The organism is Pseudomonas sp. R15(2017), from assembly GCF_002112685.1.
GTDB classification, from domain to species: Bacteria; Pseudomonadota; Gammaproteobacteria; order Pseudomonadales; family Pseudomonadaceae; genus Aquipseudomonas; species Aquipseudomonas glycinae.
Genome location: NZ_NEII01000006.1, coordinates 1 through 115,343, shown reverse-complemented (window position 1 = coordinate 115,343; position 115,343 = coordinate 1). Strand labels below are relative to the sequence as shown.

Sequence of the window (115,343 nt, the reverse complement as noted above, 5' to 3'; positions counted from 1 at the left end):
CGAGGGTCGCGGCAGCTTCTTCGTAGCTGCGGGCGACACCGCGCATGGCGCTGGCAATCGGCAGCACAGCGAGCGGAAACGCGGTCTGCACCAGCCCCATCAGCACACCGTTCTGGTTGTACAGCAGCATGATCGGACGCTTGATCAGGCCGAGGCCCATCAGGGTCTGGTTGAGCATGCCGCCGGGGCCGAGGATCACCAGCCAGCCGTAGCTTTGCAGCAGCAGGTTGACCAGCAACGGCAACAGCACCGCCGCCAGAAAAATCCGCCGCACGAATGGCGAGGTCAGGCGCGACATGGTGTACGCCACCGGGATCGCCAGGACCACCGCGATCACCGCGCTGATCAGCGCCAGGCGCAAGGTCAGCAGCAGCGATTTGAGGTAGTAGGGTTCGAGTAGCTGGGCGTAACTGGCCAGGCTGAAACCGGACCACTCCGCACCCTTGGTGCCGACGCTCATGCGCAGCACCAGCAGGCTGGCGGCAATCAGCACGCCGAGAAACAGCATCGACGGCGTGAGGAAAAACCACGCCCGCGCCGTCGGCGAAACACCGCGCGCCGGGCACGCGTCACCCGCGCCGACCGGTTGGGTCAGGGATTGATGTTCCATAGCAATGATCTCGTCAATGGAAAAACAACTGACAGACACAGATCTCCAAACCACCGCGAGCCTTGTGGGAGCTGGCTTGCCAGCGATGACGGCCTACCTGTCGACCATCATGTCACTGACAAATTGCTATCGCTGGCAAGCCAGCTCCCACAGGTACTTCGGCGTTTGAAGAACCTGCGTCCATCACTCGATCAGGAAGAAAAGATTTCCGTGTAGCGACGAATCCACTGGTCATGCACGGTCGCCAGGAAGGCGTTGTCGTGCATGATCGCCTTCTCCGCGATCTGCTCCGGCGTGAGGATGAACGGGCTCTTGCGTGCTTCGGCGGAGATGATCGCCTTGGCGTTGACCGGGCCGTTGAAGATGTCTTCGGCCATCTTGCCCTGCACCAGCGGGTCGAGGGAGTGGTCGATGAAGGCGTAGGCCAGGTCGGTGTCGCCCGGACGGTTCTTCGGCATCACCGAGAGCATCAGGTCGGTGTAGAAACCTTCCTTCATGCCGAACGTGGCACCGAGGCCATAGTTCGGGTCGCGGATCTGCTTGGGGAAAAACGCCGGGGCGTAGAGGCCGCCCATGTCCAGGGAACCGGTGCGGAACAGCTCGGCAATCTGGTTGGGGTTTTCGCCCAGGGTCACCACGCGGTCTTTCAGCTCCGCGAGTTTCTTGAAGCCCGGCTCGATGTTGTGCTCGTCACCACCGGCCAGTTTGGCGGCGATGATGATCAGGTCCATCGCTTCGGTCCAGTTCGGCGGCGGCAGGAAAATGTTCGGTGCCAGATCGGCGTCCCACAGTGCCGCGTAACTGTCCGGCGCGGTGCTCTGGGTGCGAGTGCTGTAGACCAGACTGTTGCACCACAACAGGTAACCGATGCCGTGACCGTTGGCCCCGGTGCGGTATTTTTCCGGTACGTCCACCAGGTTGGGAATGCGGTTGAGATCGGGTTTTTCCAACAGTCCGGCAGCAGCCAGACCTTCGGCGCCGACGCCAGCCAGGGTGATGATGTCGTACTGCGGACGATCACCGCCGGCCTTGAGTTTGGCGACCATTTCCGAGGTGCTGCCAGTGCGGTCGGCAATCACTTTGGCGCCGGTCTTGGCTTCGAACGTTGCCGCGATGTTGCGCAGTGCAGCGAGGCCGGTGTCATCGGACCAGGTCAGCAGGCGCAGGGTCTTGCCGGCAAAGCGGGTGTCGCTGGCACTGGCCCGGATGAAGGGCATGCTCATGGCCGCCGCAGCCACCGAGGCCACGCCGACGGTTTTGATGAATTGACGCCTGTTCAGATCGTGCTCGCCCATTTAGGACTCCCATTTTTTTTGTAAGTATGAGACTGATCGCAACCCTTGCATCTGCCTGACCGATATGGCTCAAGCGCCCGGTTTCAAAGGGCTTGAGCGTGGTCTGCGGGTTCATCCTGAGGTCGTGCAAAACACCTGACTATCGATAAAAACTCATTGAAGCCATGACGTCGGCGCATGCCTCGTTGCGAGGCATGCGCTGACCTTTTTCGGGCATTCAGAGCGCGCGGATCACGTGCTTGGTTTCCTGAAATGCCGCCAGACCCCACGGGCCCAATTCGCGGCCGATGCTGCTCTGTTTGTAGCCGCCCCACGCCGTCTGCGGGAAGATCACCTGCGGCGCGTTGAGCCACACCAGCCCCGCCTGCAAGGCGTTGGCGACCCGATCCGCGGTCTCGGCATTGCGCGTGACGACGCTGGCGACCAGGCCGAACTGACTGTCGTTAGCGAGCGCAATTGCCTCGGCTTCCGAAGCAAAACTGCGTACGCAGATCACCGGGCCGAAGATCTCTTCACACCACAGCGCACTGTCGAGGGGCACTTCGGTGAAGATCGTCGGCTGCAAGAAATATCCGCGCGGCAGATCGGCGGGACGATTGCCGCCACAAATCAGCTTGGCACCGGCACTCAGACCACGGTCGATGTGACCGAGCACACGCTGGTACTGCGCCTGATTGACCAGCGCGCCCATCTCGACCTCAGGATCGAACGGATCGGCGACACGGATTTTTTCCGCGCGGGCCTTCAGACGAATCAGGAATTCATCGGCAATTTCATCGGCCACCAGCACTCGGCTGGTGGCCGAACACATCTGCCCGGCGTTGAAGAAACCGCCACCGCAGGCCAGTTCCACCGCCAGATCAAGGTCGGCATCTTCCAGAATCAGCAGCGAGGATTTGCCGCCCAGTTCCAGGCTCACGCCCTTCACGGTTTCAGCGGCGCGCTGCATCACCTGCACACCCACGGCGTTACTGCCGGTGAAGGAAATCTTGGCGATGCGCGGGTCCGCCGACAGCGGCGCGCCGACTGCCAGACCGGTGCCGCACACCAGGTTGAACACGCCTTTTGGCAGACCGGATTCGGCGATGATGGTCGCCAGTTCCAGCTCCGGCAGCGGTGTGACTTCCGACGGTTTGAGCACCACGCAGCAACCGGCGGCGAGAGCAGGCGCGAGCTTCCACACGGTGGTGACCATCGGGAAATTCCACGGCACGATAAGCCCGACAACACCGCACGGTTCGCGGCGCAGACGTGCGCTGAAATCGTCGCTGGGCAGCGGCACGTTGCTGTCCTGTTTCGCATCGAGGCCTTCGGCGAGTTCGGCGTAGTACTCGAACGTGGCGATCACGTCGTCGACATCGATGCCCGCCTCGAACTGCGGTTTGCCGTTGTTGCTCGACTGCAACTTCATCAGATGTTCGCGGCCGTTGCGCACGCCATTGGCGATATTGCGCAGTATCGCGGCGCGCTCGGCACCGGTGGTTTTCGACCAGTCTTTGAAAGCTTCGGTCGCTGCCGTCACCGCTTGGTTGACGGCGCTTTCGTCACCGCCGTTGACCGTGGTCAGCAGCGCTTCGGTGGCCGGGTTGATCACGCGCAGGTGTTCGCGCCCGGCGGACCATTGGCCGTTGATGTACAGGCCGTCGAGTGTGGTCGGGAAATTCATCATTGGGCCACCGCCTTCATCCATTGGGTCTGGTCGATCTCGATCAGGGTCGGGCCCTGACGATCGGTGGCGGCGCGCAGTGCACCGCGCAGATGTTCAGCGGAGCTGATCGCTTCCGCCGCGCAACCCAGGGCCTTGGCCACGCCGATGAAGTCCGGGGTGTAAATGTCGACGCCCACTGGCTCGATGGCACGGTTGACCATGTATTTCTTGATCTCTTCGTAACCCTGGTTATTCCACAGCAGGATGATCACCGGGGTGCGCGCTTCCACGGCGCTGGCCAGTTCCGGCAGGGTGAATTGCAGACCACCGTCGCCGATCAGGCACACCACCGGCGGACGCGCGCCGTGTTCGAGGTTACCGCCGAGCCATGCGCCAATCGCCGCCGGCAAGGCGTAACCGAGGGTGCCGTAACCGGTGGACGAGTTGAACCAGCGGCGCGGACGCTCCGGATTGAACGTCAGGTTGCCGGTGTACACCGGTTGCGTGGAGTCGCCGACGAACACCGCGTTCGGCAATTCGTGCAGCACGGTTTCGAGGAAACGGGTCTGGGCCAGGGTCGGGGCATCCCAGGTCGCGGCCAGGTCTTCACGCAGACGGGCGGCGCGTACCTGGCCCCAATCGTTGCGGCGCTCGGCCAGCGGTTTGTGCGACAGCGCGCTGAGCAACGCTTGTGCGGCATTGCGCGAGTCGGCCACCAGCGCCACGTGAGGCGGGTAGTTGCGCACGGTCTGGTCGGGATCGATGTCCACACGCAGCAGCTTGCCGGGGATTTCGAAACCGCCGGCGAAGGTCACGTCGTAGTCGGTTTCCGCCAGCTCGGTGCCGATCGCCAGGATCACGTCGGCATCGGCCACCAGGGCGCGGGTCGCCACCAGGCTCTGGGTCGAACCGATCAACAGCGGATGGCTGGACGGCAGCATGCCTTTGGCGTTGATGGTCAGAGCCATTGGTGCATCAAGCAGCTCAGCCAGTTCGGTGAGTTCGGCAGCGGCATCGATGGCACCGCCACCGGCGAGGATCAGCGGACGCCGGGCGCCGGCCAGCAGTTCAGTCATGCGGCTCACGGCGGCCGGCGCAGCTCCGGCGCGGTCGATGTTGACCGGCACGCTGGTCAGCAGTTCGTCGGCTTCTTCGACCAGCACGTCCAGCGGAATCTCGATGTGCACCGGACGCGGACGCCCGGCCTGGAACAGCGCAAACGCACGGGCCAGCACACCCGGCAATTCGGACGCCGACATCAGGGTGTGGGAGAACGCCGCCACGCCACCGACCAGTGCGCTCTGGTTCGGCAGTTCATGCAGCTTGCCGCGACCGCCGCCCAATTGGCTGCGCGACTGCACGCTGGAGATCACCAGCATCGGGATCGAATCGGCGTACGCCTGGCCCATGGCGGTGGTGATGTTGGTCATGCCCGGGCCGGTGATGATGAAGCACACACCCGGTTTGCCGCTGGTACGGGCGTAGCCGTCGGCCATGAAGCCGGCACCCTGCTCGTGGCGCGGCGTGACGTGGTTGATGCTCGAACGGGCCAGCCCGCGATACAGCTCCACGGTATGCACCCCGGGAATGCCGAACACCTGCTCGACCCCATAATCTTCGAGTAACTTGACCAGTACTTCGCCACACGTCGCCATGTCTTTGCCCTTCTTGTTCATTGAGGCACCGGGCTTTAAAGGAACCGGTGATTGGCCTCATTGAAACGGGCGACCCGTAGCCGCAACAATCGATAAAAGCTCATACTAGCCATGTCCTCACGTCATACCTTGGATCCACATGAAACGACTGCCTCCCCTGCCCGCCCTGCACACGTTTCTGATCACCGCGCAGTGCTGCAACTTCACCCGGGCCGCCGAGCAGTTGCACATCACCCAGGGTGCGGTGAGCCGGCAGATCGCGGGGCTTGAGGAACATCTGGGTTATGAGCTGTTCATTCGCCTGGCCCGGGGCCTGGAGCTGACGGCCGAAGGTCGCGAATGGCTGCCACGGGTACAGCAGGTGTTCAGCCTGATCGGCGACTCGGTGGAGCAGATCGGCGCCAAACGCGAAACCCTGCAACTCAAGGCGCCGAGCTGCGTGATGCGCTGGTTGTTGCCACGCCTGCTGCAATGGCAGCGCGAGCGCCCGGACGTGCCGGTGAAACTCACGGCGTCGTTGCAACACGGGGTGGATTTTCATCGCGAGCAGTTCGACGCGGCTGTGATCTACGGCAGCGCGCCCCACGATTCGCCTGCGACCCTGCATCTGTTCGATGAACAACTGACGCCGGTCTGCTCGCCGACGCTGCTCAACGGCGGGCCGGCCCTGCATACACCGGAAGATCTGCAACAGCATCTGCTGCTGCACCCGACTCACACGGATGACGACTGGACGCTCTGGCTCAAAGCCGCCGAACTGCACTTGAGCAATATCGCCAGCGGTCAGCATTTCGAGACCCTGGATCAGGCGATGTCGATGGCGTCCCACGGGACGGGGGTGGCGATCGGCGACTGGTCACTGATCGGCGACGACTTGAACGCCGGGCGACTGGTGATGCCGTTCGATCTGAAGGTGAAGACGGGATTGGGCTACTACATCGTGGCGCCGGCATCGGAGCCTTCGGCGAAGTTGCAGGAATTGATGGGGTGGTTGGTGGAGCAGGCTCATACGCGGTGAGCCCGGCCTCACTTGATGATCGTTCCCACGCACCCCTTCTTTGATCGTTCCCACGCTCCGCGTGGGAATGCAGCCCGGGACGCTCCGCGTCCCATGCCGAAGCGGACGCGGAGCGTCCAGTGAGGCATTCCCACGCAGAGCGTGGGAACGATCAATACGGTCAGTAACCGACGGTAAACCGCTGACGCGAATGCTTCGGCGTTTCCACTTCGTCGATCAGCGCAATCGCATAGTCGGCAAACGTAATCGAGCTCTGGCCTTCAGCACTCACCAGCAAGTCATCCTTGCCGACGCGGAACTTGCCGGTGCGCTCGCCTTCGAAGAACAGCGCCGACGGCGACAGGAACGTCCAGTCCAGCTCCTTCTCCTGACGCAAGGCCTCGAGAAACGCCGCGCCAGCGCTGGCCTCTGCCTTGTACTCGGCCGGGAAGCCAGCGCTGTCGATCACGCGGGTGCCGTCCGGGAGCAACAGCGAGCCGGCACCGCCGACCACCAGCAGACGTTTCACCCCGGCCTGTTTCACCGGACCGATCAGCGCGCTGGCAGGCACCGTGGCGAAATGCGCAGCGCTGATGACCACATCGTGACCGGCGACGGCGTCTTGCAGCGCGGCTGCATTCAGCACGTCGACATTCTTGTTGACCACACCGGCGCGGGCGCCGATCTTCGAGGTATCCCGGGCGATGGCGGTGACGCTGTGGCCGCGACGCAGGGCTTCTTCCAGCAATTGGCTGCCGGCACGGCCGGTGGCACCAATGATTGCGATCTTGCTCATGACATTCTCCAGTTGGCTTGAGAGTGCTGCGTTTTTCAGAATCGGGTTACCACTTCATCTCGCCCTTGGCGACTTTGGCGCTCAGCTCCAGCGAGCTTTCTTCGCCCAGTGTCGGGTAGCGTTTTTTCATCGCGGTGATCAGCGCGGCAGAGTCCTTGGCCTTGGCCGTTTCGGCATCGAATGCCTTGATGTAGTCGGCAGTGAATTTCACCGCTGCCAGCGAACGGGCGCTGTCACCCAGGTAGTGACCCGGCACCACGGTTTTCGGTTTCAGGGTTTCGATCGAGTGCAGGGTTTGCAGCCAGTCGGCGTGGGATTGCGCGGTCTGGGTGTCGGCCATCCACACGTGAATGTTCTCGGCGACAACCACACCACCCACCACAGCCTTCAACGACGGGATCCACACGAAGCTACGATCCGGTTGTTTGCCGTCCAGACCGACCACCTGCAATTTCTGCCCTTCGAGCATCAGGCTGTCGCCCTTGAGTACGCCCGGCACGATGGTTTTGGCCGGCACGTCGGCGCCCATTTTCGGACCCCAGAAAGCGAGTTTGCCGTCGACGGTTTGCTTGATGTGATCAACGGTCGGTTGCGAGGCCAGTACCTTGGCATTCGGGAAGGCCTTGGTCAGGGTGTCGAGACCGAAGTAGTAATCCGGATCACCGTGGCTGATGTAGATGGTGGTCAGTTGCTTGCCGCTGGCGCGGATCTTTTCCACCACTTGCTCGGCCTGGGACTTGCCGAACTGGGCGTCGACCAGAATCGCGTCCTTCTCACCGCTGACCAGCACCGAGGTCACCGGGAAGATAGCGTTGGTGCCTGGGTTGTAGACGTCGAGGCTCAGATTCGCAGCCGCTGCGTGGGCAGCAAAGCCGAGGGTGGCGGTGGCCAGTAAAACGCGCTTGAGGGTGGTGAAGCCGATCATGGGTTGCTCCGCTGTTCGAATGCCGTGCTTGGCGATGGGGACAGAGCTTAGTTGCCAGACTCGTTACAAAAAATGCGATGCTTGAACATAGTTTGTTTCTGAAAGCGGGCAAATCATGGATCGTCTCCAAGCAATGCGGGTATTCGTCACGGTAGTGGATCTGGGCAGCCAGTCGGCGGCGGCCGATCACCTGGACCTGTCACGGCCGGTGGTGTCGCGCTATCTGGCGGAACTGGAAGACTGGGTCGGCGCGCGCCTGATGCACCGCACCACGCGCAAGTTGAGCCTGACCGCCGCCGGCAACGAAATCCTGCCGCGCTGCCGGCAGATGCTGGAGCTGTCCGGCGACATGCAGGCCGCCGTCAGCGAACCCGCCGATGCCCCGCGAGGTTTGCTGCGGATCAGCGTCAGCACCTCGTTCGGCCAAGCGCAACTGGCCGATGCCATGGCGGCGTTCGTCAAAGCGTATCCGGGGGTGAACATCGATCTGCAAATGCTTGATCGCACCGTGAACCTGGTGGACGAGCGCATCGACCTGGCGATCCGCACCAGCAACGACCTCGACCCCAACCTGATCGCCCGGCATCTGACGGTCTGCCGCTCGGTGGTCTGCGCCGCACCCGCCTATCTGCAGGCACATCCACAGCCGCAGCGCGTAGAAGATCTGAGCCGGCACAACTGCCTGACCCATTCCTATTTCGGCAAGAGCCTGTGGCATTTCGAGGAGGATGGCGAACCGGTCTCGGTGCCGGTGCAGGGCAATATCAGCGCCAACGAAGCCAGCACCCTGCTGCGCGCGACCCTGGCCGGCGCCGGGGTGGCGATGCTGCCGACCTATCTGGCCGGGGCACATATTCACAGCGGCGAACTGGTTCGTCTGCTGCCCCACGCCGAACCCCGGCAGATGAACATCTACGCCGTGTACGCCTCGCGCAAGCACATGCCGGCGGCGTTGCGCTGCATGCTGGACTTTCTGGTGCAGCGTTTTCCCGAAAACCCGCAATGGGATCAGCTTTAAGCTGCAAGCGGAGAGCCTGCGTCAATCTTGAAGCTTCAATCTTGAAGCTCGAAGCTTGCAGCTGCTCCCCTCTGGCCTATGCTGAAAGTAGTACCCAAGGGTATTCGTTCAGAGGTCAACGCCATGAACACCAGAACAAGAAGATACCTCGCGATTTTCATCACCTGCGCGGCCACGCTGGCGCTGTACGGCACCGCGGCGTGGCGCGTGGAGCAGTTGCGGCAACTGCCCCGTGAGTACGCGAGCTGCAACTTCGAGCGCTGCATCCCTCACAACGCCACCCTCAACGCCCTGCGGTAACACAGGACGTCAGGCGTCGTCGTTCTGCTCGGCCTTCAAGCGGTCGCGGAACGCCTTTGGCGAGATCCCCACCCGACGCCGGAACAGGCGCGTGAAGTTGGTCGGATCGGAAAATCCCAACACCTCGGACATCTCGTAAATGGTCATGCTGGTGTACGTCAGCAGACGCTTGGCTTCCAGCAATTGACGCTCGTGCATGATCTGCAACGCCGGCTGCCCCGCCAGTTCACGGCAAGTGCCGTTGAGGTGCGAGACGGAAATCCCCAGGCGATGGGCCAGGTCTTCGACCTTGACGTGCTGGCGGTAGGTCTCTTCCACCAGTTGAATGAATCCGTTGAGGTATTCGCGCTGGCGTTGCGGCCGTTGCGTGGCGTTGTGACGGCGGATCGCCTGACGGCTGACCCAGACCATGATCACGCTGACCAGCGAATGCATGAGCATTTCCCGCGCCGGTTGATGGCCGTTGTACTCGGCCTGCAACGCGGCAAACAGACTGTTGAGGTACTCCGCGTCCTTGCCCGCCGGATAACTCTCGGCCTGGGCCAGGGCCTGCACCGCGCTGCCCAGTTGCGCCTGCAAATGGTTGATCAACGGTGTGGCGAGGGTGACGACAAATCCTTCGACGTCCTCGGAAAAACGGAATCCATGCACCGATAACGGCGGCAGGATCTGGATCGCGGCTTCGTTCAGTTGCGTGCGTTGGCCTTCGATTTCAAGCTCTGCCTGACCTTTGAATACGAAGAGCAACTGGCACAAATCGGCGTGGCGGTGGGGTTTGATTTCCCATTGGTGTTCGCGGCTGCGTTTGGAAATGGTTTCACAGTGCAGCAAGTCAGGGGTCGGCCAGTCCAGGCTTTCACCGTAGAGCTTGAACACCGGAATCGAAGGCAGGTCAGGCTTGTTCATCACTTCAATCCAGGCCTCGAGGTTTGCGGGCGATAATCGCACCGATTGGCAGAATGTACAGGTATCGGCTCAGTTTTCACCTTCAATTGACAGACCCGCAAGGGAAAAATGCAAGCACTCGAATCCTGAAAATCATTCACCGGCGTTTGTCGCGTGAAGCTTGCGAGTCATAAAAACAATGAAAACGCTGAAAACCCAAGTCGCCATCATCGGCGCCGGTCCGTCCGGATTATTGCTCGGTCAACTGCTGCACAACGCCGGCATCGACACCCTGATTCTGGAACGCCAGACACCTGACTATGTGCTCGGCCGAATCCGCGCCGGCGTGCTTGAACAGGGCATGGTAGAGCTGTTGCGCGAAGCTGGCGTGGGTCAGCGGATGGACGCCGAAGGTTTGGTGCACGGTGGATTCGAACTGGCCCTCGACGGGCGCCGGATCCACATCGATCTGCAAGCCCTGACCGGTGGAAAAACCGTGATGGTCTACGGCCAGACCGAAGTCACCCGCGACCTGATGGCCGCTCGTCGGGAGACCGGTGCGCAGACAATTTACGAAGCCAGCCATGTCGTTCCCTGTGACGTGAAAAGCGACGAAGCTTATGTGACCTTCGAAAAGGACGGCGAAACCTGGCGCGTCGATTGCGACTACATCGCCGGTTGCGACGGTTTCCACGGCGTGGCCCGGCAGTCGATTCCCGAGGATTGCCTGAAAGTCTTCGAACGGGTTTATCCGTTTGGCTGGCTGGGGATTCTCGCCGACACGCCACCGATCCACGATGAACTGGTCTACGCCCGCCACGAGCGCGGCTTCGCCCTGTGCAGCATGCGCTCGGCGACTCGCACCCGTTATTACCTGCAAGTGCCCGCCGAGGAAAACGTCGACGACTGGTCGGATCAGCGCTTCTGGGATGAGCTGCGCAATCGTCTGCCGGAGGATCTGGCGCAGAAACTGGTGACCGGTCCGTCGATTGAAAAAAGCATCGCGCCGCTGCGCAGCTTTGTGGTCGAGCCGATGCAGTACGGGCGGATGTTTCTGGTGGGGGACGCGGCGCACATCGTTCCGCCGACCGGTGCCAAGGGGCTGAATCTGGCGGCCAGCGACGTCAGCACGCTGTTCAGGATTCTGCTGAAGGTTTATCGCGAAGGCCGCACCGAGTTGCTGGAGAAATACTCGCAGATCTGCCTGCGCCGGGTGTGGAAAGCCGAGCGGTTTTCCTGGTGGATGACTTCGATGTTGCACCGCTTCGACGAGCATGACGATTTCAGCCAGCGGATCTGTGCTTCGGAACTGGACTACTTTGTCAGCTCGGAGGCCGGTCAAAAAACCATTGCAGAAAATTACGTCGGGCTTCCTTATGAGGCTATCGAATAGCCTGCTACCGACTTACACTGGCGAGCATCCCCGCTCGCCTGGCGATCTGCGGGACCCTCACTGCCCGCAGGTTTTGCCCGTGACCAATCTCAACCATCCCGAAACGCCCAAACCGGCCATTCGCAGCGTGCTGGTCGCACTGATGATGGCGATCTTTCTCGGCGCGCTGGATCAAACCATCGTCGCCGTTTCCATGCCGGCCATCTCCGCCCAGTTCAAGGACGTCAGCCTGTTGGCCTGGGTGATTTCCGGCTACATGGTGGCGATGACCGTGGCGGTGCCGATCTACGGCAAGCTCGGCGATCTGTACGGGCGGCGCAAACTGATGCTGTTCGGCATGGGCCTGTTCACCCTCGCCTCGCTGTTCTGCGGCATGGCCCAGAGCATGGAGCAACTGGTGCTGGCGCGGATTTTCCAGGGCATCGGTGCCGGCGGGATGATTTCGGTAAGTCAGGCGATCATCGGCGACATCGTGCCGCCTCGCGAACGCGGGCGTTATCAGGGCTATTTTTCCAGCATGTATGCGGTGGCCAGCGTTGCCGGCCCGGTGCTCGGCGGTTACATGACCGAATACCTGTCGTGGCGCTGGGTGTTCCTGATCAACCTGCCGCTGGGTCTTGGCGCCTTCTGGGTTGCGCGACGTAACCTGATCGGCCTGCCGATTCCGCAACGCAAACCAATCATCGATTATCTCGGCACGCTGCTGATGATCATCGGCCTGACGGCGCTGTTGCTGGCGATCACTCAGGTCGGCCAGGGCCATGCGTGGCGCAGCAGCGAAGTGCTCGGCCTGTTCGCTTGCGCGGTGGCGGTACTGGCAGTGTTCGTCTGGCACGAGCGACGCGCCCGGGAGCCGTTGCTGCCGATGCACCTGTTCACCAACCGCAGTGCGCTGCTGTGCTGGTGCACGATTTTCTTTTGCAGCTTCCAGGCGATTTCCCTGATCGTGCTGATGCCGCTGCGCTTTCAGAGCGTGACCGGCGCGGGGGCCGACAGCGCTGCGTTGCACCTGCTGCCGCTGGCGATGGGTTTGCCGATCGGCGCGTATTTCGCCGGACGTCGCACCTCGATCACCGGGCGCTACAAACCGCAGATTCTGACCGGCGCGCTGCTGATGCCGATCTCGATCCTCGGCATGGCCTTCAGCCCGCCCGATGCGACGCTGCTCAGCAGCCTGTTCATGTTGCTCAGCGGGATCGCCGGCGGCATGCAGTTCCCGACCTCGCTGGTCGGTACGCAGAACTCGGTGGAGCAGAAGGATATTGGCGTCGCCACCAGCACCACCAACCTGTTCCGCTCTTTGGGCGGTGCGGTGGGTGTGGCATTGATGTCGGCGCTGTTGCTGGCGTTGTTGCAGGACTCCAGTTTCGCCCACCTGACCGGCAGCTCGCTGATGAGTGAAGGGCATTCCGGCAACGTGCTGCTCGACGGTCTGAACGCGGCGCCCGGCGATGCGCAGAACGCTTTGCGTGCCGAATTGCTGGTGACATTCCGGCATTTGCTGATGGTCAGCGCGGCGGTGTCGCTGCTCGGGCTGGCGGCGGCGATCGCCATGCCCAACCGGTTGTTGCGGGGCCGTGAACACGGCGCCCGCTGACTGTAGAACACCGTATGACCTGTGGGAGCGACGGTGCGACGACTCGACTTGCTCGCGATTGCGGTTGATCAGTCGACATTTGCGTCACTGCTACATTGCTATCGCGAGCAAGCTCGCTCCCACAGGAGAAGTGCATTCAAGCACTGTAATAACCGACCGCCACCAGCATGTTCCCGACCTTCTTCAGGTAGGCATGTTTGTTCTCGACCTTGCCGGTCACCGGGTTTTTCCAGCGGTACTCGTACTCGCCCTCATCCTGTTTGCCGATCAGCGCCAGAATCGGTTCGCCCACCGGTTTGCCTTCCGGGTCATCGACCTTGGCGAAATCGGTGTTGATCAACCGCAAATTGGTGCCGTGGGCGACATAGCGGTGGTTGTCGAGATTGACCACGAACACATACAGGTCGTCCTGCAAGTATCCGCCCTTGAGCGAGTTGATCGCGGACAGCGTGCCCTTCTCGTCTTTGGCCAGGTCGGTGGCCGCTTTGTCGAGCAACGCTTTCGCCTGCTCCGCCGATGCACGCGGCAAGTAATAACCCACCGCCAGAATCCGCTGACCGATGCGTTGATAGTAAACGTGCTTGCGCTCGACCTTGCCGTCGGACCAGTTCTGCCAGCGGTATTCGGCCTGCTGAATGCCGTTGCCTTCCGGCACTTTCAAGGCGTCCTTGAAGGACTTCTGCAAGTCCGGCCCGAGCACTTCGCTGACGTCGCGACCGATCAACGCCGATGACGGCCCACCACTGGCGAGCATCACGCCCTTGGTGTCGACCACGAACACGTAACGGTCCTTGTCGACGAATTCGCCCTGGCGGCTGAACGCCGCAAACGCCTTGTCGCCGTTGTCGTGGTAATAGGCAAGAGCCTTTTCCAGCAAGGCGATGGCGGCCTTGCTGTCGTCTTTTTCCGTGGTGGCCGCGTTGGCCTGACCGAAACTCAACAGCAGCACCGCGCCGAGCCAGGCCAGCTTGTGCACAAACCCCATGACGCATCCCTCGTTCTTGTTGGTGTTTCAAGAGCGTAGACGGCCTGAAGGCATGTATGGATATTCAGATGGCTTCTGAATGTTGCTGTGGCGAGGGTGTTCGCGCCCTCGCCACGCAAGAGGCTTACGGACGGGCGTTGAGTTGCTGTTGCAGGTTCTGGATCTGCGCTTGCAGGGTGTTGATGTTGCGGGTCATCTGCCCACGAAACGCGTCGAATTCGGCGGTGTTGGTGCCACCCTGGGCAGCAGCCGGACGGTTGTCCTGCTCGCTCTTGAGGATGACGATTTCCTGCTCCAGACGATCGATCGCAGGGTTCGACCCACCTTGTTTCTTCAGGGCCGTGATGTCGGCACCGAGGCTCTTGAACTGGGCATCGAAGCCTTTGACCTGTGCATCCAAGCCCTTGAGCTGGGCGTCGAGCTTGCTGGTGTCGGCCGGCGTGCTCTTCAGGGTCGCCAGTTCAGCGCTCAGGGTTTTGACCTGAGCCTGCAACTGGGTATTGGCAGTCTGGAGTTCAGTGGTCTGGGCGGTCATCTGCGCCAGGCGCTTGTCCAGATCCGTCGCCTGCCCGGCCACGCCCTGCTGCTGTTTGCTCTGATCCTGAAGCGCGCTTTGCAGCTGTTTGATCTGCAACTTCAACGCTTCGCTGTCGGTGGTGACATTGGTCTGGCTGGCCACGACCTTGCCGGAAATGTCCTGCAAACGCCCCGCCGCTTCCTCACTGATGCGCGCGAAACTTTCCTGGGTCGCCACCAGTTGCTGCTCCATCAGTGAAATCTGCTGGAAGCTCCACCAGGCCAGACCGATGAAAGCGAAGAACAATGCGCCGACCAGTGCCCACAACGGGCCGGTGCTGGCGGCCTTGACCTTGACCACCGGCGGCGTGCGTGAATGCACGGAGGTGCGGGCGGTGACCGGAAAATCGTCGTCATCGAGGGTATCGGCGCGCAGGCTCGGTACATCGTCGAAATCGTCGTGGGCATCGTTACGCATGGACATTGAGGCAACCTTTGTGAAACGCGGTGATGGCAGATTGGCGCGAAGTATAAACCCCGCGGCCGCTGGGGTTGACCCTCAACCCGTGGCGCGGTTCAGTGCCGGCCGGCAGATTCGTATCAACGAATGTCCTGAGCCTTCCACCAGCCACAGAACTCATCGAGGGCCGTCCACAGACTGACTTTCGGATCGTAGTCCAGATAATGCCGTGCGCGACTGATGTCGAGGGTGAAATTTTTGTTCATCACCTGCATGCCCAGGCGCGACAGGGTCGGCTCGGGACGCCCGGGCCAGAGCTTGCACACGCCTTCGTTGAGCGCCGCCACGCTGTAAGCCAGACCGTAGGAACGGTACTTGGTGACCTGTGGGACTTCCATCTTGCGCATCACGTAATTGACCACATCCCACAGCGGCACCGGGGCGCCGTTGCTGATGTTGTAGGCCTTGCCCAGCGCCGAAGCGTCGGCCAGCAGACTGCTGAGCAACGCTTCGTTGAGGTTGTGCACGCTGGTGAAATCGACCTTGTTCAGACCGTTGCCGATGATCGCCAGACGGCCCTTGCGCTGCATCTTCAGCAGGCGCGGAAAGATGCTCATGTCGCCGGCGCCGGTGACGAAGCGCGGGCGCAGGGCCAGGGTTTCGAGGCCGAATTCCTGGGCGCCGAAGACCTTTTGCTCAGCCAGGTATTTGGTCGCGGCGTAGTGATGTTTGAAGCGCTTGGGCACTTGCTCTTCGGTCAGGCCGAGGTGGTCGCGACCGTCAAAGTAGATCGAGGGCGACGACAGATGCACCAGTCGCCGAACCCGTTGTTTCAGGCAGGCCTCGACCACGTTTTCGGTGACTTGCACATTGCCCTGATGGAAGTCCTGATAACGGCCCCACAAGCCGACCGCGCCGGCGCAATGCACCACGGCTTCGACATCGCTGCACAGCGCACGCACCAGATCCGGGTCGCTCAAATCGCCCTGAACGAACTCGGCACCACGACGCACCAGATGCTCGACACCCTCGGCCCGGCGACCGTTGACCCGCACGTCCAGGCCCTGCTCCAGGGCGAAACGCGCAAAGCGTCCGCCAATGAAGCCGCTTGCGCCGGTGACCAGAATTTTCATGTAGAGCTCCGCTGTCTTTCGTTTTGCCTGATTCGTGAGTCTTGACGCTGGCCGTCAGTCCAACGGCACCAGCCATTGCGCCGACGAGCGCACCAATTGTTCGGTCAACAGCCCGAGCAACTGACCGCCATTGCGCCAATGATGCCAGTACAAGGGCACGTCGATCGGTTTATCTGGCAACAGTTCGCGCAACACGCCGCGCTCCAGTTGCTCGCGCACCTGTAATTCCGGCACCAGTCCCCAGCCGAGCCCGGCTTCGGTCAGGCGAATAAAACCTTCGGACGACGGGCAAAGGTGATGTTCGAAACCGCCATCGACGCCGAGGGACGCGAGGTATCGATGCTGGAGAAAATCGTCCGGGCCGAAGACCAATGCGGGGGTGCGCGGCAATTGTTCGGCCCGCACGCCGTCGGGAAAGTGCCGCTCGATGAACGCCGGACTGGCCAGCGCCCGATAGCGCATCGCTCCGAGCAGCACACTGCGCGCGCCTGCAACCGGACGCTCACTGGCGCACAGGCAACCGGCCACTTCACCGGCGCGCATGCGTTTGAGGCCGACGGTCTGGTCTTCGACGATCAGATCGAGCAATAGATGTTGTTCGGCGCAGAAGTCGCCCACCGCCTCGGCCCACCAGGTGGCGAGGCTGTCGGCATTCAGCGCGATGCGCAGACGCTCCGGCAGACCTTCTTCGTCCAGCGCCGGCACCAGCGTCTGCAAATCTCGCTCAAGCAGACGCACCTGCTGCACATGGTTGAGCAGGCGCCGGCCGATTTCGGTCGGCGACGGCGGTGTGCCGCGCACCAAAACCGGCTGGCCGACCCGCGCTTCCAGCAGTTTGATCCGCTGGGAAATCGCCGATTGCGAAAGGCCCAGCACCTGCGCCGCCCGTTCGAATCCGGCCTGCTCGACCACGGCGGCCAGAGCGGAAAGCAATTTGTAGTCGAACATCAGTTTTCCTAATGAGCGATCAGCACTATTGGTTTTTCTTATACAGCGTCTACCGGGAGAATAGCCAGCAAGCACTCTTTATCAAGGACTCCCACAATGGCTGGCGAAACCTCGTTGACCACCCTGCTGCGCAGCATGAGCCCGCAGCTCAATGCCGGCGAATACGTCTTCTGCACCTTGTCCGACGGCGAGTTGCCGAGCGGCCTGGAAGTTGTAGGCAGTTTCCGTGAGCAGGAAGGCCTGACGGTGATCCTGGAACGTTCCCACGCCGAGCGCGCCGGCTTCAGCTTCGACTATGTCGCAGCCTGGATCACCTTGAACGTGCATTCGGCGCTGGAAGCGGTCGGCCTGACCGCCGCTTTCGCCAGTGCACTTGGCAAGGCCGGCATCAGCTGCAATGTGATTGCCGGCTACTACCACGATCATTTGTTCGTCGGTCAGGCGGACGCCGAACGCGCCATGCAAGTGCTGCGCGACCTCGCAGCCAACGCGGAGTAACCGTCATGTGGCAAAGCTATACCAACGGTTTGCTGGTGGCGTTCGGGCTGATCATGGCGATCGGTACGCAGAACGCTTTTGTCCTGGCCCAGAGCCTGCGGCGTGAACATCACCTGCCGGTCGCGGCGCTGTGCGTCGCCTGCGATGCGCTGCTGGTGGCGGCCGGTGTGTTCGGTCTGGCCACGGTGCTGGCGCAGAACCCGACCTTGCTGGCGGTTGCCCGCTGGGGCGGCGCGGTGTTCCTGATCTGGTACGGCAGCCAGGCGCTGCGCCGGGCCTGTTCGAAACAGAGCCTGCAACAGGGTGAAAACCAGACCGTACGTTCGCTGCGGGCGGTGATGCTCAGCGCTCTGGCGGTGACGCTGCTCAACCCGCACGTCTATCTCGACACCGTTTTGCTGATCGGCTCCCTCGGTGCGCAACAGTCGGTACCCGGCGCTTATGTGGTGGGCGCGGCGAGCGCTTCGCTGCTGTGGTTCTTCACCCTGGCGTTCGGCGCGGCATGGCTCGCGCCGTGGCTGGCACGGCCGAGTACCTGGCGGATTCTGGATCTGTTGGTGGCGGTGATGATGTTCACGGTGGCGGGGCAATTGATATTGGCTTCATGATTTATTCCAAACAGCTCTGGAACCTCTATCCCACACAGTTGTTGCGTGGTTAAGCCGCACCCCCGGTGCTATGATCCGAACCCTGCGCCGCAAAGAGTAAAAACTCGCCGGTGCATTTCTGGCCGCCCGTGATCGGCCTTGCGCTCACCGCAACAGACCTGATTAGGAGAATCATCATGGCTTTCGAATTGCCGCCGCTGCCTTACGCACACGATGCCCTGCAGCCGCACATTTCCAAGGAAACCCTGGAATTCCACCACGACAAGCACCACAACACCTATGTCGTGAACCTGAACAACCTGGTGCCAGGCACCGAGTTCGAAGGCAAGACCCTGGAAGAAATCGTCAAGACTTCCTCGGGCGGCATCTTCAACAACGCCGCTCAGGTCTGGAACCACACCTTCTACTGGAACTGCCTGGCGCCAAACGCCGGCGGTCAACCAACCGGCGCACTGGCTGAAGCCATCAACGCGGCTTTCGGTTCGTTCGACAAGTTCAAGGAAGAATTCAGCAAAACCTCGATCGGCACCTTCGGTTCCGGCTGGGGCTGGCTGGTGAAAAAAGCTGACGGCTCCCTGGCGCTGGCCAGCACCATCGGCGCCGGCAACCCGCTGACCAGCGGCGACACCCCGCTGCTGACCTGCGACGTCTGGGAACACGCTTACTACATCGACTACCGTAACCTGCGTCCGAAGTACGTCGAGGCGTTCTGGAACCTGGTCAACTGGAAGTTCGTGGCCGAGCAGTTCGAAGGCAAGACCTTCACCGCTTAAGCTGCACGCCAGACAAAAACCCGGCTTTGCCGGGTTTTTTTATACCTGCAAAAATCATCGTGGGTGCGTTGCATCGCAAACAGGGCCTTTTCCCACATCTGATACCGCCCTTCTCCCCTTGCTCCCAAGCCACGGCGGACTAACATCAAAAAAAGGAAAAAATGTCCGACACCCCTCAAGTTGGAGACCGAAACTACCGACACAGTACAACCAAGGCAAAGACTCCAGACAGCAGCATTTCGGCCAAGGCCACGGACAATTATTCTGCGGCTCGATTGTCCCTTTGACTGCCAACACGGGATTGCCAATACTCATGGCAACTTGACGCTACCCGCACGGAACAAGGAATAACCCTTTGAAGCTGGAACTCAAGAACAGCTTGTCGGTGAAGTTGCTCCGGGTCGTGCTCCTGTCGGCATTGATCGTCGGCGTGGTCTTGAGCTGCGCGCAGATCGTGTTCGATGCCTATAAAACACGCCAGGCCGTCGCCGGTGATGCCGAACGCATCCTCGACATGTTCCGCGATCCCTCCACCCAGGCCGTCTACAGCCTGGACCGGGAGATGGGCATGCAGGTGATCGAAGGCCTGTTCCAGGATGACGCCGTGCGCCAGGCCTCCATCGGTCATCCCAACGAAGCCATGCTCGCGCAAAAATCCCGTGAGCTGCAGCAATCCAACAGCCGCTGGCTGACCGACCTGATCCTCGGCCAGGAGCGCACGTTCACCACCCAACTGGTGGGACGCGGGCCCTACAGCGAGTATTACGGCGATCTGAGCATCACCCTCGACACGGCCACCTACGGTCAGGGCTTCATCGTCAGTTCGGTGATCATCTTCATTTCCGGCGTGTTGCGCGCCCTGGCCATGGGCCTGGTGCTGTATCTGGTCTATCACTGGCTGCTGACCAAACCGCTGTCGCGGATCATCGAACACCTCACCGAGATCAACCCCGACCGCCCCAGCGAACACAAGATTCCGCAACTCAAGGGCCACGAGAAAAACGAACTGGGGATCTGGATCAACACCGCCAACCAGTTGCTCGAATCCATCGAACGCAACACCCACCTGCGCCACGAAGCGGAAAACAGCCTGCTGCGCATGGCCCAGTACGATTTCCTCACCGGCCTGCCGAACCGTCAGCAATTGCAGCAGCAACTGGACAAGATTCTGGTGGATGCCGGCAAGCTGCAACGCAGGGTCGCCGTGCTTTGCGTAGGACTGGACGATTTCAAAGGCATCAACGAACAATTCAGCTACCAGACCGGCGACCAGTTATTGCTCGCCCTCGCTGACCGGCTACGCGCTCACAGCGGTCGCCTCGGCGCCCTCGCCCGTCTCGGCGGCGACCAGTTCGCCCTGGTGCAGGCCGATATCGAGCAACCCTACGAAGCGGCGGAACTGGCGCAAAGTATCCTTGATGACCTGGAAGCGCCGTTCGCCCTTGATCATCAAGAGATTCGCCTGCGCGCGACCATCGGCATCACCCTGTTCCCGGAGGACGGCGACAGCACCGAGAAGCTGTTGCAGAAAGCCGAGCAGACCATGACCCTGGCCAAGACCCGCTCGCGCAACCGCTATCAGTTCTACATCGCCAGCGTCGACAGCGAGATGCGCCGCCGTCGCGAACTGGAAAAAGACCTGCGCGATGCGCTGTTGCGCGATCAGTTCTACCTCGTCTATCAGCCGCAGATCAGCTACCGCGATCATCGCGTGGTCGGGGTCGAAGCCCTGATCCGCTGGCAGCATCCGGAACACGGTCTGGTGCCGCCAGACCTGTTCATACCCCTGGCCGAGCAGAACGGCACCATCATCGCCATCGGCGAATGGGTGCTGGATCAGGCCTGCAAGCAACTGCGCGACTGGCACGATCAGGGTTTTGTCGACCTGCGCATGGCGGTCAACCTGTCCACCGTGCAACTGCACCACGCCGAGCTGCCCCGCGTGGTCAACAACCTGTTGCAGATGTACCGCCTGCCACCGCGCAGCCTGGAGCTGGAAGTCACCGAAACCGGCCTGATGGAAGACATCAGCACCGCCGCCCAGCACCTGCTGAGCCTGCGCCGCTCCGGCGCCTTGATCGCTATCGACGACTTCGGCACCGGCTATTCGTCGCTGAGTTATCTCAAGAGCCTGCCGCTGGACAAGATCAAGATCGACAAGAGCTTCGTCCAGGATCTGCTGGATGACGACGATGACGCGACCATCGTTCGCGCCATCATTCAACTGGGCAAAAGCCTGGGCATGCAGGTGATCGCCGAAGGGGTGGAAACCGCCGAACAGGAAACCTACATCATTTCCGAAGGCTGCCACGAAGGTCAGGGCTACCACTACAGCAAACCGCTGCCGGCACGCGAGTTGAGCATTTACCTCAAGCAGGCCCAGCGCAGCAACGCTGCCATCCTCTGAAACCGGCCTGCCATGCCCGATACCACCCGCGGTCTGCCGGGCATGAACCTCGCGGTTGATCCAGCGCAACCCCCGCGCAAATAAGAAATATTTCCAGCTACAACCCTTTACACATAATGCGAAAGATTTGCATTATGTCGCAGCTTTTGCGCACCCCCGCGCCTGTCCACTCAATTACCGAAGCAGGATGTTCGCCATGATTCGTATGCCTCTGGCTACCGCCAGTCTGCTGGCCATCGCTATTTCCCTCGCCGGTTGCGGCGAAGGTAAAGACAAAGACAAGGCCGCCGCTGCTGCGCCGACCCCGGCTGCCAGCACCGCTGCACCGGCTGCGCCTGCTGCCGCCGGTAAAGTCGACGAGGCCGCCGGCAAAGCCGTTGTCTCGCACTATGCCGACATGGTCTTCGCCGTTTACAGCGATGCCGAATCCACCGCGAAAACCCTGCAAACCGCCATCGACGCATTCCTCGCCAAGCCGAACGCCGACACCCTGAAAGCCGCCAAGGCTGCCTGGGTCGCCGCCCGCGTTCCTTACCTGCAGAGCGAAGTGTTCCGCTTCGGCAACACCATCATCGACGACTGGGAAGGTCAGGTGAACGCCTGGCCTCTGGACGAAGGCCTGATCGACTACGTCGACAAGTCCTACGAACACGCACTGGGCAATCCAGGCGCCACCGCCAACATCATCGCCAACACCGAAGTACAGGTCGGCGAAGACAAGGTCGACGTCAAGGACATCACCCCGGAAAAACTCGCCAGCCTGAACGAGCTGGGCGGTTCCGAAGCCAACGTTGCCACCGGCTACCATGCCATCGAATTCCTGCTCTGGGGCCAGGATCTGAACGGCACCGGCCCGGGCGCCGGCAACCGTCCGGCTTCGGACTATCTGGAAGGCAAAGGCGCCACTGGCGGTCACAACGATCGTCGTCGTGCCTACCTGAAAGCCGTGACCCAGCTGCTGGTCAGCGATCTGGAAGAAATGGTCGCCAACTGGAAGCCGAACGTGGCTGACAACTACCGCGCCACCCTGGAAGCCGAACCGGCTGAAAGCGGCCTGCGCAAAATGCTGTTCGGCATGGGCAGCCTGTCCCTGGGCGAACTGGCCGGCGAGCGCATGAAGGTGTCCCTGGAAGCGAATTCCCCGGAAGACGAACAGGATTGCTTCAGCGACAATACCCACAACTCGCACTTCTACGATGCCAAGGGCATTCGTAACGTTTACCTGGGCGAGTACACCCGCGTCGACGGCACCAAACTGACCGGCGCCAGCCTGTCATCGCTGGTGGCCAAGGTTGACCCGGCTGCCGACACCGCGCTGAAAGCCGATCTGGCTGCCACCGAAGCCAAGATCCAGGTCATGGTCGATCACGCCAACAAGGGTGAGCACTACGACCAGTTGATCGCAGCGGGCAATACCGCCGGCAACCAGATCGTGCGCGATGCCATCGCTTCGCTGGTCAAGCAGACCGGTTCGATCGAAGCCGCAGCCGGCAAGCTCGGCATCAGCGACCTGAACCCGGACAACGCCGATCACGAGTTCTGATCACAGCGTCCGCGTTAAAAAGGCGACCTTCGGGTCGCCTTTTTTCGCTGATCGTTCCCACGCTCTGCGTGGGAACGCAGCCCGGGACGCTCTGCGTCCCAAATCAAAAGCCGAACGCAGAGCGTCCGTTGAGGCATTCCCACGCAGAGCGTGGGAACGATCAAAGTTTGTGAAACCCCTGCCCTGCATCAAGCAAACGATAATTCCTCTTATTCAATCTCCCTCGCCCTGTTAGACTTTGCGCCTTTAAATTCGCCCCTCTTGCAGGATGTCTGATGCCCTCGCTGCCTCTTCGCTTGTCCGCACTGTTTCTGGCCCTGGGCCTGAGTGCCTGCGATGACGCCCCGCGTTTCACCAAGGCCGAGCCGGGTGAGGCCCGTTCCGGCGGCGCGGCGACTGTGCGCAAGAGCGATCAGAACGCGTTTTCCCTGCCGTCGGCCAATCTGCCGCCTTCGCGGCGGGTGGACTTCAGTGTCGGCAACAGTTTCTTTCGCAGCCCGTGGGTGATCGCGCCTTCGACCACCACGGCACGCGATGGCCTCGGCCCGCTGTTCAACACCAACGCCTGCCAGAACTGCCACATCAAGGACGGTCGCGGTCATCCGCCGACGCCGGATGCGGCCAACGCGGTGTCGATGCTGGTGCGTCTGTCGATTCCCGATGCGCCGCAGTACGCCAAATTGATCGAGCAGGTCGGTGTGGTTCCCGAGCCGGTGTACGGCGGCCAGTTCCAGGACATGGCCGTTCCCGGCGTCGCGCCGGAAGGCAAGGTGCGGGTCGATTACACGCCGGTGCCGGTCCGCTTCAAGGACGGCACCGAGGTCGAGCTGCGCAAACCAGTCTTGCAGATCACCCAGCTCGGCTACGGCCCGATGCACCCGGACACACGTTTCTCGGCCCGCGTTGCGCCGCCGATGATCGGCCTGGGCCTGCTCGAAGCGATTCCCGAAGAAGCGATCCTCGCCAACGCTGCCGCACAGGCCAAAGAGAACAACGGCATCAACGGCCGGCCAAACCGGGTCTGGGATGACGCACAGCAAAAGACCGTGATGGGGCGATTTGGCTGGAAAGCCGGCCAACCGAACCTCAATCAACAAAATGTACACGCGTTTTCGGGTGATATGGGCCTGACCACCAGCCTGAGACCGTTTGATGACTGCACCGACGCGCAAACCGCCTGTAAACAGGCGCCGAACGGCAGCGGCCCGGACGGCGAACCTGAAGTCAGCGACAACATCCTGCGCCTGGTGCTGTTCTACAGCCGCAACCTTGCCGTTCCCGCCCGCCGTGGGGTCAACGATGCGCAAGTGCTGGCCGGCAAGAATCTGTTTTTCCAGGCGGGCTGCCAGTCCTGTCACACCCCAAAATACACCACCGCCGCCAATGCCGCCGAACCTGAACTGGCCAATCAAGTGATTCGCCCATACAGCGATCTGCTGCTCCATGACATGGGCGAAGGCCTGGCGGACAACCGCACTGAATTTCAGGCTTCCGGCCGCGACTGGCGCACCCCGCCGCTGTGGGGCATCGGCCTGACGCAGACGGTCAGCGGCCATACCCAGTTTCTGCATGACGGCCGCGCCCGCAATCTGCTCGAAGCCGTGCTCTGGCACGGCGGCGAAGCGAAGGCGGCGCAGCAACAGGTTTTGTCTTTCAACGCCGAGCAGCGTGCCGCGCTGCTGGCGTTCTTGAACTCACTTTAAACACTTGAACGAATCGGGAGCCCGACATGTTCCGTCCCAAGCTGTTGTTCACCAGCCTTGCCGCACTGGCCCTCGGCGCGTGCTCGCCGCAGGATCCGCAAGCCGTCACCTCGGCGGCCATCGCCAAATCGGTGATCCTGCCGACCTACACCCGCTGGGTCGAAGCCGACAGGCAACTGGCCGTCAGTGCCCTCGCCTACTGCCAGGGCAAAGAGTCGCTGGACACCGCCCGTGCTGACTTCCTGCATGCGCAGAAAGCCTGGGCCGAGTTGCAACCGTTGCTGATTGGCCCGCTGGCCGAGGGCAACCGTTCGTGGCAGGTGCAGTTCTGGCCGGACAAGAAAAACCTGGTCGGCCGTCAGGTCGAGCAACTGGTCACCGCGCAGCCGCAGATCGACGCCGCCGCCCTGGCCAAATCCAGCGTCGTGGTTCAGGGCCTGTCCGCCTACGAGTACATCCTGTTCGACGCCAAGCCTGACGTCGCCAACGACGCGCAGAAAGCCAAATACTGCCCACTGCTGGTGGCCATCGGCGAGCGTCAGAAACAACTGGCCGAAGAGATCCTCAGCAGTTGGAACAACACCGACGGCATGCTCGCGCAGATGAGCAAATTCCCGAACCAGCGCTACGCCGACTCCCACGAAGCGATCGCCGATCTGCTGCGGGTACAGGTCACCGCTCTCGACACCCTGAAGAAAAAACTCGGCACGCCGATGGGCCGTCAGAGCAAGGGCGTACCTCAACCGTTCCAGGCCGACGCATGGCGTAGCCAGTCGTCCATGGAGGCGCTGGAAGCCAGCCTCGCGGCGGCGAAAACTGTCTGGGAAGGCGTCGACAACAAAGGCCTGCGTGGCCTGCTGCCGGCTGAGCAAAAGCCGCTGGCGGACAAGATCGATGCCGCCTACGCGGCCTCGCTCAAACTGTTCGACAGCACCCAGCGCTCGCTGACCGAAATGCTCAACGATGACGCTGGTCGCCAGCAACTCAACGACATTTACGACAGCCTCAACGTCGTCCATCGCCTGCATGAAGGCGAACTGGCCAAGGCGCTGGGCATCCAACTGGGCTTCAACGCCAACGACGGTGACTGATGAGGGCACGTGCCATGCTGCGACGCCAGGCTCTGACTTTAGGTAGTTTGCTGCTGGGAGCAGTGACACTGGGCGGCTGGACGCTGTCCAAACGCAAGGACCAAAGCCCGCTGCTGCTGTCGGCGCGGGACGACACCGACGGCAAGCACTACGCCGTCGGTTATCGGCTGGACGGCACCCGGGTGTTCGCCACTGAAGTCGGCCAGCGCTGCCACGACATCATTAATCACCCGACGCTGCCGATCGCGCTGTTCGTCGCCCGCCGGCCGGGCACCGAGAGCTACCTGATCGACCTGCGCAGCGGTGCATTGCTGCAAACCGTGACCTCGCAGCCGAACCGGCATTTCTACGGCCACGCGGTGATCCACCACAGCGGCGACTACCTGTATGCCACCGAAAACGACACCACCGATCCGGGCCGTGGTCTGCTCGGGGTGTACAAGTTCGAAGGCGAACGGCTGGTCCACAGCGGCGAGATTTCCACCCACGGTCTCGGCCCGCATCAGGTGTCGTGGATGCCCGACGGTGAAACCCTGGTGGTGGCCAATGGCGGGATCCGCACCGAGGCCGAAAGCCGGGTCGACATGAACCTCGACGCCATGGAACCAAGCCTGGTGCTGATGCAGCGCGATGGCACCCTGCTGAGCAAGGAAACCCTCGCCCAGCAGATGAACAGCGTGCGCCACCTGGGGATCGCCAGCGACGGCACCATCGTCGCCGGCCAGCAATTCATGGGGCCTTCCCACGAGCGCTCGGAGCTGCTGGCGATCAAACGTCCCGGCCAGCCGTTCGTGGCGTTCCCGGTGCCGGAGCATCAGTTGCAGTCGATGGGTCATTACACCGCCAGCGTCGCCGTGCACAGCGACCTGCGTCTGGTGGCACTGACCGCACCGCGCGGCAACCGCTTCTTCATCTGGGACCTGGACAGCGGCGAAGTCCGACTCGACGCCCCGTTGCCTGACTGCGCCGGCGTCGGTGCGGTGAAGGACGGCTTTGTCGTGACCTCCGGTCAGGGACGCTGCCGTTACTACGATTGCCGCCAGGATGAACTGCTGGCCAAACCGCTGGATTTGCCCGCAGGGCTCTGGGACAACCATCTTCATCTGATGGCCTGAAATTCGCCGTCGACCGCTCGGTCGGCGGCCCAGCTTTTTTCTATCGCCGCCCTTCATACCCTGTAAAAACTGGCAGTTGGAATCCCTGCCGAACTCAGGGTAATGTGCCCGCCTGTCTCGCCTGATTTTCTCCAAGGAACTGGAAATATGCTGCGTCGCCGCATGCTGATCATGTTGGGTGTTGTACTGCTGATCGTTCTGCTTCTCGCCGGTTACAAGGCCTTTTCGATCTATACGATGATCCAGGGCTTTTCCAAACCGAAGCCGCCGATCAGCGTCGCCGTGGCCACCGCCGTCGAGCGCCCGTGGCAGATGCGTCTGCCCACCGTCGGCACGCTGAAGGCGCTGCAAGGCGTCGACCTGAGTCTGGAAAACGCCGGCACCGTCACCGAGCTGAAATTCGAATCGGGGCAGAAGGTCAAGGCCGGCCAACCCTTGCTGCAACTGGACAGCGCCGTCGAAACCGCCTTCCTCGAAACCGCCAAGGCCGATCTCGGCCTCGCGCAGCTGGATTACGGTCGCGGCAGCCAACTGGTCGGCAGCAGCGCCATCTCCAAAGGCGAATTCGACCGGCTCTCGGCGCAGTTGCAAAAGAACAAGGCCACGGTCAATCAACTCAATGCGGCGCTGGCCAAAAAACGCATCGTCGCGCCCTTCAGCGGCACCATCGGCATCCGCCTCGTCGACATCGGCGACTACCTCGCCAGCGGCACCAAGATCGCCACCCTGCAGGATCTGAGCAGCCTCTACGCCGACTTCTACGTGCCCGAACAGTCGGTGCCGAAACTGGCCATCGGGCAACCGGTACAGATTACGGTCGCGGCGTATCCCGGCCAGAACTTCACCGGTGCCATCAGCGCGATCAACCCGATCGTCGAGAGCACCACCCGCAACATTCTGGTTCGCGCCACCCTGGCCAACCCCGACGGCAAGTTGCTGCCGGGCATGTTCACCAGCGTCGAGGTGCTGCTGCCGGATCCGCAGAAACACATCGTGGTCCCGGAAAGCGCGATCACTTACACCCTCTACGGCAACTCGACGTACGTGGTCACCCAGAAGAAAGCCGAAGACGGCACCGTCGAGAAAGACGACAAGGGCCAACCGGTGCTGATCGCCGAGCGTCGGTTCGTCGAGACCGGCGAACGCCGCGATGGCCAGGTGATGATCAACAAGGGCGTGCAGAGCGGCGAACAGGTGGTGACGGCCGGCCAGATCAAACTGGACAACGGCGCCCACATTGCCATCAGCGACGACAAGACCCTCGGCGAGCAGAACAGTCCGCCCCGCGCCGACTGATCAAGGAAACCCCATGGCTTTTACCGATCCGTTCATCCGCCGCCCGGTGCTCGCCACCGTGGTCAGCCTGCTGATTGTGCTGCTGGGCTTCCAGGCCTGGAGCAAGCTGCCGCTGCGCCAATACCCGCAAATGGAAAACGCCCTGATCACGGTGACCACCGCGTACCCCGGGGCCAACGCCGAAACCATTCAGGGCTACATCACCCAGCCGATGCAGCAAAGCCTGGCCAGCGCCGAGGGCATCGACTACATGACCTCGGTCAGTCGCCAGAACTTCTCGGTGATTTCGATCTACGCGCGCATCGGCTCCAACAGCGACCGTTTGTTCACCGAACTGCTGGCCAAGGCCAACGAGGTGAAGAACAAACTGCCTCAGGATGCCGAAGACCCGGTACTGAGCAAAGAAGCCGCCGACGCCTCGGCGCTGATGTACATCAGCTTCTTCAGCAAGGAGCTGAACAACCCGCAGATCACCGACTACCTGTCGCGAGTGATACAGCCGAAGCTGGCAACCCTGCCGGGTATGGCCGAGGCAGAGATTCTCGGCAACCAGGTGTTCGCCATGCGCCTGTGGATCGATCCGGTGAAACTCGCCGGGTTCGGCCTCAGCGCCAGTGACGTGACCAACGCGGTGCGCCAGTACAACTTCCTCTCCGCCGCCGGTGAGGTGAAAGGTGAGTACGTGGTCACCAGCATCAACGCCAACACCGAACTGAAGTCCGCCGAAGCCTTCGGCAAGATCCCGCTCAAGGTGAGCGGTGACAGCCGGGTGCTGCTCAGCGATGTGGCGCGGGTCGAGATGGGCGCGGAAAACTACAACTCGATCAGTTCGTTCGGCGGTACGCCCTCGGTGTACATCGGGATCAAGGCCACACCCGGTGCCAACCCGCTGGACGTTATCAAGGAAGTACGCAAGATCATGCCGGAGCTGGAAGCCCAGCTGCCGCCCAACCTCAAGAGCGAAATCGCCTACGACGCCACGCTGTTCATCCAGGCCTCCATCGACGAAGTGGTGAAAACCCTGTTCGAGGCGGTGCTGATCGTGATCGTGGTGGTGTTCCTGTTCCTCGGTGCCCTGCGTTCGGTAGTGATTCCGGTGGTGACCATTCCGCTGTCGATGATCGGCGTGATGTTCTTCATGCAGATGATGGGCTACTCGATCAACCTGCTGACGCTGTTGGCGATGGTGCTGGCCATCGGGCTGGTGGTGGACGACGCGATTGTGGTGGTGGAAAACATCCACCGGCACATCGAGGAAGGCAAGACACCGCTGGAGGCCGCGCTCGAAGGCGCCCGGGAAATCGCCATGCCGGTGGTGTCTATGACCATCACCCTGGCAGCGGTGTACGCACCGATCGGCTTCCTGACCGGGCTGACCGGGGCGCTGTTCAAGGAGTTTGCGTTGACCCTGGCCGGGGCGGTGGTGATCTCCGGCGTCGTCGCCCTGACCCTGTCGCCGATGATGTGCGCCATGCTGCTGCGCCATGACGAAAACCCCACGGGCCTGGCCCACCGCCTCGACCTGATTTTCGACAGTCTCAAGCGGCGTTATCAAACCATGCTGCACGGCACGCTCAATACCCGGCCGGTGGTGCTGGTGTTTGCGGTGATCGTGTTGTGCCTGATTCCGGTGCTGCTCAAGTTCACCAAGTCGGAACTGGCACCGGACGAGGATCAGGGCATCATCTTCATGATGGCCAACGCGCCGCAACCGACCAACCTCGATTACCTGAACACCTACACCGACGAGTTCATCAAGATCTTCAAGGAGTTCCCGGAGTACTACTCATCGTTCCAGATCAACGGCTACAACGGCGTCCAGAGCGGCATCGGCGGTTTCCTGCTCAAGCCGTGGAACGAGCGCAGCCGCACGCAAATGGAAATCCTCCCCGAGGTGCAGGGCAAACTCGAGGGCATTCCGGGCCTGCAGATCTTCGGTTTCAACCTGCCATCCCTGCCCGGCACCGGTGAAGGCCTGCCGTTCGAGTTCGTGATCAACACCGCCAATGACTACGAGCTGTTGCTGCAAGTGGCCGACCGGATCAAGAAGCGCGCCATGGAATCGGGCAAGTTCGCCTTCGTCGACCTTGACCTGGCCTTCGACAAACCCGAAGTGGTGGTCGACATCGACCGCGCCAAGGCGGCGCAGATGGGCGTATCGATGCAGGATCTGGGCGGTACGCTGGCGACTTTGCTGGGCGAGGCGGAAATCAACCGGTTCACCATCGAAGGCCGCAGCTACAAGGTCATCGCCCAGGTCGAACGGGTCTACCGCGATAACCCGGACTGGCTGAACAATTACTACGTGAAAAACACCCAGGGCGAACTGCTGCCGCTGTCGACCCTGATCACCGTGACCGACCGCGCACGACCGCGACAGCTCAACCAGTTCCAGCAACTCAACGCGGCCAAGCTGTCCGGGTTCCCGCTGGTGAGCATGGGGGAAGCCATCGACAGCGTGTTGCAGATCGCCCGGGAAGAAGCCCCGGCCGGCTTTGCCTTCGATTACGGCGGCGCTTCCCGGCAGTACGTCCAGGAGGGCAGCGCGCTGTGGGTGACTTTCGCTCTGGCCCTGGCGATCATTTTCCTGGTGCTGGCGGCGCAGTTCGAAAGTTTCCGCGATCCATTGGTGATTCTGGTGACCGTGCCGCTGTCGATCTGCGGGGCGCTGATTCCGCTGTTCCTCGGCTGGTCGAGCATGAACATCTACACCCAGGTCGGGCTGGTGACACTGATCGGGCTGATCAGCAAACACGGGATCCTGATCGTCGAGTTCGCCAACCAGTTGCGCAAGGAGAAGGGCCTCACGCCTCGGGAGGCGGTGGAGGAAGCGGCGGCGATTCGTCTGCGCCCGGTGTTGATGACCACGGCGGCGATGGTGTTCGGCATGGTGCCGTTGATCGTGGCTACCGGCGCTGGTGCGGTCAGCCGCTTCGACATCGGGACGGTGATTGCCACGGGGATGTCGATCGGGACACTGTTTACGCTGTTTGTCCTGCCGTGCGTTTATACCGTGCTGGCGAAACCCGATCCCAAGGCATGACGCAGTAACACGAGCCATGACGCAATAAAAAAGGCCTCGCATTGGCGAGGCCTTTGGCTCTTGTCGAACGATTCAACTCTGCGGCCTCATCCCTTGAGAAAGTCCGAACATGAACAGCAACAGATCATGGTCCGGCTGAGTCGCCACGGCGGCTTTCGCCACCCGTGGCATCGGGCAATGCGGGTCGCTGGCTGATGCGCCAATGACCTGCATGCGTGGCTGTTCCCAGGCCGCCACCGCCAATGATGCAACTGCCAAGGCTCCTACCAGAAACAAACCTCGTGCAATTTCTAGTTTCATCGCTATAAACCTTTGATAGCGCTGCCAAACGCCGTCTCATAAAAGTAGACGAGTTTTTTCCAGTCGGTAGCGCTGAACGACGAGTGGCGGCGCAATTGCTTCATGTCATGGGCGGCCGCGCGATGAGCGGTCAGACGCTGACGGCATTTTTCCAGATCGATCAAAGCGACTTCGACCTTGGCCGATTCACCTTCGCCGGTCACGCTGACAAAGACGTGCTTGATGTAGATGCAACTGTGCTGCCAGCGACCTTTGTGCATGCGAGCCAGGTTTTCGGCGAGGTCCTTGAGCACGCGTTCATAGACGGCTTCGCCATATTGCTCACGACCGCCGGCGGCCACCCATTGCTCAAGCTCCTGAAAGCCATCGAGGGATTTGGTCACCAACAGCGCCCGCCACTTGTGCTGAGGATCGGGTTGAGCACCGCAAAAGACGATTTCTGGCACCCGGACCCCGAGACGGGAAACCCCGGTCAGCGCATCCAGTTCACGCAACACGGTCGGTCGCCCGAACGGATGCAACCAGCTGCGATAAATATGTCCTGTCTGGCGTTTGGCATACAGCAGTTGACCATCGCGTCCCACCACCCGTTGCACACCACTTTCGCCACCACGACGCACGTTGGGTTCTTCCACCCACTCACCGCGCTGGTTCCAGTAGTAGTCGAAGCGGTCCTGGGGAGCGGCTTCCGTTTCTGCTGCAAATTGCACTGCCATCCTCTTACCTCTTGCGTAATACGTAAACTCGCCACATGGCATAGAGCGGAATGAAGTCCAGTTGTTCCTGGATGCGGAATCCCGCGTCTTCGAATTCCTTTTCAACTGTTGCGGCCGGTAACACAAACCGGTTCTGGTAACCCTCCTGCCCACGCTTGCGCTCGGCGCGCTTGCGTTTCCAGGCCTTGAAATTGCCATCGACCCAGAGCGAAATGATCACGCTGTCGCGGGTGACGCGCTCGAACTCGCGCAGAATCGCCCGGCGGTGCTCGGCTTCACCGATGTGATGCAGCAGTCGCATGCAGAAAATGCTGTCGACGGCGTTATCAGGCAAGGCAATGTCGAACGCAGAGGTGTGCAAGGGTTGTACCCGTTTCACCACATCCGCCGGTTGCGCCTGCATGGCGGTCTTGATCATCGACTCGGAGTTGTCCGCCCCAATGATCACCCGGTTGGGTTTTTCCGCCAGCAATGGCCAGAAACGTCCTGCACCGCACGGCAGGTCCAGAACCAGCCCCGGCTCGCCGACAAGGGTCAACGCCTTGCGGGCCAACTGCTGATCCCGCCAGTTGGACAAACGACGCCCCAGACCGTCCTGATGCTTGCGCAAATATTTCTGCGCATGGTTGTCGTCGTACTTTTCGGAAAAATCGAGCTTGATCGGGCCGGCCATCACCAGAACTCCTGAATTACTGATAGCGCCACCTTAAGCAGCGGCGTGTCAGCGTCAGGTCATCCCTTTGTGAAAAAAACGTCATGTAAATCGGCAAACTATTTCAAGGTTATACAGGATTTAGACAGGTTGGAGGCACTCTCGTGTCAGATGCAACGCCCTCAACGCTTGCCCAGATCCACCTCGAAACGGCAGCCATTGGGCTCCATCGTGCTCAACGTGACGCTCCAGCCCTGGTTCTCGCAGATGCGTTGAACCAGTGACAGACCCAATCCCAGCCCTTCTCCGCGCTTTTCGTTGCCGCGGACAAACGGCTGGAACATCGCCTCGCGCTTTTCCTCGGGAATGCCGACGCCCGAATCCTCGACAACGAAACCGTTGGCATTGAGGGTCAAGCGAATGAACCCCTGCTCGGTGTAATGCAAGGCGTTGCGCAGCAAGTTCCCCATCACGGCATTGAGCAGCGTTGCGTTGTAACGGGTGTCGGGCGGATTGCCCGGTTCGAAAATCAGCTGCAAGCCCTTGGATTCGATGGGCTCTCGCCACAGGCACAGCAAACTGTCAGCCACTTGCGAGAGGCTTTGCTGGGGCGCTGCGCCGGCGTCTTCACGTTGGGCGCGAGCGAGCATCAGGAAAGTCTGTACCAGCTCACGCATCTCTTCACTGGCCCGCGCAATGCGCTGAACCTGAGCCTTGCCGCGCTGATCGATGCCCGGATTTTCCAGCAGCAGCTCACAAGAGCTGGCCAGCACCATCAACGGCGTACGCAATTCGTGACTGACGTCGCTGGTAAACAAGCGCTCCCGCGTCAGTGCCTGACGCAAGCGTCCAAGAGTGGCGTCGAACGCCACTGCCAGCTCGCCCACCTCGTCTGCCGCATAATCCGGCGCCAGCGGAGGCGCCAGTCCGAGCAACTGATCGCGATGACGTACCTGGCGGGCCAGCCGCACCACCGGGGCCATCACCTTGCGCGCCAGCACCCAGCCAAGGAACACCGCCAGCGCCAGACTGAGCACAAAGCCCACCAGCACCACGGCGAACAGCACACGCTCGCGCTCTTCGAAATCGCTTTGATCCTGCAGCAGCACATAGCGGCGACCGTCGACCACCTCGACCATCGCGTGGTACGACAGCTGCTCGCGAAAGACTTCATGGAAACCCGAATCCAGGTGTCGCAGGTCCTTGGGCAGCTCGAAGTCGCCCGGCCCGCCGCTGAAGTAGAAGAGTTGATCCGGTTCCGGCCGGTGGCTCCAGTCCGAGACATTGTCCATCAACAGCAGTCGTTGCAGGTCGCCGCCCAGCCCGGCGGAAATCAGTTTTTCCTCGACCAGATGCACGGTCGCGACGATGCCCATGGCAAACGCCCCGGCCACCAGCGCACTCATCAACGCAAAGGCGATGATGATCCGCTGGGCAAGACTTTGCTTAAACTCCATCGCGGCCCTCGGCCAAGCGATAGCCCACGCCATGCACGGTGTGCAGCAACGGTTTGGCGAATGGTTTGTCGATCACCTGACGCAATTGGTGGACATGGCTGCGCAGGCTGTCGCTGTCCGGGCAGTCATCGCCCCACAGCGCTTCTTCGAGAATTTCCCGACGCAGGACATGCGGGCTCTTTTGCATCAGCACCGCCAGCAGTTTCAGGCCGACCGGGTTGAGCTTGAGCAATTTGCCTTCGCGGGTCACTTCAAGGGTATCAAGGTCGTAGCTCAGATCGCCGACCTGCAGGGCCCGGCGACCGCCGCCCTGGGTGCGACGCATCACCGCTTCGACCCGCGCCGCCAGCTCCGACAGCGCGAACGGCTTGACCAGATAATCGTCGGCCCCGGACTTGAAGCCCTGCAAGCGGTCATCGAGCTGGTCGCGGGCGGTGAGCATGATCACCGGCGTATCGCGACGGGCGTCTTCGCGCAGGCGTTTGCACAGGGTGTAGCCGTCGATGCCCGGCAGCATGATGTCGAGCACGATCAGGTCGTAATGCTCGGTGGCGGCCAGATGCAGGCCCGACAGACCGTCCTGGGCGCAATCGACGGTATAGCCTTTGAGCCCCAGGTAATCGGCCAGATTGGCCAGGATATCGCGGTTGTCTTCGACCAATAGAATTCGCATGGGCACCTCCTCCGTACACGGTAGCGGCCGTCTTGGCCCGCGCAGCTTACGGCCAAGTGTGGCTCACGGCTAGGCGCTGGGCAGGTTGATTTGACTTAATTGCACGGATCGCCGGACTTGACGAGTTTTTCACGAGCGGCCGACAAATCGCCGACAGAACCGGGCGCAGACTCACGCGGTTGTGCTTCTTTGAAGACCTTACCGATGAAGGAATTGCCATGGTTTCGATCTCTGCCCGCCCTGCTTCAAGGCCTTTGAATGTATGGCTTTGCCTGGGCATTCCCGCCGTCGCGGCGGTCATTCTGGTGTTGCTGGAGCTGACCGATCTGGACATGGATCTGGCCCGGCTGTTTTACGATCCGGTCGCGGGCGACTTCATCGGCCGGCACAGTTACTTTCTCGAAGACATCCTCCACGATCGCGCCAAACAAGTGGTGATCGCCTTTTCGGTGTTCTCCATCCTCGGGTTCATCGGCGCGTTTTTCATCGAGCGGCTCAAACCGTTCAAGCGTGAGCTGGGCTGCCTGGTGTTGTCGCTGGGGCTGGCCACTTCTTTTGTCACGCCGGTGAAAGCGGTGACAGCGGTGCAATGCCCCTGGAGCCTCGAACAGTTCGGCGGTCACGAAACCTACAGCAAACTGCTGGAGCATCGCCCGCCGACCGACAAGCCCGGTCGTTGCTGGCCGGGTGGTCATGCGGCTACAGGTTTTACCTTGTTTGCGCTGTTCTTCGTGCTGCGTGATCGTCGCCCGCGGCTGGCCCGTCAGGCGTTCATCTTTGCCTTTGCGCTGGGGTTGGTGTTCTCGATCAGCCGGATGATGCAGGGCGCGCACTTCTTTTCCCACAACGTGTGGACGGCGATCTTCTGCTGGCTGATCTGTCTGGGGTCGTATTACTGGATTCTGTATCGTCCGGCAGTAAAGGGTGAAACAGCGACACAGGCCCGTCCGGTCAACGCATGAAACTCTGAAACGCGGGCAATAAAAAACCCCGTCTGCTCACGCAGACGGGGTTTTTCGTTACTGGGTAAGGCTGGCTTACATCATGCCGCCCATGCCACCCATGCCGCCCATGTCTGGCATACCGCCGCCAGCTGCACCTTCTTTCTTCGGTGCGTCAGCAACAGCTGCTTCGGTGGTCAGGATCAGACCGCCGATGGAGGCTGCAGCTTGCAGAGCCGAACGGGTGACCTTGGTTGGGTCCAGGATGCCCATTTCGATCATGTCGCCGTATTCGCCGGAAGCAGCGTTGTAACCGAAGTTACCTTTGCCGTTCTTGACTTCGTTGACGACTACGCTTGGCTCGTCACCGGAGTTGGCAGCGATCTGACGCAGCGGCGCTTCAACAGCGCGACGCAGCACAGCGATACCGACGTTCTGGTCAGCATTGTCGCCGGTCAGTTCGGTCAGGGCTTCCAGAGCACGGATCAGCGCAACGCCACCGCCAGGTACCACGCCTTCTTCAACGGCTGCACGGGTTGCGTGCAGGGCGTCTTCAACGCGGGCTTTCTTCTCTTTCATTTCGACTTCGGAACCAGCGCCAACCTTGATCACTGCAACGCCGCCGGACAGCTTGGCCAGACGCTCTTGCAGTTTTTCACGGTCGTAGTCCGAGGAAGTCTCGGCCACCTGGGCACGGATCTGAGCGATGCGGGCTTCGATGTCGCCTTGAACGCCAGCACCGTCGACGATGATGGTGTTTTCCTTGGACAGGGTGACGCGCTTGGCGCTGCCCAGGTGTTCCAGGGTGGTGCTTTCCAGGCTCAGGCCGATCTCTTCGGAGATCACGGTACCGCCGGTCAGAACGGCGATGTCCTGCAGCATGGCCTTGCGACGGTCGCCGAAGCCTGGAGCCTTGACGGCTGCGACTTTAACGATGCCACGCATGTTGTTCACAACCAGAGTCGCCAGGGCTTCGCCTTCAACGTCTTCGGCCACGATCAGCAGTGGACGGCCGGCTTTGGCTACGGCTTCCAGCACTGGCAGCATTTCGCGGATGTTCGAGATCTTCTTGTCGACCAGCAGGATCAGCGGGCCGTCGAGCTCGGCGACCATGGTGTCCGGCTTGTTGACGAAGTACGGGGACAGGTAGCCACGGTCGAACTGCATGCCTTCTACAACCGACAGTTCGTTTTCCAGGCCCGAGCCTTCTTCAACGGTGATCACGCCTTCTTTACCGACTTTTTCCATGGCTTCGGCAATGATGTCGCCGATGGAGTTGTCGGAGTTGGCGGAGATGGTGCCGACCTGAGCGATGGCCTTGGTGTCAGCGCATGGCTTGGACAGGGCTTTCAGTTCTTTGACGATCGCGATGGTCGCTTTGTCGATACCGCGCTTCAGGTCCATCGGGTTCATGCCGGCAGCGACGGCTTTCAGGCCTTCGTTGACGATCGACTGAGCCAGAACGGTAGCGGTAGTAGTACCGTCACCGGCGTCATCGTTGGCACGGGAGGCAACGTCTTTGACCAGCTGCGCGCCCATGTTTTCGAAGCGATCTTCGAGTTCGATTTCTTTGGCGACGGAAACGCCGTCCTTGGTGATGGTCGGAGCGCCGAAGCTCTTCTCGAGGATCACGTTACGGCCTTTCGGGCCCAGGGTCGCTTTTACCGCGTCAGCCAGAACGTTGACGCCTTTGAGCATCTTGGAGCGAGCGGCATCGCCGAATTTAACTTCTTTAGCAGCCATGATCGATATTCCTTAAATACTTTGTAGTAGCGGGAAAATGAGCGGGGTATCAGCCTTCCAGTACAGCGAGAATCTCGTTCTCAGCCATTACCAGCAGGTCTTCGCCGTCGACTTTCACAGTGTTGCTGCCGGAGTAAGGACCGAACACAACCTTGTCGCCGACTTTAACGGCCAGCGGACGCACTTCACCGTTTTCCAGAGTTTTGCCCGGACCTGCAGCGACGATCACACCGTGGTTGGCCTTTTCAGCAGCCGAACCTGGCAGGACGATACCGCCAGCGGTTTTCTTTTCTTCTTCGCTGCGACGGATAACGACGCGGTCATGCAGAGGACGAAGCTTCATTGTCGATCTCTCCTAATTGTGGTTTTCATCGGCCGGTGTAGTCCCGGCGGGTTTAACGAATCCGGCCTGCGCCGGTTGCGGCTCGTCGAGCGAACCGCGGAAGTCTGTCCGACTCATATGCCGGAACCTTGCGGTGACCGATACATAAGGGCGCATAAGCTGATTACAAGGGTTGAGGACAAAAAAATTTCATGCAGGCTGGCTGAATTCGTCCCATAAAAGAACACGGCACCCGAAGGTGCCGTGTCGATGCAGAAGTTACTTGCTGTCGCGGTGTTCGAATTCGCCTTCGATCACATCACCTTCGCGGCCAAGAGGCTGGCGCGGTGCAGGACCGCCGCGAGGTTGAAGATCATCGGCGAACGCTCGCTGGCGCATGGCCTGTTCTTCGGCGCGCTGACGCATTTTGTTGGCGACCAGTCGGCGACTGAACGGCAACAGCAGCACCAGACCGACCACGTCGCTGATGAAGCCCGGCAGGATCAACAGGCCACCGGCCAGGGCCAGCATCAGGCCTTCGAGCATGGTCTGCGCAGGCAGCTCGCCGCGGTTAAGGCTTTCACGGGCACGCAGTGCGGTGGCCAGCCCGGCGACGCGCAGCACGAACACGCCGAACATCGAGCCGAGAATGATCAGCAGCAGGGCCGGGAAAAATCCGATCGATCCTGCCACTTTGACGAATACGAACAGCTCCAACACCGGGAACAGCAGAAAGAGCAACAAAAAAGGGCGCATCAAAGTTTCCTCAACGCAAGAAATGCCTTGCAGTAAGCCTTAGATGACGTCGCCCTTTCGTGAATTCAAGCGTCGGCCACCGCATTTTTTGGCCAGACCTCGGCGTGAGCCAGAGAAACCAAGGCCTCGCGCACTTGTATCGGCGTATGACAAGGCGCTTGAAACGGCAGCCAGTACAGCGCCTGACCGATGCGCAAGTGCATGCCTTCGGTGTCGATCCCGGCCAGTTGCGCCGGTACGGTTTTCGGCAGACCGGCGAGGTCGACGTAATGGGCGATGGCCTTGGCGTGGTCGCTGTTCATGTGCTCGACCATGCTGACTTCGGCCTTGCCGGCGAACGGGTTGGCCAGGGTCAGGTGATCGACCCAATGGATCGCGCCGAAGCCGCCGATGTAGCGATGACGCACCGGTTTGAGCACCCAGAAATCGAAATCGTGGGCCGTGTGGTAATTCTGCGAATCGGGGAAATAACGGTAATAGCGATCGGCGGCAGCTTCGATGGCGGCAGCGTCTTCGAGTTTTTCCGCCTCGGCCAGGTAGGTCAGGCGACCAACGGCTTGCACATCGTCAGCCTCGCGCTCGCCCACCAGCAGCGAGCATTTCGGATCTTTCTGCAGATTGTGAGTGTGCTGGGCGATGCGGCTGATCAGGATCAGCGGCCGGCCCTGGTCGTCCAGGCAGTAGGGAACCACGGAGCCGAACGGAAAACCGGGCATCGATCTGGAGTGGGTCGACAGCACGCCACGGTATTCCTTGAGAAGCAATTCTCGGGCATTCTTAGCCACTTCAACGCTCAATTTATGACTCCTTAAATAGAATCCGTCGACAAAACGGACAGGCGCATGGGTTTTGTCCCACTCGCCATCGGGCAGTTCTCATGTGCAACAGGCTGCTGGCCGGTGCAGATCGAGAGGCTACCTGTAAGGACCACTCTGACCTGCTCTCGGGGGCATGCGAATGCAACTCAACGACAAAGTAATCATTATCACTGGCGGTTGCCAAGGCTTGGGCCGCTCGATGGCCGAGTATTTCGCGGGCAAGGGCGCGAAGCTGGCGCTGGTCGACCTGAATCAGGAAAAACTCGATGACGCAGTCGCAGCCTGCAAGGCCAAGGGTGTCGAGGCACGCAGCTATCTGTGCAACGTCGCCAACGAAGAGCAGGTGACGCACATGGTCGCTCAGGTCGCCGAAGACTTCGGCGCGATCCACGGCCTGATCAACAACGCCGGGATCCTGCGCGACGGGCTGCTGCTCAAGGTCAAGGACGGCGAGATGACCAGGATGAGCCTGGCCCAGTGGCAGGCGGTGATCGACGTCAACCTGACCGGCGTGTTCCTCTGCACCCGTGAAGTGGCGGCGAAAATGGTCGAGCTGAAGAACAGCGGCGCGATCATCAACATCTCGTCGATCTCCCGCGCGGGCAACGTCGGCCAGACCAACTACTCCGCCGCCAAGGCTGGCGTCGCTGCGGCGACCGTGACGTGGGCGAAGGAACTGGCGCGCTACGGCATTCGCGTGGCCGGTATCGCTCCGGGCTTCATCGAAACCGAGATGACCCTGGGCATGAAGCCTGAAGCGCTGGAAAAAATGACCTCGGGCATTCCGCTCAAGCGCATGGGCAAGCCGGAAGAGATCGCCCATTCGGCGGCGTACATCTTCGAGAACGACTACTACACCGGCCGGATTCTGGAGATGGACGGCGGGTTGCGTATCTGACCCCTGCCGCGCAATGAAAAACGCCCCGGTGCACAGGCACCGGGGCGTTTTTGTTTAAACCGCAGGCATCAATCGTCGCTGATGGTGATGTTCGGCATCGCCGGCGAGGCTGCTTCCTGCAACACGATCCGCGCGCCGACGTGGCGGGCCAGTTCCTGATAGACCATGGCGATCTGGCTGTCCGGCTCGGAAATCACCGTCGGCTTGCCGCCATCGGCCTGTTCGCGGATCAGCATCGACAGCGGCAACGAAGCCAGCAGCTCGACGCCGAACTGGGTCGCCAGCTTCTCGCCACCGCCCTCACCGAACAGATGCTCGGCATGACCGCAGTTCGAGCAGATGTGCACGGCCATGTTTTCCACCACGCCCAGCACCGGAATGTTGACCTTGCGGAACATCTCTACGCCTTTACGTGCGTCGAGCAGCGCCAGATCCTGCGGTGTGGTGACGATCACCGCGCCAGCCACCGGGACTTTCTGCGCCAGGGTCAGCTGGATGTCGCCGGTGCCTGGCGGCATGTCGATGACCAGATAATCCAGGTCGCCCCAGGCGGTTTGCGTGACCAGTTGCAGCAGCGCGCCGGAAACCATCGGCCCGCGCCAGACCATCGGTGTGTTGTCGTCGGTCAGGAACGCCATCGACATCACTTCCACGCCATGGGCCTGCAGCGGCACGAACCATTTCTGATCCTTGACCTGCGGACGGGTGCCCTCGGGAATGCCGAACATGATGCCCTGGCTCGGGCCATAGATATCGGCATCGAGAATCCCGACCTTCGCGCCTTCGCGGGCCAGTGCCAGGGCCAGGTTGGCAGCGGTGGTGGACTTGCCCACACCGCCCTTGCCGGAGGCCACGGCGACCACGTTCTTGACGTTGGCCAGCCCCGGGATCTGCGCCTGGGCCTTGTGCGCGGCGATCACGCTGTTGACCTCGACCTTCGCAGTCACCACGCCGTCGAGATTTTCGATGGCCAGTTGCAGCAATTGCGCCCAGCCGCTCTTGAACAGACCGGCGGCATAACCGATTTCCAGCTGCACGCTGACGCGATCACCGGTGATTTCGATGTTGCGCACGCAACCGGCGCTGACCGGATCCTGGTTCAGGTAAGGGTCGGTGTATTGGCTGAGGACGGCTTCCACCGCTGCGCGAGTGACGGCACTCATGGGCAACTCCGATAACAAGACTGGGAAAAGATGGCGGGTATCCTACCCCTTCTGTCCTCCGGACGGCATGTCCGGCAACGATTTGCAGAGGTGAAATATCTTTCCCGGCGCTTTATAGTGGCCGACCTCCGTTTCATCAAGTAGCGAAGCCCCACATGTCCGAACCACGCAAGATTCTCGTCACCAGCGCCCTGCCCTACGCCAACGGTTCGATCCACCTTGGCCACATGCTGGAATACATCCAGACCGATATGTGGGTGCGCTTCCAGAAGCATCGCGGCAATCAGTGCATTTATGTCTGCGCCGACGACGCCCACGGTTCGGCGATCATGCTGCGCGCGGAAAAGGAAGGCATCACCCCGGAACAACTGATCGCCAACGTCCAGGCCGAACACAGCGCCGACTTTGCCGAGTTCCTGGTGGACTTCGACAACTTCCACTCCACTCACGCCGAAGAAAACCGTGAGCTGTCGAGCCAGATCTACCTGAAGCTGCGTGACGCCGGGCACATCGCCCAACGTTCGATCACCCAGTATTTCGACCCGGAAAAGAAAATGTTCCTGGCCGACCGCTTCATCAAGGGCACCTGCCCGAAATGCGGCACCGAAGACCAGTACGGCGACAACTGCGAAAAATGCGGTGCGACCTACGCGCCGACCGATCTGAAGGATCCGAAATCGGCAATCTCCGGCGCCACCCCGGTGCTCAAGGATTCCCAGCACTTCTTCTTCAAGCTGCCGGACTTCCAGGAAATGCTGCAGGGCTGGACCCGCAGCGGCACCCTGCAGGACGCCGTGGCCAACAAGATCGCCGAATGGCTGGACGCCGGCCTGCAACAGTGGGACATCTCCCGCGATGCGCCGTACTTCGGTTTCGAGATCCCGGGCGAGCCGGGCAAGTACTTCTACGTGTGGCTGGACGCGCCGATCGGCTACATGGCCAGCTTCAAGAACCTGTGCAACCGCACGCCGGAGCTGGACTTCGACGCGTTCTGGGGCAAGGACTCCACCGCCGAGCTGTACCACTTCATCGGCAAGGACATCGTCAACTTCCATGCCCTGTTCTGGCCGGCGATGCTTGAAGGCGCAGGTTTCCGCAAGCCGACCGGGATCAACGTGCACGGCTACCTGACCGTCAACGGTCAGAAGATGTCCAAGTCCCGCGGCACCTTCATCAAGGCCCGTACCTACCTGGATCACCTGTCGCCGGAATACCTGCGCTACTACTACGCCGCCAAGCTGGGCCGTGGCGTGGACGACCTCGACCTGAACCTCGAAGACTTCGTGCAGAAGGTCAACTCCGACCTGGTCGGCAAAGTCGTCAACATCGCCAGCCGTTGCGCCGGTTTCATCCAGAAAGGCAACGCCGGCCTGCTGGTGGACACCAACGCCGCACCGGAACTGACCGAAGCATTCCTGGCTGCTGCGCCAAGCATCGCCGACGCCTATGAAGCCCGCGACTTCGCCCGTGCCATGCGCGAAACCATGGCGTTGGCCGACCGCGCCAACGCCTGGATCGCCGACAAGGCGCCATGGTCGCTGAACAAGCAGGAAGGCAAGCAGGATGAAGTCCAGGCGGTCTGCGCCACGGCGATCAACCTGTTCCGCCAGTTGGTGATCTTCCTCAAACCGGTGCTGCCAGTGCTGGCCGCCGATGCCGAGACGTTCCTCAACGTCGCTCCGCTGACCTGGAACGACCACACCACGCTGCTGGCCAACCACCAGTTGAACGAATTCAAACCGTTGATGACCCGCATCGACCCGGTGAAAGTGCAAGCCATGACCGACGCCTCGAAAGAAGACCTGACCGCCAGCCAGACCGACACCGGCGCCGCCGCACCTGCCGGCAATGGCGAACTGGCCAAGGATCCGCTGTCGCCGGAAATCGACTTCGACACCTTCGCCGCCGTCGACCTGCGCGTGGCGCTGATCGTCAAGGCCGAGCACGTGGAAGGCGCGGACAAGCTGCTGCGTCTGACCCTCGACATCGGTGACGAGCAACGCAACGTGTTCTCGGGGATCAAGAGCGCTTATCCGGATCCGTCGAAGCTCGACGGTCGCCTGACCATGATGATCGCCAACCTCAAGCCACGGAAAATGAAGTTCGGCATCTCCGAAGGCATGGTGATGGCGGCCGGCCCTGGCGGTGAAGAAATCTACCTGCTGAGCCCGGACAGCGGCGCCAAGCCGGGTCAGCGCATCAAGTAAGGTTCTGCCCTGACAGATCCCACAGGCGTGCTCCGTGCGCCTGTGGGATTTTTCATATCTGGCCCGCCCTCCCCGGCTGCCGGATAATGCCTAACCTTAAGTGACACACGCCCGTTCCTGCCGGCAGAACCATGACCGAACTCGTGCTTACGCTCTTCAGTGCTGCGCTGATCAACAACTTCGTGTTGCACTGGCCGCTGGGCGTCGATCCGCTGCTGGCGGGCGAACGCCGTCAGGTGCATGCGCTGGGACTGGCAACGTTGTGTCTGATGCTGATTGTCGGCGTGGCGGGTTATGCGATCTGGCATTGGCTGCTGGTGCCGATGCAACTGGAATTCCTGCGGCAGTTTGTGTTTCTGCCGTTGAGCGTCCTGCTTATCGCGCCGTTGCTGAAGCTGTTGGCACATTGGCGACCCACGCTGCCATTCGAAGGTTTGTGGCCGCTGCTGCTGGGCAATGCCGGTGTGCTGGGGCTGACGCTGATCAACGCGCAAACGGATCAAGGCCTGTTACGTGCGACAGCGCTGAGCCTTGGCGCCGGTCTGGGTTTCTGGCTGGTGTTGAGCCTGTTCAGCGATTTGCGCGAACGCACGGCCGACAACGATATTCCCCTGCCCTTTCGTGGCCTGCCGATCCTGTTGATCGGCGCCGGACTGATGGCCGTGGCTTTTCTCGGATTCAGTGGACTGATCAAAACATGAGTCTGATTCAACGCATCGATGCCTTGCTGCCGCAGACCCAATGCGGCAAGTGCGGCCATCCCGGATGCAAACCCTACGCTGAAGGCATCGCCGACGGCGAGCCGATCAACAAGTGCCCACCGGGTGGCGACGAAACCATTGCGGCGCTGGCCGAACTGCTGAAAATCCCGGTGCTGGAACTGGACATCAGCCGTGGTTCGGCGCCGCCGCAAGTGGCCTACATTCGCGAGGCCGAATGCATCGGCTGCACCAAATGCATCCAGGCCTGCCCGATCGACGCGATCGTCGGCGCGGCAAAACTGATGCACACCGTCATCATCGACGAATGCACCGGTTGCGATCTGTGCGTAGCGCCCTGCCCGGTCGACTGCATTGAGATGCACCCGCTGCCGCTGGGCACGCTGCCGGTGGTCGGTGGGCTGGCCGCCAGCCTTGAAGAACAGCAGGCTCGTGCGGCCAAACGCGATCACGCCCGCCAGCGTTTCGAACGGCGCAACGCTCGCTTGCAACGCGAAGAACAGCAGAAGCAGGCCGAACGCGAAGCCCGGGCGCAGCGCGCGGCCCAGGCCGAAGCCACCGCCACCACACTCGATCCAGTGCAGGCGGCGCTGGAACGGGTGCGTGCGCAAAAAGCCGCGACCGCCGATGCAGCGTTGAAAAAAGCCAAGATCGACGTGGCCATGAGTCGGGCGCAATTGAACAAGTCGCTCAAGGCATTCGGTCATCCGCCAACCTTCGATCAGCAATCGCAACTGATCGTCCTGCAACAACAGTTCGAAGCGGCCGAACAGGCACTGGCGAAGCTGGAAAGCAGCGCGGCACCCGCGCCGGTCGTGGCCGCTCCGGCGAAGGACGCCGATCTGAAGCGGGCAAAAATCCAGTTGGCAATGCGCCGCGCCGAGCTGAAAAAAGCGCAAACCGCGGAGGCTCCGCCAGCCGAGATCGCCGCGCTGGAGCAAGCGCTGCGTGACGCCGAACAGGCCCTGCACAACGCCGAAGCCGCCAGCGATCAACCGGCGCCCGAGCTTGTGCGTGTCGAAAAACGGCCGATCGACGACCAGCTGCGTCAGCTGAAAACCGAACTGGCCTACGCTCGTGCCGATCTGAACAAGCTGCAACGGCGCGAAGGCACATCCGCCGACATCCTCGAAAAGGCCCGTGCTCGCCTGCAAGAAGCAGAGCGGCTGGTACAAGCTCATGTCAGCCATTGAAACCAGAGACGAGCGCCTGCAACAGGCAATGAAGCTGGTGTTGCTGGCGACATTGCCGGGATGGCTGGCGTTGTTCTGGTTTTACGGCTGGGGCGTGTCGATCAACCTGATCCTCTCCGTCGGCACGGCGCTGGCTGTGGAAGCTGCGGTGACACATCTGCGCCGCCAGCCATTGCAAGCTACCTTGACCGATGGCAGCGCGGTCGTCAGCGCCACGCTGCTGGCAATTGCCCTGCCGCCTTATTGCCCGTGGTGGCTGACGGTCACGGCGATCGCCTCGGGCCTGCTGCTGGGCAAACATCTGTACGGGGGCGTGGGCCGAAACCCGTTCAATCCAGCCATGCTCGGCTTTGCCCTGGCGATGGTCATGTTCCCGCAACCGATGACCCACTGGCCCGCCCATGGCATGGGTCTGGCGGCGGCTTTTGGCCAGGTGTTCAATCCGGGCTCACAGCCGGATGCCTGGGTTCAAGCCACCGCGCTGGACAGTTTGCGCATCAATAAAAGCCTGACCATGGACGAACTGTTTGCCGCCAATCCGGCATTCGGTCGCGTTGGCGGGCACGGCGTTGAGTGGGTGAACCTGGCGTTCCTCGCCGGCGGCCTGTTCCTGTTACAGCGTCGGGTGTTTGGTTGGCAGGCGCCGGTCGGCATGCTCGCCAGCCTGTTTGTGATCAGCCTGTTGTGCTGGAACGGTTCGGGATCCGACTCCCACGGTTCGCCACTGTTTCACCTGCTGAGCGGCGCGACCATGCTTGGCGCATTTTTCATCGTCACTGAACCGGTATCGGGCGCCAGGAGTCCACTCGCCCGTCTGCTGTTCGGCGCGGGCGTGGGGCTACTGACGTACGTGATCCGCACCTGGGGTGGTTATCCGGACGGCGTGGCGTTTGCGGTGCTGTTGATGAACCTTTGCGTGCCGGCGCTGGAGCGCTTTGCGATGGCCCGTCAGGCGCGGGTAACAACATGAACCGGACGAACAGCCTGATCACACTGTTGTTGATAAGCGCGCTGGGCATCGGCGTGACGTGGCTGGTGCAACGCAGCAATGCGCCGCAGATCGCCGCCGAACAGCGTCTGCGTGAGAGTCGTAAATTGCTGGACGTGCTGCCGGTCGACGCTTACGACAATCAGCCGCTTCAACAACCTCTGACGCTGACCGACATCAACCTGAGCCATAGTCAGCTGCTGGGCGGTTATCGGGCGAGCAAAAACGGACAACCCGTGGCAGTCCTGTTGCGCAGCCAGACCCAAGGTTACGCTGGCAATATCGAGTTGCTGATTGCCATCGACGCCAAGGGCCGATTGCTCGGCGTGAAAACCCTTGAGCAAAACGAAACGCCTTCGCTGGGCGGGCATATCGGCGACTGGCCAAATAGCTGGCTTCAGACCTTCAGCGGAAAATCACTCAGCCAACCGCCAGATGCCGGATGGGCCTTGAAGAAGGATCAGGGGCAATTCGACCAGATCGCCGGGGCAACCATTACATCTCGCGCGGCGATCAATGCCATCCACGATGCCCTGCGCTACTTCGATGAACACCGGACGGCCCTGATAGGGAGCGCGTCATGAACACGTCAGCGACACTGTCGAATTCAATGATGCTGGTGCTATTGATCGGAGCCAGCGACTCCGTGGCGGGTGCGCTGACGACGCTGTTGATATTCGCGGTTGTCGTGGGCGTTTACGGTTTGTGCATGGCACCGCTACGCTCGCGTCTGAGCAGCCAGAGCCTGTTGCCGGTCAGTCTGGTGCTGGCCGCGACGCTGACGGGCTGCGCCGATATTTTCCTGCAACGCAGTGCAATGCAGTGGCATCAACTGATCAGCCTTTATGTTGGGCTGATTGGCTTGCAATGCGTCGTGCTGGAGCACAATGGATTCTTTCGCCAGCCTGTCCGCGCACCGCTGAACCTGTGTGGCCTGTTTGCCGCGCTGATGGTTGTGCTCGCGGTATTGCGTGAGCTGATCGGGCAGGGCAGCATCGGCCATCACCTGTCGGAACACTGGCAAGGCTTGATTCTGTTCAGCGAAGGCCTGCATTTCGCGACGCTGGCGCCCGGCGCCTTCATATTGCTTGGACTGTTACTGGCCGCCCGTCAGGCCTGGACTCGCCCTGCCGCCCTACCCGAGGAAACGCATCACCCATGAATGCCGCAAAACGTCTGGAGATCTTCCGCAGGCTGCACGAGGACAACCCCGAGCCCAAGACCGAACTGGCCTACTCCTCGCCTTTCGAACTGTTGATCGCGGTGATTCTGTCCGCGCAGTCGACGGATGTCGGGGTGAACAAAGCGACGGCCAAGCTGTTCCCGGTGGCGAACACGCCGGCAGCCATTCATGCCTTGGGCGTTGAAGGTCTGTCCGAATACATCAAGACCATCGGACTCTATAACAGCAAAGCCAAAAACGTGATCGAGACCTGCCGCCTGCTGGTCGAGCTGCACAATGGTGAAGTACCACAGACGCGCGAAGAACTGGAAGCCTTGCCCGGTGTTGGCCGCAAGACCGCCAACGTGGTGCTCAACACCGCGTTCCGCCAGTTGACCATGGCAGTGGACACCCACATCTTCCGGGTCAGCAACCGCACCGGCATTGCACCGGGTAAAAATGTGGTCGAGGTGGAAAAAAAACTGATGAAGTTTGTGCCAAAAGAATACCTGCTCGACTCGCACCACTGGCTCATTCTTCACGGGCGCTACGTGTGCCTGGCACGCAAACCCCGTTGTGGCAGCTGTCGGATCGAAGATTTGTGTGAGTACAAGCACAAGACTTCAGACGATTGAGCGGCTATTGGAATTATTGATTTATCGATTGAAAAAATCTTTTTTACCATCGGCGGGAATATCGATATAAGGAGCGCCAACGGCAGTCTTAGCCTGGAGTTGACCTTATGACTGACACCAAAGAACAACTGGATGTAGACGACGATTTCATCGCTGCCGAAACCGACGACGCCGAACCGGTGGTTGAAGTCGCCAAGACCAATCTCAGCAAGCGTCGAACCATCGACAACCTGCTTGAGGAGCGCCGGTTGCAGAAGCAATTGGCCGATTACGATTTTGATCTCTGACATTTGAAAGCCTCCCGAAACGGAGGCTTTTCTCTTTCTGGCATACGCTGATTCCGATCCGCCCATGATCCGTCAGCCACAGAAACTCTCAGACCAGGCCGTTCCGCTGCGCCAACTCAATCAGATCCACCAGCGACCGCGCGTTGAGTTTTAAAAGCAATCGGGTTTTGTAGGTACTCACGGTCTTGTTGCTCAGGAACATCCCGTCGGCAATTTCCTTGTTGGTCTTGCCTCGCGCCAGTTGCTGCAACACCATCATTTCACGCCCTGACAGGCGATCAACCATGTCCGCCTCGCTGGCGTTTCCCAGACTGGTTCGCACGGTGTGCAACGCCTGATTCGGAAAATAGCTGTATCCGGACAGTACCGCCTTGATTGCACTCAGCAACTCAGTGAGATCCTGTTGCTTGCAAACATAACCCGCCGCCCCCGATTGCATGCAACGCATGGAAAAGTGCCCCGGTGACTGTGACGTCAGCACGAGCACTTTCAACGGCATTGCACTTGTTGTAAGGCGCGCAATGACTTCCAGTCCATCCAGTTTCGGTATACCGATATCAAGAATGACAATATCGGGCATCTGGTCGCGGGCAAGCTGTAATGCATCCACTCCATTATCGGTTTCTGCAATGACTTCGTAGCCATGACGCTCCATCAGCATACGTACCGCAAGACGAATGACGGGGTGATCATCCACGATCAGCACTTTATTCATGGGCAAGTCCAGTTTCGCTGTTCGAATTTTTAGAACCGGCACAATAACGCAGTCATTTCATCCATGGCATGGATAAGTTCATTCACACTGGCATCAAGAGACACTTCCTACAACCCATAAAGATTAGTCCTACAGAAACGGCCCACCAGAACAAAAGCATGAGGGCAGAAAGAACAAAAGCCTCACTTCCGACCGGTCAATAACCAACAACAATTCGACCACTCATTCCAGAAATGACAAACCCATCCATCACAAAAAACCTGAAACAACATACTGATGTTCACCCGGCCACTTTTAATATAAACACCCGTTAACGAGCACTGAATACACCACTCATCGCTCCCCTATACAAACCACTAAAAACATCACAACGAGAACAGTCAATTTCATGAGAAAAGACCATGTTGAAAAAATACAAAAAAGTCACAAACCCTATAAGCATCATCGCCATATTTGCGTTGATAACCGAAACTTCGGCGGCGGTCTCCCTGCCTTTTCTTGATAACGAAGAACGAAAAACATATATCTGGCTTTTGATCAGCTTCCCGTTTTTCTTGTCATTCCTGTTCTTCATCACACTCAACTTTAACTATCGTTCACTTTATGCACCGTCGGACTTCAATAACGAAAATAATTTTCTAAAGGCATTTGAAGATACCGCAACGAACTTGATGGAGGTACAACCGCAGCCCAATCCAGCACTGCATACGGTAAAACTGCCAAAACCATTCAGCACGCTATATATCATTGATACCAGGGGAGGAATTTCCGTATCGGAGACAGAAGTATTATTGGAAAAAATCCCACACTCGCCCAAGCACTCACTCAGAATATTTGTGTTTTTGACCAGCTCGATATCAGACGATTCAGCAACGGAAAATATCTTCAAATCGTTTAAACAGGGAAAGAAAGCCGTCGGAACTACTTACTGTATTTTCTACGACGCGGACTCAATGAACATGATCCAGGCGGGGAAAGTTTGAGAAGGCGGAATATCGCGGAGATACTGACCATTGCTGATCAAGTCAAGCAGGGGAATTTGCGCAGTGGCGGCCTTGTCACACAGACAAGGCCGCCATTTTCATCACACCAAAAAACTCAGAACAGCTTGCGGCCCTTGTTGGCAGCAATACGCATGCGCAGCGCGTTGAGCTTGATGAAGCCCGCCGCGTCGGCCTGGTTGTAGGCGCCGCCGTCTTCTTCGAAGGTCGCGATGTTGGCGTCGAACAGCGAATCGTCGGACTTGCGACCGGTCACGATCACGTTGCCCTTGTACAGCTTCAGGCGCACGACGCCGTTCACGTTGACCTGGGAGGCGTCGATCATCTGTTGCAGCATCAGACGCTCAGGGCTCCACCAGTAACCGGTGTAGATCAGGCTGGCGTACTTCGGCATCAGCTCGTCTTTGAGGTGAGCGACTTCACGGTCCAGGGTGATCGATTCGATGGCGCGGTGAGCGCGCAGCATGATGGTGCCGCCTGGGGTTTCGTAGCAGCCACGGGACTTCATGCCGACGTAACGGTTCTCGACGATGTCCAGACGGCCGATGCCGTGCTCGCCACCGATCTTGTTCAGCGTCGCCAGCACGGTGGCCGGGGTCATTTCGACGCCGTCCAGCGCGACGATGTCGCCGTTGCGGTAGGTCAGTTCCAGGTACTGCGGGGTGTCGGGAGCCTTCTCCGGGGAGACGGTCCAGCGCCACATGTCTTCTTCGTGCTCGGTCCAGGTGTCTTCCAGCACGCCGCCTTCATAGGAGATGTGCAGCAGGTTGGCGTCCATCGAGTACGGGGATTTCTTCTTGCCGTGACGCTCGATCGGGATCGCGTGCTTCTCGGCGTAGTCCATCAGCTTCTCGCGGGACAGCAGGTCCCACTCGCGCCAAGGGGCGATCACTTTCACGCCTGGCTTGAGTGCGTAGGCACCCAGTTCGAAACGCACCTGGTCGTTGCCCTTGCCGGTGGCGCCGTGGGAAATGGCATCGGCGCCGGTTTCGTTGGCGATTTCGATCAGACGCTTGGCGATCAGCGGACGCGCGATGGAAGTACCCAGCAGGTACTCGCCTTCGTAAACGGTGTTGGCGCGGAACATCGGGAACACGAAGTCACGCACGAATTCTTCGCGCAGGTCGTCGATGTAGATTTCTTTGACGCCCATGGCCTGCGCCTTGGCGCGAGCCGGCTCGACCTCTTCGCCCTGACCCAGGTCAGCGGTGAAGGTCACGACTTCACAGTTATAAGTATCCTGCAGCCACTTGAGGATCACCGAAGTGTCCAGGCCGCCGGAATACGCCAGAACGACCTTGTTTACGTCCGCCATGCCATCACTCCACGGGGTTCTACGGAAAGCCGAGGAGTCTACCGCCCAAACGCGATAATTTACAGAGGCGCGACAGCTTAAGACGACAAAGCGACAGAATCTGTCGAGAGGGCGACGATGACCGGCAGGTCAGGAAGTCGCCGCCGTGTTGGCAGGCGTGCTGGCCTGAGGTGCCGGAGCAGTCGTCGGTGCCACCCGCGCCAGGTGCACGTTGACCCGCCGGTTCTTGGCTCGGTTGGCGGCATTGGTGTTCGGCACCAACGGGTAGCGTTCACCATGGAAACGCACGGTGATCTGCGATTCCTGGATGCCGTTGGCCTTGAAGAAGTCGACCACGGCCAGCGCGCGGCGGCGCGACAGCTCGCGATTGGTCAGGCGATTGCCGCTGTTGTCGGAGTGGCCATCGAGCTCAATGTGATTGACCGTCGGATCGGCCTTCATGTACTCGAGCATCACTTGCAACTTGGCCTTGGCGGCGGCGTCCAGTTCGATGCCTTCGCCGGGGAAGCCGATCTGCGATTGTTTGACCTGATCGAAATTCTGCGGGAGCAGTTTCGCCACGCAGGTCTGATAGTCATTGAACGCCTTGCTGAACTTGACCGGCAACAGGCGCACTTCAGACACCCGACCATCGCCCGATGCCCGGCGCACCACGGGGCTGCGACCGTCCATCAAACCGCTGATCAGTTGCCCGGCCTGGGATTGCGAACTGTTGAACAGCACGTTGCCGCTGCCCAGTCGAACCGTGCCCAGATTGATGTCGCCACGCCCCGGCTGCCACGGCGCAGCCGCCGCCAGCAAAGTCGCCGAACCGCCGCCAAGCATGGCGTTGTAGGCGTTCAGGCGAAAGGTCGCCTGCTCGCCGGCCTTGCGCACGAATTGCCCCGAGCCGAAGTCGGTGATCGGCTGCGTCAGACGGCACTCGAACTTGTCGCCCTCGACCGTCCACTCAATGTTCTCCAGACGGGTCTGGTAGGTCAGTGCCATCGCGGGAAGGCTGGCAAACACACTGAGCAAGGCTAAATATCGCTGGCGCACGGGAGGCTCCATTGGCTTCTACAACAAAAAAGACCGAGACATACATCTTTACGGCATACCTATGGGATATCGGACGCTCGTCGCAAAACTTGATAGCGAGTGCCTGCAAGAGTCTTTTCCGGTAGCATTCGCCTCAGTTTGACCCGCCTGGAATCCCCTCATGTCCGACCGCCTGACCCTGCTGCGTCCCGACGACTGGCACATTCATCTTCGCGATGGTGCCGTGTTGACCAATACCGTTGCGGATGTCGCGCGCACCTTTGGTCGCGCCATCATCATGCCCAACCTGGTACCTCCGGTGCGCAACGCCGCTGAAGCCGACGGCTATCGCCAGCGGATTCTCGCTGCCCGCCCGGCCGGCAGTCGTTTCGAGCCGCTGATGGTGCTGTACCTCACCGACCGCACCCAGCCCGAAGAAATCCGTGAGGCCAAGGCCAGCGGTTTCGTGCACGCCGCGAAGCTGTATCCGGCCGGCGCCACCACCAACTCCGATTCCGGGGTCACCAGCATCGACAAGATTTTCCCGGTGCTGGAAGCCATGGCCGAAGTCGGCATGCCGCTGTTGATCCACGGCGAAGTCACCCGTGGCGACGTCGACGTGTTCGACCGCGAGAAAATCTTCATCGATGAGCACATGCGTCGCGTGGTCGAGCGTTTCCCGACGCTGAAAGTGGTGTTCGAACACATCACCACCGGCGACGCCGTGCAGTTCGTCAACGAGGCTTCGGCCAACATCGGCGCGACCATCACCGCGCATCACCTGCTGTACAACCGCAACCACATGCTGGTGGGCGGGATTCGGCCGCACTTCTATTGCCTGCCGATCCTCAAACGCAACACGCACCAGGAAGCCCTGCTCGACGCCGCCACCAGCGGCAGCGCGAAGTTCTTCCTCGGTACCGACTCGGCACCGCACGCCCAGCACGCCAAGGAAGCTGCCTGCGGCTGCGCCGGCTGCTACACCGCGTACGCCGCCATCGAGCTGTATGCCGAAGCCTTTGAACAGCGCAACGCGCTGGACAAGCTCGAAGCCTTCGCCAGCCTCAACGGCCCGCGTTTCTACGGCCTGCCGGCGAACACCGATCGCATCACCCTGGTTCGTGACGAATGGACCGCCCCGACCAGCCTGCCTTTCGGCGAGCTGACCGTTATCCCGCTGCGCGCCGGTGAAAAACTGCGCTGGCGCCTGCTGGAGGAACACGCGTGAGTGAAGACCATTTCGACGACGAACTGGACGGTCAAGGTGGCGGCGGTTCCCGTCATCCAATGGCAGCACGCTTTCGCGGCTACCTGCCGGTTGTCGTCGACGTAGAGACCGGTGGTTTCAACTCGGCCACCGACGCACTGCTGGAGATTGCCGCGACCACCATCGCCATGGATGAAAAGGGTTTCGTCTATCCGGACCACACTTACTTCTTCCGTGTCGAGCCGTTCGAAGGCGCCAACGTTGAAGCGGCCGCGCTGGAGTTCACCGGGATCAAGCTCGATCACCCGTTGCGCATGGCCGTCAGCGAAGAAACGGCGCTGACCGACATCTTCCGTGGCGTGCGAAAGGCCTTGAAGGCCAACGGCTGCAAGCGGGCGATTCTGGTCGGCCACAACAGCAGCTTCGACCTCGGCTTCCTGAACGCCGCCGTCGCGCGGCTGGACATGAAGCGCAACCCGTTCCACCCGTTCTCCAGCTTCGACACCGCAACCCTCGCGGGTCTGGCGTACGGTCAGACCGTACTGGCCAAGGCTTGCCAGGCAGCCGACATCGATTTCGATGGCCGTGAAGCGCATTCGGCGCGTTACGACACCGAAAAGACCGCCGAGCTGTTCTGCGGCATCGTCAACCGCTGGAAACAGATGGGCGGCTGGGAAGACTTCGACGACTGAGGGTCGTCGGGCTAAATCCCGCGCATGAAAAAACCGGCTCAAGAGCCGGTTTTTTTGTACCTCGACGATGCGCCTTACAGGGCAGCAGCGTTCTCGGTCAGGTAAGCCGCAACGCCTTCTGGCGAAGCGTTCATGCCTTTGTCGCCTTTTTTCCAGTTGGCAGGGCAGACTTCGCCGTGCTCTTCGTGGAATTGCAGAGCGTCGACCAGACGGATCAACTCTTCCATGTTACGGCCCAGCGGCAGGTCGTTGATGATCTGCGAGCGGACAACGCCTTTGTCGTCGATCAGGAACGCGCCACGGAAAGCCACGCCGCCTTCGGACTCAACGTCGTAGGCCTTGGCGATTTCGTGCTTCATGTCGGCAGCCATGGTGTATTTCACCTGGCCGATGCCGCCATTGTTGACCGGGGTGTTGCGCCAGGCGTTGTGGGTGAAGTGCGAGTCGATCGAAACGGCGACTACTTCAACGTTGCGTGCCTTGAAGTCGGCCATACGGTTGTCCAGAGCGATCAGCTCGGACGGGCAGACAAAGGTGAAGTCCAGCGGGTAGAAGAACACCAGGCCGTATTTGCCTTTGATGGCCGAGGACAGGGTGAAGCTGTCAACGATCTCGCCATTGCCGAGTACGGCCGGGACGGTGAAGTCAGGGGCTTGTTTGCCTACGAGTACGCTCATTGATATCTCCTGGTGTAGAAACTTGAAGTTCAGGGTTCGGGCCAGCCTGCCACCCTCAGGCGACAGCCCTGTGACACGAACCCCCTTCGCAAGGGCCGACCATCATACACTGCGTTTTTCGACTGTCCTTAAAGGTTTTTCGCGAAATCCCGGCTGGCATTCAGCCATGCACCACCGTTCGTCAGTCACAGCCGTTGGCGATGAAAACCCTTCGGAAAGCACTTTGACAATCATTCTCGTTAACATTAAGATCCATCGCAATTGAGTCACAACCAGCGACGGTTCTCACTTATGTATGTTTGCCTCTGCACTGGCGTCACCGACGGACAAATCCGCGAAGCGATCTATGAAGGTTGCTGCAGCTATAAAGAAGTCCGTCAGGCCACCGGCGTCGCCAGCCAATGCGGCAAATGTGCGTGCCTGGCGAAGGAAGTGGTTCGCGAAACCCTGACCAAGCTGCAAACCGCCCAGGCCGCGATCCCCTACCCGGCAGAATTTACCGCCGCGTAATTATCCCGAATTCGAAGAACCGGACTTATGTCCGGTTTTTTTATGCCTGAAAATCAATTGCTTAGCGCCCAGACGCGGAACACAAACATTCTTATTCCGATTAATTTTCATTTATTATTCAATAACTTAGGTTTGACACTTATAAATACCAAGCTCAAACTCTGCCCTATATACCGTTACTTAGGGCAGGACTCCCATCATGAAAGGCGACGTAACAGTCATCCAGCATCTCAACAAGATCCTTGCCAATGAGCTGGTCGCGATCAATCAGTACTTCCTGCATGCACGCATGTACGAAGATTGGGGCCTGAACAAGCTCGGCAAACACGAGTACCACGAATCCATCGACGAGATGAAGCACGCGGACAAGCTGATCAAGCGCATCCTGTTCCTCGAAGGCCTGCCGAACGTGCAGGACCTGGGCAAGCTGCACATCGGCGAGCACACCAAGGAAATGCTGGAGTGCGACCTGCGTATCGAGAAGACCGGCCACGCCGATCTGAAGGCCGCCATCGCCCACTGCGAATCTGTCGGTGACTTCGGCAGCCGCGAACTGCTCGAAGACATCCTGGAATCCGAAGAAGAACACATTGACTGGCTGGAAACCCAACTCGGCCTGATCGATAAAGTCGGTCTTGAAAACTATCTGCAATCGCAGATGGGCGAAGACGAATAATTAGCCAGCGCTAAACTCGAGACACTAAAAAGCCCCGCCCTCTTTCGAGAGGCGGGGCTTTTTATTGCCCGGACTTCAGCTCGCCGAAATCCGGGCAGAAGCCAATCAGGCTTCGGACTTGGCCGCAGCAGCCTTGGCGGATGCTTCCTTGACCAGGGTCTGCAGCTCACCGTTGGCAAACATTTCAGCCATGATGTCGCTGCCGCCGACCAGTTCACCGGCTACCCACAGCTGCGGGAAAGTCGGCCAGTTGGCGTACTTCGGCAGGTTGGCGCGGATTTCCGGGTTCTGCAGGATGTCGACGTAGGCGAACTTCTCGCCGCAGCCCATCACAGCCTGCGCAGCTTTCGCGGAGAAGCCACACTGGGGGGCATTCGGCGAGCCTTTCATGTAAAGCAGAATGGTGTTGTTGGCAATCTGCTCTTTAATCGTTTCGATGATATCCATGGAGCACCTCGGCTGAACTTTCCGACTCATGGGTCGGCACGGTGGCGCATTGTAACGGAATCCCGAGCGCCCTGCTCGGTCTCCCCGACAGACTTGCTCACGCCGCCGCCACCGTCACCGGCACGCCATTGAGCGCCGCATTGCCTGACAGCTCGTCGAGCTGGCATTCATCGGTCAGGTCATTGGCGCTGGAGCCGGGTTGGCTGCTGGCAATCGCCATCTGCACACCCGGCCGGGCGTGGCCCCATCCGTGCGGCAGGCTGACCACGCCCTTCATCATGTCGGCACTGCCCAGCACTTCGACCTCAATTTCCCCTACCCGTGAACTGACCCGCACAAGCTGACCATCACTGAGCCCGCGACTGGCGAGATCGTCCGGATTCATCAACAACTGATGACGCGGCTTGCCCTTCACCAACCGGTGGTAATTGTGCATCCACGAATTGTTGCTGCGTACATGACGGCGACCAATCATCAACAGCTCATCGGCCGCCGGCGCCTGCAACGCGGCGAAGCGCGCCAGGTCGGCGAGGATTTCCGGCGGCGCCGCCTGAACTCGTTGATTGAAGGTCTTCAATCGCGGTGTCAAGTTGGGTTTCAGCGCTCCCAGGTCAACACCGTGCGGATGATCGAACAGCGTCGCAAGCGACAATTTATGCTCGGACGCATCGCCATAGGTGCCCATGCGTAATCCCATGTCGATCATCTTCGCCGGCGGCATCGTCGGTTTCAGCTCCTTGCCGGTCTTCGCGGCAAAAGCCTTGGCCAGCCCGACGAAGATCTCCCAGTCATGCAGCGCCCCTTCGGGTTTGGCGAGGATTGCCCGGTTGAATCGGGTGACGTTGCGCACCGCAAACAGATTGAAGGTGGTGTCGTAGTGATCGTTCTCCAGCGCCGAAGTCGATGGCAGGATCAGATCGGCATAGCGCGTGGTTTCGTTGATATACAGGTCGACACTGACCATGAACTCCAGCCCGTCCAGCGCCTGCTCCAGTTGCCGGCCATTGGGCGTGGACAACACTGGATTGCCGGCCACGGTGATCAGCGCGCGAATCTGCCCTTCACCCTCGGTGAGCATTTCTTCAGCCAGCGCCGAGACCGGCAACTCGCCACCGTATTCAGGACGCCCGGACACGCGGCTCTGCCATTTGTTGAAATGCCCGCCCGAAGTCGAGGCCACCAGATCCACCGCAGGCTCGGTGCACAGGGCACCGCCGACGCGATCGAGATTGCCGGTCACCAGATTGATCAACTGCACGACCCAATGACACAGCGTGCCGAAGGCCTGAGTGGAAACCCCCATCCGACCGTAGCAAACGGCGCTTGGCGCAGCAGCGAAGTCCCGGGCCAACTGGCGGATCTGTTCGGCGGGAACGGCGCACAACGGGCTCATGGCTTCAGCGGTGAACCCCGCCACCGCTGTGCGGACTTCGTCCAGACCATCCACCGGCAGATGACTGTCCGAAGTTAGGCCCTCGGCGAAAAGAGTATTGAGCACACCAAACAACAACGCCGCATCGCCGCCGGGGCGCACGAACAAATGCTGATCGGCCATCGCCGCCGTCTCGCTGCGCCGTGGATCGACCACCACCACTTTGCCGCCCCGGGCCTGAATCGCCTTCAGACGCTTCTCGACATCCGGCACGGTCATGATGCTGCCATTGGACGCCAGCGGATTACCGCCCAGGATCAACATGAAATCGGTGTGATCGATGTCCGGAATCGGCAGCAGCAAGCCGTGGCCATACATCAAGTAACTGGTCAGGTGATGGGGCAGTTGATCGACCGACGTCGCCGAGTAGCGGTTGCGGGTTTTCAACAGGCCGAGGAAGTAATTGCTGTGGGTCATCAGCCCGTAGTTATGCACGCTGGGGTTGCCCTGATACACAGCGACCGCGTTCTGCCCATGACGCTCCTGAATCGCCGAGAGTTTTTCGGCGACCAGCTCGAACGCTTCGTCCCACTCGATGGGCAACCATTCGCTGCCGACCCGGCGCATCGGCTGGCGCAGGCGATCCGGATCGTTCTGGATATCTTGCAGTGCCACGGCCTTGGGGCAGATGTGTCCGCGACTGAACGTGTCCTGGGCATCGCCCTTGATCGAGGTGATCTGCACCTGGCCGTCGGTTTCGGTGGTTTCGATGGTCAAGCCGCAGATGGCTTCACACAGGTGGCAGGCACGGTGATGGAGAGTCTTGGTCATGGCCAGTCTCTGTCTTGTTCTGGGCAGGCAATGACGCCTGCGGGAACAAAACTATGGCCCGCGACCCGGTGCAGCGCCAGCGACGTTCGTCTTGTGAATCGGTGGCCATCAGGCCGGCCGATAGACCCGCGTCAGTTCGCCGGAAGCTGTGGCGGTGCGGCCAGCTGGATTTCCTGGATGGTCTCGATCTGCTCATGGGCGACGTGGACGCCGGTGAGCTCGCCGATCAGTCGCCAATGCTCGTCGAGCCCGGCGCTGATGGTCGCCATGCGGTCGATCATCTGCCGGCTGGCGGCCTTGACCACGTCGTCTTCGCTGCGCAGCAGTTCGAAGGACATCGAAGTCATCGAGGCGGTGAGGTGGGTCAATGAGCGTGCCGTGTGGCCCAGCAGTTCCATTAACAGTTTTTCTTTCGATTCCATGCGGAGGCTTCCTGCGTCGCTCGTGATTTATTTATAACCCAGCACTTTGCTTTAGCAAATGTTTCAACCTGCGCATCCGACCAAGCGAATCGGTGGTTCACCGGTCGCAAACCGACCAGAGCTGTGCCATCCCCGCCGCGCCTGATTGCCAAGCCCGGTGGGGCCAGTGTACAAATGCCTCGCTGCCCTCTCGAAAACTGACCGGAAATCACAGTGTTCGCACTGTTCCAACTCCGGCGCATTTCTGCAAAAACCGTAGCCTATTGGAAAAACGCGACATTTAGTGTCAATATCGCGCCTTCCCCTATTTCGTCGCCCCCGTGCGGCTTACGCCGCAGGTCTCGCCCGTTGTTCCGATAAACAAGGCTTTGAGCATCTGCGGTTTGTAGCAAAAAGGTAGTCAATGATGAGCGCAAGGCACTTTCTCTCCCTGATGGATTGCACGCCCGAAGAGCTGGTCAGCGTGATCCGTCGAGGCGTTGAGCTCAAGGACCTGCGTAACCGCGGCGTACTGTTCGAGCCTCTGAAAAACCGCGTCCTGGGGATGATCTTCGAAAAATCCTCGACCCGTACCCGGATCTCCTTCGAGGCCGGCATGATCCAGCTCGGCGGCCAGGCGATCTTCCTGTCGCCGCGCGACACCCAGTTGGGCCGTGGCGAGCCGATCGGCGACTGCGCCATCGTCATGTCGAGCATGCTCGACGCGGTGATGATCCGTACCTTTGCCCACAGCACCCTGACCGAATTCGCTGCCAACTCCCGCGTGCCGGTGATCAACGGCCTGTCCGATGACCTGCATCCGTGTCAGTTGCTGGCCGACATGCAGACCTTCCTCGAACACCGCGGCTCGATCCAGGGCAAGACCGTGGCCTGGATCGGCGACGGCAACAACATGTGCAACAGCTATATAGAAGCGGCGATCCAGTTCGACTTCCAGTTGCGCGTGGCCTGCCCTGAAGGCTATGAGCCGAATCCTGAATTCGTGGCCAAGGCCGGTGACCGCGTGACCATCGTCCGCGACCCGAAAGACGCCGTACGCGGCGCGCATCTGGTGAGCACCGACGTCTGGACCTCCATGGGTCAGGAAGAGGAAACCGCCAAGCGCCTCAAACTGTTCGCGCCGTTTCAGGTCAACCGCGCCCTGCTCGACCTGGCTGCCGATGACGTGCTATTCATGCACTGCCTGCCCGCTCACCGCGGTGAGGAAATCAGCCTCGACCTGCTCGATGACCCGCGCTCCGTCGCCTGGGATCAGGCAGAAAACCGTCTCCACGCACAGAAGGCCCTGCTCGAGTTCCTCGTCGAACCGGCATATCACCACGCATGAGTCATGAATTACTGCTGAACCTGCGCAACCTCGCTTGCGGCTATCAAGATCAACGTGTGGTGCAGAACCTCAATCTGCACCTCAATGCCGGTGACATCGGCTGCCTGCTCGGCTCGTCCGGCTGCGGCAAGACCACCACCCTGCGCGCGATTGCCGGTTTCGAACCGGTCCACGAAGGGGAAATCTCTCTCGGCGGTGAAGTGATCTCCAGCGCCGGTTTCACCCTCGCTCCGGAAAAGCGCCGGATCGGCATGGTGTTCCAGGACTACGCGCTGTTCCCGCACCTGAGTGTCGCGGACAACATCGCCTTCGGCATCCGCAAGCACCCGAACAAGGAGCGCGTGACTGAAGAGCTGCTGGAACTGGTCAACCTGAAGAATCTCGGCAAGCGCTTCCCCCATGAGCTGTCCGGCGGCCAGCAACAACGTGTCGCTCTCGCCCGCGCCTTGGCACCGGAGCCGCAGCTGTTGCTGCTCGACGAGCCGTTCTCCAACCTCGATGGCGAGTTGCGCCGCAAGCTCAGCCATGAAGTGCGCGATATCCTCAAGGCCCGTGGCACCAGCGCGATTCTGGTGACTCACGACCAGGAAGAAGCCTTCGCCGTCAGCGATCACGTCGGTGTGTTCAAGGAAGGTCGACTGGAGCAGTGGGACACGCCCTATAACCTCTATCACGAACCGGCGACGCCGTTTGTGGCCAGCTTCATCGGTCAGGGTTACTTCATTCGCGGCCAGCTCGGCAGCCCGGAATCGGTGCAGACCGAACTCGGCGAACTGCGCGGCAATCGCGCCTACACCTGGCCGGTCGGTGGCGCGGTGGATGTGCTGCTGCGTCCGGACGACATCGTTTACGCGCCGGACAGTGGATTGAAAGCGCGGATCGTCGGCAAGACGTTCCTCGGCGCCTCGACCCTGTATCGCCTGCAACTGCCGACCGGTGCGCAGCTGGAATCGATCTTCCCAAGCCATGCCGACCATCAGGTGGGTGCGGATGTCGGGATTCGGGTGGCAGCGGAACATCTGGTGCTGTTCCAGGCGTCCGGCAGCACGGCGGCGCAGATTCCGGCGGTGGAAAACGGCGTCCGCCGTTACAGCACCGCGCACTGATCTGCACACAAACAATGAGGGAGCCTGATGGCTCCCTTATTTTTTGCTCTCAGCCCAGCATCAATGTGCCGCTGGCCACCAGCGTCGCATTCCCGCCGATCTTCACCCGCTCACCTTCCAGCCGACAGAACAGCTCACCGCCCCGCGCCGAACGCTGGCACGCGGTCAGGCTGGATTTGCCCAGACGTTTCGACCAGTACGGAATCAGGCTGCAATGGGTCGAGCCGGTCACCGGGTCTTCATTGATACCGATCGCCGGGGCGAAATAGCGCGAGACAAAATCATGCTGATTGCCCCGAGCGGTGACGATCGCGCCCAGCCACGGCAGCTTGGCGAGCGCGACCATGTCCGGCGTGCAATCGAGCACCGCCTGCTCGGACTCCAGCACCACAAACAGCTCGTTGGAACTCAGGACGTCCACCGCCTGAACATTCAGCGCCCGCTCGATCTCCAGGGTGACGCCTTTCTCCACCGCTTCGATGGCCGGGAAATCGAGCCACAGCCTGTCGCCTTCGCGGCTGACGCTCAATGGCCCGGACTTGCAGGTGAAGTCCAGACGCTCGGCGTTTTCCTTATAGATCTCGAACAGCACATAGGCGCTGGCCAGGGTCGCGTGACCACACAGCGGCACTTCGGTGGTCGGCGTGAACCAGCGGATGTGCCACGCCTGCCCTTCGCGCACCAGAAACGCGGTTTCCGCCAGATTGTGCTCGGCGGCGATCTTTTGCATCAGTTCGTCCGCGAGCCACGCGTCGAGCCGATAGACCATCGCCGGATTGCCACTGAATGGCCGATCACTGAACGCGTCGACCTGATGAAACTCGAGCTGCATAACCTTCTCCCTGTGTCAGTCGAACGAGCATGCAGCGCCGGCCGGATCAGCGCCAGTGACAGTGCCGGCCAATTTTCTTCATACAGACGTCACGGGCGCCCGATGTCGGCAAATTTCGCCTGAGTGTGTTCTGCCAATACTGCCGGCGCCAGTTCCACTTCCAGCCCTCGCCGGCCGGCACTGACATAAATGGTCGAAAAAGGCTGGGCCGAATTATCGATGAAGGTACGCAGGCGTTTTTTCTGCCCCAGCGGACTGATGCCGCCCAACAGATAACCGGTGGAGCGCTGCGCGGCGGCCGGGTCGGCCATCTCGACTTTTTTCACGCCGGCGGCGTGGGCGAGCCCCTTGAGGTCGAGACTTCCGACGACCGGCACCACTGCCACCAGCAACTCACCCTTCTCGCTGGCCGCCAGCAGCGTCTTGAACACCTGCGCCGGATCGAGTCCCAGTTTTTCCGCGGCCTCCAGGCCATACGACGCAGCCTTCGGGTCATGTTCGTAACTGTGCACGCGATGTTCGGCACGAACTTTTTTCAACAAGTCCAACGCAGGGGTCATGGCAGCTCCGGGCTCGGCAGTGGCAAAAAAACCTGCGGCGGATTTTAGGCCATAGCAGTGCAAAAGGCTCTACCACGCGCCACGTTTCACGGGGTTTTCAGGCCGATGACGTTCGTGCAGAACGGGTGACCCTCAGGATCATTCACGTGACTGATAGTTTATTTGTGACTGACGGTTCACTTTCGACCTTTGACAGGTTTGTTTCTTGTCTATATTTTTTCGAATCTGAATAATGTAAGAATTATCGTCATCGCAGCACCCAGCAGTAAACCGGGAACAGGATGGGGATCCTGCCTCGGCGAAAATCGCGCCTTGCCCTGTCGGCAACGCGCCAGACAACAACAAAAACCGAGGTTTTCAATGACAACTGCGTTACAGCAACCTTCGCTCTCGAGCCAGTGCCTGGCCGAGTTTCTGGGTACTGCACTCCTGATCTTTTTCGGCACGGGTTGTGTCGCCGCGCTCAAGGTCGCGGGCGCCAGCTTCGGTCTCTGGGAAATCAGCATCATCTGGGGCGTCGGCGTCAGCATGGCGATCTACCTCACCGCCGGCGTTTCCGGCGCGCACCTGAACCCTGCCGTCAGTATCGCCCTGAGCATTTTTGCCGACTTCGAAAAGCGCAAACTGCCGTTCTACATTCTGGCCCAGGTCGCCGGCGCCTTCTGCGGCGCGCTGTTGGTCTACACGCTGTACAGCAACCTGTTCTTCGATTACGAACAAACTCACCATATGGTTCGCGGCACTGAAGCCAGCCTCGAACTGGCATCGGTGTTCTCCACCTTCCCGAACCCTGCGCTGTCGACTGCCCAGGCGTTCCTGGTCGAGGTGATCATCACTGCGATTCTGATGGGCGTGATCATGTCCCTGACCGACGACAACAACGGCCTGCCGAAAGGCCCGCTGGCGCCACTGCTGATCGGTCTGCTGATTGCCGTGATTGGCAGCTCGATGGGCCCGCTGACCGGTTTCGCGATGAACCCGGCCCGGGACTTCGGTCCGAAACTGATGACTTTCTTCGCCGGCTGGGGTGAAATTTCCTTCACCGGCGCACGTGAAATCCCGTACTTCCTGATTCCGATTTTTGCACCGATTGTCGGTGCCTGCCTCGGCGCTGCCGGGTATCGCGGGCTGATTGCCCGTCACCTGACCGGCGCCACACCTGCTACAAAGGATGCAGAACCGGCCATTGACGGCAAACCAAGAACTTCTTGAAACAGTCGGCGCGGGCTCCTGCCCTTTAGAGCCCGCGCCACGGCCCACTCTCCCTTATTTCGTCCAAGGCAATCGACATGACCGACATTGAGAATAAGAACTACATCATTGCCCTCGATCAGGGTACGACCAGCTCCCGCGCGATCATTTTCGACCGCGACGCGAACGTGGTCTGCACCGCACAACGCGAATTCGCCCAGCATTACCCGCAAGCCGGTTGGGTCGAACACGACCCGATGGAAATCTTCGCCACCCAGAGCGCGGTGATGGTCGAAGCGCTGGCCCAGGCCGGTCTGCACCATGACCAGGTCGCCGCCATCGGCATCACCAACCAGCGTGAAACCACCGTGGTCTGGGACAAGACCACCGGCCGCCCGGTGTACAACGCGATCGTCTGGCAATGCCGGCGCAGCACCGAGATCTGCCAGCAGCTCAAGCGCGACGGTCATGAAGACTACATCCGCGACACCACGGGCCTGGTCACCGACCCGTACTTCTCCGGCACCAAACTGAAGTGGATCCTCGACAACGTCGAAGGCAGCCGTGAGCGCGCACGCAACGGCGAACTGCTGTTCGGCACCGTCGACAGCTGGCTGATCTGGAAATTCACTGGCGGCAAAGTCCACGTCACCGACTACACCAACGCCTCGCGCACCATGCTCTTCAACATCCACACGCTTGAGTGGGACGCGAAGATGCTGGAGATCCTCGACATCCCGCGCGAGATGCTGCCGGAAGTCAAAGCCTCTTCGGAAATCTACGGTCGCACCAAGAGCGGCATCGCCATCGGCGGTATCGCCGGTGACCAGCAAGCTGCACTGTTCGGCCAGATGTGCGTCGAGCCGGGCCAGGCAAAGAACACTTACGGCACCGGTTGCTTCCTGCTGATGAACACCGGCGACAAAGCAGTGAAATCCCAGCACGGCATGCTCACCACCATCGCCTGCGGCCCACGCGGCGAAGTGGCTTACGCCCTGGAAGGTGCGGTGTTCAACGGCGGTTCGACCGTACAGTGGCTGCGCGATGAACTGAAAATCGTCAACGACGCCCACGACACCGAATACTTCGCCAATAAAGTGAAGGACAGCAACGGCGTGTATCTGGTGCCAGCCTTCACCGGCCTCGGTGCGCCCTACTGGGATCCGTATGCCCGTGGCGCCCTGTTCGGCCTGACCCGTGGCGTGCGCGTGGATCACATCATCCGCGCTGCTCTGGAATCGATTGCCTACCAGACTCGCGACGTCCTCGACGCCATGCAACAGGACTCCGGCGAACGCCTGAAGGCTCTGCGCGTGGACGGCGGTGCGGTGGCGAACAACTTCCTCATGCAGTTCCAGGCCGACATTCTCGGCACTCAGGTCGAGCGTCCGAAAATGCGCGAAACCACGGCGCTGGGCGCAGCTTATCTGGCCGGCCTGGCGTGCGGTTTCTGGGGCAGCCTGGAAGAACTGCGCGGCAAGGCCGTGATCGAACGCGAGTTCGAACCGAGCCTGGACGAAGCGGCCAAAGAGAAGCTGTATAAAGGCTGGAAAAAAGCTGTCAGCCGTACCCGTGACTGGGCACGTGAAGACGCTGAATAAGCCAACCTGAGTACTCGTATCCGTATGTAACTGGTAGGGAGCGGATTCCTGCGGCATCATGGGCAAATTTTGCACGGCAGCCCAAAGGAAGCCCCATGAATCTGCCTCCCCGTCAGCAGCAAATCCTCGAGCTGGTCCGCGAACGCGGCTATGTGAGCATCGAGGAAATGGCCACGCTGTTCGTTGTTACCCCGCAAACCATCCGCCGCGATATCAATCAACTGGCGGAAGCCAATCTGCTGCGTCGCTACCACGGCGGCGCAGCCTATGATTCCAGCGTCGAAAACACTGCCTACGCGATGCGCGCCGATCAGATGCGCGATGAAAAGCAACGCATCGGCGAAGCCATCGCCGCGCAGATCCCCGATCACGCCTCACTGTTCATCAACATCGGCACAACGACCGAATCGATTGCCCGCGCCCTGCTCAATCACAGCCATCTGAAGATCATCACCAACAACCTGCACGTCGCTTCGATGCTCAGCGCCAAGGATGATTTCGATGTGTTGCTGACCGGCGGCAACGTGCGTCGTGACGGCGGCGTGGTGGGTCAGGCGAGCGTGGACTTCATCAATCAGTTCAAGGTCGACTTTGCACTGGTGGGCATCAGTGGCATCGACGAAGACGGCAGCCTGCTCGACTTCGATTACCAGGAAGTGCGCGTATCTCAGGCGATCATCGCCAATGCCCGGCAGGTCATCCTGGCGGCGGACTCCAGCAAGTTCGGCCGTAACGCGATGATCCGCCTCGGCCCGATCAGCCTGATCGATTGCCTGGTCACCGATCAGCAGCCGGTGCCGGCCCTGGCGCAACTGCTGAGCCAGCACAAGATTCGCCTGGAAGTCGTTTAACCCCCCCCCCTTTTTATTTCTCGTTCCCACGCTCCGCGTGGGAATGCAGCCCGGGACGCTCCGCGTCCCCTCCCAAGCGCTGACGCAGAGCGTCAATGTATGTATTCCCACGCAGAGCGTGGGAACGATCAGCCACACTGCGTGCAACGATCAGTGCTCTGACGCGCATCTGATGTTCGAATATTTTCTTTTAGCCGCCCTTCGATGAGTTTTTTCAATCGAAGTCGGCTGGCTGCGCGCGTCTTTATGGGCTACCATTTTCGCAAATGAACATTCATGTTCGATTTCCAAGACAGAAAATCAAAAGAGCCCGAGGCCAGCCGATGTCCACCTCTACCTTGCGTACGCCCCCTATCTCCGAGATCTACGATATCGCCGTCATCGGCGGCGGGATCAATGGCGTGGGGATCGCAGCGGATGCCGCCGGTCGCGGTCTTTCGGTGTTCCTTTGCGAAAAGGACGACCTGGCCAGCCACACCTCGTCAGCCAGCAGCAAGCTGATCCACGGTGGCCTGCGCTATCTCGAACATTACGAATTCCGTCTGGTGCGTGAAGCCTTGGCCGAGCGCGAAGTGCTGCTGGCCAAGGCGCCGCACATCGTCAAGCCGATGCGTTTCGTGCTGCCGCACCGCCCGCACCTGCGTCCGGCGTGGATGATCCGCGCGGGCCTGTTCCTGTATGACCACCTCGGCAAGCGCGAAAAACTGGCGGGTTCGAAAAGCCTGAAGTTCGGCGCCGACAGCGCGCTGAAAAGCGAAATCAGCAAAGGCTTCGAATACTCCGATTGCTGGGTCGACGACGCCCGCCTCGTGGTGTTGAACGCCATGGCCGCCCGTGAAAAAGGCGCGCACATTCACACCCAGACCCGTTGCGTCAGCGCCCGTCGCGCCAAGGGCCTGTGGCACCTGAACCTGGAACGCGCCGACGGCAGCCTGTTTTCGATCACTGCCAAAGCGCTGGTGAACGCCGCCGGCCCGTGGGTCGCCAAGTTCATCCGTGACGACCTGAAGATGGAATCGCCGTACGGCATCCGTCTGATCCAGGGCAGCCACATCATCGTGCCGAAGCTGTACGAAGGCGATCACGCGCATATCCTGCAGAACGAGGATCAGCGCATCGTTTTCACCATTCCGTACCTGAACAACCTGACTCTGATCGGCACCACCGACCGCGAGTACACCGGCGACCCGGCCAAAGTGGCGATCACCGACGGCGAAACCGATTACCTGCTCAAAGTGGTCAACGCCCACTTCAAGAAGCAGATCAGCCGTGACGACATCCTGCACACTTATTCGGGCGTACGTCCGCTGTGCAACGACGAATCCGACAATCCGTCGGCCGTGACCCGCGACTACACCCTGGCGTTGTCCGGCAGCACCGAAGAAGCGCCGCTGCTGTCGGTGTTCGGCGGCAAGCTGACCACCTACCGCAAGCTCGCGGAATCAGCGATGGCGCAACTGATGCCGTTCTTCACCCAGATGCGCCCGAGCTGGACGGCCACCGCCACCCTGCCCGGCGGCGAAGACATGACCACGCCACAAGCCTTGAGCGCGCTGATCCGCGACAAGTTCGACTGGGTACCGACCGAAATCGCCCGCCGCTGGGCCACCACTTACGGCAGCCGCACCTGGCGCATGCTCGAAGGCGTCGACACATTGGCCGACATGGGCGAACACATCGGTGGCGGGCTCTACACCCGCGAGGTCGATTACCTGTGCACCGAAGAGTGGGCCACCACGGCACACGACATTCTGTGGCGTCGCAGCAAACTGGGCCTGTTCACCACCCCGGCCGAACAGGAAAAACTGGCGACCTACCTGAACAAGGTCGAGCAGAACCGCAAGATCGAAGCGGCCTGATCTTCAAGCCGCGTTGACGAAAGCCCCTGAATCGCGAGATTCAGGGGCTTTTTGCGTTACTGCGCCAGGTGCAGCAGGAGGAAATCGATAAACGCCCGCGACTTGTGCGGCAGATGCGCGGTATTGGGGAATACGACGTTGATCGACTGAGAAGGCAACGTATACGCCGGCAACAGGCGAACCAGGCGTCCGCTGGCGATATCGTCCTCGACCACCCAGCCCGGCAACACCGAGACACCGAGCGACGACAAGGTCATCGAGCGAATCGCCGTGGAGGAATTGGATTCGAAATGGCTGGTGCCATTGACCTCCACCGTACTCCCCCGATCATCGCGCAGTACCCATTGCGTGGGTGCCTGCAAATTGTTGTTGGCAATCCATGGCACACCGTTCAGGTCTTGCGGGTGCGCCACCGGGTGGCGCTCGACAAACGCCGGAGTCGCCACCAGCACGATTTGATAATCCGCCAGCTTGCGGCTCTTGAAAGCCGAATCCGCCAGATTGCCCAGACGCACCACGAGATCCAGCTTTTCCGCCACCAAATCATTCAGTGACGAGTTGAAGTTGTAGCACAGGCGAATTTCCGGATAACGCTCGCTGAACAATGGAATCAACGGAAGTATGAACTTCTCGCCGTATTCACTGGTTGAACTAATTCGTAACTTTCCAGAAACCCGATTATTACCCTTCAGCACATTGTCAAAGGCATTATCAATGTCCGCGATAATCCCCTTGAACTCTTCATAAAAGTCCTGGCCAATTTCAGTCAGCGATATATTCCGGGTATTGCGGATCAGCAACGTCGCCGAAAGAACTTCTTCCAGCGCCTTGACATGCAGGCTGGCCATGGCTTTGCTGATACTCAGGTAGTTCGCGGCCTTGGTGTAAGAGCCGAAGTCGACCACGGCGAGAAATGTCTGAACCCGATTCAGATGAGAATGCATGGCGGTAGAGTTCACTGTTTAATCCTTTCAAACATTGTTTCAAGGATAGTCGTATCGACACTCCAAGTCCATCGCCCCTATGCTTTGCGACAAAGAGGAAACAACAATGAACTATCGCTACAAGATCGCGCTGATCTTTCTGATCGGCTTTTTTATTGACTGCATAAACATATTCATGTCTGCCGTGGCATTACCGAGCATATCGGCGACATTGCAAGTAAGCAGTTCTTCGGTGGCCTGGGTGGCGAATGCCTACATCCTTGGCCTGACCCTGATCATTCCGGTCAGCACCTGGCTCGCCGGGCGCTTCGGCAGCCGCGAGATTCTCACCGCTTCGATGCTGGTGTTTACCGGCTCCGTATGGATGTGCGGCCTGGCCGACAGCTTCCATGAACTGGTGATCTGGCGCTTCGTCCAGGGCATCGGTGGCGGGTTGTTGATTCCCGTGGGTCAGGCGCTGACCTTCAACCTGTTCCAAGGCGAGCAACGGGCGAAAATCTCCACCCTGGTGATGGCCGTGGCCCTGATCGCCCCGGCCATTTCGCCGACCGTCGGCGGCATCATCGTCGACAGCAGTTCGTGGCGCTGGGTGTTCTACAGCAACATTCCGTTTTCGCTGATCGCTGCCGGATTATCCTGGTTCTGGATTCGCGAGAGCCGACCTGCCAGCCTGGCACGTCCGGATATCCTCGGCCTGCTGCTGGTCAGTGCCGCGCTGGGTAGCCTGCTGATGGGCATGTCGCTATACGGCGGCGACTATCCCGCCATCGAGGCCATTGCCTGTGTCGCGGCGGGCCTGATGTTCGTGGCGCTGTACCTGCTGCATTACCGTCGCAAGAGCGACGCGATCATTGACCTGAGCCTGCTCAAGAGCAAAAAGCTCAGCACCTCGATCTTCATCTATTACGCGATTCCCGGCGTGTTCACCGGGGTCAACCTGATGAGCATCTTCTTTCTGCAGAACACCCTGCACTTCAGCGCCCGCCTGACCGGCATGTTCATGATCCTCTACGCCATCGGTGCCTTCATCGCAATGCTCACCTGCGGCCGGCTCTACAACAAGGTCGGCGCCCGACGCCTGTTCACCCTCGGCATGCTGATCCACAGCGCCGGCATCGCCACCCTGATGCTGGTGGATGCGCCGACCGACATCGGGGTGATCGTCATCGCCTACAGCCTGATGGGCATCGGCGGCGGGATCGGCGCCAACACCGCGCAAACCACCTCGCTGATGGACTTCAAGGGCAGCGAAACCCACAAGGCCAGTGTGATCTGGAACATCAACCGGCAGATGTCGTTCAGCGTCGGCGCGGCCTTGTTCCTGATGATCTACAACCTGCTGCTCAAACAGTTCGACTCAACCCCTGCCTATCACGCCACGTTCGCGATTGCTGCGCTGGTCGGACTGTTCCCACTGCTTCAAATGAGCCAACTGACCCCTCCAAAGGAATGCCATGAACAACAACCCGGTTGAACTAGCCCGCCACAGCATCCACCACGTACATGAACTGATTCATCGTGTCTTCACCAATGCCGACGGCGCCGGCGAGGCCGCCATCGCGCCACTGATGGATGTCTTCAGCGAAGACTTCAGCATGGTCACCACCTCGGCCGCCGTGGTCGGACGGGCTCAGGTCGAGCAACTGTTCAAAGGTGCGGTCGGTGCCCGTCCAGGCCTGGAGATCGACATCAGCGACCTGCACACAATCTGGCACGAAGGCCCGACTGTCGCCCTTCGCTACAAAGAAACCCATCGCCAGAACCAGTACGAGACGTCGCGCATTTCCTTGGCGATCCTGCACGTGCACCAGCACAGCACCCGCTGGCTGTACCTGCACGAAACACCGCTGGCCCAGGAAAACCCGGCATGAATTACACCGTTACCCATTGCCGGATGCTGTCGGCATCGATCAAGGAAATCACCGTCACCGGCGCTCCCGCCGCCACGCTATCGACCCATGCCGGTGGGCACTTCAAATGGCTGATAGCGCCCTCGGGTGAATGGCGTCATTACTCCACCGTGGAGCTGGGCGACAGCGCCGAAGGTCATTTCACCTTCGCCATTCGCCTTAGCGACGATTCCCTCAGCAGCCAGTACCTGCGCTCGCTGGCGGCCGGCGACCAGGTGCAGTTCGAGGGCCCGTTCAACACTTTCAACTACCCGCTCGACACCCAGACCGGTCGCGACATCGCGATTGCCGGCGGCATCGGCATCACTCCGCTGACCGGCATCCTGCGGCATCTGACAGCCCTGGATCGTTCGGTGCACCTGCATTACTTCGCCCGCAGCGTCGACGATGCGGCCTACGCCGAAGATCTGCGTTCACTGCTGCAAGACCGCATGAACCTGCACCTGTCCGGCCAGCGCCCGGCGATTCACCAGGTACTCGCTGACCTGTGCGCCGAAGACCGGCTCTACGTCTGCGGCCCGGCGGCGATGCTCAACGACATCCTGAGCCACGCCGAATCCGCCGGGCTGCCCCGCGATCGCATTCATCTGGAGGTGTTCAACATCGCCCCGGATGAAGGCTCCCGGGGTTTCACGGTCGAGGCGGCGGATTCCGCTGTGAGCATTGAGGTCGGTGCCGACCAGACCTTGCTCGAAGCCCTGGAGGCCGCGGGCCTGGATCCGATCTCTGACTGCCGTCGCGGCGAGTGCGGCGTCTGCGCGCTGGACGTGCTGGAAGGCGACGTCGAACACCGGGATTTCATCATGAGCGAACAAGAAGCGGCCTGCAGCGCACGGATCTATCCCTGCGTTTCCCGGGCGAAAAGCCCACGCCTGAAGCTGGCGATCTGAAGAGGACACCCCGTTGGACAACTATTTCAATGGCAGAGAAGTGCACAAGTCTCTGTTCCTTGATCAACAACTGTTCGAACAGGAACAGCAACGCGTCTTTGCCGCAAGCTGGTGCTACCTGGGCCACGACAGCCTGATCCCCGAAACCGGCGATTACTTCACCGCCACCCTCGCCGCCCAGCCGCTGGCCATGGTGCGCCAGAAGAACGGTGACATCGTGGTGCTGCACAACCGTTGCCCGCACAAAGGTGTGAAAGTGCTGGCGCAAGCGCATGGCAACGTGGGCCGCTTCATGCGTTGCCCCTATCACGCCTGGACGTTCAAGACCGACGGCGAGCTGTTGAGCATCCCGGTGAAAAAGGAATACGACGACTGCGACCTGAGCAGTTGCTCGGCCCACAAGGGCATGCAGCCAGTCGCGGCGGTACGCAACTATCGCGGCTTCGTGTTCGTGCGCCTGAGTGAAACCGGCATGGGTTTCGACGAGTTTTTCGGCGACTCGCTGTCAACGCTGGACAACATGGTCATGCGCTCCCCGCAAGGCAAGCTGCGCGTGGTCGGTCAGCCGCTGCTGCACAAGCATCGCTGCAACTGGAAGATGGTCGTCGACAACCAGACCGATACCTGCCACCCGATGATCGCCCACGAATCCTCGGCCGGCGAAGCCATTCGCCTGTGGAAGGAAACCGGTGACCAGAGCCAGCCAGCGCCGATGGCCGTGGAACTGTTCTCGCCATTCATGGCTTCGTACGAATTCTTCGCCGGCATGGGTATCCGCGTCTGGCCCAACGGCCACGGACACACCGGGGTCAGCAACTCGATCCACAAAGCCTACACGAGCATTCCCGGCTACTGGGAGCTGATGGTGGAAAGCTACGGCGAAGACCAGGCCCGAGCCATCCTCGACGATACCCGGCACAACACCGTGTATTTCCCCAACCTGATGGTCAAGGGCCCGATCCAGACCCTGCGGGTGATCCGCCCGGTCAGCGCAACGGAAACCATCGTCGAGTCGTGGATCTTCGAACTGCAGGGCGCTCCGGTGCAGTTGCTGGAGCGCACCGTGCAGTACAACAACCTGATCAACTCGCCATGCTCGATGGTCGCCCATGACGACGTGGAGATGTACGAGCGCGCCATGGAAGGCCTGCACAGCGACGCCAACGAATGGGTCAACGTTGCCCGCCTGTTCGAACCGGGCGAGACCTACGATCAGACCCGCGTAGTGTCCGGCACCAGTGAACTGGCGATGCGCAACTTCTACGACAACTGGCAAAACCTGATGCGGGACGACCATGCACCACGATCAAACTGAACGGGCCATCGAGCGTTTGCTCGAGACCGAAATGCACCTGCTCGATCAACAGGACTTCGACGCCTGGCAGCAATTGCTGAGCGATGACTACACCTACTGGATTCCGATGACCCGCGAACAGCGCAGCCCGCTGCACGAATCCTCGCTGGTGTATGAAGACCGCTTCCTGACCACCCTGCGTATCAATCGCCTGGCCAATGCCCGCAACTTTTCCCAACAGCCGAAAAGCCGTTGCCTGCACATTGCCCAGCGCCCCCGGATCACGATTGAAGAGCCGTCGTACAGCGCCGTTGCCAGCAGCAATCTGCTGTATTGCGAAGCCCGCGGCGAGCGCGAATGGCATTACCCCGCCACCGTCGAACATCGCCTGATCAATCTCGACGGCGAGTGGAAAATCCAGGGCAAGAAGATCCTGTTACTCAACCCCGATCGCGCCCTCGAAAGCCTGCAGCTCATTATCTGACCGACCGAGAATTCCCCCTGTGAACTCCATGAACAATCCTGCCAGCCAGGATACCGCGTGCCTGTCTTTCCCTTATGTCGACCTGCTCTACGATTACGGTCAGTTCCTGCGCAACGCCGACCAGGCCATCGGAAATCTGCCGGAACTCACGGCGGAAAAACACATCGGCATCGTCGGCGCCGGCCTGACCGGGCTGGTGGCGGCCTATGAATTGCTGCGCGCCGGTGCCCGTCGCGTGACCCTGTTCGAGGCCGAAGCAAGCCACATCGGCGGTCGCCTCTTGACTCAATGCTTCGATGAAGAACAGCCGCAGTTCATCGCGGAAATGGGCGCCATGCGCTTTCCACCGAGCGAGGTCGGGCTGTTCCATTACCTGAACAGGTTCGGCATCCAGACCACCGAAGCCTTTCCCGATCCGGGGGTGGTCGATACCGAACTGCATTATCGTGGCGAGGCCCATCACTGGGCCGCGATGCAACCGCCGCCGGCGCTGTTCAGCACCGTGCATCAGGGCTGGAATGCCTTTCTGCGCGAAGGCGCGGTACTGGACGACGGCACCCGCCTTGCCCCGCCGCTGCTGCTGACCGAAATGCTCAAGCAGCACAATTACTGCGAAGTGCAGCCGGAATGGCAACGCTATCTGGACTGCTTCGGTGACAGCTCTTTCTATTCAGCGATGGTGCGTATCTTCACCGGCAAGAACCCGCCGGGCGGCAAGGTCTGGCGCAAACCGGAAGACTTCCACCTGTTCGGCTCGCTGGGCATCGGTTCCGGTGGTTTCCAGTCGGTCTATCGCGCCTCGTTCACCGAGATTCTGCGGCTGGTGGTCAACGCGCTGGAAGTCAATCAGCGACTGGTGCCGAACGGCATCTCCTCGCTGGCCGAGTTGATTGCCGACACCCGGTTCAATGGCATGCAACTGCGCGACATGATCTGCCGTACCCGCATCGAATCGATCAACAGGGGGGCCGACGGGCAAATCCTGCTGGCCGGCAGCAACGGTGAAACCTACGCCTGCGACCGGGTGATCACCACCACCACGACCCGCGCCTTGCAGGTCAATCTCAAACTCACCCAGAACCAGGCGTTCGTCAATCGCGACGTGGCCCGGGCCATCAACGAAACCCACATGGTCGGGTCCTCCAAGCTGTTCATCCTGACCAGGGACAAGTTCTGGCTCAAACACGGCCTGGCGCAGAACATCCAGACCGACACCCTCGTCAAGGGCGTGTACTGCCTGGATTACGCGCCACAGGACCCGGATTCATGGGGCGTGGTGCTGATCAGTTACACCTGGGAAGACGACTCGCACAAGATGGTCTCCATGACCGACAAAGTGCAGCGCTGCCTGCGCCTGGTGGACGAGCTGGCGATGAGCGCGCCGGAATTCGCCCGCCACCTGATCCCGCTCAACGGCGACTACCAGCGCTACGTGCTCGAATACGACTGGCTGACCGACAAGCATGCCCTCGGCGCCTTCAAGCTGAATTTCCCCGGCGACGACATCTATTCCGAACGTCTGTTCTATCAGTTCCGCACCGCTCTCGATCCGCGTCAGGACACCGGTCTTTACCTGGCGGGCTGCGGCGCTTCGTTCACCGGCGGCTGGGCCGAAGGTTCGATCCAGACAGCCCTGAACGCAGCCTGCTCGGTCATCAGCAGCCTGGGTGGCGATCTGATCGACGGCAATCCGCTCGACGGGCTGGTTCCGCAGTACCGCTACTGCTGATTGCGTCCCTTTCTTTTCGCCGAGATTCTCCATGTACAGACAGTTTTCCATCGAACAACTCGTCAACGGATTTCGCCGTGGCGAGCTCTGCCTCGACACTTGGCAGCAAGCCCTGCGCGAGCGCCATGACCGGGCGCAGCATCTGCACAGTTTCATCACCTTCGACCCCGCGCTGTTCGCCTACACGCCGGACGCGGATCGCCAGGCGCCGCTGTACGGGCTGCCGGTATCCTTCAAGGACAACATCAATGTCAGCGGCATGCCGACCACCGCCGGCACTCCTGGCCTGGCCGATTACCGGCCGCAGCACGATGCCGGTATCGTGGCGCGCTTCAAGCAACTGGGCGCGCGGGTGGTGGGCAAGAACAACATGCACGAACTGTCGTTCGGCGTGACGTCGGCCAACCACACCTACGGCGCGGTCATCAACCCGGCCAACGAGCTGCATGGCGCCGGTGGCAGCAGCGGTGGCTGTGCCGCCGCTGTCGCCGCCGGGCTGGTGCCCTGCGCGGTAGGCACTGATACAGGCGGCTCGGTGCGTATACCGGCGGCGTTCTGCGGCGTCGTCGGGATGCGCCCGACGACCGGCGAATACCCGGCCGACGGCATCGTCCCGGTCTCGCAGACCAAGGACACACCAGGCCTGCTGACGCGTACAGTGGAAGACTGCCGGTTCGTCCACGGCCAACTGAGCGGCCGACACCTGCCAGCACTGCCCGAAGATCGCGCTCTGCGCATCGGAATTCCCGAGCGTTTCCTCTGGGCCGACCTGGACAACAACGTCAGCCGCGATTGCCGTGCCGCCATCGATGCGCTCGCCAGCGCCGGCATGGAAATCGTTGCGGTCGACGATACGGTGATCGGCGAGATCAACGAGTGCATCCAGTTCCCGCTGCCGATCTACGAATTCTTCATCGACTTTCCACGGTTTCTGATGAAGGAAGGCCGCGGCGCAGAATTCCTCGACATCCTGGCGCGGATCGGCGATCCCGGAATCAAGAAAATCCTCACTGCACAGCTGCAAAACCCGGCAATTTCCTATACCGACTATGTGCAGGCCTTGATGGGCAAGGTCCGGCTGGAGCAGGAGTACCGGCAACTGTTCAGCCACCACCAGCTGGATCTGTTGGCCTACCCGACGGTCAGTTGCAGTGCGCCGTTGCTGGCTGATTGCGCGGATGAAAGCCATTTCGAGCGGTTCGTGCGCAACACCGATCCGGCCAGCAACCTGGCAGCGCCGAGCATGACCGTACCGGTGGCGGCGAAGGGTTCGCTGCCGGTAGGCCTGTCGTTCGATGCATTGCCGGGGCAGGACGGATTTCTGTTGCAGGCAGTGAGTCGGTTGTCCCCCCTGCTGAACATCCGATGAGCACGGCTCGCCCCGGCAAGGGGCGAGCTGGATCGAATCCTTCATGACAAAATCAATGCAGGCCCTGCCATGCGTGCCACGCCACTTGCTTCATCCACTTCCACCGCCGTACTCGAACGCTCGCCCTCGGTCCTCGGCGGCGCCATGATCATCGGCGGAACCATCGTCGGCGCCGGAATGTTTTCCCTGCCGGTGGTCATGTCCGGGCTATGGTTTTACGGTTCAGTCGCCGTGTTGGTGTTTGCCTGGTTCTGTACTTTGCATTCGGGCCTGATGATTCTCGAGGCCAACCTCAACTACCACGAAGGCGCGAGTTTCTCGACCATCACCCGTGATCTGCTGGGGCGCACGTGGAACCGGATCAACGGCCTGAGCATTGTTTTCGTGCTCTACACGCTGACCTACGCCTACATTTCCGCCAGCGGTTCAGTGATCCATCACACCGTCCAGTCCATGGGCATCTCGCTGCCACCGCGCATCGGCGGGCTGGGCTTCACCGTGCTGGTGGCGTTCATCGTCTGGCTCAGCACCTCGGCGGTGAGCCGGATGACCACCGTGGTATTCGGCGCGAAGATCCTTGCATTCTTTCTGACCTTCGGCGGCCTGCTCGGCCATGTACAACCGGCCACGCTGTTCGACCTGAACAGCGGCACCACCCACTACTGGCCCTACTTGCTGGTGACTCTGCCCTTCTGCCTGACTTCGTTCGGATTTCACGGCAACGTACCGAGCCTGATGAAGCATTTCGGCAAGGACCCGCAGCGAATCCGTGCGTGCCTGCTGGGCGGCACGCTGATCGCTCTGGGCCTGTATCTGATATGGATGCTGTGCAGCATGGGCAACATTGAGCGCGAAGCCTTCAAAGGCATCGCCCAGCGCGGCGGCAACATCGACGTGCTGATCAGCGCTCTGGGCTCACGTCTGGACAGTGCCAATGTCGACCTGCTGCTGACTTTCTTTTCCAACTTCGCCGTGGCCTGCTCGTTTCTCGGCGTAACCCTGGGCCTGTTCGACTATCTGGCTGACGTGCTCGGTTTCGATGATCGGCCCATGGGCCGCCTGCGAACCGCTGCCGCGACCTTCCTGCCACCGATGCTCTGCGGGTTTCTCTGGCCGGAAGGCTTCATTCACGCCATCGGTTTCGCCGGGCTGGCCGCCACGCTCTGGGCCGTCATCACCCCGGCATTGCTGGCCAGGGCCTCGCGCAAACGCTTTGGCAGCCCGCTCTATCGGGTCTGGGGCGGGACGCCAATGATCGGCCTGGTACTGTTTTTCGGAGTGATCTGCGCGGTTTCGCACCTGCTGTTCACCCTCGACCTGCTGCCGGTCTGGCGCTGAATCGCCGCATTCGGTTTTCCGAACGCGACTCGTCGGTCGGTTCGGATTACCGGATCAGAAACGTTGAAAAACACCATCGCAAAACTTTAATAACCAACAAAATCAAACAGTTAACTTGTTGCAACTGGTCTGGCACGACTCATGCTCTACACTCCTTCGACGAATGCCTGTTGCGCCAACACAACCGGAGCCGTCAGGCATTCGAAGTACAAAAGGGCCCGCTCAAACGGCTCCATAAAAAAAACAATGTCGAGGAAAATTTGATGCGCATCGTTCCCCATATCCTGGGCGCAGCCATTGCTGCCGCTCTGATCAGCACACCAGTTTTCGCTGCCGAACTCACCGGCACCCTTAAGAAGATCAACGACTCGGGCACCATCACGCTCGGTCACCGTGACAGCTCCATCCCGTTCTCCTACATCGCCGATGCTTCGGGCAAACCCGTGGGCTACTCCCACGACATTCAAATCGCTATCGTCGAAGCCCTGAAAAAAGACCTGAACAAGCCTGACCTTAACGTCAAGTACAACCTGGTCACCTCGCAAACCCGTATCCCGCTGGTACAGAACGGCACCGTGGACATCGAGTGCGGCTCCACCACCAACAATGCCGAACGCGCCCAGCAAGTCGCCTTCACCACCAACATCTTCGAAATCGGCACCCGCCTGCTGGTCAAGAAAGACAAGGATGGCAACCCGTCCTACAAGGACTTTGCTGACCTGAAAGGTAAAAACGTCGTGACCACCGCCGGCACCACGTCCGAACGCATCATCAAAGCGATGAACGCCGACAAGCAGATGGGCATGAACATCATCTCCGCCAAAGACCACGGCGAATCCTTCAACATGCTGGAAAGCGGCCGCGCCGTTGCCTTCATGATGGACGACGCCCTGCTGGCCGGTGAAGAAGCCAAGGCCAAGAAGCCGGCCGACTGGATCATCACCGGTACGCCGCAGTCCTTCGAAGCCTACGCGTGCATGGTTCGCAAGGACGACCCGGCCTTCAAGAAGGCTGTCGATGACGCCATCGTCGGCCTGTACAAGTCTGGCGAGATCAACAAGATCTACGACAAGTGGTTCACCCAACCGATCCCGCCAAAAAACCTCAACCTGAATTTCAAGATGAGCGAGCAGGTCAAGAAACTGATCGAGAACCCGAGCGACAAGCCGGCGCCTGACGTAAAAATCTGATTCCTGACTAACCTTATCGCCTGAGGGAGCCACCCTCCCTCAGGCGTCTGTTACTACCTGCTGGCTTTACTGTGGAACACTCGACCTGGCGGTTTCCGAGCCGATCGCGTGTGCCCGGCGTTCAACGTCGGACGGGAAAGGATCTTCCCCAAGCGGGTGCTTGTACATCGATCGATTTCGAGGGGAGACCCTAATGAATTACAACTGGGACTGGGGCGTGTTCTTCAAGTCCACCGGCGTGGGCAGCGAGACTTATCTCGACTGGTTCATTTCCGGTCTGGGCTGGACCATCGCCATCGCCGTCGTGGCCTGGATCATCGCCCTGCTGCTCGGCTCGCTGCTGGGCATCATGCGCACCGTGCCGAGCCGCCTCGTATCGGGCATCGCGACCTGCTACGTGGAACTGTTTCGCAACGTGCCGCTGCTGGTTCAGCTGTTTATCTGGTACTTCCTGGTGCCCGACCTGCTGCCGCAAAACCTGCAGGACTGGTACAAACAGGATCTGAACCCGACCACTTCGGCCTACCTGAGCGTTGTCGTCTGCCTGGGCCTGTTCACCGCCGCCCGGGTCTGCGAACAGGTTCGCACCGGCATCCAGGCGCTGCCACGGGGCCAGGAATCCGCCGCCCGCGCCATGGGTTTCAAACTGCCGCAGATCTACTGGAACGTGCTGCTGCCCCAGGCCTACCGGATCATCATTCCGCCGCTTACCTCGGAATTCCTGAACGTGTTCAAGAACTCCTCCGTGGCGTCCCTGATCGGTCTGATGGAGCTGCTGGCGCAAACCAAACAGACCGCCGAATTCTCGGCCAACCTGTTTGAAGCCTTCACCCTGGCGACCCTGATCTATTTCACCCTCAACATGAGCCTGATGCTGCTGATGCGCATGGTCGAGAAGAAAGTCGCCGTGCCCGGCCTGATCTCCGTGGGGGGTAAATAATGGAATTCGATTTCAGTGGCATCGTTCCGGCCATTCCCGGCCTGTGGAACGGCATGCTGATGACCCTCAAGCTGATGGCGCTGGGCGTGGTCGGCGGGATCATCCTCGGCACCATCCTCGCGCTGATGCGCCTGTCCCACAGCAAACTGCTGTCGAGCATCGCCGGCGCGTACGTCAACTATTTCCGTTCGATCCCGCTGCTGCTGGTGATCACCTGGTTCTACCTGGCGGTGCCGTTCGTGCTGCGCTGGATCACCGGCGAAGACACCCCGATCGGCGCGTTCACCTCGTGCATCGTGGCGTTCATGATGTTCGAAGCGGCCTACTTCTGCGAAATCGTCCGGGCCGGCGTGCAGTCGATCCCGAAAGGCCAGATGGGCGCGGCGCAGGCCCTGGGCATGACCTACGGCCAGATGATGCGCCTGATCATCCTGCCCCAGGCGTTCCGCAAGATGACCCCGCTGCTGCTGCAGCAGAGCATCATCCTGTTTCAGGACACCTCGCTGGTCTACACCGTGGGCCTGGTGGACTTCCTCAACGCTTCACGCGCCAGTGGCGACATCATTGGCCGTTCGAATGAGTTCCTGATCTTCGCAGGTCTCATGTACTTCATCATCAGCTTTGCCGCCTCGCAGCTGGTCAAGCGTCTGCAAAAAAGGTTCGCCGTATGATCTCTATCAAGAACATCAACAAGTGGTATGGGGACTTCCAGGTGCTGACCGATTGCAGCACCGAGGTCAAAAAGGGTGAAGTGATCGTGGTCTGCGGTCCGTCCGGTTCGGGCAAGTCGACCCTGATCAAGTGCGTCAACGCACTGGAGCCGTTCCAGAAAGGCGACATCGTGGTCGACGGCACATCGATTGCCGATCCGAAGACCAACCTGCCGAAACTGCGCTCGCGCGTGGGCATGGTGTTCCAGCATTTCGAACTGTTCCCGCACCTGACCATCACCGAAAACCTGACCATCGCGCAGATCAAGGTGCTGGGCCGCAGCAAGGAAGAAGCAACCAAGAAAGGCCTGCAACTGCTCGAGCGCGTCGGCCTGTCGGCTCACGCCCACAAGCACCCCGGCCAATTGTCCGGCGGTCAGCAACAGCGTGTGGCGATCGCCCGTGCGCTGGCAATGGACCCGATCGTCATGCTGTTCGACGAACCGACTTCGGCGCTGGACCCGGAAATGGTCAACGAAGTGCTCGACGTGATGGTGCAGCTGGCCCACGAAGGCATGACCATGATGTGCGTGACCCACGAAATGGGCTTCGCCCGTAAAGTGGCCGACCGCGTGATCTTCATGGACGCCGGCAAGATCATCGAAGACTGCAAGAAAGAAGAGTTCTTCGGCGACATCAAACAACGCTCCGAACGCGCGCAGCATTTCCTCGAGAAAATCCTGCAGCACTAAAAGCACTGCGTTTCCTGTGGGAGCGGGCTTGCCCGCGATGGGGCCCCGTCAGTTGTCGATGATGGCGACTGACAGACCGCTATCGCTGGCAAGCCAGCTCCCACAGGGGCAGTGACAGCTATCAGGTAAGTGTTGTGGTTGACCCAAGGCATCTGTGATGAAATGCGACCCCACCCTCTATCGCGCCACGCCGCCATCACTTGCCGTGAAACCCCGTCTGATCCGCCACCTGTTCCTGCCGCCGCTGGTCATCGCCCTGATGATCGGACTGGGTTACATCGGCTTCTGGACCAGCGAACATTTCGGTATCCGCAGCCTCGGCGAAAACGGCCAGCGCCAGCTGGAACTGCACGCTCGCGCGGTCGAAAGCGAGATCAGCAAATACACCTACCTGCCCAGCCTGCTGGAGCTCGAGTCGAGCGTTGCGCAGTTGCTGGACGACCCGACCCCGGACCACCGGCAAACGGTCAACGATTACCTTGAAGGCCTGAACCGGCGCAGCCGCAGTCGGGCCATCTACGTCATGGACACCACCGGCCGTGTCATGGCCACCAGCAACTGGCGCGACGTCGACAGCTACCTCGGTGAAGACCTGTCGTTCCGCGCTTACTTCCAGAACGCAGTACGCGGCCAGCCCGGACGTTTTTACGGGATCGGCAGCACCAACGGCGAGCCCGGTTATTACCTGGCCCACGGCCTTGAAGAACACGGCAAGATCATCGGCGTCGCGGTGGTCAAGGTGCGTCTGGAAGCCTTGGAGGAACGCTGGCAGCGGGCGCGCCTTGAAGCGTTCGTCAGCGACGAAAACGGCATCATCATTCTGTCCAGCGATCCGGCCCGGCGCCTGAAATCGGTCATACCGCTGAGCGACGAGACCAAGGAAAAACTCGCCCGCAGCCTGCAGTACTACTGGTTCCCGTTGAACGAGCTGCAACCGCTGGCCCGGGAAACCCTGTCCGAAGGCGTGGAGAAACTCACTTTCCCGGCCAACAGCGAGGTGCCGAGCCAGCAGGATGGCGATGAAGAAAACATCAGCTACCTCGCACAAACCCGGCCGCTGAGCGATACCCCGTGGAATTTCACCCTGCTCACCCCGTTACAGGACCTGCGGCGCGAGGCGATCAATCAGGGGATTCTGGTGGCCGTGGCGTTTGCCCTGGTGGCGTTCCTGCTGATCGCCTGGAACGAGCGGCGCAAGGTCATCGCCACCCGCCTCGCCGCCCGCGAAGCCTTGCAGGAAGCCAACAATCAGCTGGAGCGTCGGATTACCGAACGCACCGCCGACCTGCGCGCCAGCAACGAACGGCTCAAGAGCCAGATCCGCGAACGGCGTCAGGCCGAAGAGACTTTGCGCCGCGCCCAGGACGAACTGGTGCAGGCCGGCAAACTCGCGGCCATCGGCCAGATGTCCACCAGCATCGCCCACGAACTGAACCAGCCGCTGGCGGCGATGCGCACGCTGTCGGGCAACACCATTCGCTTCCTTGAGCGCGGCCAGCTCGATGTCGCCAGCACCAACCTCAAAACCATCAACGACCTGATCGACCGCATGGGTCGGATCACCGCCAGCCTGCGTTCCTTCGCCCGGCGCGGCGACGACAAGGGCCGCGCCAGCCTCGGCAAAGCGGTGGATGCCGCACTGCAAGTGCTCGGCGCCCGCGTCGAAAGTGCATCCCTGCAACTGCATCGCCAGTTCGACGATGTGCAGGTGCAGATCGACCAGACCCGCCTGGAACAGATTCTGGTCAACCTGATCGGCAACGCCCTCGACGCCATGCAGGCGCAACCGCTGCCGGAACTGTGGCTGGAAGGTGAAGAATTCAACGGCAAATATCGCCTGCGAGTGCGCGACAACGGCCACGGCATCGACGCCGAAGCGCGCAAGCACCTGTTCGAACCGTTCTTCACCACCAAACCCGGCGAACAGGGCCTGGGCCTCGGCCTGACCCTGTCGGCCAGCCTCGCCGCCGCCACCGGCGGGCATCTGGGTGTCGAGCACCCGGCCAGCGGTGGTACCACTTTCGTCCTCAGTTTACCGTTGGTAAGCCCTACTCCTGCCGAGCCAATATGAACAACGACCTCAGTGTATTGATCGTCGAAGACGACCCCCATGTCCTGCTCGGCTGCCAGCAGGCGCTGACCCTCGAAGACATCCCCTGCATCGGCGTCGGCAGTGCCGAAGAAGCGCTGGAGCAGGTCGGCGACAACTTCGCCGGGATCGTCATCAGCGACATTCGCCTGCCGGGCATCGACGGCCTGGAACTGCTGACCCGGCTCAAGCAACGCGACCGCAGCCTGCCGGTAGTGCTGATCACCGGCCACGGCGACATCTCCATGGCCGTCGGCGCGATGCAGAAAGGCGCCTACGACTTCATGGAAAAACCGTTCTCCCCCGAGCGTCTGGTCGATGTGGCCCGCCGTGCGCTGGAGCAGCGCAGCCTGAATCGCGAAGTCTCGTCCCTGCGCCGGCAACTGGCCGAACGCGATTCCCTTGAAGGGCGGATCATCGGGCGTTCGCCGGCCATGCAGAACCTGCGCGAACTGATCGCCAACGTCGCCGACACCTCGGCCAACGTATTGATCGAAGGCGAAACCGGCACCGGCAAGGAACTGGTCGCCCGCTGCCTGCATGACTTCAGTCGTCGCCACACCAAGCAATTTGTCGCGCTGAACTGCGGCGGCCTGCCGGAAAACCTGTTCGAAAGCGAAATCTTCGGTCACGAGGCCAACGCCTTCACCGGCGCCGGCAAACGGCGGATCGGCAAGATCGAACACGCCGACGGCGGCACGCTGTTCCTCGACGAAGTGGAAAGCATGCCGCTGCCGTTGCAGATCAAACTGCTGCGGGTGTTGCAGGAGCGCACCCTCGAACGCCTCGGCTCGAACCAGAGCGTGGCGGTGGATTGCCGGGTGATCGCAGCCACCAAGTCCGATCTCGACGAATCGAGCAAGGCCGGGGCATTTCGCAGCGACTTGTACTACCGCCTCAACGTGGTGACGCTGGAACTGCCACCCCTGCGCGAGCGCCGCGAAGACATCCTGCAGCTGTTCGAACACTTCACCCAGCAATCGGCCCTGCGCTTCGACCGGGCGCTGCCGGAGCTGGACAACCAGACGTTGTCGAGCCTGATGAGCCACGACTGGCCGGGCAACGTGCGCGAACTGCGCAACGTCGCCGAGCGTTTTGCCCTCGGCTTGCCGGCGTTCAAGAAAACCGGCGCGGGCAGCGCAGGTCAGGGCCTGGCTTTCGCCGAAGCGGTGGAAGCGTTCGAGCGCAACCTGCTCAGCGACGCCCTGCAACGCAGCGGCGGCAACCTGACCCAGGCCAGCCTGGAACTGGGGATGGCCAAGACCACGCTGTTCGACAAAGTGAAGAAATACGGCTTGAGCCATTAAGCGAGAACGATGTGGATCTGATTTTCAAGGCAATGCTCGGTGCGGCCGTGGTGGTAATCCTCGCCATGCTGGCCAAGACCAAGAACTACTACATCGCAGGGCTGGTGCCGCTGTTCCCGACCTTCGCCCTGATTGCCCATTACATCGTCGGCAAGGGCCGTTCGATCGACGACCTGAAGACCACCATCGTGTTCGGCATGTGGTCGATCATTCCGTACTTCGTGTATCTGGCGACCTTGTACGTGATGGTCGACCGCATGCGTCTCGAAGCGTCGCTGGCGGTGGCGGCGGTGGCGTGGCTGATGGCGGCGACGGTGCTGGTGTCGGTGTGGGTGCGGCTGCACGCCTGAGTCAGAGCAGGTTGTGCTCTGCCACCGGTTCGATCTGCGCCCAGTGCGACGTGTCTTCGCGATGCTCGCGCAAATACGGCAACACTGCCGCCAGCAACGGCTCCTTGAACGCTTCCTGAAAACGGTGCGCCAGCCCCGGAATCAGTCGCAACTGACTGCCACGAATGTGCGCCGCCAGGTGCACGCCGTGCATCACCGGCAGCAACGGATCGGCCGTGCCATGCACCACCAGGGTCGGGACGCGCAGTTGATTGAGCAACGCCACCCGGCTCGGTTCGGCGAGGATTGCCATGATTTGGCGCTTCACGCCTTCGGGATTGAACGCCCGGTCATAGGACAGCGCCGCCTGATGCAGCAACATCTGGCGATCATCAGTGACCGTCGGACTGCCCAGCGCCGCCAGCAGATCCGCCTGTTGCTCCAAGGCGATCTGGCGATTGGGAGCACCGCGCCGTGACAACAACTGCACCAACGCCGCGCTCGGCGCCGGCAACCCTTCGGCACCGGAGCTGGTCATGATCAGCGTCAGGCTCTCGACCCGTTGCGGTGCCATCGCCGCCATGTGCTGAGCGATCATCCCGCCCATGCTCGCGCCGAGCACGTGGAATTGCTCGACGTGCAGCGCGTCCATCAGGCCCAGCGCATCGTCGGCCATGTCGGTCAGGCTGTAAGGCGCCGCCACCGGCAGGCCGAGTTTGTAGCGCAGCACTTCAAAGGTCAGATTGGCGTCGGCCGGCGCCTGGCGCCATGTCGAAAGACCGACATCGCGGTTGTCATAGCGGATCACCCGGAACCCCTGCTGACACAGCGCAACCACCACTTCATCCGGCCAGTGGATCAACTGCCCGCCCAGTCCCATCACCAGCAGCAACGCCGGATCCGACGCACGACCGATGCTCTGGTACGCCAGACTCACCTGCTGCAGATCGACCCGTTCGGTCGGTACATTGACGTCGCAACGCGACGCCGCGTAGGACGCCGGAACGAAAAAAACCGCGGCCAACAACGCCGCGATTGCAAAAAATCCCTTGAACATGAAAAACACCGAAACGCAGAACCCCAATAGAGCGCGAGTCTGATGAAGTTTGTTCAAGCGCGCTGCCACAGTTCGATGACAGTTTGATGAAGAGTGCCGAGCGGTCGGCTGGACCCGATAACCATGCACCACCCGCTCCCTGACCATTGCTCTTGAATGGCGCCTGAATGAGCGGATCCGCCGCTCTCTGTCTGAGCTTGTCGCCATGGTCGAACGATCCTTTTTAGAAAATCTCCCTGCCCCGCTGAACCTGCAGCACGAGTTCCCCCCTCTGCCCCTCTCTGTCGATGAAAGCCTGCTACAGGGCGCGGCAATCCGTCGGCGGACATGCAGCGAAGGGCTGCGCCAACTGTGCGCTGGCGCGCCCTCGGTTCGCGATACCCTCGACCGCTTGCTCCACGAAAAACTGGGGCTGGACGGGCAGCAGTGCGGGTTGCTGTTTCACCCGACCAACAGGCACGCGCAGCGTTTTGTCAGTCTCACGGCAGCCTGCGCCTTCGTCGTTCAGCATCCGCGACTGGAAGAATGGCTCGACAACCGATGCCGGCTGACCGGTGTGAACAGTGCCCATGCCCTGTCGACACTCACCCCGTCGCAATTGCTTGAACAGATCAAGGCTCTCGAACCGGCACTGGCGCTTGATGAGCGCTGGCAGGCTTACTGGAGCTCCCGAGCGCCGGGCACGCCGCTGTCCCGCCGGGATCAGGCCGATCGTCTGTATCGGGGACATGTCGAGGCCGCCGCACAAATGGCCTTTGCCCGGCGCACGGTAACGGCTGAACAGCTGGAACCCCTGTGGGCGCTGATGGACGGGGCGCAAACACGCAGCGCTTCGGACGATACCCTGCGCATCGAACTGCCGACCCTGCGACTGCACAACGGCGTGCGGGTCAGACCGGCGGCCGCCTGGGTCATCAGTCGCGCAGACGACGCCGCCCACTTGCTGTACGTACCCGACCAGGCGGATGCGATCCAGGCCTTCGCCCGACGCAGTGATGTGCAGACCTGGCTGGCGCAGCCGCCATTCGTGCCCGCCGGACTGCCGGTCGAGAACCTCCAGGTCGAATATGCCGCGGTCGGCCGCTCACTGACGATGGTCTTCACTGAGTGGCTGTCGCAGCAGCAAATGACCCAAGTCGCCGCATTGCGCAACGGATCGGACGGCAAACGCGATCTGGCCGAGCACGGCCCTCGCTCGCTGGACATCGCCGAGCGGATCGACCGCCAGCGCAACCTCGCCACGTTCAGCGCACCTCCCGGCCTGGACAGCCCGGCCCCGACGCCGGAGAGCGAAGACGAACCGTCACTGTTCGGCAACCTGCAGGCCGATGTGCCCTGGTCCCTGCGACAGGTTGCCGTCAAGCGAGCGTTCGATGCACTGGAGTCATTGGCGGATGATGAAGCCCTGCGCTCGTTCAGAGCGCTGCAAACGACGCAGGAAAACGCCGAGCAAGCCGCCGACCTCGCCGCGCGGGCGCTGCTCGAGCGTGAGCGAACGTTGGACATCCCCACGTTCAATCGGCAGTTCACCGCGCTGTACAACGCCCACAGACAAGGGCTGATTGCCGAAGCGCAAATGCAACGGGCCCTGAATCAGATCAGCGTTGAAGAACATCAGCTGCTGACAGCAATGCTTGGCACAGCCGACAGCGCCGACAGCGATTTTGTAGCAGCCAGCCTCACGCTGTCGCTGACCGAGTCCGAAGAAAGCAGCACCACGATCAACCATCAAGAGATCAACGGCGCTTTCGTGCTGATGCGCCGGCAGCGTCCACCAGACCGCACGCAAAGCCTGATGCTCTACTGGCCCGGCAGCGGCGGCGGACTGCAACGGTTCGCCGATCGCCAGGCCCTGGAACAGCAGTTGTTCAAGGTGCATGCAAATGCAGACAGCCCGGCGCTGGTGTTGACACCACTCTCAGGCGATCCGCTGCACTACGCGTTGAATCAGCTGACCGGCGAGTTCGAAACCCGGGCGGCCACCATTCGCCAACGCAACAGCGAACCCTCGCAGGCACGGCAGCGTGCAGATGAGCTGCAACACCTGCGCAGCCAGACGCTTGCCCTTCTACAAGTGCCAATCCACGCAGCTCGACGGCTGGCCATGGACTTTCGACTGGATCAGCAACGCAGCGCCACCCTCGCCACACAGTTGCCCGACTGGCTGCGTAATCTGCCGCAAACCGAACGCCGCCCCCTCAAGGAACTGATCCAGGCGTGGATCGTTGCGATGAACCGCAGTCACGCATTGCTGACCGTCACGTTGCCGCCTCGCGAGGATTTCACCCGCCAGCGTCTGCAGGAACGGCTGCGTCGGGACTTCTCCCTTGAAGGGCATTTTTCGGTGCAACTGAACCTGCCGGATTCGGTGGCACTGCAGAAGCAGACATTCAACGCGCCCGGCGCCCCCGGCACACCTCAGAAACTGGTGGCGATACCCAGCGCCACCCGCAGCAGCCTGTCGCTGGAGACCCTGGCGCAGCTCAACATCGACAATACACCGTCGATGAATCTGGAACCCTTGCTGATGCGCCTGGACTTCATGCAGGTCGAAGTCAGTGCCAGCGACGACCGCGAACGCTCTGTCCTGCTTGAGGGGATCACCCTTCCCTATCTGCGCAAGCTGCTGCCGGAGCTGGATCTGCCCAAGGCCTACGAGCAACTGATCCACTCCACCTTCAAAGGCGCGACCAACGAGCCGCCGTTCCGGCGGGATCATCGGCGCGAATGCCTGCTCGAACCCTGGCGCCTGATGCTCAGGCTGCAAGGTCGATGCGCATGGCTGCAACATCAGATCGACCAATCTGCGTTGCAGATCTTCGATACGGCCATCGATGCCGACACCGACGAAGCCTGGAACCATGGTGATCGACGTATTGTGCTGCGCCCGGCGTTCCTGTCCGCCGGTGGTCCGGACACACCGGGCGAAGGGCCCGCTACGCTGTCCGGCGTGACCTTTATCGAAGAACAGGCAGGCGGCACGACTTTGTTGTACCTGCCGGACGCGCCCGACGGTCGATTCCTGCGTGGTTACGACAGCCTCGAAGCGGCTCGCAAGGATCTGTTCCATCGCTGCAGCCAGGACACGATGATCCGCTATCTCGCCGGCCGCGCCTTGCAGGGCAGCGTCCGGGCCCACGAAAAACGTATCGCTGAAGCAGTGGATAAACGCTTTGACGGCATGATCGGCGTCGGACTGAAATGGCCACCCACCACATCGCTCGCCGCGCATCTGCTCGATGCCCACATGGGCCGCCTGATCGAGGCCCATCGCGGCACCTCGCGCTCAAATGAAGCGCTGTACCAAGAGCGCTATGCCCTCAATGGTCCCCGAGTATTCAACTACTTGAAAATGGCCTTGGGGCTGGTGCCCTTCGTGGGTACGGCAATCGCGCTGTATGACGCCTGGATCGCCGGCAATCAGGCCGTCGCGGCGTTTTTGCGGGGCAAGGTCGGCGATGGGCTGGCCGAGGTCGAATCGCTGCTGCTGTGCCTGATCGATGCCGCCATCGATCTTTTGCCCGGCGCCGGCGCGAGCCTCAAAGCCCGTTCGGCGACCCGCACCCGCCTGCTTCGGAACCTGGCGACAGACTCAGCAGCGCTGACGTTGCGCAATCAAACCCAGACGCGCCGCATCGTCGAACGATTCGCCGGATACGAATATGAGAACCCACTCTCGCTGGCCGGTGTGCAACCGGTCGACAGTGGCGTGTGGCGAAACATTTACCGGCATGCCGACGGGAATTTCATCGTCCGCCAGGGCAGGGTCTACAAAGTCGAATGGAGTCGTGATTCACGCAACTGGCGTTTGAGCGGCACCCCTCGCAAGACCTATAAACAACCCATCGCCCTGAACGAGGCAGGTGAGTGGGATACCTGGTTCGGTGTCTACGGCACCACGTTCGAGGGCGGGGGACTCGGTGGCGGCAATGTGCTGGGGTACATCGCCGACACCCTCGATCCGGTCTGGCCGCAAGCCATCCGCAACCGCCTGCCGCGCCGGTGGGTCGACCGCGCTTATCGGTTGCACCATCGGCTGACCCTTGAATGTGACAGTTTGAGCAACCGCATCGACGCCCAGGTTCGAAGAAGCGAAGTGGTGATCAATACCCACTACCAGCACCCCGATAATCTGCTGTTCAGACTGGCAGCAGAAAAATGCTGCCGGGATGACATCGCCTTGGCCAAGCGTCAGTTTCAGACAGTGGCCGAGCTGCGTCCCCTTTCCCACGGCAACAAGCTGCGTGCCTTGCTGGATATACAGAGCCGCGACGCCAAACTGATCACCGACCGCCTCAAACACCGCGCGCTGATCACCAACCAGCGCATCAGGAAAAGACTGGATGACCTCGATGCACAGCATGAGGCCCTCGATGCGCTGCCGGCGGAGTCGATCGACGCGCGCTGGAGACAGCGTCAGGACATGCACCGGACCCGTCTCGAGATCATCAGCGCTATCGAGGACGTCGAAGGATTCATGAGCGATCTCAACCGTTGGTACAGCCTCATCACCGTGCAAACGGACAGGGCCAGACTGAGGGCGGTGGTCGATGACATGAACCGACGCATGACCGATTTCAATCTCGGGTACGTCAAGACTTCGCAACGCCTGGAGACGGTGCAGAACTTCGAACACACCGGCGATATCTCCTGGCGTTATCTGCAACAAAGTGCCTGGCAATTGCGGGCCGACATGGACCGAGCCCTCTTCACTCAGTTCAGTCTGTCGGAAGTCAGCGCCACGCGGGCGCAGCGCATGCAGATACTGACTGACTGCCTCGACACCTATGCAAAATATCGCCGGGAAATGAACCAGTGGACCGCCAGTTACCCCCAGTACTTTCATATGGAAGAGTTCGAACCGTTGATGGCCGGCGTGGAAGCCATGGCCGAGCGTGCCAGAAAGGCCATCGACCTTCCGGTACCCGCTCGCCCTGGCGGGCAGCGCGACAAGAAAATCTTCCGGACCGAAAACGATCAGTGGCTGATCGGGGTGGAGAACTGGGAACTCAGAACCCGCAAACGGCAATTCGTCCTGAACCACGGCAAAGCCGGGCAGCAAGTCTGGGAACAGGCAACCAACGGCCGGTATCGCCAGGTGACGCCACCGCCACAAACACTGCCGCCGGCGCCCCGCCATCTGCCGTCACTGCTGGCCGATGCGCGCAAGCGGCTTGATGGACAACCGGCCTATCAGGCAAAGGTGCAGACCTATGCCGAACACGACATGCTCCCGGTGGATCTGGAACACATGATGGTCAGTGAAGCCAATGACTTGTCGCGCCGGGCCAGAGATATCGAAGCCCTGTCCGCCGGACATCCGGTGGTCGCAGAACTGAACGCCATGGCGGCCCGAATGCGTATTCAAGGACGGCAAATGCGCACCCGGCAGACCCTTGCCAGCCGAAGCCCCACCGATGGCATGCTCGAAGATCTGCTGCAACAAAATGCCGTGGAGGTCCGCAAGGTCGCGCTGATGAAGCAACTGCGCAATCGCACCGACGGCCGGCCAGATTACCTGCAGGAATACGAAATTCGCGATCTGAGCCTCCAGCCGCCCCGGCTGTTGTGGTATGCACATTTTCACTACAGCAAAGCCAGGCCAGCGTTCGGCGACTTCGAAAAAGCCCATTTGAAACTGCCTGAACACCGTGGCAAAACCCACGCTGACGATCAAACGTTGCCCTACGCCGACATCGGCAAGCGTTCGCCAGTGCTGCCCTGGTTCGAAGCGCTTTGACACGACCCGGGGAGCGGTTCGCCGCTCCCTGTCTCTTGCGTGTTACGCCAACTGACTGCGCAACTGCCGCGCCGCCGCGACCATGTTGACCAGCGCTGCTTCGGTCTCCGGCCAGGCGCGGGTTTTCAGCCCGCAGTCGGGGTTGACCCACAGGCGCTGGGCCGGAATCCGTTTTACCGCTTTGCTCATCAACTTGACCATCTCGGCAGTGTCCGGCACCCGCGGCGAGTGGATGTCGTAGACACCCGGGCCGATGTCGTTCGGGTAGTCAAACGCTTCGAAGGCCTCGAGCAATTCCATGTCCGAACGCGAGGTTTCGATGGTGATCACGTCGGCATCCATGTCGGCAATCGCCTTGATCACATCGTTGAATTCGCTGTAGCACATATGGGTATGAATCTGGGTTTCATCCTTCACGCCCGAGGCTGTCAGGCGGAACGCTTGCACCGCCCAGTCGAGGTATTCCTGCCATTGTTCACGGCGCAGCGGCAGGCCTTCGCGGAACGCGGCTTCGTCGATCTGCACGATCTTGATCCCGGCGTTTTCCAGGTCCACCACTTCGTCCCGCAAGGCCAGCGCCAGTTGTTGCGCCTGGACTTTGCGCGACACGTCTTCGCGCGGGAACGACCACATCAGCATGGTCACCGGGCCGGTCAGCATGCCTTTCATGACCTTGTCGGTCAGGCCCTGGGCATAAGTGATCCAGTCTACGGTCATGGCGTTCGGACGACTCAGATCGCCATAAATCACCGCCGGTTTCACGCAGCGGGAACCGTAGCTCTGGACCCAGCCGAAGCGGGTGAGCAGGTAACCGTCGAGCTGTTCGGCGAAGTACTCGACCATGTCGTTGCGCTCGGCTTCACCGTGCACCAGCACATCCAGGCCCAGGCGTTCCTGCACCTGCACCGCATGGCGGATTTCGCTGCGCATGGCATCGTGGTAATCGTTGGCCGACAGCTTGCCCTGCTTGAACGCCTGACGAGCCAGACGAATCGAGGCGGTCTGCGGGAACGAGCCGATGGTGGTGGTCGGGAACGTCGGCAATTTCAGACGCGCCTGTTGCGCGGCGATGCGTTTGGCGAACGGCGAATGACGCTGGCTGTCGCTGGCGTTGATCGCCTCGATCCGCGCTTGAACTTCGGCCTTGTGAATGCGCGGCGAACGGGCGCGGCTTTGCTGAATGGCGCGGCTTGCGGCCAGTGCGCTTTGCACGTTCGGCGCTTGCGGGTCGTTCAGCGCATCACGCAACACCGAGATTTCGCTGCACTTCTGCACGGCGAACGCCAGCCAGCTTTTCAGTTCCGGATCGAGCTTGTCTTCACGCTCGACATCCACCGGGCTGTGCAGCAACGAGCAGGAACTGCTGACCCACAGGTTGTCGCCAAAACGCTCCTGCGCCGGTTGCAGTTGTGCCAGCGCCTGCTCCAGTTCGCAGCGCCAGACGTTGCGTCCGTTGACCAGACCGACCGACAGAATCTTGTAGGTCGGCAGGCGATCCAGCACCTGACCGAGTTGCTCCGGTGCACGCACCGCATCGATGTGCAGGCCTTGTACCGGCAGGCCGACGGCCAGACCAAGGTTGTCTTGCAGGCCACTGAAATAGGTCGCCACCAGTTTCTTCAATGGCGAGTACTGAAGGATGTGATAGGCGCGTTCGAAAGCGCTTTTCCAGGCTTGCGGCAGGTCGAGGGTGAGGATCGGCTCATCGATCTGCACCCACTCCACGCCCTGTGCCGCGAGACGACCGAGGATTTGGTTGTACACCGGCAGCAGGCGCTCAAGCAGATCGAGCTTGTCGAAGCCGTTGCCTTTCGCCTTGCCCAGCCACAGGTAGGTCAGCGGGCCGATGATCACCGGTTTGACGTTGTGACCGAGGGCTTTGGCTTCTTCGACTTCATCGAACAGCTGTTCCCAGCTCAGCTTGAATTGCTGGTCTGCGCTGAATTCCGGGACCAGGTAGTGGTAGTTGGTGTCAAACCACTTGGTCAGCTCTTGGGCGTATTGAGTCTTGCCGTGCTCGCCGCCGCAGCAGGAAGACGTGGCGCCACGGGCCATAGCAAATAAGGTGTCGAGGGTCGGCAGGCCGCGCTCGTCGCGCACAGTGTCGAAGCGCTCAGGGATCACACCGAAGGTCAGCGAGTGGGTCAGCACCTGGTCGTACCAGGCGAAGTCGCCGACCGGCAGCAGGTCGATGCCGGCGTCCTTCTGCAGTTGCCAGTGTCTGGCGCGCAGTTCGCGGCCGACCTGATTCAGGGCGGCCTGATCAAGATCACCTTTCCAACAGGCTTCGAGGGCTTTTTTCAGTTCGCGGTCGGCGCCGATGCGCGGGAAACCCAGGGTGTGTGCCACGGCCATGTCGAGTGTTCTCCATTGCGTAAAAGATGGCGCCATTGTCGACAGCCAGGGCAACATGAGACAAACTCAACCTTTTCGTGTTGATCACAAATTTTCCTCATGGAGCCTGCGGTGCTTGAGATCCGTCACTTGAAAACCCTGCATGCCCTGCGTGAAGCCGACAGCCTGGTGGACGCAGCCGACCGCCTGCACCTGACCCAGTCGGCGCTGTCCCACCAGTTCAAGGAGCTGGAAGAGCGCATGGGCATGCCGTTGTTCGTGCGCAAGACCAAACCGGTGCGCTTCACCAGCGCCGGCCTGCGCCTGCTGCAACTGGCCGACGCGACCCTGCCGCTGCTGCGCGCCGCCGAGCGTGATATCGGGCGTCTGGCCGGTGGCACTGCCGGACGTCTGCACATGGCGATCGAATGCCACAGCTGCTTCCAGTGGCTGATGCCGACCATCGACCAGTTCCGCGATGCGTGGCCGGAAGTCGAACTCGACCTCGCTTCGGGTTTCTCGTTTGCACCGCTGCCGGCGCTGGCACGGGGCGACCTGGATCTGGTGGTGACGTCCGACCCGCTGGAAATCGCCGGTATCACCTACGTGCCGCTGTTCACCTACGAAGCCATGCTTGCGGTCGCCAATCAGCACGCGCTGGCAAGCAAACCGTACATCGTTCCCGAAGACCTGCTGACCGAAACCCTGATCACCTACCCGGTCGAACGCGATCGGCTGGACATCTTCACCCGTTTCCTCGAACCGGCCGACATCGAACCGGCGCAGGTACGCACCTCTGAGCTGACGGTGATGATGATGCAACTGGTGGCCAGCGGCCGTGGCGTGTGCGGCATGCCGCACTGGGCGCTGCATGAATACAGCTCGCGGGGTTACGTGAAGGGCAAGCGGCTGGGCGAGAAAGGTCTGTTTGCCACGCTGTACGCAGCGATCCGCGCCGACATGCTGGATGCGCCGTACATGCGCGACTTCCTGCTGACGGCCAAGGACACTTCGTTCTCGACCCTGGATGGGGTCAGCGCGGTTCGTTGAGGCTGGCGGTTGGCACGAAAGGCGCGCACCACATGTGGATCTTGTCGAAGTAGTCCTCGCCGACCCGCACCGCCATCGGTTCGAGGCCGAACTGGATGAAGCCGCAGCGCTGGTACAGATTGAACGCCGCGTCATTGCCGGCGGTGACGGTCAGTTGAACGACTTTCAGCGCCGGATGCTGCTGCGCTTCACCCAGCACCGCCTCCATCAGTTTCAAACCCAGACCGCGCTGGCGATACTCGGCCGACACATACATGCCGAACACCGTTGCCTTGTGCCGGGCCTTTTCCCGAGGCTCGAACGCCAGGCCGACGATACCCGCCAGCCGGCCGCCTTCGAATGCGCCGAACACCGCGTCGAGCTTGCTGGTCAGGCGTGACTCCCACCAGCTCAGCGGCATCACTGCGCGCTCGCGCACGCTGGAGGTGAACGCCTGCGGATGCCGGTCATAGGCTTCCAGCATCAGTTCGCGATAAGCCAGCGCATGACTGGCGTCCAGCCGCTCGATCCACATGCTCAAGCCGACCGGCGTTGTTCAAGCATCAGCCGTACGGCCAGACCGCCGAGCACAAACCCCATGAAATAACGCTGCGCCGCCAGCCAGGTCGGATTGCTGACGAACCACGACGCAATTCCCGCCGCGAAGAGCGCGATCAACAGATTGACGCTGAAACTGACGCTGATCTGGGTCAGGCCGAGAATGATGCTTTGAGTGAACACCGAGCCGTGTTCCGGGGTAATGAACTGAGGAAATACCGAGAGGTAGAACACCGCGATTTTCGGGTTCAGCGCGCTGGTTAGAAAGCCCATGGTGATCAGTTTGCGCGACGAATCCGCCGGCAGTTGCTGCGCCTCGAATGGCGAACGGGCGCCGGGCTTCACCGCCTGCCAGGCCAGCCACAACAGGTACAGCGCACCGGCCCATTTCAACACTTCATAGGCCATCGGCACCGCGAGAAACACCGCAGTCAAACCGGCAGCCGCCGCGAACAGATGCACAAAGAAACCCGCCACCACGCCGAGCAGCGAAGTCACCCCGGCACGGCGTCCCTGACAGATCGAACGCGAGATCAGGTAGATCATGTTCGGCCCCGGCGTCAGTACCATCAGCAGTGCGGCGGCGGCAAAAATCAGCAAGTCTTGAAGCGGGATCATGACGAAGTCCTTTGCACGAATGATCAGGCGATCGCGGTCAGCGAGGCTCGATAAAACGGCAGGATCAGGTCGCGTGTCAATGGGGCGAGAACCACATCGCCGTCGGTGGCAGGATCAATCCAGATCACCTCTTCGATCTCGGCGGCCGGGGAGACTTCGGCGTCGATGGTCAGCTGAAAGATCTCGGCCTGCACGACGAATCCCGGCTCGTTAGCGGCGGGTGCCGAGAACTGGCCGAGAAAGCTCGCCTGCGCCGTATCGATCACCAGTCCCAGTTCTTCTTCCAGCTCACGGGCCAGCGCATGCACCGGCAGCTCGTGGTCCTCGATCTTGCCGCCCGGTTGCATGAACGCCGTGGTGTTGCGCTTGCGCACCAGCAGGGTCTGGCCGGCGGAGTTGAGCAGCAACGCGGCGGCAATACGAATGATGCGGGGGGAAACAGCGGATACAGAGGTCATGGGTCAGCCATCGGCCTTGGGAAAAACCGCAAGGATCCCATGCCGACCGCGCCAGCGTCATCACCCCTGGGCCAGAAGCACGCTTTCCCCCTCCTCCGGTACTTTCACGAACACCTTGTATTTAGCGCCCTCCATGGCTTCGAAACTGATCAGTTTGTCCACCAGCAAAGCACTCAGCACCTTGCCGGCATTGAGCAGCAACATGCCGTTGTCGGCGTTGAGATTGCGCGCCAGGATCATCCCCGCTGCCAGCTCCCGGGTACCCAGCACCTTGACGCTCGGATCGGTCAGGGTGATGTCGCTGACCATTGCACAGACCTTGATGAAATCCTCGATCAGTTCGGGATCGTAAAGTTTGCCGGCGTACTGGCGCAGGTACAGCAACGCTTCATCACTGTTCATTTGCCGCTCGAGAATCAGCCCGCGCTGCAACTCGACGAAATCCACCGCCAGTTTCAACAGCCGCGAACCCAAGGGAATGGCTTCGCCCTTGAGCCGGTCGGGAAACCCGCTGCCATCCCAGTGTTCCTGATGATGCAGGATCAGCCGCGCGGCATCCTTCATCGGGTCAAGGGTCATCAACAGCGATTCGCTCTGTTTCGGATACGCCCGATAGCGATCGCGCTCAGTGCTGTGCAACAGGTCCGACGGCGTGGTCATCATGCTGTCGGTCCAGCTCAGCTTGCCGATGTTGTAGAGCGCGGCGGCCATGGTCAGGTCGCGGCTGGCGGCTTCATCAAACCGATGTTCGCGGCAATAGCAGCGCACCAGTTCGATGATCTGCCGGTTGGTCTGCTTGGTCGGCGGCAGGCGCAGGTTGGCCAGCAACGAGAACATTTCGGTGCCTGTCAGGAAACTGCGCTTGAGCTCCTCGTAGGCCAGATCGAGCATGTCGGCGGTCTGCTGCAGCTCGGCGGTGCGGGCGGCGACGCGCTTTTCCAGAGTGCTGTTGAGCAACTTCAGCTGATCGTTTTGCGCTCGCGTCAGTTGTTCCAGACGCTCGCGCTCGCGCGCCAGGTGCTGATGCGCCAAGGCCTGACGCAAGGTCAGGAGCATTTCTTCGTCGTTCCAGGGTTTGCTGATGTAGCGCTCGATCTGGCCTTCGTTGATGGCCTTGATGATTGCAGAAGGTTCGGCGTAGCCGGTGAGCATGATCCGCGCGGTCGCCGGGTACAGCTCATGAACGCGAGCCAGCAGCGTAGCCCCATCCATGTTGGGCATGCGCGCATCGCTCATCACCAGATTCACCGGTTGCTGCTCGAGGATTTCCAGAGCCTGGGCACCGCTGGTGGCCAGCAACACGTCATAAGGCTGGCCGCGCAGCAGACGGCGCAGGCTGTTGAGGATCGGTTCCTCGTCATCGACCAGCAGCACTTTGGGCCGGGGCGGCGAAATCGGGGCGGACGGCTCTTCCATGGCGAAGCCTCGTGAAAAACGTTGGACATGACTGACGCGCCGACAGACCTCCCCGCTTGCCCGCGCCTGAACCAAAGGCTAGATGATTTTCGCCGGGGCCGTGTAAATCCTCTGTTACACCGCGACAGGCGAAGTTGCGTCCCTGCAACTATGCTCAAGTGGCGGGACGACACCATCGGCCTGCGCGCAGGCATGGGATGAGGGGAAAGGGATGCTCCCGATGACGAATGTGCGTGTACAGGCGGGTATTGCGTCATGAGTGCGCAACCCGGCCCTATCAACCGTCGTGTACTGATCGTCGACGATACCGCGTCGATCCATGAGGATTTCGCGAAAATCCTCAAGTCGGCCACGGTTACAGACGACAGTCTGGACGAAACCGAAAACCTGCTGTTCGGCGATCCGACCTCCGCTCCCGCCGCCCCCAGGGACCCTTTCGAGCTGGACTCGGCCTATCAGGGCCGCGAAGCGCTGGACAAGGTCGAAGCCGCACTGGCCGCGGGGCGTCCCTACGCCATGGCCTTCATCGACATGCGCATGCCGCCGGGCTGGGATGGCCTGGAAACCATCGAGCGACTGTGGCAGGTCGACCCCAAGCTGCAAGTGGCCCTGTGTACCGCTTATTCCGATTACTCCTGGGAGGACATTGACCAGCGGCTGGCCCTGACCGATCGCCTGCTGATCCTGAAAAAACCCTTCGATGCGATCGAGATCCGGCAGCTGGCCAGTGCCCTGACGGTCAAGTGGCAGATGACCGAAGACGCCGCCATGAAGATGAACCTGCTGGAGCAGGCGGTTCAGGCGCGTACCCGGGAGCTGTCCGACGCCAACATCATCGTGCAGAACAGTCCGACCATCCTCTACCGGTTGCGCGGCGAACCGTCGTTTCCGCTGATGTACATCTCCCACAACATCACCCGCTACGGGCATGTCGCGGCTGATCTGGTGGGGTCGGCCACTTGGGCGCAGACGCTGATTCACCCGGACGATCAGCCCAGTGTCGATGCCGCCATGGGCCGGGTGCTCGATCGCCATGCAGAGGGCGCCTCCATCGAGTTTCGCCTGCGCACGGGCGCGGGCGACTGGCGCTGGGTGGAAAACCGCTACATCCCGGTGCGCGATCACGACGGCCGACTGCTGGAAGTCGAAGGGATCATTCTCGATATCACTGAACGCCGGCTGGCCGAAGAAAAGATGAACCTGCTGGCCCGCACCGACGGCCTCACCGGGCTGGCCAATCGCGCCACCCTGATCGAGCGCCTGCATCAGGCCTTCGCCGCCGCGCGTCGGGGTGCGGCGCCTTTTGCGGTGTTTTATCTGGATCTGGACCATTTCAAGCGGATCAACGACACCCTCGGCCATCCGGTCGGCGATTTGCTTTTGCAGGAAGTGGCGCAGCGGATCAAATCGAATGTGCGGGAAAACGACGTAGTCGCACGGCTGGGCGGTGACGAATTCGCGATCCTGCAGTTGGATGTCAGCGACCCGACCCAGTCCGCCACCGTCGCCGCCAAGATCCGCGATGCACTGTCGCAGCCTTACCACTTGACGGGCAATGCCGTGCACACCTCCGTCAGCATCGGCATCTGCCTCTACCGGGCCACAAGTCTGGATGCCGACAGCCTGCTGGCCGGCGCCGACATGGCGCTGTACCGCGCCAAGGAAACCGGGCGCAATCAGTACCAGTTCTACTCCGAGCAAATCACCCGGGAAGTGGCCGAGCGCATTACCCTTGCCGAAGAGTTGACGACAGCGCTCATTCAGGGAGGACTGAAGCTCGATTACACGCCGGAAGTGGACATGCACAGCGGCAAGATTCTCGGCATGGCCGCGCAGGTCAAATGGCAACATCCCAGGCTGGGTCTGCTGCCGGCGTCGGCCTTTGTACCGGCAGCGGAAAAGACCGGTGCAATCATCCCGCTCGGTCGCTGGATACTGGATCACGCCTGCTGGCAGATGCGCCAGTGGCAAAACGAGGGAGTGGCGCCTCCGGTGATGGCGATCAGGATTTCCCTGGCGCAACTCAAGAGCGGGCCCGAGCTCATCTATGACGTGCTGCGCACCACCGCCCGTTGGGAGCTGGCACCGTGGGATCTGCGTTTCGATGTCACCGAAGCGACCCTGGCCCAGACCAAATGGACTCACAACGATGTGCTGCCGCGCCTGAGTGAGCTTGGGGTGAAGATCGCCATCGACGATTTCGGCACCGAATACTCATCGTTCGATTACCTGAAAACCTACCGGGTCAATCACCTCAAACTCTCCCAATCACTGATCGACAGTGCGGCCCAGGATGAAGGCAGCGCCAACACCCTGCGCGCGATCGTCAATTTCGCCCGGGATCTGGCGATCGACATCAGCGCCGAAGGCGTCCGGCCCGCAGATCGGGATGACGCCCTGGCCTCGTCGGCACCGCTGAAAAACGTGCAAGGCGTTTGCTTCAGGGAAGCGGTCAGCCCCGAACAGGCGGCCCGCCTGCTGAAGGGCGGGAACGCGACTGCCCCGCTGCCCAGGGAGGATGAGGGATGAAAACACCTTTTCCCCAGACCAACCGGCGCATTCTGATCGTCGATGACACCCCGGCGATCCATGCCGACTTTCGCAAGATCCTCACCCCGGACACCCACGGTGAAGCGGATCTGAACACGCTTGAGCAAACGCTGTTCGGCACCCGCCAATCGCCGCACCTGACGTTCCAGCTCGACTCCGCCTATCAGGGCCAGGAAGCACTGAAACTGGTGCAAAACGCACTGGACGAAGGCCGGCCCTATGCCCTCGCCTTCACCGACATGCGCATGCCGCCCGGTTGGGACGGCCTGGAAACTATCGAAAAACTCTGGGCAGTCGACCCCAATCTGCAAATTGCGCTGTGCACCGCCTATTCCGACTACAGCTGGGAGGCCATGGCCGAACGCCTGGAGTTCGGCGATCAGTTGCTGATCCTGAAAAAGCCGTTCGACACCCTGGAAATCCGCCAGATGGCCAATGCCCTGACGTGGAAATGGCAGCTCGCTCAGGACGCTGCACTGAAGATGCTCAACCTCGAGCAGACCATCGAGGCCCGCGTGCACGAATTACTCAAGGTCTCGCGCCTGTTGCAGTACGACAGCCTCACGGGTCTGCCCAACAGCACCTTGCTCGGTGATCGTCTGACTCAATCGCTGGCCGCTTGCCGGCGCCATGACAAACAACTGGTGGTGATGTTTCTCGGGCTGGATCGCTTCAAGCGCATCAACAATGCCCTGGGCCATCCGGCGGGCGACGAGATGCTCAAACGGGTCGGCCAGCAATTGCTCGCCTGCGTGCGCGAATCGGATTCGGTCTTTCGTTATGGCTCCGACGAATTCGTGGTGATGCTCAGCGACATCAACCATCCGCAGCAGTCGCGCAGCATCGCCGAGAAACTACTGAGCGCCATCCGCGCTCCACAGACAATCGTCGGGCATGACGTGAGCGTCACGGCCAGTCTGGGCATCAGCCTCTACCCCGATGACGGGCTCGAGGCCATCGAGCTGATCAAGAAAGCTGAAACGGCCATGCGCAGCGCCAAGGAAAACGGACCGAACGAAATCGGCTTTTTCATCGAAGCCATGAACCAGCGCGCCCGGGAACAGCAAAGCATCGAGTCGGGCATTCGCCAGGCCCTGCAACGCCAGGAATTCGTCTTGCACTATCAGCCGAAAATCGAGCTGGCCAGCGGCCGGGTAGTCGGTGCCGAGGCACTGGTGCGCTGGCAGAAACCGGGGCATGGCTGGGTCTATCCCTCGGAGTTCATCCCGGTGGCCGAAGACAGCGGCCTGATCGTGCCGCTGAGCAAATGGGTGCTGGCCGAGGCCTGTCGTCAGACCCGTGAATGGCAACAGGCGGGCTTGCCGCCGATTCGCATGTCGGTCAACACCTCGGCCATCGACTTTCGTCAGCGCCACTTCGTCGAGGGCATCGAGCAGGTGCTGGCACAGACCGGACTGGATCCCCGTCTGCTGGAACTGGAGATCACCGAAGGCGTGCTGATGCAGAACGTTGACGCGACGATGAGCGCGCTGAACCGGCTGAAGGCGCTGGGCGTCCGACTGGCCATCGACGACTTCGGCACCGGCTATTCCAGCCTCAGCTATCTGCGCCGGTTTCCCATCGATGTGCTGAAAATCGACCAATCCTTCATTCGCGGCCTGAGCCATGACAGCAGCGATGCGGCGCTGGTCGGCGCGATCATCAGCCTGGGCAAGAGCCTGAATCTGAACGTCATCGCCGAAGGGGTGGAGACCGCGCAAGAGTTGGCGTTCCTCAAGGATCACCACTGTGAGGAAGGCCAGGGCTACTACTTCAGCAAAGCCTTGCCGGTGGACGCCTTTGCCCGATTGCTGGCGTCCGCTCAGCCTGGTCCGTGGGGTGTTTCATGAATCGCCCGGCGTTGTTTCTACTGTTCGCGCTATGCGCACACACCCTCGCCGCGCCACTGGACGAGCCGCTCAAGCCCTTGCCGGCCATCCCGCCACAAGACCCGAAACGCGTCGAACTGGGACGTCAGCTGTTCCATGACCCACGGCTGTCGATCAACAACACGCTGTCTTGCGCCAGTTGCCATCAACTGGATAAAGGCGGCGCCGACACCCGCGCCTTCTCCAACGGCTTCGATGGGCAACCGGTGGCGGTCAACACGCCGACCGTGTTCAACGCCAGCCTCAATTTCCGCCAGTTCTGGGACGGTCGCGTCGAAACCCTGGAAGAACAGAGCAACGTCGTGATCACCAGCCCCCACGAAATGGGCAGCGACTGGAACACGGTCGTGCAACGGATCGCTGACGACGCAGCCTATGGTCAAAGCTTTCGTGCCGCCTACCTCGATGCCGTGAACCGGGCCAATATCCAGAATGCGCTGGCCACCTATGAGCGCACGCTGCTGACCCCCGGCTCCCGTTTCGATCAGTACCTGCTGGGTAATACCGACATCCTGACCCTCGAAGAAAAGTACGGCTATCAGCGTTTCAAGGACTATGGCTGCATCGCCTGCCACCAAGGGGTGAACATCGGCGGCAACATGTTCCAGAAATTCGGCGTGTTCGGCGACTACATCGCCGATCGCGGTAACCCGACAGTGGCCGACCAGGGCCGTTTCAACGTGACCGGCGACGAAGCCGATCGCGCCGTGTTCAAGGTGCCGAGTCTGCGCAATGTTGCCCTGACCGCACCGTACTTCCATGACGGTTCGGCGCCCACCCTCGAACGGGCGGTTGACGTGATGTTCCAGTATCAGTTGGGGCGCATGCCCAGCGAAGAAGACAAGACCCTGATCATCCTGTTTCTCAAGACCCTGACCGGCCAGTGGGAGGGCAAGCCATGATGAAGGTCTCACGCCGTGTCAGCCTGCTGTTGCTCGGTCTCGTCACCGTGTTGCTGGCCTCGATTCTGGTGTTTCTGTACCTGAAATCGAGTTCCGAGCAGACAACGGCCTATACCGAATCCCGGGATCTGATCCGCCAGATCAAGCAACAGGATTCGTTGTGGGAAAACGAAATCCTCAAGGCCCGGGTGGCGCTTTCGCACAATTACGATCCGTTGATTTCACCCATGAACGAAATGAACCGTTTGTGGGAACGCTTCGACACCATGGAGTCCGGCCACGGGCGCAGCGACTCGCAACAATGGAACGAGGCTCACGACAGTTTTCTCACGGCCATGCAGGAAAAGACCCGGCTGGTGGAACAGTTCAAGTCGCACAACGCCCTGTTGCGCAATTCCCTGGCGTTTCTGCCGACCGCCGAAGATGACATTCAGGCGCAACTGGCCGACCTGTCCGACCTCGACAAGATCCAGGTGCAGAACATCGCCACCGACACCTATGACCTGCTGCTCAGCGCCCTGGAGTTTTCCCAGGTCACCTCCGACGACAAGGCCGCCGACATCGTACTGGGCTTGAACAAACTGGCGGTGAATGCGCAACGCCTGCCCCAGGACTTCCAGGCCCCGATCCGGATCCTGAGCAATCACATCAGCCTGATTCTGCGCGAGCAGCCAATCGTCAACCGGTTGCTCGAAGAAATAGAGGCGATCCCCGTGGCCGAGCGTCTGGACAACATCACCACCATGCTCAACCAGGATCAGCAACAGGCCGAAAAAATCGACCGTAAATATCACTTCTATCTGCTGCTGTTTTCCGTCCTGCTGATGTTGTCGCTGTTGTGGCTGGCCATCCGCCTGATCCGCAGCTTTGCCGAGATCAACCGGGTCAACGCGGCCCTGCAAACCGCCAACGATGTGCTGGAGCAACGGGTCGACGAGCGCACCCGGGAGCTCAAGAACGCCCAGAGCGAACTGCTCGACGCCGCGCGCCAGGCCGGCATGGCCGAGATCGCGACCAACGTGCTGCACAACGTCGGCAACGTGCTCAACAGCGTGAACATCTCCTCCGACCTGATCTCGCGCAAACTGCGCAGCAGCAAGGCGCAGGGGCTGGGCAAGGCCATGCAACTGATCAACGAACACCCGGACGACCTCGGCCATTTCCTCAGCGAAGACCCCAAGGGCAAGCTGCTGCCCGGCTACCTCAATCAACTGGTCGGCGCCATCGCCCAGGAACAGCAGGAGATGGTCGACGAACTGAACCAGATGAACAAAAGCGTCGATCACATCAAGGACATCGTCGCCACCCAGCAATCCTATGCCGGGGCCAACAGCATGACCGAGCCGCTGTACATCAACGAGCTGCTCGAAGACGCGCTGCGCATGAACGCCGGCGCCCTCACCCGGCACCACGTCACGGTGGTCAAGGAATACGCCGAAGTCCCCCAGGTGATGGGCGACAAACACCGCTTGCTGCTGATCCTGATCAACCTGATCAGCAACGCCAAGTACGCGATGTCCGATCTCAGCAACCGCCCGCGCACCATGACCCTGGGGGTAAAGATCGTCGACGACAGTTTTCTGGAAATCAGCGTCAGGGACGACGGCGAAGGCATCGCACCGGAAAACATGACGCGGATCTTTGCCCACGGTTTCACCACCCGCAAGGAAGGCCACGGCTTCGGCCTGCACAGCTGCGCGCTGGCGGCCATCGAGATGAACGGCCACCTCACCGCCCACAGCGACGGACCGGGACTGGGCGCCTTGTTCACCCTGCAGATTCCGCTGATCACCGTTACGGAGAACGCATGAGCGAGCTGTCTAACCGCCGCATCCTGCTGATCGATGACATGCCGTCGATTCACGAGGACTTTCGCAAGATCCTCGCCCCGGCGCCGGCGCACTCGGCAAAACTGGACGAGATGGAAGCCGCCCTGTTCGGCGTGCCCGCCAAACCCCGGCAAGCACCTTTCGAGCTGGATTCGGCCTACGGTGGAGAGGAAGGCCTGGCCAAACTCAACCTGGCCCTGCAGGAGCAATGCCCGTATGCCCTGGCCTTCGTCGACATGCGCATGCCGGACGGTTGGGACGGAGCGCGCACCATCGAAGAACTCTGGAAGCAGGATCCGCAGTTGCAGGTGGTGGTCTGCACCGCCTATTCCGATTACTCCTGGGACGAACTGCTGGATCGTCTGCACGCCCATGACCGACTGCTGATCCTGAAAAAGCCCTTCGACAACATCGAAGTCCAGCAGATGGCCAACACCCTGCTGACCAAATGGCAGATGACCGAACGCGCGTCCTTGCAGATGCATCACCTGGAACATCTGGTGGATCAGCGCACCGCCCAGTTCCGGCAGGCCAGCGAAGCCTTGCAGCGGGAAATCGACGAACGCAAACAGCTGGAAGGCCAACTGGTGCAGTCGGAAAAACTCGCCTCGCTGGGTCAACTGGCCGCCGGGGTCGCCCATGAAATCAACAACCCGATCGGCTTCATCTCCTCCAACCTCGGTACGCTCGACGGCTACTTCCAGCAACTGCTGGCCATGCTCGGCGCCTATCACACCGCCGGGCAGAACTTGCCCGCCGAAGCCGCCGCGCAGTTGCAGCAATTGCGCGAGCGTCTTGAAGTGGACTATCTGCTGGAGGACATCCCGACGCTGATTCGCGAATCCAAGGAGGGCATTGGTCGGGTCGGACAGATCGTCCGGGATCTCAAGGATTTCTCCCGGGTCGACAGCCAACAGGAATGGCAGTGGGCCAATCTGCAACAGGGCATCGAATCGACCCTGAACATCGTCGCCGGCGAGCTCAAGTACAAGGCTGATGTGATCAAGGAATATCAGGATCTGCCGGACATCGAATGCCTGCCCTCGCAAATCAATCAGGTGATCATGAACCTGGTGGTCAACGCGGCGCAGGCCATGGGTCCGGAGCGCGGCACCATCACCCTGCGCACCGGGGTGCAGGGCGAAACGGCAATCATCGAAGTGGCCGACACCGGTTCGGGCATCGCCCCCGAGACCCTGCAGAAAATCTTCGACCCGTTCTTCACCACCAAACCGGTGGGCCAGGGGACAGGCCTGGGCCTGTCCCTGTCGTATGGCATCGTGAAGAAACACGGCGGCGATATTTCCGTGCGCAGCACGTTGGGCGCCGGCACGACGTTCCGCGTGCAGTTGCCGTTGCGCCAGACCCGCCCGGCGGCCTGATGCCGGGTCAGGCGGCTTCCTGGAAATCCATCTCCGGCGGTTGTCGGCGGAAACCACCCGTGAGCACCGCCAGGTACACCACGCCAATCGCCAGCCAGCTCAGGCCCAGATACACCGCCAGGTGATCGAGGCTGACCATCAGCCACAAGTCCGCCGCCAGGCCGATGAACGGGAAGATCAGGAACAGGATCAACTCGCGCAGACCCTTTTTCTCGCCGCCGATCCAGTAGTGAAAAATTACCGACAGGTTGACCAGACTGAACGCCAGGAACGCCCCGAAGTTGATGAACGAGGTCGAGGTGGTCACATCGAGTTTCAGCGCCAGCAAGGCCACCACCGCACACAGCAGGATGCTGTTGACCGGCGTGCCGAAGCGCTCGTGCAAGGTGCCGAAGAATGACTTGGGCAGCACACCGTCACGGCCCATCGCGAACAACAAACGCGAACCGCTGGCCTGCGCCGACAGACCCGAGGCGAACTGCCCGACGATCAGGCCGATCAGGAAGATCGACACGAACAGATCACCGCCAATGTTGCGCGCAATCTCGTAGGCCGCCGAGTCGACGCTGTCGAACTGGAACGAAGGATGGGCGATCTGCACGAAGTACGAGACGCCAACGAAAATCAGCCCGCCGATCAGGGTGATCAGCATGATTGCTCGAGGGATGGTCCGGCGTGGATCGCGGGTTTCTTCGGTGAGGGTGCTGACCGCATCGAAACCGAGGAACGAATAGCAAGCGATGGCCGCGCCGCTCATGATCAGCGGCATCTGCATGTCGCCATTGAGGAACGGTTTGATCGACCACAGCGGCGTGCTGGCATCGCCGCCGACGTAATGCACGCACAGCGCGACGAAGGCGATCAGCACCAAAAACTGCACCAGCATCAGCAAGGCGTTGATGCCGTTGGCCAGCTTCAGGCCAATGATGTTGATTGTGCTGGTGATGCCGATGAACGCCAGCACCCAGATCCACTGCGGGATCGACGGGAAGGCCGACGCGAGGTACGCGGCGCCGATCAGCCAGATCGCCATCGGCAGAAACAGATAATCGAGCAGCACTGCCCAACCGGCGATGAAGCCGAGTTTCGGGCTGATGGCCTTGCGCACATAGCTGTAGGCCGAGCCGGCCACCGGGAACGCGGCGGCCATGCGCCCGTAGCTCATGGCGGTGAAGAACATCGCCACCAGCGCCGCCAGATACGCGGCGGGCACCATGCCGGCGGTGGACTGGGCGAGGATGCCGAACGTGCCGAGGACAATGATCGGCGTCATGTAGGCGATGCCGAACAGCACCACCGACCCTAGTGAAAGGGTGCGTTGCAAACGAGCCATGGGCGACTTACTCCGGATTTTATTGGATTTATGGCAGAGGCCGAGTTCGGCGAATGTTTCGGGTGTTGCTGATCGTTCCCACGTCGAGGCGTCGAACCGTCTGCGTGGGAATGCCTCAATGGACGCTCTGCGTCCGCTCTTGGGACGCAGAGCGTCCCTGGCTGCATTCCCACGCAGAGCATGGGAACGATCGGGTACAACGGGTCAAGGGATCAGCAGCTCACGTACTCCGCAGGCGTGTTCAACCACCTCCCCCGGCAACCTCAACCGCTGATCATCCAGATACCGATAATCCTTGCGCGCCAGCTCCAGCTGGCCGAAATCCAGCTCGACACTGAACCGCCCTTCCTCACGCCCGGCCTCGAACAGCACCGTGCCCAGCGGATCCACCAGCGCACTGCCGCCGGCAAACATCAACCCGTCATCCCCGGCGTCGACCCGATTGACCATCAGCGCAAACGCCTGGTTTTCCTGAGCCCGGGCCATGATCGCGGTGCGGTGGGTCGGGCCGTACGGGTCCATGTTGCCGTTGGTCACGATCAGCAATTCGGCGCCCAGTTGCGCCAGGGCCCGGGCCGACTCGGGGAACTCGATGTCGTAGCAGATCAGCAGACCGACGCGCACGCCGTTCCACAGGCAGGTGGCGTAACGGTCACCAGCCTCGAACACACCGCGATCCGAGACCCAGAGGTGAGTCTTGCGGTATTTCAGGGCGATGCCTTCGGGGGTAATCAGCAGCGTGGTGTTGTAGAAGCGGCCGTTGTCGTTTTCGGCCATGCCGATCACCACGGCAAGGTTGCGCTCGCGAGCGACGGCCTGCACGGCGCTGACGGTCGGGCCGTCCAGTGGTTCGGCGATCTGCGCCACGGTGTCGGCGGTCGGAAAGCCCATCAGGTGGGTCTCGGGGAACACGATCAATTGCGTGTCGGCGGCGCAGGCCGCCATCGCCGCGAGGGCGCGTTCGAGGTTGTACGCCGTGTCTTTGTCACGGCCCGCCAACTGGGCGAGTTCGACTTTCATGGGTAGTCCTTGTTATGAGCGCCGGACGCCGAAAGATTGCCCGGCGGCTGTCTGTGGGCCAGTATGCTTCGCATTCGACCGGCCAGGGAATTACGCGGCCGGGGTAACCCGATAGGGGTAGAGGCATGACTCTTTCGTTTGACGACATCACCTGGCACCGCGCCGTCGGGCAGTTGATCGACGCCCTCGACAAGCCGAATTTCTGGGCGCAACTGGTGCGTCTGCTCGACCAGTACGTGCCGTTCGATAGCTGGGTGGCGCTGCTGTTCAGCGCCGACCGCCACCCGCAGGTGTTCGCCGAATGCCCCGGCGCGGATGGCAGTCCCGATCAGTTGTTTCAGGATTACCTGCGCGGTCTGTACCTGCTCGACCCTTTCTACATTGCCTGCCGCGAGCAATCGCGCACCGGGTTGTATCGCCTGTCGGAGGTCGCGCCGGAGCACTTCGAACTGACCGAGTATTACCAGCGATACTTTCGTCTGAATGTGGTGGCCGACGAAATCCAGTTCAATTGCCAACTCGAAGGCGACCGCACGCTGTGCCTGTCGCTGGGCAGTCAGCAGCGCTTCACCGGCGAGCAGATTGCCCTGCTGTCACTGATCCAGCCGTGGGTGCTCGGCCTGTTGCGCCAGCGCCTGCCCTATGAAATCAACGAAACCGTGGCCCTGGCCCCGCCCCCTGCGCAACCGGACTGGCGGGTGCAGCTCGAAGCGTCGGTGCAGCAACTCAAGGGCGCGCAACTGACCGCCCGGGAACTGGACGTCGGGCGCCTGATGCTCAGCGGTTGCTCCAGTAAAGAAATCGCCCGTAAGCTGGAAATCTCTGTTGAAACCGTGAAAGTCCATAAGAAACACATGTACAGCAAGCTGGGGATCAAGTCCCAGTCGGAGCTGTTTTCGATCTTTCTGCAGGCGCAGAACGCCTGACTGCCGCAAAAAAACCGTCCGAACCAAGGAAACCGTATGAGCCTGTCACTCCTGAGCCGCTACGCCTTCTTTGCCGTCTGCGTGATTTTCACCCTCGCCAGCCTGCCCTTTCTCGAACATGACTGGCTGTGGCCGATCACCGCCGTCACCGGCGTATTGAGCCTGATCGGTCTGTTCGACCTGATGCAGAGCCCGCACGCGGTGCGCCGCAACTATCCGATCCTGGGCAACATCCGTTATCTGGTCGAAGGCATCCGCCCGGAAATCCGCCAGTACCTGCTGGAGTCCGACAGCGACGCCCTGCCCTTCTCCCGCGCCCAGCGTTCGCTGGTGTATTCGCGAGCGAAGAATGAAACCGCCGACAAGCCGTTCGGCACCCTGATCGACGTCTACCAATCCGGCTTCGAATTCATCGGCCACTCGATGCGCCCGGCGCCGTTGAGCGACCCGAGCAGTTTCCGCGTCACCGTCGGCGGCCCGCAGTGCACCCAGCCGTATTCGGCGTCGGTGTTCAATATCTCGGCCATGAGTTTCGGCTCCCTCAGCGCCAACGCGATCCGCGCGCTGAACCAGGGCGCGAAACTCGGCAATTTCGCCCACGACACCGGCGAAGGCAGCATCAGCCCTTATCACCGCGAACACGGCGGCGACCTGACCTGGGAACTGGGCAGCGGCTATTTCGGCTGCCGCACCAGCGACGGCCGCTTCGACCCGGAACGCTTCGCCGCCCAGGCGCAGACCCCGCAAGTGCGGATGATTGAAATCAAAATGAGCCAGGGTGCCAAACCCGGCCACGGCGGGATCCTGCCCAAGCACAAGGTGACCCAGGAAATCGCCGACACCCGCGGCATCCTGATGGGCGAAGACTGCATTTCACCGTCGCGACACAGCGCGTTCTCCACGCCGATCGAGATGATGCATTTCATCCAGCAACTGCGTGAACTGTCCGGCGGCAAACCGGTGGGCTTCAAGTTCTGCCTCGGCCATCCATGGGAATTCATGGGCATCGCCAAGGCCATGCTGGAAACCGGCATCCTGCCGGACTTCATCGTGGTCGACGGCAAGGAAGGTGGCACCGGCGCCGCGCCGGTGGAGTTCACCGACCACATCGGCGTGCCGATGCGCGAAGGCCTGCTGTTCGTACACAACACCCTGGTCGGTCTGAATCTGCGGGACAAGATCAAGCTCGGCGCCAGCGGCAAGATCGTCAGCGCCTTCGACATCGCCAGCGTGCTGGCCATCGGCGCCGACTGGGCCAACTCGGCGCGCGGCTTCATGTTCGCCATCGGCTGCATCCAGTCGCAAAGCTGCCACACCAACAAATGCCCGACCGGCGTCGCCACCCAGGACACCCTGCGCCAACGCGCACTGGTGGTGCCGGACAAGGCCCAGCGGGTCTACAACTTCCACCGCAATACGCTCAAGGCCCTGGCGGAAATGCTCGCCGCCGCCGGCCTCGATCACCCGTCGCAACTGTCGGCCAAGCATCTGGTACGGCGCATGTCGGCCACCGAAATCAAACTGTTCTCGCAGCTGCATGTGTTCCTGAAACCGGGGGAACTGCTCACCGGGGAAGTGAACGGCGAGTTCTATTCGCGGATGTGGCAGATGGCGCGGGCGGACAGTTTTGAGCCGCAGGAAATTGCGGCTGCCTGAGAATCAAACCGGCGCACTCCCTTTACAGATGTTGCGCCGGTCTCCCTTAATATAGGCCATCCTGAAAAGCGGGTAATACGCACGTTTTAAGTGCCTCAACGCCTGGAGATACAATCAGCTCCATCCCTGGACTTCAACAGTGCGATGGAGCTTTGCTGATAATCGTTTTTTTCAACCACCATCGTATCCAACTGCTTTGAGTAACTGCTTAATTCATCAGCATCCGGATCGATTACATAGAAACAAGGCCCCGTACTCCCTGCTTTCAGTTGCCTCTTCAACTCCTCGAAGGATTTTGTACGAACCGACGACCCCAGTATCTGGAGATAATCGGAGTAAACCGAGTTGGCATAGACTGGTAAATCTCTACCCTCCTCCATTACTTTTTTCACGGGTGATCGCAGATCGCTCTCAATTCTGAACTGGCTGCGATCCGGGTCACTCAAAATAAACGAAGCGGAAACTCCACAAACGAATATCAACATCGTCCACCTGACAAAACCATCACGTACCAGACCAAAACCGTACGACACTAAAACAATTGTTATCGGAAGAAAAACCATTGCATTTTTCAGAGTCAGGATTGGCGTAAAAAACAATGACCTTAGGTAAGCCACCGTCACACCAAAGAACCAGCAAAACAACAAAACCTTCAAAACATCCTTCTTATCCTGAACCCGAAACAACTTCACCAGCGCGAGAACCAGCAAGAACAGACACAGCAGCACTACCGGCAAACTTCCGAACTGCACGACAAACATATCTATAAAAAAACTTTCTGCCGGTTTTTTTATCCACGTCCCGGTCCTGCCAAAGTTTTTCAACAGGTACTGGAACAGTGGAATCAATGAGCTGCAGATCAGCAGTCCAGCGATAGCACTCGCACTAAACAAACGCCTTTCAAAACCAGCTCGAATAGAAAAATAAATTAAAAGAAAAAGCTGCGCCGCCATCGGAAGAAAACCAAAGTAATGGGTGTTCACAAGCATTGAGCCAACAACTGAATACAACAAAACAGTTCTGAAATTTTGTGTCTCAAGCAAATTGAAAAACATCAGGAGCGACCACACCATCAACAAGACCAGAAGACTGTAAGATCTTGTTTCTTGCGCTTCGACGACAAGAATAAAGCTGACCGTGCTCAACAAGGCTGCAATCACGCCAACCCGACGATTAAACAACGCCGCCCCCAAGCAATACATTGAAGGAATTACTGCAACACTCAAGACAAGCGAAAAAATCCGTCCCACCCGTTCCCCATAACCAAAAACCTGATGCACGAGCCAAAGCAAGATCTGATACAGCGGCGGATGAACATCTTCGACGGTCAGCTGAAAAACGGTATTTAAACTATTAGCCGGATTACTGACATTAACGCTAAAGACTTCATCAAACCAAAGACTCCGCTCAAACAGGCCATGGCCTCTCAAGACCCCTCCAATTATCACAAAAATTAATAATGCGACGTGTTCTCTCTGCACCACACTGATTGCTTTTGAAAACATGAACCTCTCCTGTGTTCCGGCGCTGCACCTGCGATTGGAGTATTTATTGTTTGATGTCTACAAACATTACTGCACCCAAACCGACTGCCAGCCACAGCGTGACGAGCCGCAACAAGACTGTTGCCGCAATGGAATCCGGTAAACCGACACCATCCGAAACCAGCAGCCCCACCATCACCGCTTCAGCACTGCCCAACCCACCGGGCATGAAACTCAGCGCGCCGGCCAGCATCGAAACGGCATAAATAAAAATCGCGGATATCAGAGTTACGTCTGCCTTCATCGCCAGCAAAATCCAGTAAAACGCCAACCCTTCCAATCCCCATGCCAGGACGCTCAACAGCGTCGCGCCAATCTGGCGGCCTGGGGTGTGGCAGCTGCGAGACTGATGCAACACATGAACGCAATGGCGTAGTAACCGGGAAAACCAGCCGTGCCGGTGCTCGATGCGCCGATCAATCGCGCTGACAAGACCCGACCGGGACACGAGCAACATGCAGCAGGCCAGCAGCACCAGACAGGCGACAATCATCGACAGCCATTCGGGATGAGCGCTCAAACCCAAAAGAGCCAGCGCAACTATCCCCAGCAAGTCGGAAAGTCGTTCACTGAACAACGCAGCAAAACTGTGCACGTAAGGCACATCCCAACGCTTGAGCAGGACGCCGCGCAACGCCTCGCCAGCCTTGCCAGGGGTGGTGGTCAGGGCGAACCCCGCCAGGTAGATTTTCAGGCTTGGCCACCATGGCATCGGATGGCGCAAGGCATTGAGATAAACCTGCCAACGCAAAAAGCGAAGACCGTAGCCAAGCAGAACCAGCCCGATGATTTTCCCTGCCTCCCACCCTC

The 115,343-nt window shown here is 60.7% G+C and carries 101 protein-coding genes (1 of these 101 running past the window's edge); 60 read left to right on the top strand and 41 right to left on the bottom strand.

Annotation, left to right across the window (positions count from 1 at the left end):
* The 4 genes from CAF77_RS14075 to CAF77_RS14060 all read right to left on the bottom strand — a co-directional run.
* On the bottom strand, positions 1-610 hold the 5' portion of the coding sequence (locus CAF77_RS14075) for an ABC transporter permease (protein ID WP_064383796.1). The gene continues 299 nt to the left of window position 1, outside the view; the window shows 610 of its 909 coding nt (coding positions 1-610); it begins with the start codon at positions 608-610; its stop codon lies beyond the left edge, outside the window.
* A 191-nt stretch (positions 611-801) separates the two neighbouring features.
* A complete protein-coding gene (locus tag CAF77_RS14070; protein WP_064383797.1) occupies positions 802-1,905 on the bottom strand; it encodes an extracellular solute-binding protein in 1,104 nt (367 codons plus the stop codon).
* A 217-nt stretch (positions 1,906-2,122) separates the two neighbouring features.
* The gene (locus CAF77_RS14065) at positions 2,123-3,571 is read right to left on the bottom strand and encodes an aldehyde dehydrogenase family protein (RefSeq protein WP_170928957.1); all 1,449 of its coding nucleotides are present in this window, start codon (positions 3,569-3,571) and stop codon (positions 2,123-2,125) included.
* Entirely contained in the window at positions 3,571-5,208 is a 1,638-nt protein-coding gene (locus CAF77_RS14060) for a 5-guanidino-2-oxopentanoate decarboxylase (RefSeq protein ID WP_064384161.1), read from the bottom strand. Before CAF77_RS14060 ends, CAF77_RS14065 begins: the two co-directional genes overlap by 1 nt.
* Positions 5,209-5,347: 139 nt before the next feature.
* On the opposite strand from CAF77_RS14060, the gene CAF77_RS14055 reads away from it, so the two are divergent.
* Positions 5,348-6,226 (top strand): LysR substrate-binding domain-containing protein, encoded by an 879-nt coding sequence (locus tag CAF77_RS14055; protein WP_064383799.1) that lies wholly within the window; start codon positions 5,348-5,350, stop codon positions 6,224-6,226.
* A 160-nt stretch (positions 6,227-6,386) separates the two neighbouring features.
* On the opposite strand, the gene CAF77_RS14050 is transcribed toward CAF77_RS14055, so the two are convergent.
* Both CAF77_RS14050 and CAF77_RS14045 read right to left on the bottom strand, forming a co-directional pair.
* Entirely contained in the window at positions 6,387-7,001 is a 615-nt protein-coding gene (locus CAF77_RS14050; RefSeq protein ID WP_064383800.1) for an NAD(P)-dependent oxidoreductase, read from the bottom strand.
* 46 nt (positions 7,002-7,047) lie between these two features.
* The gene (locus CAF77_RS14045) at positions 7,048-7,926 is read right to left on the bottom strand and encodes an MBL fold metallo-hydrolase (protein ID WP_064383801.1); all 879 of its coding nucleotides are present in this window, start codon (positions 7,924-7,926) and stop codon (positions 7,048-7,050) included.
* A gap of 115 nt (positions 7,927-8,041) precedes the next feature.
* Here CAF77_RS14045 and CAF77_RS14040 point away from each other — a divergent pair, with 115 nt between their 5' ends.
* Together CAF77_RS14040 and CAF77_RS29355 are read left to right on the top strand one after the other, a co-directional pair.
* The gene (locus CAF77_RS14040; RefSeq protein WP_218190060.1) at positions 8,042-8,944 is read left to right on the top strand and encodes a LysR family transcriptional regulator; all 903 of its coding nucleotides are present in this window, start codon (positions 8,042-8,044) and stop codon (positions 8,942-8,944) included.
* A gap of 123 nt (positions 8,945-9,067) precedes the next feature.
* On the top strand, positions 9,068-9,244 hold the full coding sequence (locus CAF77_RS29355) for a hypothetical protein (protein ID WP_007953274.1): 177 nt from the start codon (positions 9,068-9,070) through the stop codon (positions 9,242-9,244).
* Positions 9,245-9,253: 9 nt separating this feature from the next.
* Here CAF77_RS29355 and CAF77_RS14030 read toward each other — a convergent pair whose 3' ends face one another.
* Entirely contained in the window at positions 9,254-10,150 is an 897-nt protein-coding gene (locus tag CAF77_RS14030; RefSeq protein WP_064383803.1) for a helix-turn-helix domain-containing protein, read from the bottom strand.
* Between the two features lie 187 nt (positions 10,151-10,337).
* Here CAF77_RS14030 and pobA point away from each other — a divergent pair, with 187 nt between their 5' ends.
* Both pobA and CAF77_RS14020 read left to right on the top strand, forming a co-directional pair.
* Positions 10,338-11,522 carry a 4-hydroxybenzoate 3-monooxygenase gene (gene pobA / locus CAF77_RS14025; RefSeq protein ID WP_170928960.1) on the top strand — a complete coding sequence of 395 codons (1,185 nt, stop codon included), beginning with the start codon at positions 10,338-10,340 and terminating at the stop codon, positions 11,520-11,522.
* 79 nt (positions 11,523-11,601) lie between these two features.
* A complete protein-coding gene (locus tag CAF77_RS14020) occupies positions 11,602-13,119 on the top strand; it encodes an MDR family MFS transporter (RefSeq protein ID WP_085654804.1) in 1,518 nt (505 codons plus the stop codon).
* 136 nt (positions 13,120-13,255) lie between these two features.
* On the opposite strand, the gene CAF77_RS14015 is transcribed toward CAF77_RS14020, so the two are convergent.
* The 4 genes from CAF77_RS14015 to CAF77_RS14000 form a co-directional block, all read right to left on the bottom strand.
* Complete coding sequence (locus tag CAF77_RS14015) at positions 13,256-14,104, bottom strand: cache domain-containing protein (RefSeq protein WP_085654802.1); 849 nt, start codon at positions 14,102-14,104, stop codon at positions 13,256-13,258.
* A gap of 124 nt (positions 14,105-14,228) precedes the next feature.
* Positions 14,229-15,104, bottom strand: a complete 876-nt coding sequence (locus tag CAF77_RS14010; RefSeq protein ID WP_085654800.1) for an ATPase — start codon at positions 15,102-15,104, stop codon at positions 14,229-14,231.
* Between the two features lie 116 nt (positions 15,105-15,220).
* Entirely contained in the window at positions 15,221-16,213 is a 993-nt protein-coding gene (locus CAF77_RS14005; RefSeq protein ID WP_064383808.1) for an NAD(P)-dependent oxidoreductase, read from the bottom strand.
* A gap of 54 nt (positions 16,214-16,267) precedes the next feature.
* Positions 16,268-17,161 carry a LysR family transcriptional regulator ArgP gene (locus tag CAF77_RS14000; protein WP_085606712.1) on the bottom strand — a complete coding sequence of 298 codons (894 nt, stop codon included), beginning with the start codon at positions 17,159-17,161 and terminating at the stop codon, positions 16,268-16,270.
* A gap of 96 nt (positions 17,162-17,257) precedes the next feature.
* Here CAF77_RS14000 and CAF77_RS13995 point away from each other — a divergent pair, with 96 nt between their 5' ends.
* The 10 genes from CAF77_RS13995 to CAF77_RS13950 all read left to right on the top strand — a co-directional run bounded on the left by CAF77_RS13995 (position 17,258) and on the right by CAF77_RS13950 (position 31,238).
* On the top strand, positions 17,258-17,659 hold the full coding sequence (locus tag CAF77_RS13995) for an ACT domain-containing protein (protein WP_085654797.1): 402 nt from the start codon (positions 17,258-17,260) through the stop codon (positions 17,657-17,659).
* 5 nt (positions 17,660-17,664) lie between these two features.
* Complete coding sequence (locus CAF77_RS13990) at positions 17,665-18,267, top strand: LysE/ArgO family amino acid transporter (protein ID WP_011335710.1); 603 nt, start codon at positions 17,665-17,667, stop codon at positions 18,265-18,267.
* Positions 18,268-18,443: 176 nt separating this feature from the next.
* Positions 18,444-19,040: a superoxide dismutase gene (locus tag CAF77_RS13985; protein ID WP_003227660.1), complete on the top strand. Its 597-nt coding sequence runs from the start codon at positions 18,444-18,446 to the stop codon at positions 19,038-19,040.
* Between the two features lie 355 nt (positions 19,041-19,395).
* Positions 19,396-21,447: a bifunctional diguanylate cyclase/phosphodiesterase gene (locus CAF77_RS13980; RefSeq protein ID WP_064383811.1), complete on the top strand. Its 2,052-nt coding sequence runs from the start codon at positions 19,396-19,398 to the stop codon at positions 21,445-21,447.
* 196 nt (positions 21,448-21,643) lie between these two features.
* Entirely contained in the window at positions 21,644-22,990 is a 1,347-nt protein-coding gene (locus CAF77_RS13975) for an imelysin family protein (protein ID WP_085654795.1), read from the top strand.
* A gap of 275 nt (positions 22,991-23,265) precedes the next feature.
* The gene (locus tag CAF77_RS13970; RefSeq protein WP_085654793.1) at positions 23,266-24,693 is read left to right on the top strand and encodes a di-heme oxidoredictase family protein; all 1,428 of its coding nucleotides are present in this window, start codon (positions 23,266-23,268) and stop codon (positions 24,691-24,693) included.
* A gap of 26 nt (positions 24,694-24,719) precedes the next feature.
* Complete coding sequence (locus CAF77_RS13965; RefSeq protein WP_085654791.1) at positions 24,720-25,784, top strand: imelysin family protein; 1,065 nt, start codon at positions 24,720-24,722, stop codon at positions 25,782-25,784.
* 14 nt (positions 25,785-25,798) lie between these two features.
* Positions 25,799-26,899 (top strand): DUF1513 domain-containing protein, encoded by a 1,101-nt coding sequence (locus CAF77_RS13960; RefSeq protein WP_085654788.1) that lies wholly within the window; start codon positions 25,799-25,801, stop codon positions 26,897-26,899.
* 147 nt (positions 26,900-27,046) lie between these two features.
* Positions 27,047-28,195, top strand: coding sequence for an efflux RND transporter periplasmic adaptor subunit (locus CAF77_RS13955; RefSeq protein ID WP_085654786.1), 1,149 nt, complete (start codon positions 27,047-27,049; stop codon positions 28,193-28,195).
* A 13-nt stretch (positions 28,196-28,208) separates the two neighbouring features.
* Positions 28,209-31,238 carry a multidrug efflux RND transporter permease subunit gene (locus CAF77_RS13950; RefSeq protein WP_085654783.1) on the top strand — a complete coding sequence of 1,010 codons (3,030 nt, stop codon included), beginning with the start codon at positions 28,209-28,211 and terminating at the stop codon, positions 31,236-31,238.
* A gap of 72 nt (positions 31,239-31,310) precedes the next feature.
* Here CAF77_RS13950 and CAF77_RS13945 read toward each other — a convergent pair whose 3' ends face one another.
* The 5 genes from CAF77_RS13945 to colR all read right to left on the bottom strand — a co-directional run bounded on the left by CAF77_RS13945 (position 31,311) and on the right by colR (position 35,036).
* Positions 31,311-31,538 (bottom strand): hypothetical protein, encoded by a 228-nt coding sequence (locus CAF77_RS13945; protein ID WP_011335717.1) that lies wholly within the window; start codon positions 31,536-31,538, stop codon positions 31,311-31,313.
* 2 nt (positions 31,539-31,540) lie between these two features.
* Positions 31,541-32,254, bottom strand: coding sequence for a lipopolysaccharide kinase InaA family protein (locus CAF77_RS13940; RefSeq protein WP_085654781.1), 714 nt, complete (start codon positions 32,252-32,254; stop codon positions 31,541-31,543).
* Between the two features lie 4 nt (positions 32,255-32,258).
* On the bottom strand, positions 32,259-32,927 hold the full coding sequence (locus CAF77_RS13935; RefSeq protein ID WP_064383819.1) for a class I SAM-dependent methyltransferase: 669 nt from the start codon (positions 32,925-32,927) through the stop codon (positions 32,259-32,261).
* 161 nt (positions 32,928-33,088) lie between these two features.
* Positions 33,089-34,363 (bottom strand): HAMP domain-containing sensor histidine kinase, encoded by a 1,275-nt coding sequence (locus CAF77_RS13930; protein WP_064383820.1) that lies wholly within the window; start codon positions 34,361-34,363, stop codon positions 33,089-33,091.
* Positions 34,353-35,036, bottom strand: coding sequence for a two-component system response regulator ColR (colR, locus tag CAF77_RS13925; protein ID WP_007953224.1), 684 nt, complete (start codon positions 35,034-35,036; stop codon positions 34,353-34,355). The genes CAF77_RS13930 and colR overlap by 11 nt, the downstream gene beginning before the upstream one ends.
* Positions 35,037-35,254: 218 nt before the next feature.
* Between colR and CAF77_RS13920 the strand changes: the two genes are divergently transcribed.
* The gene (locus tag CAF77_RS13920) at positions 35,255-35,998 is read left to right on the top strand and encodes a phosphatase PAP2 family protein (protein WP_085654778.1); all 744 of its coding nucleotides are present in this window, start codon (positions 35,255-35,257) and stop codon (positions 35,996-35,998) included.
* Positions 35,999-36,073: 75 nt separating this feature from the next.
* Here CAF77_RS13920 and groL read toward each other — a convergent pair whose 3' ends face one another.
* From groL to CAF77_RS13900, 4 genes are all read right to left on the bottom strand, one after another.
* A complete protein-coding gene (gene groL, locus CAF77_RS13915; RefSeq protein WP_064383822.1) occupies positions 36,074-37,720 on the bottom strand; it encodes a chaperonin GroEL in 1,647 nt (548 codons plus the stop codon).
* Between the two features lie 49 nt (positions 37,721-37,769).
* Positions 37,770-38,063: a co-chaperone GroES gene (locus CAF77_RS13910; RefSeq protein WP_064383823.1), complete on the bottom strand. Its 294-nt coding sequence runs from the start codon at positions 38,061-38,063 to the stop codon at positions 37,770-37,772.
* A 258-nt stretch (positions 38,064-38,321) separates the two neighbouring features.
* Entirely contained in the window at positions 38,322-38,798 is a 477-nt protein-coding gene (locus tag CAF77_RS13905) for an FxsA family protein (protein WP_039765871.1), read from the bottom strand.
* 65 nt (positions 38,799-38,863) lie between these two features.
* Complete coding sequence (locus tag CAF77_RS13900; protein WP_085654776.1) at positions 38,864-39,595, bottom strand: HugZ family protein; 732 nt, start codon at positions 39,593-39,595, stop codon at positions 38,864-38,866.
* A 160-nt stretch (positions 39,596-39,755) separates the two neighbouring features.
* Here CAF77_RS13900 and CAF77_RS13895 point away from each other — a divergent pair, with 160 nt between their 5' ends.
* The gene (locus tag CAF77_RS13895) at positions 39,756-40,514 is read left to right on the top strand and encodes an SDR family oxidoreductase (RefSeq protein WP_085654774.1); all 759 of its coding nucleotides are present in this window, start codon (positions 39,756-39,758) and stop codon (positions 40,512-40,514) included.
* Positions 40,515-40,582: 68 nt separating this feature from the next.
* On the opposite strand, the gene apbC is transcribed toward CAF77_RS13895, so the two are convergent.
* On the bottom strand, positions 40,583-41,677 hold the full coding sequence (apbC, locus tag CAF77_RS13890; RefSeq protein ID WP_064383825.1) for an iron-sulfur cluster carrier protein ApbC: 1,095 nt from the start codon (positions 41,675-41,677) through the stop codon (positions 40,583-40,585).
* A 155-nt stretch (positions 41,678-41,832) separates the two neighbouring features.
* Between apbC and metG the strand changes: the two genes are divergently transcribed.
* The 8 genes from metG (at position 41,833) to CAF77_RS13850 (ending at position 48,868) form a co-directional block, all read left to right on the top strand.
* Positions 41,833-43,884, top strand: a complete 2,052-nt coding sequence (gene metG / locus CAF77_RS13885) for a methionine--tRNA ligase (RefSeq protein ID WP_085654773.1) — start codon at positions 41,833-41,835, stop codon at positions 43,882-43,884.
* Positions 43,885-44,015: 131 nt separating this feature from the next.
* The gene (locus tag CAF77_RS13880) at positions 44,016-44,585 is read left to right on the top strand and encodes an electron transport complex protein RnfA (RefSeq protein WP_085654771.1); all 570 of its coding nucleotides are present in this window, start codon (positions 44,016-44,018) and stop codon (positions 44,583-44,585) included.
* Complete coding sequence (rsxB, locus tag CAF77_RS13875; protein WP_085654769.1) at positions 44,582-45,796, top strand: electron transport complex subunit RsxB; 1,215 nt, start codon at positions 44,582-44,584, stop codon at positions 45,794-45,796. The genes CAF77_RS13880 and rsxB overlap by 4 nt, the downstream gene beginning before the upstream one ends.
* The gene (locus CAF77_RS13870; protein ID WP_064383829.1) at positions 45,783-46,766 is read left to right on the top strand and encodes an RnfABCDGE type electron transport complex subunit D; all 984 of its coding nucleotides are present in this window, start codon (positions 45,783-45,785) and stop codon (positions 46,764-46,766) included. The genes rsxB and CAF77_RS13870 overlap by 14 nt, the downstream gene beginning before the upstream one ends.
* The gene (locus tag CAF77_RS13865; RefSeq protein WP_064383830.1) at positions 46,763-47,368 is read left to right on the top strand and encodes an RnfABCDGE type electron transport complex subunit G; all 606 of its coding nucleotides are present in this window, start codon (positions 46,763-46,765) and stop codon (positions 47,366-47,368) included. The genes CAF77_RS13870 and CAF77_RS13865 overlap by 4 nt, the downstream gene beginning before the upstream one ends.
* Positions 47,365-47,946, top strand: coding sequence for an Rnf-Nqr domain containing protein (locus CAF77_RS13860; protein WP_064383831.1), 582 nt, complete (start codon positions 47,365-47,367; stop codon positions 47,944-47,946). Before CAF77_RS13865 ends, CAF77_RS13860 begins: the two co-directional genes overlap by 4 nt.
* Complete coding sequence (gene nth, locus CAF77_RS13855) at positions 47,943-48,581, top strand: endonuclease III (RefSeq protein ID WP_085647251.1); 639 nt, start codon at positions 47,943-47,945, stop codon at positions 48,579-48,581. Before CAF77_RS13860 ends, nth begins: the two co-directional genes overlap by 4 nt.
* A gap of 107 nt (positions 48,582-48,688) precedes the next feature.
* Entirely contained in the window at positions 48,689-48,868 is a 180-nt protein-coding gene (locus tag CAF77_RS13850; RefSeq protein ID WP_064383833.1) for a PA3496 family putative envelope integrity protein, read from the top strand.
* A gap of 88 nt (positions 48,869-48,956) precedes the next feature.
* On the opposite strand, the gene CAF77_RS13845 is transcribed toward CAF77_RS13850, so the two are convergent.
* The gene (locus CAF77_RS13845) at positions 48,957-49,583 is read right to left on the bottom strand and encodes a response regulator transcription factor (protein WP_007953203.1); all 627 of its coding nucleotides are present in this window, start codon (positions 49,581-49,583) and stop codon (positions 48,957-48,959) included.
* A gap of 401 nt (positions 49,584-49,984) precedes the next feature.
* On the opposite strand from CAF77_RS13845, the gene CAF77_RS13840 reads away from it, so the two are divergent.
* The gene (locus CAF77_RS13840) at positions 49,985-50,566 is read left to right on the top strand and encodes a hypothetical protein (protein ID WP_085654767.1); all 582 of its coding nucleotides are present in this window, start codon (positions 49,985-49,987) and stop codon (positions 50,564-50,566) included.
* A gap of 115 nt (positions 50,567-50,681) precedes the next feature.
* Here CAF77_RS13840 and CAF77_RS13835 read toward each other — a convergent pair whose 3' ends face one another.
* Positions 50,682-51,899, bottom strand: a complete 1,218-nt coding sequence (locus tag CAF77_RS13835; protein ID WP_007953201.1) for an argininosuccinate synthase — start codon at positions 51,897-51,899, stop codon at positions 50,682-50,684.
* Positions 51,900-52,028: 129 nt separating this feature from the next.
* A complete protein-coding gene (locus tag CAF77_RS13830; protein WP_007953200.1) occupies positions 52,029-52,937 on the bottom strand; it encodes an OmpA family protein in 909 nt (302 codons plus the stop codon).
* A gap of 160 nt (positions 52,938-53,097) precedes the next feature.
* On the opposite strand from CAF77_RS13830, the gene pyrC reads away from it, so the two are divergent.
* Both pyrC and rnt read left to right on the top strand, forming a co-directional pair.
* Positions 53,098-54,144, top strand: coding sequence for a dihydroorotase (pyrC, locus tag CAF77_RS13825; protein WP_085654765.1), 1,047 nt, complete (start codon positions 53,098-53,100; stop codon positions 54,142-54,144).
* Positions 54,141-54,815, top strand: coding sequence for a ribonuclease T (gene rnt / locus CAF77_RS13820; RefSeq protein WP_007953196.1), 675 nt, complete (start codon positions 54,141-54,143; stop codon positions 54,813-54,815). Before pyrC ends, rnt begins: the two co-directional genes overlap by 4 nt.
* A gap of 74 nt (positions 54,816-54,889) precedes the next feature.
* Here rnt and CAF77_RS13815 read toward each other — a convergent pair whose 3' ends face one another.
* Positions 54,890-55,492, bottom strand: a complete 603-nt coding sequence (locus CAF77_RS13815) for a peroxiredoxin (protein ID WP_007963972.1) — start codon at positions 55,490-55,492, stop codon at positions 54,890-54,892.
* 291 nt (positions 55,493-55,783) lie between these two features.
* Between CAF77_RS13815 and CAF77_RS13810 the strand changes: the two genes are divergently transcribed.
* Both CAF77_RS13810 and bfr read left to right on the top strand, forming a co-directional pair.
* A complete protein-coding gene (locus CAF77_RS13810; protein WP_007953193.1) occupies positions 55,784-56,002 on the top strand; it encodes a bacterioferritin-associated ferredoxin in 219 nt (72 codons plus the stop codon).
* 199 nt (positions 56,003-56,201) lie between these two features.
* A complete protein-coding gene (gene bfr / locus CAF77_RS13805; protein WP_011335740.1) occupies positions 56,202-56,678 on the top strand; it encodes a bacterioferritin in 477 nt (158 codons plus the stop codon).
* Between the two features lie 105 nt (positions 56,679-56,783).
* Here bfr and grxD read toward each other — a convergent pair whose 3' ends face one another.
* The 3 genes from grxD to CAF77_RS13790 all read right to left on the bottom strand — a co-directional run bounded on the left by grxD (position 56,784) and on the right by CAF77_RS13790 (position 59,750).
* The gene (gene grxD, locus CAF77_RS13800) at positions 56,784-57,125 is read right to left on the bottom strand and encodes a Grx4 family monothiol glutaredoxin (RefSeq protein ID WP_039765841.1); all 342 of its coding nucleotides are present in this window, start codon (positions 57,123-57,125) and stop codon (positions 56,784-56,786) included.
* A 97-nt stretch (positions 57,126-57,222) separates the two neighbouring features.
* Positions 57,223-59,328, bottom strand: coding sequence for a molybdopterin oxidoreductase family protein (locus tag CAF77_RS13795; protein WP_064383836.1), 2,106 nt, complete (start codon positions 59,326-59,328; stop codon positions 57,223-57,225).
* Positions 59,329-59,459: 131 nt separating this feature from the next.
* On the bottom strand, positions 59,460-59,750 hold the full coding sequence (locus tag CAF77_RS13790) for a hypothetical protein (RefSeq protein ID WP_007963969.1): 291 nt from the start codon (positions 59,748-59,750) through the stop codon (positions 59,460-59,462).
* Positions 59,751-60,156: 406 nt separating this feature from the next.
* Between CAF77_RS13790 and argF the strand changes: the two genes are divergently transcribed.
* Both argF and CAF77_RS13780 read left to right on the top strand, forming a co-directional pair.
* Positions 60,157-61,077 (top strand): ornithine carbamoyltransferase, encoded by a 921-nt coding sequence (gene argF, locus CAF77_RS13785; RefSeq protein ID WP_039765834.1) that lies wholly within the window; start codon positions 60,157-60,159, stop codon positions 61,075-61,077.
* The gene (locus CAF77_RS13780) at positions 61,074-62,183 is read left to right on the top strand and encodes an ABC transporter ATP-binding protein (protein WP_011335744.1); all 1,110 of its coding nucleotides are present in this window, start codon (positions 61,074-61,076) and stop codon (positions 62,181-62,183) included. Before argF ends, CAF77_RS13780 begins: the two co-directional genes overlap by 4 nt.
* A gap of 49 nt (positions 62,184-62,232) precedes the next feature.
* Here CAF77_RS13780 and CAF77_RS13775 read toward each other — a convergent pair whose 3' ends face one another.
* Entirely contained in the window at positions 62,233-63,015 is a 783-nt protein-coding gene (locus CAF77_RS13775) for a PhzF family phenazine biosynthesis protein (protein WP_085654763.1), read from the bottom strand.
* Positions 63,016-63,104: 89 nt separating this feature from the next.
* Positions 63,105-63,575: a Cys-tRNA(Pro) deacylase gene (ybaK, locus tag CAF77_RS13770; RefSeq protein ID WP_064383838.1), complete on the bottom strand. Its 471-nt coding sequence runs from the start codon at positions 63,573-63,575 to the stop codon at positions 63,105-63,107.
* A gap of 360 nt (positions 63,576-63,935) precedes the next feature.
* Here ybaK and CAF77_RS13765 point away from each other — a divergent pair, with 360 nt between their 5' ends.
* From CAF77_RS13765 to glpD, 4 genes are all read left to right on the top strand, one after another.
* Positions 63,936-64,787, top strand: a complete 852-nt coding sequence (locus CAF77_RS13765) for an MIP/aquaporin family protein (protein WP_011335747.1) — start codon at positions 63,936-63,938, stop codon at positions 64,785-64,787.
* Between the two features lie 77 nt (positions 64,788-64,864).
* On the top strand, positions 64,865-66,367 hold the full coding sequence (gene glpK / locus CAF77_RS13760; RefSeq protein WP_085654761.1) for a glycerol kinase GlpK: 1,503 nt from the start codon (positions 64,865-64,867) through the stop codon (positions 66,365-66,367).
* A gap of 95 nt (positions 66,368-66,462) precedes the next feature.
* Positions 66,463-67,218, top strand: a complete 756-nt coding sequence (locus tag CAF77_RS13755; protein ID WP_007953179.1) for a DeoR/GlpR family transcriptional regulator — start codon at positions 66,463-66,465, stop codon at positions 67,216-67,218.
* A gap of 323 nt (positions 67,219-67,541) precedes the next feature.
* Positions 67,542-69,077, top strand: a complete 1,536-nt coding sequence (glpD, locus tag CAF77_RS13750; protein WP_085654760.1) for a glycerol-3-phosphate dehydrogenase — start codon at positions 67,542-67,544, stop codon at positions 69,075-69,077.
* A gap of 56 nt (positions 69,078-69,133) precedes the next feature.
* On the opposite strand, the gene CAF77_RS13745 is transcribed toward glpD, so the two are convergent.
* On the bottom strand, positions 69,134-70,021 hold the full coding sequence (locus CAF77_RS13745; protein ID WP_064383840.1) for a LysR family transcriptional regulator: 888 nt from the start codon (positions 70,019-70,021) through the stop codon (positions 69,134-69,136).
* 106 nt (positions 70,022-70,127) lie between these two features.
* Between CAF77_RS13745 and CAF77_RS13740 the strand changes: the two genes are divergently transcribed.
* The 15 genes from CAF77_RS13740 to CAF77_RS13670 all read left to right on the top strand — a co-directional run bounded on the left by CAF77_RS13740 (position 70,128) and on the right by CAF77_RS13670 (position 86,313).
* Complete coding sequence (locus tag CAF77_RS13740; protein ID WP_064383841.1) at positions 70,128-71,495, top strand: MFS transporter; 1,368 nt, start codon at positions 70,128-70,130, stop codon at positions 71,493-71,495.
* Entirely contained in the window at positions 71,476-71,892 is a 417-nt protein-coding gene (locus tag CAF77_RS13735; RefSeq protein WP_064383842.1) for a hypothetical protein, read from the top strand. Before CAF77_RS13740 ends, CAF77_RS13735 begins: the two co-directional genes overlap by 20 nt.
* A complete protein-coding gene (locus CAF77_RS13730) occupies positions 71,889-72,821 on the top strand; it encodes a PDR/VanB family oxidoreductase (protein ID WP_085654757.1) in 933 nt (310 codons plus the stop codon). Before CAF77_RS13735 ends, CAF77_RS13730 begins: the two co-directional genes overlap by 4 nt.
* 13 nt (positions 72,822-72,834) lie before the next feature.
* The gene (locus tag CAF77_RS13725) at positions 72,835-74,136 is read left to right on the top strand and encodes an aromatic ring-hydroxylating dioxygenase subunit alpha (protein WP_085654755.1); all 1,302 of its coding nucleotides are present in this window, start codon (positions 72,835-72,837) and stop codon (positions 74,134-74,136) included.
* Positions 74,117-74,599, top strand: a complete 483-nt coding sequence (locus CAF77_RS13720) for an aromatic-ring-hydroxylating dioxygenase subunit beta (RefSeq protein WP_064383845.1) — start codon at positions 74,117-74,119, stop codon at positions 74,597-74,599. The genes CAF77_RS13725 and CAF77_RS13720 overlap by 20 nt, the downstream gene beginning before the upstream one ends.
* A 28-nt stretch (positions 74,600-74,627) precedes the next feature.
* Positions 74,628-76,328, top strand: a complete 1,701-nt coding sequence (locus tag CAF77_RS13715) for an NAD(P)/FAD-dependent oxidoreductase (RefSeq protein ID WP_139831597.1) — start codon at positions 74,628-74,630, stop codon at positions 76,326-76,328.
* Between the two features lie 31 nt (positions 76,329-76,359).
* Complete coding sequence (locus CAF77_RS13710; protein WP_064383847.1) at positions 76,360-77,697, top strand: amidase family protein; 1,338 nt, start codon at positions 76,360-76,362, stop codon at positions 77,695-77,697.
* Positions 77,698-77,766: 69 nt separating this feature from the next.
* Entirely contained in the window at positions 77,767-79,035 is a 1,269-nt protein-coding gene (gene mtr, locus CAF77_RS13705; RefSeq protein WP_064383848.1) for a tryptophan permease, read from the top strand.
* 263 nt (positions 79,036-79,298) lie between these two features.
* Positions 79,299-80,225 (top strand): glutamate/aspartate ABC transporter substrate-binding protein, encoded by a 927-nt coding sequence (locus tag CAF77_RS13700; protein ID WP_064383849.1) that lies wholly within the window; start codon positions 79,299-79,301, stop codon positions 80,223-80,225.
* Between the two features lie 193 nt (positions 80,226-80,418).
* A complete protein-coding gene (locus tag CAF77_RS13695; protein WP_064383850.1) occupies positions 80,419-81,165 on the top strand; it encodes an amino acid ABC transporter permease in 747 nt (248 codons plus the stop codon).
* Positions 81,165-81,836 (top strand): amino acid ABC transporter permease, encoded by a 672-nt coding sequence (locus CAF77_RS13690; protein ID WP_064383851.1) that lies wholly within the window; start codon positions 81,165-81,167, stop codon positions 81,834-81,836. Before CAF77_RS13695 ends, CAF77_RS13690 begins: the two co-directional genes overlap by 1 nt.
* Positions 81,833-82,567, top strand: coding sequence for an amino acid ABC transporter ATP-binding protein (locus tag CAF77_RS13685; protein WP_064383852.1), 735 nt, complete (start codon positions 81,833-81,835; stop codon positions 82,565-82,567). The genes CAF77_RS13690 and CAF77_RS13685 overlap by 4 nt, the downstream gene beginning before the upstream one ends.
* 157 nt (positions 82,568-82,724) lie before the next feature.
* A complete protein-coding gene (locus CAF77_RS13680; protein WP_064383853.1) occupies positions 82,725-84,638 on the top strand; it encodes a sensor histidine kinase in 1,914 nt (637 codons plus the stop codon).
* Complete coding sequence (locus CAF77_RS13675; RefSeq protein WP_064383854.1) at positions 84,635-85,963, top strand: sigma-54 dependent transcriptional regulator; 1,329 nt, start codon at positions 84,635-84,637, stop codon at positions 85,961-85,963. The genes CAF77_RS13680 and CAF77_RS13675 overlap by 4 nt, the downstream gene beginning before the upstream one ends.
* 20 nt (positions 85,964-85,983) lie before the next feature.
* Positions 85,984-86,313 carry a GlpM family protein gene (locus tag CAF77_RS13670; RefSeq protein WP_162831789.1) on the top strand — a complete coding sequence of 110 codons (330 nt, stop codon included), beginning with the start codon at positions 85,984-85,986 and terminating at the stop codon, positions 86,311-86,313.
* 1 nt (position 86,314) lies between these two features.
* On the opposite strand, the gene CAF77_RS13665 is transcribed toward CAF77_RS13670, so the two are convergent.
* On the bottom strand, positions 86,315-87,349 hold the full coding sequence (locus tag CAF77_RS13665; RefSeq protein ID WP_064383855.1) for an alpha/beta fold hydrolase: 1,035 nt from the start codon (positions 87,347-87,349) through the stop codon (positions 86,315-86,317).
* A gap of 205 nt (positions 87,350-87,554) precedes the next feature.
* Between CAF77_RS13665 and CAF77_RS13660 the strand changes: the two genes are divergently transcribed.
* Positions 87,555-93,089 (top strand): dermonecrotic toxin domain-containing protein, encoded by a 5,535-nt coding sequence (locus CAF77_RS13660; RefSeq protein WP_085654752.1) that lies wholly within the window; start codon positions 87,555-87,557, stop codon positions 93,087-93,089.
* Positions 93,090-93,131: 42 nt separating this feature from the next.
* Here the strand turns inward: CAF77_RS13660 and metE are convergent, their stop codons facing one another.
* Positions 93,132-95,444 carry a 5-methyltetrahydropteroyltriglutamate--homocysteine S-methyltransferase gene (gene metE, locus CAF77_RS13655; protein ID WP_085654751.1) on the bottom strand — a complete coding sequence of 771 codons (2,313 nt, stop codon included), beginning with the start codon at positions 95,442-95,444 and terminating at the stop codon, positions 93,132-93,134.
* A gap of 111 nt (positions 95,445-95,555) precedes the next feature.
* Between metE and metR the strand changes: the two genes are divergently transcribed.
* Positions 95,556-96,473, top strand: a complete 918-nt coding sequence (gene metR / locus CAF77_RS13650; protein WP_007953158.1) for a transcriptional regulator MetR — start codon at positions 95,556-95,558, stop codon at positions 96,471-96,473.
* Here the strand turns inward: metR and CAF77_RS13645 are convergent.
* The 4 genes from CAF77_RS13645 to CAF77_RS13630 are packed head-to-tail and all read right to left on the bottom strand — an operon-like array spanning position 96,457 to position 99,502.
* On the bottom strand, positions 96,457-96,987 hold the full coding sequence (locus CAF77_RS13645; RefSeq protein WP_085654749.1) for a GNAT family N-acetyltransferase: 531 nt from the start codon (positions 96,985-96,987) through the stop codon (positions 96,457-96,459). The two genes, metR and CAF77_RS13645, sit on opposite strands and share 17 nt — an antisense overlap.
* Positions 96,988-96,989: 2 nt before the next feature.
* Entirely contained in the window at positions 96,990-97,628 is a 639-nt protein-coding gene (locus CAF77_RS13640) for a LysE family translocator (protein ID WP_011335760.1), read from the bottom strand.
* Between the two features lie 23 nt (positions 97,629-97,651).
* A complete protein-coding gene (locus CAF77_RS13635) occupies positions 97,652-98,086 on the bottom strand; it encodes an NUDIX domain-containing protein (protein WP_085654746.1) in 435 nt (144 codons plus the stop codon).
* Positions 98,087-98,146: 60 nt separating this feature from the next.
* Positions 98,147-99,502: an HD domain-containing phosphohydrolase gene (locus CAF77_RS13630; protein WP_064383860.1), complete on the bottom strand. Its 1,356-nt coding sequence runs from the start codon at positions 99,500-99,502 to the stop codon at positions 98,147-98,149.
* A gap of 255 nt (positions 99,503-99,757) precedes the next feature.
* Here CAF77_RS13630 and CAF77_RS13625 point away from each other — a divergent pair, with 255 nt between their 5' ends.
* The 5 genes from CAF77_RS13625 to CAF77_RS13605 are packed head-to-tail and all read left to right on the top strand — an operon-like array spanning position 99,758 to position 108,054.
* Positions 99,758-102,031: an EAL domain-containing protein gene (locus tag CAF77_RS13625; RefSeq protein WP_064383861.1), complete on the top strand. Its 2,274-nt coding sequence runs from the start codon at positions 99,758-99,760 to the stop codon at positions 102,029-102,031.
* Entirely contained in the window at positions 102,028-103,902 is a 1,875-nt protein-coding gene (locus tag CAF77_RS13620) for a bifunctional diguanylate cyclase/phosphodiesterase (protein ID WP_085654744.1), read from the top strand. The genes CAF77_RS13625 and CAF77_RS13620 overlap by 4 nt, the downstream gene beginning before the upstream one ends.
* Positions 103,899-104,843, top strand: a complete 945-nt coding sequence (locus tag CAF77_RS13615; RefSeq protein WP_085654742.1) for a cytochrome-c peroxidase — start codon at positions 103,899-103,901, stop codon at positions 104,841-104,843. The genes CAF77_RS13620 and CAF77_RS13615 overlap by 4 nt, the downstream gene beginning before the upstream one ends.
* A complete protein-coding gene (locus CAF77_RS13610; RefSeq protein ID WP_085654740.1) occupies positions 104,840-106,654 on the top strand; it encodes a DAHL domain-containing protein in 1,815 nt (604 codons plus the stop codon). Before CAF77_RS13615 ends, CAF77_RS13610 begins: the two co-directional genes overlap by 4 nt.
* Positions 106,651-108,054 (top strand): ATP-binding protein, encoded by a 1,404-nt coding sequence (locus tag CAF77_RS13605; RefSeq protein WP_085654738.1) that lies wholly within the window; start codon positions 106,651-106,653, stop codon positions 108,052-108,054. Before CAF77_RS13610 ends, CAF77_RS13605 begins: the two co-directional genes overlap by 4 nt.
* Before the next feature lie 7 nt (positions 108,055-108,061).
* On the opposite strand, the gene CAF77_RS13600 is transcribed toward CAF77_RS13605, so the two are convergent.
* Complete coding sequence (locus CAF77_RS13600) at positions 108,062-109,387, bottom strand: APC family permease (protein WP_085654736.1); 1,326 nt, start codon at positions 109,385-109,387, stop codon at positions 108,062-108,064.
* 204 nt (positions 109,388-109,591) lie between these two features.
* On the bottom strand, positions 109,592-110,407 hold the full coding sequence (locus CAF77_RS13595; protein ID WP_085654734.1) for a carbon-nitrogen hydrolase family protein: 816 nt from the start codon (positions 110,405-110,407) through the stop codon (positions 109,592-109,594).
* A gap of 125 nt (positions 110,408-110,532) precedes the next feature.
* Between CAF77_RS13595 and CAF77_RS13590 the strand changes: the two genes are divergently transcribed.
* Together CAF77_RS13590 and CAF77_RS13585 are read left to right on the top strand one after the other, a co-directional pair.
* Complete coding sequence (locus CAF77_RS13590) at positions 110,533-111,333, top strand: LuxR C-terminal-related transcriptional regulator (RefSeq protein ID WP_064383867.1); 801 nt, start codon at positions 110,533-110,535, stop codon at positions 111,331-111,333.
* 36 nt (positions 111,334-111,369) lie between these two features.
* On the top strand, positions 111,370-112,989 hold the full coding sequence (locus CAF77_RS13585) for an FMN-binding glutamate synthase family protein (protein WP_064383868.1): 1,620 nt from the start codon (positions 111,370-111,372) through the stop codon (positions 112,987-112,989).
* A 95-nt stretch (positions 112,990-113,084) separates the two neighbouring features.
* Here the strand turns inward: CAF77_RS13585 and CAF77_RS13580 are convergent, their stop codons facing one another.
* Together CAF77_RS13580 and CAF77_RS13575 are read right to left on the bottom strand one after the other, a co-directional pair.
* Positions 113,085-114,494, bottom strand: coding sequence for a glycosyltransferase family 39 protein (locus CAF77_RS13580; RefSeq protein WP_064383869.1), 1,410 nt, complete (start codon positions 114,492-114,494; stop codon positions 113,085-113,087).
* Between the two features lie 43 nt (positions 114,495-114,537).
* Positions 114,538-115,343, bottom strand: an 806-nt coding sequence (locus CAF77_RS13575) for a lysylphosphatidylglycerol synthase transmembrane domain-containing protein (protein ID WP_085713964.1), incomplete at its 5' end; no start/stop codon positions are given.

Excerpts from the sequence above, each read along its gene's own strand:
- CAF77_RS14070 (WP_064383797.1), bottom strand. The coding sequence starts at position 1,905 with ATGGGCGAGCACGATCTGAACAGGCGTCAATTCATCAAAACCGTCGGC.
- CAF77_RS14065 (WP_170928957.1), bottom strand. The coding sequence starts at position 3,571 with ATGAATTTCCCGACCACACTCGACGGCCTGTACATCAACGGCCAATGG.
- CAF77_RS14060 (WP_064384161.1), bottom strand. The coding sequence starts at position 5,208 with ATGGCGACGTGTGGCGAAGTACTGGTCAAGTTACTCGAAGATTATGGG.
- CAF77_RS14055 (WP_064383799.1), top strand. The coding sequence starts at position 5,348 with ATGAAACGACTGCCTCCCCTGCCCGCCCTGCACACGTTTCTGATCACC.
- CAF77_RS14050 (WP_064383800.1), bottom strand. The coding sequence starts at position 7,001 with ATGAGCAAGATCGCAATCATTGGTGCCACCGGCCGTGCCGGCAGCCAA.
- CAF77_RS14045 (WP_064383801.1), bottom strand. The coding sequence starts at position 7,926 with ATGATCGGCTTCACCACCCTCAAGCGCGTTTTACTGGCCACCGCCACC.
- CAF77_RS14040 (WP_218190060.1), top strand. The coding sequence starts at position 8,042 with ATGGATCGTCTCCAAGCAATGCGGGTATTCGTCACGGTAGTGGATCTG.
- CAF77_RS29355 (WP_007953274.1), top strand. The coding sequence starts at position 9,068 with ATGAACACCAGAACAAGAAGATACCTCGCGATTTTCATCACCTGCGCG.
- CAF77_RS14030 (WP_064383803.1), bottom strand. The coding sequence starts at position 10,150 with ATGAACAAGCCTGACCTGCCTTCGATTCCGGTGTTCAAGCTCTACGGT.
- CAF77_RS14015 (WP_085654802.1), bottom strand. The coding sequence starts at position 14,104 with ATGGGGTTTGTGCACAAGCTGGCCTGGCTCGGCGCGGTGCTGCTGTTG.
- CAF77_RS14010 (WP_085654800.1), bottom strand. The coding sequence starts at position 15,104 with ATGTCCATGCGTAACGATGCCCACGACGATTTCGACGATGTACCGAGC.
- CAF77_RS14005 (WP_064383808.1), bottom strand. The coding sequence starts at position 16,213 with ATGAAAATTCTGGTCACCGGCGCAAGCGGCTTCATTGGCGGACGCTTT.
- CAF77_RS14000 (WP_085606712.1), bottom strand. The coding sequence starts at position 17,161 with ATGTTCGACTACAAATTGCTTTCCGCTCTGGCCGCCGTGGTCGAGCAG.
- CAF77_RS13995 (WP_085654797.1), top strand. The coding sequence starts at position 17,258 with ATGGCTGGCGAAACCTCGTTGACCACCCTGCTGCGCAGCATGAGCCCG.
- CAF77_RS13990 (WP_011335710.1), top strand. The coding sequence starts at position 17,665 with ATGTGGCAAAGCTATACCAACGGTTTGCTGGTGGCGTTCGGGCTGATC.
- CAF77_RS13985 (WP_003227660.1), top strand. The coding sequence starts at position 18,444 with ATGGCTTTCGAATTGCCGCCGCTGCCTTACGCACACGATGCCCTGCAG.
- CAF77_RS13975 (WP_085654795.1), top strand. The coding sequence starts at position 21,644 with ATGATTCGTATGCCTCTGGCTACCGCCAGTCTGCTGGCCATCGCTATT.
- CAF77_RS13970 (WP_085654793.1), top strand. The coding sequence starts at position 23,266 with ATGCCCTCGCTGCCTCTTCGCTTGTCCGCACTGTTTCTGGCCCTGGGC.
- CAF77_RS13965 (WP_085654791.1), top strand. The coding sequence starts at position 24,720 with ATGTTCCGTCCCAAGCTGTTGTTCACCAGCCTTGCCGCACTGGCCCTC.
- CAF77_RS13960 (WP_085654788.1), top strand. The coding sequence starts at position 25,799 with ATGCTGCGACGCCAGGCTCTGACTTTAGGTAGTTTGCTGCTGGGAGCA.
- CAF77_RS13955 (WP_085654786.1), top strand. The coding sequence starts at position 27,047 with ATGCTGCGTCGCCGCATGCTGATCATGTTGGGTGTTGTACTGCTGATC.
- CAF77_RS13950 (WP_085654783.1), top strand. The coding sequence starts at position 28,209 with ATGGCTTTTACCGATCCGTTCATCCGCCGCCCGGTGCTCGCCACCGTG.
- CAF77_RS13945 (WP_011335717.1), bottom strand. The coding sequence starts at position 31,538 with ATGAAACTAGAAATTGCACGAGGTTTGTTTCTGGTAGGAGCCTTGGCA.
- CAF77_RS13940 (WP_085654781.1), bottom strand. The coding sequence starts at position 32,254 with ATGGCAGTGCAATTTGCAGCAGAAACGGAAGCCGCTCCCCAGGACCGC.
- CAF77_RS13935 (WP_064383819.1), bottom strand. The coding sequence starts at position 32,927 with ATGGCCGGCCCGATCAAGCTCGATTTTTCCGAAAAGTACGACGACAAC.
- CAF77_RS13930 (WP_064383820.1), bottom strand. The coding sequence starts at position 34,363 with ATGGAGTTTAAGCAAAGTCTTGCCCAGCGGATCATCATCGCCTTTGCG.
- colR (WP_007953224.1), bottom strand. The coding sequence starts at position 35,036 with ATGCGAATTCTATTGGTCGAAGACAACCGCGATATCCTGGCCAATCTG.
- CAF77_RS13920 (WP_085654778.1), top strand. The coding sequence starts at position 35,255 with ATGGTTTCGATCTCTGCCCGCCCTGCTTCAAGGCCTTTGAATGTATGG.
- groL (WP_064383822.1), bottom strand. The coding sequence starts at position 37,720 with ATGGCTGCTAAAGAAGTTAAATTCGGCGATGCCGCTCGCTCCAAGATG.
- CAF77_RS13910 (WP_064383823.1), bottom strand. The coding sequence starts at position 38,063 with ATGAAGCTTCGTCCTCTGCATGACCGCGTCGTTATCCGTCGCAGCGAA.
- CAF77_RS13905 (WP_039765871.1), bottom strand. The coding sequence starts at position 38,798 with ATGCGCCCTTTTTTGTTGCTCTTTCTGCTGTTCCCGGTGTTGGAGCTG.
- CAF77_RS13895 (WP_085654774.1), top strand. The coding sequence starts at position 39,756 with ATGCAACTCAACGACAAAGTAATCATTATCACTGGCGGTTGCCAAGGC.
- apbC (WP_064383825.1), bottom strand. The coding sequence starts at position 41,677 with ATGAGTGCCGTCACTCGCGCAGCGGTGGAAGCCGTCCTCAGCCAATAC.
- metG (WP_085654773.1), top strand. The coding sequence starts at position 41,833 with ATGTCCGAACCACGCAAGATTCTCGTCACCAGCGCCCTGCCCTACGCC.
- CAF77_RS13880 (WP_085654771.1), top strand. The coding sequence starts at position 44,016 with ATGACCGAACTCGTGCTTACGCTCTTCAGTGCTGCGCTGATCAACAAC.
- rsxB (WP_085654769.1), top strand. The coding sequence starts at position 44,582 with ATGAGTCTGATTCAACGCATCGATGCCTTGCTGCCGCAGACCCAATGC.
- CAF77_RS13870 (WP_064383829.1), top strand. The coding sequence starts at position 45,783 with ATGTCAGCCATTGAAACCAGAGACGAGCGCCTGCAACAGGCAATGAAG.
- CAF77_RS13865 (WP_064383830.1), top strand. The coding sequence starts at position 46,763 with ATGAACCGGACGAACAGCCTGATCACACTGTTGTTGATAAGCGCGCTG.
- CAF77_RS13860 (WP_064383831.1), top strand. The coding sequence starts at position 47,365 with ATGAACACGTCAGCGACACTGTCGAATTCAATGATGCTGGTGCTATTG.
- nth (WP_085647251.1), top strand. The coding sequence starts at position 47,943 with ATGAATGCCGCAAAACGTCTGGAGATCTTCCGCAGGCTGCACGAGGAC.
- CAF77_RS13850 (WP_064383833.1), top strand. The coding sequence starts at position 48,689 with ATGACTGACACCAAAGAACAACTGGATGTAGACGACGATTTCATCGCT.
- CAF77_RS13845 (WP_007953203.1), bottom strand. The coding sequence starts at position 49,583 with ATGAATAAAGTGCTGATCGTGGATGATCACCCCGTCATTCGTCTTGCG.
- CAF77_RS13840 (WP_085654767.1), top strand. The coding sequence starts at position 49,985 with ATGTTGAAAAAATACAAAAAAGTCACAAACCCTATAAGCATCATCGCC.
- CAF77_RS13835 (WP_007953201.1), bottom strand. The coding sequence starts at position 51,899 with ATGGCGGACGTAAACAAGGTCGTTCTGGCGTATTCCGGCGGCCTGGAC.
- pyrC (WP_085654765.1), top strand. The coding sequence starts at position 53,098 with ATGTCCGACCGCCTGACCCTGCTGCGTCCCGACGACTGGCACATTCAT.
- CAF77_RS13815 (WP_007963972.1), bottom strand. The coding sequence starts at position 55,492 with ATGAGCGTACTCGTAGGCAAACAAGCCCCTGACTTCACCGTCCCGGCC.
- CAF77_RS13810 (WP_007953193.1), top strand. The coding sequence starts at position 55,784 with ATGTATGTTTGCCTCTGCACTGGCGTCACCGACGGACAAATCCGCGAA.
- bfr (WP_011335740.1), top strand. The coding sequence starts at position 56,202 with ATGAAAGGCGACGTAACAGTCATCCAGCATCTCAACAAGATCCTTGCC.
- grxD (WP_039765841.1), bottom strand. The coding sequence starts at position 57,125 with ATGGATATCATCGAAACGATTAAAGAGCAGATTGCCAACAACACCATT.
- CAF77_RS13795 (WP_064383836.1), bottom strand. The coding sequence starts at position 59,328 with ATGACCAAGACTCTCCATCACCGTGCCTGCCACCTGTGTGAAGCCATC.
- CAF77_RS13790 (WP_007963969.1), bottom strand. The coding sequence starts at position 59,750 with ATGGAATCGAAAGAAAAACTGTTAATGGAACTGCTGGGCCACACGGCA.
- argF (WP_039765834.1), top strand. The coding sequence starts at position 60,157 with ATGAGCGCAAGGCACTTTCTCTCCCTGATGGATTGCACGCCCGAAGAG.
- CAF77_RS13780 (WP_011335744.1), top strand. The coding sequence starts at position 61,074 with ATGAGTCATGAATTACTGCTGAACCTGCGCAACCTCGCTTGCGGCTAT.
- CAF77_RS13775 (WP_085654763.1), bottom strand. The coding sequence starts at position 63,015 with ATGCAGCTCGAGTTTCATCAGGTCGACGCGTTCAGTGATCGGCCATTC.
- ybaK (WP_064383838.1), bottom strand. The coding sequence starts at position 63,575 with ATGACCCCTGCGTTGGACTTGTTGAAAAAAGTTCGTGCCGAACATCGC.
- CAF77_RS13765 (WP_011335747.1), top strand. The coding sequence starts at position 63,936 with ATGACAACTGCGTTACAGCAACCTTCGCTCTCGAGCCAGTGCCTGGCC.
- glpK (WP_085654761.1), top strand. The coding sequence starts at position 64,865 with ATGACCGACATTGAGAATAAGAACTACATCATTGCCCTCGATCAGGGT.
- CAF77_RS13755 (WP_007953179.1), top strand. The coding sequence starts at position 66,463 with ATGAATCTGCCTCCCCGTCAGCAGCAAATCCTCGAGCTGGTCCGCGAA.
- glpD (WP_085654760.1), top strand. The coding sequence starts at position 67,542 with ATGTCCACCTCTACCTTGCGTACGCCCCCTATCTCCGAGATCTACGAT.
- CAF77_RS13745 (WP_064383840.1), bottom strand. The coding sequence starts at position 70,021 with ATGCATTCTCATCTGAATCGGGTTCAGACATTTCTCGCCGTGGTCGAC.
- CAF77_RS13740 (WP_064383841.1), top strand. The coding sequence starts at position 70,128 with ATGAACTATCGCTACAAGATCGCGCTGATCTTTCTGATCGGCTTTTTT.
- CAF77_RS13735 (WP_064383842.1), top strand. The coding sequence starts at position 71,476 with ATGAACAACAACCCGGTTGAACTAGCCCGCCACAGCATCCACCACGTA.
- CAF77_RS13730 (WP_085654757.1), top strand. The coding sequence starts at position 71,889 with ATGAATTACACCGTTACCCATTGCCGGATGCTGTCGGCATCGATCAAG.
- CAF77_RS13720 (WP_064383845.1), top strand. The coding sequence starts at position 74,117 with ATGCACCACGATCAAACTGAACGGGCCATCGAGCGTTTGCTCGAGACC.
- CAF77_RS13715 (WP_139831597.1), top strand. The coding sequence starts at position 74,628 with ATGAACAATCCTGCCAGCCAGGATACCGCGTGCCTGTCTTTCCCTTAT.
- CAF77_RS13710 (WP_064383847.1), top strand. The coding sequence starts at position 76,360 with ATGTACAGACAGTTTTCCATCGAACAACTCGTCAACGGATTTCGCCGT.
- mtr (WP_064383848.1), top strand. The coding sequence starts at position 77,767 with ATGCGTGCCACGCCACTTGCTTCATCCACTTCCACCGCCGTACTCGAA.
- CAF77_RS13700 (WP_064383849.1), top strand. The coding sequence starts at position 79,299 with ATGCGCATCGTTCCCCATATCCTGGGCGCAGCCATTGCTGCCGCTCTG.
- CAF77_RS13695 (WP_064383850.1), top strand. The coding sequence starts at position 80,419 with ATGAATTACAACTGGGACTGGGGCGTGTTCTTCAAGTCCACCGGCGTG.
- CAF77_RS13690 (WP_064383851.1), top strand. The coding sequence starts at position 81,165 with ATGGAATTCGATTTCAGTGGCATCGTTCCGGCCATTCCCGGCCTGTGG.
- CAF77_RS13685 (WP_064383852.1), top strand. The coding sequence starts at position 81,833 with ATGATCTCTATCAAGAACATCAACAAGTGGTATGGGGACTTCCAGGTG.
- CAF77_RS13680 (WP_064383853.1), top strand. The coding sequence starts at position 82,725 with ATGAAATGCGACCCCACCCTCTATCGCGCCACGCCGCCATCACTTGCC.
- CAF77_RS13675 (WP_064383854.1), top strand. The coding sequence starts at position 84,635 with ATGAACAACGACCTCAGTGTATTGATCGTCGAAGACGACCCCCATGTC.
- CAF77_RS13665 (WP_064383855.1), bottom strand. The coding sequence starts at position 87,349 with ATGTTCAAGGGATTTTTTGCAATCGCGGCGTTGTTGGCCGCGGTTTTT.
- CAF77_RS13660 (WP_085654752.1), top strand. The coding sequence starts at position 87,555 with ATGGTCGAACGATCCTTTTTAGAAAATCTCCCTGCCCCGCTGAACCTG.
- metE (WP_085654751.1), bottom strand. The coding sequence starts at position 95,444 with ATGGCCGTGGCACACACCCTGGGTTTCCCGCGCATCGGCGCCGACCGC.
- CAF77_RS13645 (WP_085654749.1), bottom strand. The coding sequence starts at position 96,987 with ATGTGGATCGAGCGGCTGGACGCCAGTCATGCGCTGGCTTATCGCGAA.
- CAF77_RS13640 (WP_011335760.1), bottom strand. The coding sequence starts at position 97,628 with ATGATCCCGCTTCAAGACTTGCTGATTTTTGCCGCCGCCGCACTGCTG.
- CAF77_RS13635 (WP_085654746.1), bottom strand. The coding sequence starts at position 98,086 with ATGACCTCTGTATCCGCTGTTTCCCCCCGCATCATTCGTATTGCCGCC.
- CAF77_RS13630 (WP_064383860.1), bottom strand. The coding sequence starts at position 99,502 with ATGGAAGAGCCGTCCGCCCCGATTTCGCCGCCCCGGCCCAAAGTGCTG.
- CAF77_RS13625 (WP_064383861.1), top strand. The coding sequence starts at position 99,758 with ATGAGTGCGCAACCCGGCCCTATCAACCGTCGTGTACTGATCGTCGAC.
- CAF77_RS13620 (WP_085654744.1), top strand. The coding sequence starts at position 102,028 with ATGAAAACACCTTTTCCCCAGACCAACCGGCGCATTCTGATCGTCGAT.
- CAF77_RS13615 (WP_085654742.1), top strand. The coding sequence starts at position 103,899 with ATGAATCGCCCGGCGTTGTTTCTACTGTTCGCGCTATGCGCACACACC.
- CAF77_RS13610 (WP_085654740.1), top strand. The coding sequence starts at position 104,840 with ATGATGAAGGTCTCACGCCGTGTCAGCCTGCTGTTGCTCGGTCTCGTC.
- CAF77_RS13605 (WP_085654738.1), top strand. The coding sequence starts at position 106,651 with ATGAGCGAGCTGTCTAACCGCCGCATCCTGCTGATCGATGACATGCCG.
- CAF77_RS13600 (WP_085654736.1), bottom strand. The coding sequence starts at position 109,387 with ATGGCTCGTTTGCAACGCACCCTTTCACTAGGGTCGGTGGTGCTGTTC.
- CAF77_RS13595 (WP_085654734.1), bottom strand. The coding sequence starts at position 110,407 with ATGAAAGTCGAACTCGCCCAGTTGGCGGGCCGTGACAAAGACACGGCG.
- CAF77_RS13590 (WP_064383867.1), top strand. The coding sequence starts at position 110,533 with ATGACTCTTTCGTTTGACGACATCACCTGGCACCGCGCCGTCGGGCAG.
- CAF77_RS13585 (WP_064383868.1), top strand. The coding sequence starts at position 111,370 with ATGAGCCTGTCACTCCTGAGCCGCTACGCCTTCTTTGCCGTCTGCGTG.
- CAF77_RS13580 (WP_064383869.1), bottom strand. The coding sequence starts at position 114,494 with ATGTTTTCAAAAGCAATCAGTGTGGTGCAGAGAGAACACGTCGCATTA.